This window comes from Pseudomonas sp. SWRI92, from assembly GCF_014268685.1.
Taxonomy (GTDB): domain Bacteria; phylum Pseudomonadota; class Gammaproteobacteria; order Pseudomonadales; family Pseudomonadaceae; genus Aquipseudomonas; species Aquipseudomonas marvdashtae.
In genome coordinates this window covers 112767-204577 of sequence record NZ_JABWQY010000010.1, presented here as the reverse complement: position 1 = coordinate 204577, position 91811 = coordinate 112767, and the positions used below count along the sequence as shown (strand labels likewise).

At 61.2% G+C, this 91811-nt stretch carries 82 protein-coding genes and 1 pseudogene (1 of these 83 only partly in view); 39 read left to right on the top strand and 44 right to left on the bottom strand.

The window, feature by feature from the left end; all coding sequences use genetic code 11:
* Window positions 1-1561, bottom strand: a 1561-nt coding sequence (locus HU762_RS17285; RefSeq protein ID WP_186639048.1) for a retention module-containing protein, incomplete at its 3' end; no start/stop codon positions are given.
* A gap of 360 nt (window positions 1562-1921) precedes the next feature.
* Between HU762_RS17285 and HU762_RS17280 the strand changes: the two genes are divergently transcribed.
* From HU762_RS17280 to HU762_RS17250, 7 genes are all read left to right on the top strand, one after another.
* On the top strand, window positions 1922-3271 hold the full coding sequence (locus HU762_RS17280) for a TolC family outer membrane protein (RefSeq protein ID WP_186639046.1): 1350 nt from the start codon (window positions 1922-1924) through the stop codon (window positions 3269-3271).
* A gap of 36 nt (window positions 3272-3307) precedes the next feature.
* Window positions 3308-5464 carry a type I secretion system permease/ATPase gene (locus HU762_RS17275; RefSeq protein ID WP_186639044.1) on the top strand — a complete coding sequence of 719 codons (2157 nt, stop codon included), beginning with the start codon at window positions 3308-3310 and terminating at the stop codon, window positions 5462-5464.
* Window positions 5454-6821 (top strand): HlyD family type I secretion periplasmic adaptor subunit, encoded by a 1368-nt coding sequence (locus tag HU762_RS17270; protein WP_186639043.1) that lies wholly within the window; start codon window positions 5454-5456, stop codon window positions 6819-6821. Before HU762_RS17275 ends, HU762_RS17270 begins: the two co-directional genes overlap by 11 nt.
* 305 nt (window positions 6822-7126) lie before the next feature.
* Entirely contained in the window at window positions 7127-8029 is a 903-nt protein-coding gene (locus tag HU762_RS17265) for a TauD/TfdA family dioxygenase (protein ID WP_186639041.1), read from the top strand.
* Window positions 8030-8066: 37 nt separating this feature from the next.
* Window positions 8067-9092, top strand: a complete 1026-nt coding sequence (locus tag HU762_RS17260) for an ABC transporter substrate-binding protein (RefSeq protein ID WP_186639039.1) — start codon at window positions 8067-8069, stop codon at window positions 9090-9092.
* 5 nt (window positions 9093-9097) lie between these two features.
* Entirely contained in the window at window positions 9098-9958 is an 861-nt protein-coding gene (locus HU762_RS17255) for an ABC transporter ATP-binding protein (RefSeq protein ID WP_186639037.1), read from the top strand.
* Between the two features lie 11 nt (window positions 9959-9969).
* Window positions 9970-10836 (top strand): ABC transporter permease, encoded by an 867-nt coding sequence (locus HU762_RS17250; RefSeq protein ID WP_186639035.1) that lies wholly within the window; start codon window positions 9970-9972, stop codon window positions 10834-10836.
* A 160-nt stretch (window positions 10837-10996) separates the two neighbouring features.
* Here HU762_RS17250 and HU762_RS17245 read toward each other — a convergent pair whose 3' ends face one another.
* Window positions 10997-11344: a DUF6124 family protein gene (locus HU762_RS17245; protein WP_346656872.1), complete on the bottom strand. Its 348-nt coding sequence runs from the start codon at window positions 11342-11344 to the stop codon at window positions 10997-10999.
* Between the two features lie 250 nt (window positions 11345-11594).
* On the opposite strand from HU762_RS17245, the gene HU762_RS17240 reads away from it, so the two are divergent.
* The 7 genes from HU762_RS17240 (at window position 11595) to HU762_RS17210 (ending at window position 19092) form a co-directional block, all read left to right on the top strand.
* Window positions 11595-12083, top strand: coding sequence for a cell division protein (locus HU762_RS17240; RefSeq protein WP_186639034.1), 489 nt, complete (start codon window positions 11595-11597; stop codon window positions 12081-12083).
* A complete protein-coding gene (locus HU762_RS17235) occupies window positions 12076-13518 on the top strand; it encodes a TIGR01777 family oxidoreductase (RefSeq protein ID WP_186639032.1) in 1443 nt (480 codons plus the stop codon). Before HU762_RS17240 ends, HU762_RS17235 begins: the two co-directional genes overlap by 8 nt.
* A gap of 9 nt (window positions 13519-13527) precedes the next feature.
* The gene (locus HU762_RS17230; protein WP_186639031.1) at window positions 13528-15963 is read left to right on the top strand and encodes an alpha/beta fold hydrolase; all 2436 of its coding nucleotides are present in this window, start codon (window positions 13528-13530) and stop codon (window positions 15961-15963) included.
* A 234-nt stretch (window positions 15964-16197) separates the two neighbouring features.
* Entirely contained in the window at window positions 16198-16443 is a 246-nt protein-coding gene (locus HU762_RS17225) for a DUF2789 domain-containing protein (RefSeq protein ID WP_186639029.1), read from the top strand.
* A 119-nt stretch (window positions 16444-16562) separates the two neighbouring features.
* Complete coding sequence (locus HU762_RS17220) at window positions 16563-17144, top strand: alpha/beta hydrolase (RefSeq protein WP_186639028.1); 582 nt, start codon at window positions 16563-16565, stop codon at window positions 17142-17144.
* A 48-nt stretch (window positions 17145-17192) separates the two neighbouring features.
* On the top strand, window positions 17193-18128 hold the full coding sequence (locus HU762_RS17215) for a sigma 54-interacting transcriptional regulator (RefSeq protein WP_186639026.1): 936 nt from the start codon (window positions 17193-17195) through the stop codon (window positions 18126-18128).
* A gap of 181 nt (window positions 18129-18309) precedes the next feature.
* On the top strand, window positions 18310-19092 hold the full coding sequence (locus HU762_RS17210; RefSeq protein ID WP_186639025.1) for a MetQ/NlpA family ABC transporter substrate-binding protein: 783 nt from the start codon (window positions 18310-18312) through the stop codon (window positions 19090-19092).
* A gap of 131 nt (window positions 19093-19223) precedes the next feature.
* Here the strand turns inward: HU762_RS17210 and HU762_RS17205 are convergent, their stop codons facing one another.
* Entirely contained in the window at window positions 19224-20384 is a 1161-nt protein-coding gene (locus HU762_RS17205; RefSeq protein ID WP_186639023.1) for an AAA family ATPase, read from the bottom strand.
* Window positions 20385-20509: 125 nt separating this feature from the next.
* Here HU762_RS17205 and HU762_RS17200 point away from each other — a divergent pair, with 125 nt between their 5' ends.
* The 3 genes from HU762_RS17200 to HU762_RS17190 are packed head-to-tail and all read left to right on the top strand — an operon-like array spanning window position 20510 to window position 25718.
* A complete protein-coding gene (locus HU762_RS17200; protein WP_186639022.1) occupies window positions 20510-21613 on the top strand; it encodes an efflux RND transporter periplasmic adaptor subunit in 1104 nt (367 codons plus the stop codon).
* Window positions 21610-22674 carry an efflux RND transporter periplasmic adaptor subunit gene (locus HU762_RS17195; protein WP_186639020.1) on the top strand — a complete coding sequence of 355 codons (1065 nt, stop codon included), beginning with the start codon at window positions 21610-21612 and terminating at the stop codon, window positions 22672-22674. Before HU762_RS17200 ends, HU762_RS17195 begins: the two co-directional genes overlap by 4 nt.
* Window positions 22671-25718 carry an efflux RND transporter permease subunit gene (locus tag HU762_RS17190; RefSeq protein ID WP_186639019.1) on the top strand — a complete coding sequence of 1016 codons (3048 nt, stop codon included), beginning with the start codon at window positions 22671-22673 and terminating at the stop codon, window positions 25716-25718. Before HU762_RS17195 ends, HU762_RS17190 begins: the two co-directional genes overlap by 4 nt.
* Before the next feature lie 70 nt (window positions 25719-25788).
* On the opposite strand, the gene HU762_RS17185 is transcribed toward HU762_RS17190, so the two are convergent.
* Window positions 25789-28008, bottom strand: coding sequence for a heavy metal translocating P-type ATPase (locus HU762_RS17185; RefSeq protein WP_186639017.1), 2220 nt, complete (start codon window positions 28006-28008; stop codon window positions 25789-25791).
* A gap of 86 nt (window positions 28009-28094) precedes the next feature.
* Between HU762_RS17185 and cadR the strand changes: the two genes are divergently transcribed.
* Window positions 28095-28541 (top strand): Cd(II)/Pb(II)-responsive transcriptional regulator, encoded by a 447-nt coding sequence (cadR, locus tag HU762_RS17180; protein ID WP_186612512.1) that lies wholly within the window; start codon window positions 28095-28097, stop codon window positions 28539-28541.
* Between the two features lie 100 nt (window positions 28542-28641).
* On the opposite strand, the gene HU762_RS17175 is transcribed toward cadR, so the two are convergent.
* The 3 genes from HU762_RS17175 to HU762_RS17165 form a co-directional block, all read right to left on the bottom strand.
* Window positions 28642-29613: a thymidylate synthase gene (locus HU762_RS17175; protein WP_186639015.1), complete on the bottom strand. Its 972-nt coding sequence runs from the start codon at window positions 29611-29613 to the stop codon at window positions 28642-28644.
* A gap of 48 nt (window positions 29614-29661) precedes the next feature.
* On the bottom strand, window positions 29662-30471 hold the full coding sequence (gene lgt / locus HU762_RS17170) for a prolipoprotein diacylglyceryl transferase (RefSeq protein WP_186639013.1): 810 nt from the start codon (window positions 30469-30471) through the stop codon (window positions 29662-29664).
* Between the two features lie 69 nt (window positions 30472-30540).
* On the bottom strand, window positions 30541-31323 hold the full coding sequence (locus HU762_RS17165; protein WP_186612518.1) for a TSUP family transporter: 783 nt from the start codon (window positions 31321-31323) through the stop codon (window positions 30541-30543).
* Window positions 31324-31494: 171 nt separating this feature from the next.
* Between HU762_RS17165 and HU762_RS17160 the strand changes: the two genes are divergently transcribed.
* The gene (locus HU762_RS17160; RefSeq protein WP_186639011.1) at window positions 31495-32241 is read left to right on the top strand and encodes an NRDE family protein; all 747 of its coding nucleotides are present in this window, start codon (window positions 31495-31497) and stop codon (window positions 32239-32241) included.
* Window positions 32242-32253: 12 nt separating this feature from the next.
* On the opposite strand, the gene ptsP is transcribed toward HU762_RS17160, so the two are convergent.
* A complete protein-coding gene (gene ptsP / locus HU762_RS17155; RefSeq protein ID WP_186612522.1) occupies window positions 32254-34533 on the bottom strand; it encodes a phosphoenolpyruvate--protein phosphotransferase in 2280 nt (759 codons plus the stop codon).
* Window positions 34534-34555: 22 nt separating this feature from the next.
* Window positions 34556-35035 (bottom strand): RNA pyrophosphohydrolase, encoded by a 480-nt coding sequence (locus tag HU762_RS17150; protein WP_003186867.1) that lies wholly within the window; start codon window positions 35033-35035, stop codon window positions 34556-34558.
* A 143-nt stretch (window positions 35036-35178) separates the two neighbouring features.
* On the opposite strand from HU762_RS17150, the gene HU762_RS17145 reads away from it, so the two are divergent.
* The gene (locus HU762_RS17145) at window positions 35179-35835 is read left to right on the top strand and encodes an HAD family hydrolase (protein WP_186639009.1); all 657 of its coding nucleotides are present in this window, start codon (window positions 35179-35181) and stop codon (window positions 35833-35835) included.
* Between the two features lie 45 nt (window positions 35836-35880).
* On the opposite strand, the gene HU762_RS17140 is transcribed toward HU762_RS17145, so the two are convergent.
* The 4 genes from HU762_RS17140 to ilvA are packed head-to-tail and all read right to left on the bottom strand — an operon-like array spanning window position 35881 to window position 39583.
* The gene (locus HU762_RS17140; RefSeq protein ID WP_186639008.1) at window positions 35881-36348 is read right to left on the bottom strand and encodes a DUF2269 domain-containing protein; all 468 of its coding nucleotides are present in this window, start codon (window positions 36346-36348) and stop codon (window positions 35881-35883) included.
* On the bottom strand, window positions 36345-37601 hold the full coding sequence (locus HU762_RS17135) for an SDR family oxidoreductase (protein ID WP_186639006.1): 1257 nt from the start codon (window positions 37599-37601) through the stop codon (window positions 36345-36347). Before HU762_RS17135 ends, HU762_RS17140 begins: the two co-directional genes overlap by 4 nt.
* A 15-nt stretch (window positions 37602-37616) precedes the next feature.
* A complete protein-coding gene (locus HU762_RS17130; protein WP_186639004.1) occupies window positions 37617-38030 on the bottom strand; it encodes a DUF2269 family protein in 414 nt (137 codons plus the stop codon).
* 38 nt (window positions 38031-38068) lie between these two features.
* Window positions 38069-39583 (bottom strand): threonine ammonia-lyase, biosynthetic, encoded by a 1515-nt coding sequence (gene ilvA, locus HU762_RS17125; protein WP_186639002.1) that lies wholly within the window; start codon window positions 39581-39583, stop codon window positions 38069-38071.
* Between the two features lie 137 nt (window positions 39584-39720).
* Here ilvA and rpiA point away from each other — a divergent pair, with 137 nt between their 5' ends.
* Window positions 39721-40392, top strand: a complete 672-nt coding sequence (gene rpiA, locus HU762_RS17120) for a ribose-5-phosphate isomerase RpiA (protein ID WP_186639000.1) — start codon at window positions 39721-39723, stop codon at window positions 40390-40392.
* Between the two features lie 47 nt (window positions 40393-40439).
* On the opposite strand, the gene HU762_RS17115 is transcribed toward rpiA, so the two are convergent.
* From HU762_RS17115 to HU762_RS17100, 4 genes are all read right to left on the bottom strand, one after another.
* Window positions 40440-41354, bottom strand: a complete 915-nt coding sequence (locus HU762_RS17115; protein ID WP_186638998.1) for an SdiA-regulated domain-containing protein — start codon at window positions 41352-41354, stop codon at window positions 40440-40442.
* 116 nt (window positions 41355-41470) lie between these two features.
* Window positions 41471-42403 carry an SdiA-regulated domain-containing protein gene (locus HU762_RS17110; RefSeq protein ID WP_186638996.1) on the bottom strand — a complete coding sequence of 311 codons (933 nt, stop codon included), beginning with the start codon at window positions 42401-42403 and terminating at the stop codon, window positions 41471-41473.
* 195 nt (window positions 42404-42598) lie between these two features.
* Entirely contained in the window at window positions 42599-43264 is a 666-nt protein-coding gene (locus HU762_RS17105; protein WP_186612536.1) for a fumarylacetoacetate hydrolase family protein, read from the bottom strand.
* Between the two features lie 43 nt (window positions 43265-43307).
* The gene (locus HU762_RS17100; RefSeq protein ID WP_186638994.1) at window positions 43308-44702 is read right to left on the bottom strand and encodes an FAD-binding oxidoreductase; all 1395 of its coding nucleotides are present in this window, start codon (window positions 44700-44702) and stop codon (window positions 43308-43310) included.
* Between the two features lie 203 nt (window positions 44703-44905).
* On the opposite strand from HU762_RS17100, the gene serA reads away from it, so the two are divergent.
* Window positions 44906-46135 (top strand): phosphoglycerate dehydrogenase, encoded by a 1230-nt coding sequence (gene serA / locus HU762_RS17095; protein ID WP_186638992.1) that lies wholly within the window; start codon window positions 44906-44908, stop codon window positions 46133-46135.
* Between the two features lie 82 nt (window positions 46136-46217).
* On the opposite strand, the gene HU762_RS17090 is transcribed toward serA, so the two are convergent.
* The gene (locus HU762_RS17090) at window positions 46218-46643 is read right to left on the bottom strand and encodes a DUF4399 domain-containing protein (RefSeq protein WP_186638991.1); all 426 of its coding nucleotides are present in this window, start codon (window positions 46641-46643) and stop codon (window positions 46218-46220) included.
* A gap of 133 nt (window positions 46644-46776) precedes the next feature.
* On the opposite strand from HU762_RS17090, the gene HU762_RS17085 reads away from it, so the two are divergent.
* The gene (locus HU762_RS17085; RefSeq protein WP_186638989.1) at window positions 46777-47343 is read left to right on the top strand and encodes a transporter substrate-binding domain-containing protein; all 567 of its coding nucleotides are present in this window, start codon (window positions 46777-46779) and stop codon (window positions 47341-47343) included.
* A 35-nt stretch (window positions 47344-47378) separates the two neighbouring features.
* On the opposite strand, the gene HU762_RS17080 is transcribed toward HU762_RS17085, so the two are convergent.
* From HU762_RS17080 to HU762_RS17025, 12 genes are all read right to left on the bottom strand, one after another.
* Window positions 47379-48005: a class I SAM-dependent methyltransferase gene (locus HU762_RS17080; RefSeq protein ID WP_186638987.1), complete on the bottom strand. Its 627-nt coding sequence runs from the start codon at window positions 48003-48005 to the stop codon at window positions 47379-47381.
* Between the two features lie 99 nt (window positions 48006-48104).
* Window positions 48105-48749, bottom strand: coding sequence for a methionine ABC transporter permease (locus HU762_RS17075; protein WP_186638985.1), 645 nt, complete (start codon window positions 48747-48749; stop codon window positions 48105-48107).
* The gene (locus HU762_RS17070; protein ID WP_186638983.1) at window positions 48739-49863 is read right to left on the bottom strand and encodes an ATP-binding cassette domain-containing protein; all 1125 of its coding nucleotides are present in this window, start codon (window positions 49861-49863) and stop codon (window positions 48739-48741) included. Before HU762_RS17070 ends, HU762_RS17075 begins: the two co-directional genes overlap by 11 nt.
* A 2-nt stretch (window positions 49864-49865) precedes the next feature.
* On the bottom strand, window positions 49866-50675 hold the full coding sequence (locus HU762_RS17065) for a MetQ/NlpA family ABC transporter substrate-binding protein (RefSeq protein WP_186638981.1): 810 nt from the start codon (window positions 50673-50675) through the stop codon (window positions 49866-49868).
* Between the two features lie 21 nt (window positions 50676-50696).
* Entirely contained in the window at window positions 50697-52058 is a 1362-nt protein-coding gene (locus HU762_RS17060) for an LLM class flavin-dependent oxidoreductase (protein WP_186638980.1), read from the bottom strand.
* Window positions 52058-53251 (bottom strand): SfnB family sulfur acquisition oxidoreductase, encoded by a 1194-nt coding sequence (locus tag HU762_RS17055; protein WP_186638978.1) that lies wholly within the window; start codon window positions 53249-53251, stop codon window positions 52058-52060. Before HU762_RS17055 ends, HU762_RS17060 begins: the two co-directional genes overlap by 1 nt.
* A 23-nt stretch (window positions 53252-53274) precedes the next feature.
* Window positions 53275-54516, bottom strand: coding sequence for an SfnB family sulfur acquisition oxidoreductase (locus tag HU762_RS17050; RefSeq protein ID WP_186638976.1), 1242 nt, complete (start codon window positions 54514-54516; stop codon window positions 53275-53277).
* 293 nt (window positions 54517-54809) lie between these two features.
* Window positions 54810-55577 (bottom strand): hypothetical protein, encoded by a 768-nt coding sequence (locus HU762_RS17045; RefSeq protein ID WP_186638975.1) that lies wholly within the window; start codon window positions 55575-55577, stop codon window positions 54810-54812.
* Between the two features lie 458 nt (window positions 55578-56035).
* Window positions 56036-56797: an L-cystine ABC transporter ATP-binding protein TcyN gene (gene tcyN / locus HU762_RS17040; RefSeq protein ID WP_186638973.1), complete on the bottom strand. Its 762-nt coding sequence runs from the start codon at window positions 56795-56797 to the stop codon at window positions 56036-56038.
* A gap of 3 nt (window positions 56798-56800) precedes the next feature.
* A complete protein-coding gene (gene tcyL, locus HU762_RS17035) occupies window positions 56801-57466 on the bottom strand; it encodes a cystine ABC transporter permease (RefSeq protein ID WP_163006689.1) in 666 nt (221 codons plus the stop codon).
* Window positions 57466-58266 (bottom strand): cystine ABC transporter substrate-binding protein, encoded by an 801-nt coding sequence (gene tcyJ, locus HU762_RS17030; protein WP_186638971.1) that lies wholly within the window; start codon window positions 58264-58266, stop codon window positions 57466-57468. The genes tcyL and tcyJ overlap by 1 nt, the downstream gene beginning before the upstream one ends.
* Before the next feature lie 213 nt (window positions 58267-58479).
* A complete protein-coding gene (locus HU762_RS17025; protein WP_186638969.1) occupies window positions 58480-59478 on the bottom strand; it encodes a D-cysteine desulfhydrase in 999 nt (332 codons plus the stop codon).
* A 337-nt stretch (window positions 59479-59815) separates the two neighbouring features.
* On the opposite strand from HU762_RS17025, the gene betT reads away from it, so the two are divergent.
* Entirely contained in the window at window positions 59816-61777 is a 1962-nt protein-coding gene (betT, locus tag HU762_RS17020; protein WP_186639057.1) for a choline transporter BetT, read from the top strand.
* Between the two features lie 12 nt (window positions 61778-61789).
* On the opposite strand, the gene HU762_RS17015 is transcribed toward betT, so the two are convergent.
* Entirely contained in the window at window positions 61790-62530 is a 741-nt protein-coding gene (locus HU762_RS17015) for an SDR family oxidoreductase (RefSeq protein WP_186638967.1), read from the bottom strand.
* Between the two features lie 129 nt (window positions 62531-62659).
* Between HU762_RS17015 and HU762_RS17010 the strand changes: the two genes are divergently transcribed.
* The 4 genes and pseudogenes from HU762_RS17010 to mgrA all read left to right on the top strand — a co-directional run bounded on the left by HU762_RS17010 (window position 62660) and on the right by mgrA (window position 65262).
* The gene (locus HU762_RS17010; protein WP_186638966.1) at window positions 62660-63550 is read left to right on the top strand and encodes a LysR family transcriptional regulator; all 891 of its coding nucleotides are present in this window, start codon (window positions 62660-62662) and stop codon (window positions 63548-63550) included.
* Window positions 63551-63592: 42 nt separating this feature from the next.
* Window positions 63593-63670 (top strand): annotated as a pseudogene (locus HU762_RS17005) (type II toxin-antitoxin system HicA family toxin); the annotation flags it as partial.
* A gap of 92 nt (window positions 63671-63762) precedes the next feature.
* Window positions 63763-64164 carry a type II toxin-antitoxin system HicB family antitoxin gene (locus HU762_RS17000; RefSeq protein ID WP_186639056.1) on the top strand — a complete coding sequence of 134 codons (402 nt, stop codon included), beginning with the start codon at window positions 63763-63765 and terminating at the stop codon, window positions 64162-64164.
* Window positions 64165-64224: 60 nt separating this feature from the next.
* The gene (mgrA, locus tag HU762_RS16995) at window positions 64225-65262 is read left to right on the top strand and encodes an L-glyceraldehyde 3-phosphate reductase (RefSeq protein WP_186638964.1); all 1038 of its coding nucleotides are present in this window, start codon (window positions 64225-64227) and stop codon (window positions 65260-65262) included.
* Between the two features lie 64 nt (window positions 65263-65326).
* Here the strand turns inward: mgrA and tauD are convergent, their stop codons facing one another.
* From tauD to HU762_RS16960, 7 genes are all read right to left on the bottom strand, one after another.
* Window positions 65327-66169, bottom strand: coding sequence for a taurine dioxygenase (gene tauD, locus HU762_RS16990; protein WP_186638962.1), 843 nt, complete (start codon window positions 66167-66169; stop codon window positions 65327-65329).
* A gap of 49 nt (window positions 66170-66218) precedes the next feature.
* Window positions 66219-67058, bottom strand: coding sequence for a taurine ABC transporter permease TauC (gene tauC, locus HU762_RS16985; RefSeq protein ID WP_186638960.1), 840 nt, complete (start codon window positions 67056-67058; stop codon window positions 66219-66221).
* Window positions 67055-67849: a taurine ABC transporter ATP-binding subunit gene (tauB, locus tag HU762_RS16980; RefSeq protein ID WP_186638958.1), complete on the bottom strand. Its 795-nt coding sequence runs from the start codon at window positions 67847-67849 to the stop codon at window positions 67055-67057. Before tauB ends, tauC begins: the two co-directional genes overlap by 4 nt.
* A 26-nt stretch (window positions 67850-67875) precedes the next feature.
* Window positions 67876-68853 carry a taurine ABC transporter substrate-binding protein gene (gene tauA, locus HU762_RS16975; RefSeq protein WP_186638957.1) on the bottom strand — a complete coding sequence of 326 codons (978 nt, stop codon included), beginning with the start codon at window positions 68851-68853 and terminating at the stop codon, window positions 67876-67878.
* 246 nt (window positions 68854-69099) lie between these two features.
* A complete protein-coding gene (gene gshA, locus HU762_RS16970) occupies window positions 69100-70683 on the bottom strand; it encodes a glutamate--cysteine ligase (RefSeq protein WP_186638955.1) in 1584 nt (527 codons plus the stop codon).
* A 179-nt stretch (window positions 70684-70862) separates the two neighbouring features.
* The gene (locus HU762_RS16965) at window positions 70863-71246 is read right to left on the bottom strand and encodes a PaaI family thioesterase (RefSeq protein WP_186638953.1); all 384 of its coding nucleotides are present in this window, start codon (window positions 71244-71246) and stop codon (window positions 70863-70865) included.
* A complete protein-coding gene (locus tag HU762_RS16960; protein WP_186638951.1) occupies window positions 71246-73570 on the bottom strand; it encodes a Tex family protein in 2325 nt (774 codons plus the stop codon). Before HU762_RS16960 ends, HU762_RS16965 begins: the two co-directional genes overlap by 1 nt.
* A 356-nt stretch (window positions 73571-73926) precedes the next feature.
* Between HU762_RS16960 and ompR the strand changes: the two genes are divergently transcribed.
* Together ompR and HU762_RS16950 are read left to right on the top strand one after the other, a co-directional pair.
* Complete coding sequence (ompR, locus tag HU762_RS16955) at window positions 73927-74667, top strand: two-component system response regulator OmpR (RefSeq protein WP_003186825.1); 741 nt, start codon at window positions 73927-73929, stop codon at window positions 74665-74667.
* A 107-nt stretch (window positions 74668-74774) separates the two neighbouring features.
* Window positions 74775-76088 carry an ATP-binding protein gene (locus tag HU762_RS16950; RefSeq protein WP_186612585.1) on the top strand — a complete coding sequence of 438 codons (1314 nt, stop codon included), beginning with the start codon at window positions 74775-74777 and terminating at the stop codon, window positions 76086-76088.
* Window positions 76089-76164: 76 nt separating this feature from the next.
* On the opposite strand, the gene rimK is transcribed toward HU762_RS16950, so the two are convergent.
* Both rimK and HU762_RS16940 read right to left on the bottom strand, forming a co-directional pair.
* The gene (rimK, locus tag HU762_RS16945) at window positions 76165-77070 is read right to left on the bottom strand and encodes a 30S ribosomal protein S6--L-glutamate ligase (RefSeq protein ID WP_003196697.1); all 906 of its coding nucleotides are present in this window, start codon (window positions 77068-77070) and stop codon (window positions 76165-76167) included.
* Entirely contained in the window at window positions 77067-77531 is a 465-nt protein-coding gene (locus tag HU762_RS16940; RefSeq protein ID WP_186612649.1) for an ATP-dependent zinc protease, read from the bottom strand. The genes rimK and HU762_RS16940 overlap by 4 nt, the downstream gene beginning before the upstream one ends.
* 253 nt (window positions 77532-77784) lie before the next feature.
* Between HU762_RS16940 and HU762_RS16935 the strand changes: the two genes are divergently transcribed.
* From HU762_RS16935 to HU762_RS16900, 8 genes are all read left to right on the top strand, one after another.
* Entirely contained in the window at window positions 77785-78189 is a 405-nt protein-coding gene (locus HU762_RS16935) for a S4 domain-containing protein (protein WP_186639054.1), read from the top strand.
* A gap of 240 nt (window positions 78190-78429) precedes the next feature.
* A complete protein-coding gene (gene hslO / locus HU762_RS16930; RefSeq protein WP_186638950.1) occupies window positions 78430-79332 on the top strand; it encodes an Hsp33 family molecular chaperone HslO in 903 nt (300 codons plus the stop codon).
* 178 nt (window positions 79333-79510) lie between these two features.
* Window positions 79511-81055, top strand: coding sequence for a phosphoenolpyruvate carboxykinase (locus tag HU762_RS16925; RefSeq protein ID WP_186638948.1), 1545 nt, complete (start codon window positions 79511-79513; stop codon window positions 81053-81055).
* Between the two features lie 211 nt (window positions 81056-81266).
* Window positions 81267-82466: a colicin E3/pyocin S6 family cytotoxin gene (locus HU762_RS16920; RefSeq protein ID WP_186638947.1), complete on the top strand. Its 1200-nt coding sequence runs from the start codon at window positions 81267-81269 to the stop codon at window positions 82464-82466.
* Window positions 82463-82690 (top strand): pyocin S6 family toxin immunity protein, encoded by a 228-nt coding sequence (locus tag HU762_RS16915; RefSeq protein WP_186638945.1) that lies wholly within the window; start codon window positions 82463-82465, stop codon window positions 82688-82690. The genes HU762_RS16920 and HU762_RS16915 overlap by 4 nt, the downstream gene beginning before the upstream one ends.
* Window positions 82691-82887: 197 nt before the next feature.
* Window positions 82888-84816, top strand: a complete 1929-nt coding sequence (locus tag HU762_RS16910; protein ID WP_186638943.1) for an ATP-dependent DNA helicase RecQ — start codon at window positions 82888-82890, stop codon at window positions 84814-84816.
* A 107-nt stretch (window positions 84817-84923) separates the two neighbouring features.
* Entirely contained in the window at window positions 84924-86150 is a 1227-nt protein-coding gene (locus tag HU762_RS16905; RefSeq protein WP_186638941.1) for a 3-hydroxyacyl-CoA dehydrogenase, read from the top strand.
* A gap of 48 nt (window positions 86151-86198) precedes the next feature.
* Window positions 86199-86618 (top strand): thioesterase family protein, encoded by a 420-nt coding sequence (locus HU762_RS16900; RefSeq protein ID WP_186638939.1) that lies wholly within the window; start codon window positions 86199-86201, stop codon window positions 86616-86618.
* Window positions 86619-86702: 84 nt separating this feature from the next.
* On the opposite strand, the gene HU762_RS16895 is transcribed toward HU762_RS16900, so the two are convergent.
* The 4 genes from HU762_RS16895 to HU762_RS16880 form a co-directional block, all read right to left on the bottom strand.
* Window positions 86703-87185 (bottom strand): glycine zipper domain-containing protein, encoded by a 483-nt coding sequence (locus HU762_RS16895; protein ID WP_186638938.1) that lies wholly within the window; start codon window positions 87183-87185, stop codon window positions 86703-86705.
* A 250-nt stretch (window positions 87186-87435) separates the two neighbouring features.
* Entirely contained in the window at window positions 87436-89784 is a 2349-nt protein-coding gene (locus tag HU762_RS16890) for an FdhF/YdeP family oxidoreductase (protein WP_186638936.1), read from the bottom strand.
* Window positions 89781-90620: a formate dehydrogenase accessory sulfurtransferase FdhD gene (gene fdhD / locus HU762_RS16885; RefSeq protein ID WP_186638934.1), complete on the bottom strand. Its 840-nt coding sequence runs from the start codon at window positions 90618-90620 to the stop codon at window positions 89781-89783. Before fdhD ends, HU762_RS16890 begins: the two co-directional genes overlap by 4 nt.
* A 93-nt stretch (window positions 90621-90713) precedes the next feature.
* On the bottom strand, window positions 90714-91601 hold the full coding sequence (locus tag HU762_RS16880; protein ID WP_186638932.1) for a LysR family transcriptional regulator: 888 nt from the start codon (window positions 91599-91601) through the stop codon (window positions 90714-90716).
* 136 nt (window positions 91602-91737) lie between these two features.
* Here HU762_RS16880 and lysM point away from each other — a divergent pair, with 136 nt between their 5' ends.
* Window positions 91738-91811: the beginning of a peptidoglycan-binding protein LysM gene (gene lysM, locus HU762_RS16875; RefSeq protein ID WP_186638930.1), read on the top strand. Its footprint extends 367 nt past the window's final position; the window shows 74 of its 441 coding nt (coding positions 1-74); it begins with the start codon at window positions 91738-91740; its stop codon lies beyond the right edge, outside the window.

Genomic DNA, 91811 nt, shown 5'->3' with positions numbered 1-91811 from the left:
CCGCAGCAATGGTGATGACCGAGCCGTTGCTCAAGGTCACGGTCACTGGCGTTTGCGCTGGGTTGGTCAGCGTCGCGGTGTAAACAATCGAACCGCCTTCGGTGATGGTGTTGCTGGCGGTCAGCGTCAGGCCAGTGGTATCGGCCGAATCGGTAATGGTGGTCACCGCAGGCGCAGTGCTCGGGACCAGGTTCTCGAAGTTGCCGCCGGTTGCGCCGGTAATGGTGGTGCTAACCGTACTGCCGTTGTTGTAGACGTCATTGGCTGGCGTCTCGACATTGACGGTGCCCGTGGTCTGGCCCGCAGCAATGGTGATGACCGAGCCGTTGCTCAAGGTCACGGTCACTGGCGTTTGCGCTGGGTTGGTCAGCGTCGCGGTGTAAACAATCGAACCGCCTTCGGTGATGGTGTCGCTGGCCGTCAGGGTCAGGCCGGTGGTGTCCGCCGAATCAGTAATCGTGGTCACCGCAGGCGTGGTGCTCGGGACCAGGTTCTCGAAGTTGCCACCTGTTGCGCCGGTAATGGTGGTGCTAACCGTACTGCCGTTGTTGTAGAGGTCATTGGCCGGCGTATCGACGTTGACGGTGCCGGTTGTCTGGCCCGCAGCAATGGTAATGACCGAGCCGTTGCTCAAGGTCACAGTCACCGGCGTCTGACCCGGATTGGTCAGCGTGGCGGTGTAAGTGATTTGCCCGCCTTCGGTAACGGTATTGCCCGCGCTCAGGGTGACGGTCGTGGTGTCGACGGTGTCGGTGATCTGGGTCACGGCTGGCGTTGTCGGCACGGTTACGGCGATGCCGCTGCCGCCAGTGGTGCCGGTGACCGTGACGCTGATCTGGCTTGGGTCGTTGTAGACGGTGTCGTTCGGTGCGAGCGGCACGTTGACGCTGCCGGTCAGTTGCCCGGCCGGGATCACGATGACGGCACCGTTGGACAGGGTCACGGTCAGGTTGGTCAACGGCGCCTGGGTGACGGTCGCGGTGTAGACCAGCACGCCGCCGGCCTCGGTCAGGGTCGGCGTGGCGCTCAGGGTCATCGTTGCATTGAGCACGGCGTTGGCGGTCGTGTCGGCCGTGGTATCGCCGCCCAGGATGTTGTCATCGGTGGCGGCAGCCGCAGCGAGACCTTCGGTTGGAAAGCCGATCGTTGGATCGACGCTGCCGGCCGTGGCATCCAGCACGACGAAGCTGTGGCCACCACCAGCGGCACCGCCCGTTCCGGCTGCGGTTGGGCCAGCGGCGGTGGCTTCCAGCGCCGTCGTCGGGTCGACGCCTGCAGCGATGGCTTGTTGCAGTTCTTCTACAGACGGCGCGGCTTGGGCGGTGGCCTGTTCAAGGTCAGTGGAAGAATCCGGGGCGCTGGCGCTCCACTGGGTATCGCGGCCCAAGTCCAGCGTGCGGCCATCGGCCAGCTCTAATGTGACGGCACCTGCAGGCCCAGTGTCCAACTGATCGCCGACGTTCAGGCGATCGCCTTCAATGAGTACGCGCCGAATACCCTCGGGGGATACGGCGAAAACCTGACCGACAATGCTTTTGACAACGGCAATAACACTGCTCATTGAAGACTCTCCGGGTGCCGCATTCAGTAGACTTCCATGGACCCGATAGCCTTCAGGGCCAAGCGGTCTGGACGTTCATGTTCACAATTAGTAAAAGTTTTGACGCTGGAAAATTGGCATTTTTTTGACTGTTATCTTGGGTCGAATTAGTTAATGCCAAACTATTGACCTTATGCTGGCCATCCTAAACAATCGCCCCTGTAATGTCACATTGATATTTAAGCGGCGACTTGTTCTTTCGGTGCGTGTTCCAGCCCCTGTTTTGAACTTTCCGACATACGGTCATTCCGGTTGCCATCATTCGATGCAGCGCCACGTTTCGCTGTGATTCAAGACAAGAGTTTCGGGAATAAACCAACCATGCGTTCGCTCCTGCTCAAGGCTTTACCCTTCGCCCTCGCCGCCAGTTTCGTACAAGCACAAACCTTGCCGCAGGCCATGCAACAGGCGTTGGATGTTCATCCGGAAATCCAGGCAGGCGTAAACAGTCGCCTGGCCGCTGACTATCAGCTCAAGGCGGCCAAGGGCGGCTACCTGCCTAGAGTGGACCTTGCAGCCGGCTATGGCCGGGAAGGCACCGACAGTGTCACCACCCGTTCGGGCAGCAACAATCACTGGGAAACCTTGAACCGCAGCGAGTCGAGCCTGCGGTTGTCGCAGATGGTTTTTGACGGTTTTGCGACGTCCAGCGAAGTAGGGCGTCAACAAGCCAACGTCAATGCCCGCGCCTATTCCCTGCTGGATGCCTCCGAGCGCACCGGGCTGACGGTCGCCCAGGTCTACCTGGATGTGCTGACCCGCCGCGAGTTCGTACGATTGGCGGAGGAAAACCTCAAGAGCCACGAGCGCATTTTCGATCAGATCAAACTGCGCACCTCCCGCGGCGTTGGTAGCGGCGCCGACTTGGACCAGGCTGAAGCGCGCATGGCCCAGGCTCGCAACAACCTGATCACCGAGCAAACCAACCTGGCCGATGCCGAGACCAACTACCTCAGCGCCGTCGGCCAACTGCCGGATCAACTGGAGCGTCCCGTCGACTTTCTGGCGTTGCTGCCGGCCAACCTGACCGAAGCCCGCGCCCAGATGTTGGAAAACAGCCCGGTGCTGCGTTCGGCCGAAGCCGACATCGCCGCCGCCGAGCAACAGTACGAAGCGGCCAAATCGAGTTTCTACCCACGCTTCGACGCCGAGTTGGGCCGCACTGCCGACAACGACCTGGATGGCCAGAACGGCCACAACAATGAATGGCAGGCCATGCTGCGCATGCGCTTCAACCTGTACGCTGGCGGTAGCAACAAGGCGGACCTGGAATCCAAGTCCTACCTGTCCAACCAGGCGCTGGATATCCGCAACAACGCGCTGCGCCAGTTGAATGAAGAGTTGGGCCTGGCCTGGAACGCGCTCAACAACGCCAACGCCCAGGTGCCGATCGCCCAGCAATACGTCGATCGCAGCGCTAACGTGCGCACCGCCTACCAGAAGCAGTTCAGCCTTGGCGAGCGGACCCTGCTCGACTTGCTCGACAGCGAAAACGAGCTGTTCAGCGCGTCTCGTCGCCTGGCAGAAATCAAGAATGTGCAGTTATTCACCCAGTACCGAATCAAGGCAACCATGGGCCAGCTGCTGAAAAGCCAGGGTGTGGTCGCACCGTTGGCATCGGTTGTGCAGAACGACGTGAAACCCAAGGTTCAATTGCCTGGGATGAATTGAGTCATCCATCCGTTTTTCAGCGAAAGAGTGCCGAGCGTGGAATCAGAAGTCAGTCCAGTCGAACTAGTTCATGACCCGCGCACGCTGCACGATGACCCGCTGTTGGATGGTTTGCTGGCGCTCTGCATGTTGCATCAAAAGCCTGCTAGCGCGGCGATGCTCACCACCGGCCTGCCGTTGCCCAAGCAACGGCTGAGCGTCGACTTATTGTCACGTGCTGCGGCCCGTGCCGGTTTGCAAGGTCGGGTGCTGCAACGCAAGCTGGAACAGATCCCGACCATCGCCATGCCGGCGTTGTTGCTGCTTAAAGATGGCCGCAGCGCGGTGCTGCTGGGCTGGGTGGGCGACGATCAGGCGCGGCTGCTGCTCAGCGAAAGTGATGGCGGCGAAGTCACCATCAGCCGCGAGCTGCTGGCCGACGACTACAGCGGCAAGGTTTTCTTCGCCCAACCGCAGCATAAATTTGACGTTAACCACGGCACGCTCATTCCCCGGGCACGTTCGTGGTTTCGTGACACCCTCAAGCGTTCCCGCTGGCTTTACGCCGACGCCATCGCAGCCAGCCTGCTGATCAACATCATTGCCATGGCCGCGCCATTGTTCGTGATGAACGTGTATGACCGCGTGGTGCCCAACCAGGCGGAATCGACCTTGTGGGTGCTGGCGATCGGCATCACCGGCGCCTACGTGTTCGACCTGATCCTGAAGATGCTGCGCAGCCTCTGCCTGGACCTGGCGGGCAAGAAAACCGACTTGATCATCTCGGCGACCCTATTCGAGCGTATCGTCGGCATGTCCATGAAGTATCGCCCGGCGCGGGTCGGCAGCTTTGCCCAGAACATCCATGAGTTCCAGAGCCTGCGGGACTTTCTTGCGTCGCTGACCCTGACCAGCCTGATCGACCTGCCGTTCACGTTGTTGATCCTGATGGTCATCGCGATCCTTGGCGGGCACCTGGTGTGGATTCCGGTGGTGGCGTTTCCGCTTGCCCTGTTGATCGGCTATGCCCTGCAAAAGCCCTTGGTGGCAACCATGGAACGCACCATGGCCCTGGGTGCCGAGCGCCAATCCAGCCTGATCGAAACCCTTGCCGGTCTGGACGCAGTCAAGGTCAACAACGCTGAGAGCGAACGCCAATACCAATGGGAGCAGACCATCGGCACCCTCAGCCGCCTCGAACTGCGGGTGAAAATGCTGTCCGGCCTGGCGATGAACATCACCTTGCTGATCCAGCAACTGGCCGGCGTGATCATGATCGTCTTCGGTGTCTACCAGATCATCGCCGGTAACCTGAGCATGGGCGGGCTGATCGCCTGCTACATGCTCAGTGGTCGCGCCCTGAGCCCATTGGCCTCGCTGTCGGGCCTGCTGACTCGTTATCAGCAGGCACGGGTTACGATGACCTCGGTCGACCAGATGATGGAGCTGCCCCAGGAGCGCAATTTCGAAGAACGCCCGCTGAGTCGCAAGGTTCTGCAGGGCGCCATTGAATGCCGCCAGTTGAATTTCACTTACCCGAACCAGCAGAACGCCGCGTTGAAAAACATCAACCTGGTGATCAAGCCGGGCGAGAAGATTGGCATCATCGGCCGCAGCGGCTCGGGCAAGAGCTCTCTGGCCAAATTGCTGGTGGGCCTGTATCAGCCGGACGACGGCGCGTTGCTGGTGGATGGCGTGGACATCCGCCAGATCGACGTCAGCGAACTGCGCTACAACATTGGCTACGTGCCGCAGGACATCCAGCTGCTGGCCGGCACTCTGCGGGACAACCTGACCTCCGGCGCCCGTTACGTCGAAGACGAACTGGTGCTCCAGGCCGCTGAGCTCGCGGGTGTGCATGAGTTCGCCCGCCTGCATCCGCAGGGCTATGAGCTGCAAGTTGGCGAGCGCGGGCAGAACCTGTCCGGCGGTCAGCGCCAGAACGTCGCCCTGGCTCGGGCGCTGCTGCTTAACCCGCCGATCCTGCTGCTGGACGAGCCCACCAGCGCCATGGACAACACCGGTGAAGAGCGCTTGAAACAGCGGCTGGCCGCCGTGGTGGAAAACAAGACCGTGTTGCTGGTGACGCACCGGGCGTCGTTGCTGTCGCTGGTGGACCGCCTGCTGGTGATCGACCGTGGACAGATCCTCGCCGACGGTCCGAAGGCCGCCGTGATGGAAGCGTTGAAGAAGGGGCAGATCAGTGTTGCTTAAATCAGGTTTCAGGGGCGCTGTCGGCCGGTACTTCAAAGGCTCCGACTCACTGCACGGCCAACCGCTGCCCGAGGTCAACAAGGCGCTGATCGAAGATGCCCCGCGCGTGGTGCGATTGACGATCTGGGGCATCATCGGCTTCTTTGTGTTCCTGGCGCTCTGGGCCAACTTCGCCGTGATCGATGAAGTCACCAAGGGCGACGGCAAGGCGGTCCCATCGTCCAAGATCCAGAAAATCCAGAACCTTGAAGGCGGTATCGTCGCTGAGCTGTTCGTCAAGGAAGGGCAGATCGTCGAAGCCGGCGCGCCACTGATTCGCCTGGACGATACGCGGTTTGTCTCCAACGTCGGCGAAACCGAGGCGGATCGCCTGTCCATGCTGTTGCGGGTCGAGCGCCTGAGCGCCGAGGTCGATGACCGGCCGCTGAACTTCCCGGCCGATGTACTCAAGGCTGTACCGGGCCAGGCGGCGAGTGAAGAGTCGTTGTACATCAGCCGCCGCCAGCAGTTGCATGATGAAATCGGCGGCTTGCAGGAGCAATTGATCCAGCGTCAGCAGGAACTGCGCGAGTTCGCGTCCAAGCAGGCGCAGTATCGTTCCGGCCTGGCGCTGCAACGCCAGGAAATCAATATGTCCGAGCCACTGGTGGCCCAAGGCGCGGTATCGCCGGTGGAAGTGCTGCGGCTCAAGCGCGCCGAAGTCGAGACCCGTGGGCAACTGGACGCGACGACGCTGGCGATTCCACGTGCCGAATCGGCGATCAAGGAAGTGCAGCGCAAGATCGACGAGACCCGCGGCAAATTTCGCAGCGATGCCCTGACCCAACTCAACGAAGCACGCACCGACCTGAACAAGGCCCAGGCCACCGGCAAGGCCTTGGAAGACCGTGTGAGCCGTACGTTGGTGACATCGCCCGTGCGCGGCATTGTCAACAAGTTGCTGGTGAACACCATTGGCGGCGTCATCCAGCCCGGCAGCGACCTGGTGGAAATCGTGCCGCTGGATGACACGATTCTGGTGGAAGCGAAAATCCGTCCCCAGGACATCGCCTTCCTGCACCCCGGCCAGGACGCCACGGTGAAATTCACCGCGTACGACTACACCATCTACGGCGGGATGAAAGCCAAGCTGGAACAGATCGGCGCCGACACCATCACCGATGAAGACAAGAAAACCACTTACTACATCATCAAGCTGCGCACTGAACGCAGCCACCTTGGCACGCCTGAAAAACCCTTGCTGATCATCCCTGGGATGGTGGCGTCGGTGGACATCATCACCGGCAAGAAGACCGTGCTGAGCTACCTGCTCAAGCCAATCATCAAGGCCCGGGCCGAGGCGTTGCACGAGCGCTAAGTTCGCAGGTTGATCGTTCCCATGCTCCGCGTGGGAATGCCTTCTGTGACGCTCTGCGTCACGCTTTGGAACGCGGAGCGTCCCGGGCTGCGTTCCCACGCAGAGCGTGGGAACGATCATCGTCAAGTTCTGCCATATACTTATGCATTTTTAATATTTAAATTAACTTTCTTATACCCTTAAAGTCATCCCCCTGCGTACCTGCCGACCAATCGGCGCGCCGCACGACACAAACCAACACGGTGACCCCGTGAGTTTTGATCGATTGCGCGCCTATTCAAGCGCGCCGTGCGTGGGAGTGATGTATGCCAGCCGTCTCTTTTTCTCCAGATTCAAATGCCGCGGACATCGCGCCGCAGTCGTTCGAAGTCCGCCCATTCAGCGATGCGGTCGGTGCCGAGATTGTCGGCCTGGACCTGTCCCAACCGATCAACGACCAGGACTTCGCCCGCATCCACCGCGCACACCTGGACTATCACGTCGTGGTGTTCCGCGACCAGCGCATCACCCCCGAGCAGCACATCGCCTTCAGCCGCCGTTTTGGCGTGCTGCAGATCCATGTGCTCAAGCAATTTCTGCTGGCCGGGCACCCGGAAATCCTCATCGTTTCCAACATCATTGAAAATGGCCAATCCATCGGCTTGGGGGACGCCGGCAAATTCTGGCACTCGGACCTTTCCTATAAGGAACTGCCCAGCCTCGGCTCGATGCTCCACGCCCAGGAGCTGCCGAGCGAAGGCGGCGACACGCTGTTCGCCGACATGCACAAAGCCTGGGACGGTCTGCCCGAAGCGCTGCGTAAAGCAGTAGAAGGCCGTTCAGCCGCGCACTCCTACACGGCGCGCTACAGCGAAACCAAATTTGAAGGCAACTGGCGCCCGACGTTGACGCCGGAGCAACTGGCCCAGGTTGCTGAAGTCGTGCATCCCATCGTGCGTACCCACCCGGAAACCGGGCGCAAGGCGTTGTTCGTCAGCGAAGGTTTCACCACACGCATCGTCGGCCTGCCGGAGGATGAAAGCAAAGCCATCCTCGCGCAGCTGTATACCCACAGCGTGTTGCCTCAAAACATCTATCGCCATCAATGGCAGCCCCATGACTTGGTGTTCTGGGACAACCGCTCGCTGATCCACCTGGCCGCCGGTTGCCCGAGCCATCTGCGCCGCAAGCTGTATCGCACCACTATCCAGGGCGACGCCCCTTTCTGATCGGCTGCGCAGCGCGCAAAGAGCCCGGAGAACCATCATGTCCAAACGCATCGCTTTTGCACCGCTGGCCGCCGCCATTGGCCTGGGGTTCAGCTTGCTCGCCGGCAGCCTGGTCGCGCCGACCAGCGCCCAGGCCGAGGGCGAGATTCGGATCGCCGAGCAGTTCGGCATCGTCTACCTGTTGCTGAACGTGGTCCGCGACCAGCAATTGATCGAGAAGCATGGCAAGGAGGAGGGCATCGATATCAAGGTCGATTGGACCCAACTGTCGGGCGGCGCGGCGGTCAACGACGCGTTGCTGTCGGGCTCCATCGACATTGCCGGGGCCGGCGTCGGGCCGTTGTTGACGGTGTGGGACCGCACCCGTGGCAAGCAGAACGTCAAGGCCGTGGCCTCCCTGGGCAACTTTCCCTATTACCTGTTGAGCAACAACCCGAACGTCAAGACCATCGCCGACTTCACCGAGAAGGACCGCATCGCGGTGCCGGCGGTGGGTGTTTCGGTGCAATCGCGTTTCTTGCAATACGCCGCCGCCAAGCAGTGGGGCGACAAGAACTTCAATCGCCTCGACAAGTACACCCTGGCGGTCCCGCACCCAGACGCCACGGCGGCGTTGATTGCCGGAGGCACCGAGTTGACCGGGCACTTTTCCAACCCGCCGTTTCAGGACCAGGCCCTGCAAAACCCCAGCGTCCACGTGGTGCTCAATTCTTACGACGTGCTCGGGCCAAACTCGCCCACGGTGCTGTTCGCCACCGAGAAATTCCGCGAGGAAAATCCGAAGACCTACAAGGCATTCGTCGAGGCGCTGACTGAAGCGGCCGACTTCGCCCAGAAGGACAAAGGCGCGGCGGCGGACACCTACCTGCGGGTGACCAAGGCCAAGATCGACCGGGCGACCTTGTTGAAAATCATCGACAACCCGCAGATCGAATTCACCGTCACCCCGAAAAACACCTACCCGCTGGCGGAATTCCTCTATCGCGTCGGCGCCATCAAGAACAAGCCGGCGTCGTGGGAAGACTATTTCTTCCAGGACGCCAAACCGTTGCAGGGGAGCTGATTGTCATGAACGCGCCATTGCAAGGCCACGCGGCCAGCAACGCCACCCGTGCCGATACCGCGTTGTTGTCGGTGGATAACGTCAGCCTGGAATACCGCACCCCACAGCGGGTGGTGCGGGCCACCCACCAGGTGAGTTTTGAAGTCGACCCGGCGGACCGTTTTGTCTTGCTCGGCCCGTCCGGGTGCGGCAAGTCCACGCTGCTCAAGGCCATTGGTGGTTTCATCGCGCCGTGCGAAGGCGAGATTCGCTTGCAAGGCCACACCGTCAGCGCGCCGGGGCCGGACCGGATCGTGGTGTTCCAGGAATTCGACCAACTGCCGCCGTGGAAAACCGTCAAGCAGAACGTGATGTTCGCGCTGCTGGCGTCGGGCACGCTCAAGCGTCGCGAAGCCGAGGAGCGGGCGCTGCATTACCTCGACAAAGTAGGGCTGGCAGCGTTTGCCGATGCCTACCCTCATACGTTGTCCGGTGGCATGAAGGCCCGCGTCGCCATTGCTCGGGCACTGGCGATGCAGCCGAAAATCCTGCTGATGGACGAGCCCTTCGCCGCCCTCGATGCCCTGACCCGACGCAAGATGCAGGAAGAATTGCTGCTGCTCTGGGAGGAGGTGCGTTTCACCCTGCTGTTCGTCACTCACTCCATCGAAGAGGCGCTGGTGGTGGGCAATCGCATCCTGTTGCTGTCACCGCACCCAGGGCGGGTCCGGGCGGAAATCCACAGCCATCAATACGATTTGCACAGCCTCGGCGGCGTCGGGTTCCAGCACACGGCGCGGCGGATTCATTCGCTGCTGTTCGAGCAAGGCCAGTCACCGGATGCCGAACGCGAGCTGGGTTTCGCCGACATTCGTATCGCGTATTGAGAGGAGCTTCCATGAGCCAGTTATCGCCTGTGCGCGAAGAATACGAAGTCGACCTGCAACCGCTGACCCATGTGCCGCTGGAGCGGGAATTGCCCCTGGGCCAGCGCCTCTGGCAACAAGGTTGGCTGCGTAAAAGTCTGATCCTGATTGTGCTGGCGCTGCTGTGGGAGGGCGTGGCGCGTTACCAGAACAACGACCTGCTGCTGCCGAGCTTCCTGCAGACCGCCAGCGCGTTGTACGACGGTATGCTCAGCGGCGAGCTATTGGGCAAGGTCTGGATTTCCCTGGTGGTGCTGCTCAAGGGCTATCTACTGGGCATCATCCTGGCGTTTGGCTTGACCACCTTGGCGGTGTCGACCCAGTTGGGCCGCGACCTGCTCAGCACCTTGACGTCGATGTTCAATCCGCTGCCGGCCATCGCCCTGTTGCCGTTGGCGCTGCTGTGGTTCGGTCTGGGGCAGAACAGCCTGATTTTCGTGTTGGTGCATTCGGTGCTCTGGGCGCTGGCGTTGAACATGTACGCGGGATTTCTTGGCGTGTCGGAAACGCTGCGCATGGCCGGGCGCAACTACGGGCTCAAGGGGTTGCGCTTTGTCTTGTTCATCCTGATCCCGGCGGCCCTGCCGTCAATCCTCGCCGGGCTGAAAATCGGCTGGGCCTTCGCCTGGCGCACCCTGATCGCCGCCGAGCTGGTGTTCGGCGCCACCAGCGGCAAGGGCGGCTTGGGCTGGTACATCTTCCAGAACCGCAACGAGCTGTATACCGACAAAGTGTTTGCCGGATTGGCGGTGGTGATCCTTATCGGTTTGCTGGTAGAGAACCTGGTGTTCGACAGTTTGGAACGGGTGACGGTGAAGCGTTGGGGGATGCAACGGTGATTCGGTAGAACACCGTTGTGGCGAGGGAGCTTGCTCCCGCTCGGCTGCGCAGCAGTCGCGAAACCAGGCAATGCGGTCAGCCTGCAGGAATGCTGGGGGCCTGCTTCGCAGGCCAGCGGGAGCAAGCTCCCTCGCCACGGGGGATGGGTTGTCTGGTCTTTCAACCCGACGCTTGAACCTCCAGCCGATCCATCGCCCGCTCCACTAACAAATGCACCCCGTCGGCCATTCGACTGATCGCCAGAATCACGCTACGGCGTGAGCCGTCGATGTCATCAGCCAGGTCGGCGGCGATGGCGCTGATGGAGAGCAGGTCTTCGGAGGCATTGGCGAGCAGGGTTTCGGTATCGATGTCTGGGGCGACCATGAAGAGCTGGGCGGTTTGGGATCTGGCTGAGGCTTTGCCGGCTGGTTTGGGGTTGAGGTAGTAGTCGAGGGCGCGCTCGGCGGCTTTTTTGATCGTTCCCACGCTCTGCGTGGGAATGCATCCCGTGACGCTCTGCGTCACCTTCCAGAAAGCGGGACGCGGAGCGTCCCTGGCGACATTCCCACGCAGGAGCGTGGGAACGATCGAGATGTATTTTCAGCCTTAAAATCAGACAGTTGCAATTTGTTCCATGAGAGCTTGCTCCCGCTGGCCTGCGAAGCAGGCCTCGTTTGGGGCGGATTTTATTTATCGCTGCCAGCCCATCAGCCAAGTAAAGCCCCCTCCATTTCCTTTAGACTGGCCAGCCTCAAGCAAGCCTTCAGGACATGGAATGCCAACCCCGCACAGCCCTCTTCGCAAAGCCCTGGTCGTTTGGTTGTACGCGGCGGCCCTGATGCACCTGCTCGCCGGCCTCACGCTGACGTGGGCCGGTCACTCTGGCTTGCTCGATAACTACTTGAACACCATCGAACAGGCTTTCTGGGGCGTCAATGCGGTTCCCGTCACGGCCCGCGAGCAACAAGTCTGGTGGCTGGCCTTGTTCGGCGCCACGTTGCAAAGCTACGCGCTGTACATGCTTGCCCTCGTGCACATCGGCAATCGATTCAAAAGTGCAATGCCCTGGGGCTGGCTGATCGTCGGCATCCTGCTGTGGGCGCCCCAGGACATGCTGGTTTCCGCCCAAGCCCGAGTCTGGTCGCACCTGTGGTTCGACAGCGTCGCCCTGCTCGTTTTACTGCCGCCGCTGTTCTGGCTCTATCGCCACGACCGCCGTACCTCCCTGACTGACACCGCGCCGAGTGCATCCAACCATGGCTGATTTTTCACCGCTGGACTGGGCGATCGCCCTGCTGATTGCCCAGGCCATCCTCGGTGCGCTGGACACCCTGTATCACCACGAACTCACCGTCGCCTTGCCTTATCGCCACAGTGCGCGGCTGGAGCTGTCGATCCACGCTTTGCGCTCGTGCTTCTACGGAATCCTGTTCCTGGGCATGGCACATCTGGCCTTCGAGGGGACGTGGGCGACTGTCATTGCGCTGCTGTTCGCCCTGGAGATTTGCCTGACGCTCTGGGACTTCGTGGTCGAGGACCGCAGCCGCAAGCTGCCACCCATCGAACGGATCATGCACACGGTGCTGGCGGTCAACGGCGGGGCCTTTTTTGCGTTGTACGGCGTGCAACTGGCGCAGTGGGCGAGTCTGCCCACCGGCCTGAGCGGAATCGACCTGGGCTGGCGCGGCTGGCTGCTGACCTTGTTCGCCATTGGCGTCACGGCTTCGGGGATTCGCGACGGCTTGGCGGCCTTGCGCATGCAACGCGCGGGCAAGCCCGCCAACCCGTTTGCCGGTGGCGCCTACAAACGCGTGCTGGTCACCGGGGGCACCGGGTTTATCGGCGAAACTCTGGTCAATCAATTGCTCGACGCCGGGCACACGGTCAGCGTGCTCGCTCGCGATCCACTGAAAGCGGCCTATCTGTTTGACGGCCGCGCGCGCTGCCTGCGTTCGCTGGGCAAGCTGGGTCATGACGAAACCTTCGATGTGGTGATCAACCTGGCGGGCGCGCCGGTGGCCGGGCCGCGTTGGAGCCCCAAGCGTCAGGCGCAACTCATCGCCAGCCGGGTCAACACCACCGAAGCCTTGATGACCTGGTTGAAAAACGCCCGGCACAAACCGGCGTTGTGGATACAGGCCTCGGCTGTCGGCTTCTACGGTGTGCGTGACGCCAGCGAAAGCCTCGATGAAAGTGCCGCCCAGGGCGATGGCTTCATGGCTGAACTCTGCGTGCGTTGGGAAGCCTCGGCTCGGCCCGCCACGGAGTTGGGCGTGCGCCAGGTGGTGATGCGCCTGGGCGTGGTGTTCGGTCCGGGCGGTGCGTTGCTGCCGTTGCTGATTCCGTTTCGCCTGGGGTTCGGCGGGCGGATGGGTGACGGTCGGCAAATCATGAGTTGGGTGCACCGCGACGACGTGATCCAAGTGATCGCCCGTGCCTTCGACGACGAAAGCCTGAGCGGCACCTACAACCTGGTGGCGCCGGAAACGGTCAGCCAGGCACGGTTCGCCGAACGCGTCGGCAAGGTGCTCAAGCGTCCGGTGTGGTTCCACATTCCTGCCGCGCCGGTGCGCGCCTTGGCAGGCGAAATGGCCCAGCTGTTTTTCGATGGCCAGCGCGTGGTGCCCAATCGTCTCGTCGAGGCCGGCTACACGTTCCGTTACCCGACGCTCGACGCTGCCCTGCGCGACCTGGCCTGAGGAGCGCCCATGAGCAAGCCCCGGATGTACCTGCTGGCCGGCAACGGCAGCGCCGCCGATTGGTGGGACGACGCGTTGCCGCACTTTCAACACCACGACGTGGTGCCACTGGAACTGCCCGGTTTCGGCAACAACCCCCAAGCCCCTTGTGAAGATTTGGCGGCCTACGCCCAGGCGTTGCTGGCGGCGACGGTCCGGGGCAGCGCGATCATGGCGGTCGGGGTCAACGCCTTGCTGGTGCTACACGCCTTGCAACGTCAGCCGGGACACTTTTGTCGCAGCGTGTTGCTGGCGCCGGTGGGCGCGTTTTTGTGGCAGCGGCGACTGCCGGCGCTGATGTCGCCGCTACCGATCCGCAAGACCATTCACTGGCTGCTGGCGAACAAGCCGACATTGTTTGCCCACAAGTTTTCCAGCCAGGCCTGGACACCCGCGCAATACCAGCGCATGGGCGCCGGGTACGCTCGTTGCCGGGCCTTTGTGCCGCATTGGGACTTGGTGCGCGCCGATACGGCGTTGCCGTTGCTGGAGTGGATCACCGACCCGGTCGAACTGGTGTGGGGCGATCAGGACAAAGTGTTGGGCGTCGCCCAAGCGGCGGCCTGGTCGGCCATTCTGGCCCGTGCCGATTTGACCATCAGCTTGAAGCCCGGCTGGGGCCATTATCCGTGGATCGATTCACCGGCTGAATTCGCGGCGTGGCTGGAGTCCGGTGAGCGTGGTTTCGTCGCGCACACCAAGGGCGGCCGTTTACGTCTGGCGGCACTGGCTGGGCAGCCGGTGCCGGCGGCGCTGTCGCTCAACGATTGCCATGACCCGCGCTTGCCGGGTTTTCTCAGCAGCCAGCCGGACGCCATCTGGGCCGTGCGTTCCTCCAGCTACGGGGAGGATCAGGCCGATGCGGCGAATGCGGGCTTGAGCACCACGTACCTGCGCGAACCGACGCACAACGTACCTGCGCGCATTGCCGAGTTGAGCGCGGCGGGCGTCGAGGAAGTGGTGGTGCAGCGGTTCATCACGCCACGGCTGTCTGGGATCGCGTTCGTGCGTCACCTGTCCGTTGAATTGGAATGGGTCGAAGGTCATCTGGAGTCGTTGGCCGATGGCCAGGTGAGCCCCGAGCGCGCGGTTATTTCCCGTCTCGGCGAGTCATGGAACAGCGGCACGTTCAAGCCAGTCCACGGCCTGACCGCCGACGCGCTGTGGCAGTTTCTCCAAGACGTACTGCGGGTCTTTCACTACGTGCCTGGCGACGTCGAATGGGCTTGGGACGGCACCCAATTGTGGCTGCTGCAATACCGGCCCATCAGCGACTACGGCTGGCGTCGGCACCTGACCGCCGCCAACATCGCCGAGATCCTGCCGCCGCAACCCAGCGTTCTGGTGGAGTACGCCCAGCGCCGCGCGGCGTCGAGCATTCCGGCGATCATGGCGCGTTGGGATTCACGGGTGTTGCAGGATAACGAGCCTTTCACGGCGGTGTTCGGCGGCGCTTCGTATATCAACAACGACCTGTTTCTTGCCCGGCTGGCCGACTGGGGCATCAGCGCCAGCAGCTACGCCGGCGAGGTTGGCGGCGCGACCCCGCACCTGCCTTGGCAACCACTGCGCCTGCTGCGGTCGCTGCCGTTGTTCCTGCGCATGCAACGCATCGCCCGCGGGCATTTGCTGACGCTGGAAAACGGTTTGCGACGTTTTGATCGAGAGCTGTCCGAACTGATCGGACAGGGCGCAGACGGTCAGCAACTGGCCGACTGGTTTACCCGTTTTTATGTATTCGTGGTGCAGGGCAACCTGTGCATCGCCAGCGCCTTGGCCAGCAGTGGCGGCGACTGGCTGGGCAGGCCACCGACCGCCTATGACAACCTTGAAAACAGCCCTCATCGGCTGCCGTGGGAGACCGATCCGGCCACGCCACGCCCGGCGCCGACGGAGCTGCCATTGCAAGCATTTCCACAATGGCCGTTGGCGATTCGCCTGGCCCATGGCGTCGGTCTGCCGGGGTTGCGCGGCTATTACTTGCAGGTGCGCGAATGGTATCGCGACAACCTGATGCGGATTTTCTTCCGCCTGCACCACGCCATGCCGAGCATTGACCGTGAGCGCTGGTTTGCCCCGCACCCGGACATCCGCAGCCGCGACGGCAGCTTCTGGCAGGACGGTCGCGAAGGCACCGAGCAGGCGAGCGGCTTCCTGATCTACCCGGGCCAGGCCCAGGGCATCCTGGGTGAGCACATCCTGCTGGAAGACACTCTGGACCCGGGCCGCCACGCCCACTACCAAGGCGCCCGCGCGGTGATCGCGCGCATGGGTGGCCGCCTGTCCCACGGCTCGACGCTGCTGCGTGAGTTGCGCAAACCTTCGGCTGTGCTGCCTCAGGTGGATGTGGGTTGGTTGGGGCGTGAGGTGGTGTATTGCGATGGGGTGTTGAGGTTGGTGGATTAGGCCGCGCGATGATCTGTCGATCATAGAACCCGTGGCGAGGGAGCTTGCTCCCGCTGGGTTGCGCAGCAACCCCAAGCAATTTGAATGCGATCTGCCTGACGCACCGAGGCGCCAGGATTTGGGACTGCTGCGCAGTCCAGCGGGAGCAAGCTCCCTCGCCACGGTGTGCTCGGCTCCTAGCGACTAGACTGCAGGAATAGAGCCCTGCCATCCGTTCATGCCCAGGAGTCCCGCATGGAAAGCCTGATCCACACGCTTCCCGCATTGTTCAAACAACTCGGTCTGCCCGACGATGCCGTCAGCATCGATCAGTTCATCGCCAGTCACTCGCCGCTCAAACCCGAACTTCACCTGTCCGATGCGTTTTTCTGGAGCGAGGGCCAGCGGCAGTTGCTGCGCGACGAGATTCTTGAAGACGCGGACTGGGCGTTGGTGGTGGATCAGCTTGACGTGCTATTGCGTAAGGGGCGCACCGAGTGAGTTCCCATTCTTGAAATCCGTTATTCCGTTATCGAATTAATAAATAGCTTCTTATTCCTTAAACAATATAACTCTCCTCCTTATACTCGTCCGGGAACAGACACGCAGGAGAGCAACCCATGCGCAACGAATCGATTCGCTACCTGATTGTGCCGGGCTGGCAAGGATCGCCGGAAAATCATTGGCAGACCCATTGGCAGAACAGCCTGCCCAACAGTGCCCGGGTCGAGCAGGCCGACTGGCTGACGCCTCGGCGTGAAGACTGGGTCGCCGCGTTGGCCGAGGCCATCGCGGCCGACAGCACGCCGGTGATTCTCATTGCCCACAGCCTGGGTTGCATCACGGTCGCGCATTGGGCGGCCACTGCGCCGGTGCAAATGCTGCGGCAGATTCGTGGGGCGTTGCTGGTGGCGCCAGCGGACGTCGAGCGGCCGGCCTGCACGCCGGCGCTGCGCAATTTTGCGCCGATTCCGACCGACCTGCTGCCGTTCCCCAGCCAAGTGGTCAGCTCCGACAATGACGCAGCGGTGAGTGCCGCGCGTGCTGTGGAGCTGGCGCGCAATTGGGGAGCCGAGGCCGGCATCCTGGCCGGAGCGGGGCATATCAACGTGAAGTCCGGCCACCAGCGTTGGGAGCAGGGCTTCGCTTATCTCTATCGCTTGCAAAGCCGCATGGAGCACCACGCCCTGCGTCGCGCCTGAATTTTTTAGCGCCCCCCGTCTCCCGGCGGTTTGGGGCGGGAGCCTGCCATGAGCCTGCATGAAACCGTCGGCCAGCCCTTGCTGACCTTTCCCGATGCGGAAAAAAGCCCCCTGAGTATCCGCGCCAAGGCGCTGGTGTTCGTCGACCCGCGTTCACGGCAGTTGCGCCAGGAACTGGAAGAACTGGCGCCGCGCTCGGTCTCGGTGTTGATTCGTGGCGAGACCGGTACAGGCAAGGAACTGCTGGCCCGGCACATCCACCGCGAAAGTGATCGCGCCGGGCTGTTTGTCTCGGTCAACTGCGGGGCTATCAGCCCGACTTATGCCGACGCCGAATTGTTCGGTTATGCCGCCGGCAGCCATAGCGGTTCGGCCAGCAGCCGGGCGGGGTGGTTCGGCTCGGCCAATGGCGGCACGTTGTATCTGGACGAAATCGGTGACTTGCCGCTGGCGATTCAGATCAAGTTGCTGGCCGCGCTGGAAAATCATGAAGTCACCCGCGTCGGCGCCCACCAGCCGAGCCCCGTGGATGTGCGCTTGGTGGCGGCCACCAGTATCGACCTGGCGCAAGCAGTGGCCGCCGGGAAATTCCACGACCGGCTTTATCACTATCTGGGTGAAGGCCGGCTCGAATTGCCGGCCCTGCGTGAACGAGTGGGCGATATCCTGTCCCTGGCCGAGTACTTCCTGGGCATTTACAGCCAGCGCTTGGGCCTGACGGTGCCGCTGATCAGCGAAGCGGCGCAGCAGGCACTCGAACGGCACAGCTGGCCGGGCAATACCCGCGAACTGGAAAACGTCATCCACTTCGCGTTGCTGGTCAGCACCGGGGATGAGATTTTACCGGAACACTTGAATCTGCCGTCCCAGCTTTCGAGCCTGGAGCTGATTGAGCAGCAGATATCCCACGTCATTGCGCAGGGCTCGGAAGCCGAGCGCGCGGCTCTGACGGCGCTGATCACTCGATTGAATCAAAAGCTTTAGAGGAAATACCGCCAAGGGCAATTTTCCTATATGAGGAAAATGAATATGAACTTGAATAAAAGATATTGTTAAGGCATAAAAAATGTCGGTATCTTCCGCACCACGCCAGCGATAGCACTTCGCTGGCACTCCCACGTTGGCCGTCGTCCATGACGACAGTGATATTCGATAAGGACACTGCATGAAAAAGGTTCTGTTGTTCACCGCATTGGCGGCAGCCCTGACCTCGGGCCTGGCCCAGGCGGCGGAGAAACTGGTTGTGGCGGCCACGCCGGTGCCCCACGCTGAAATTCTCGAGCTGATCAAGCCGGCCCTGGCCAAAGAAGGCGTGGATCTGCAAATCAAGGTGTTCACCGACTACGTCCAACCTAACGTTCAGGTTGACCAGAAGCGCCTGGACGCCAACTACTTCCAGACCCTGCCTTACCTCAAGAGCTTCAACGAAGGCAAAGGCACCAACCTGGTAACCGTGATCGGCGTGCACGTCGAACCGTTTGGCGGCTACTCGAAAAAGGTCAAGAGCCTGGCCGAGCTCAAGGATGGCGCAACCATCGCCATCCCTAACGAAGGCAGCAACAGCGGCCGTGCTTTGATCCTGCTGCAGAAGGCTGGCCTGATCAAACTCAAGGACCCGAAAAACGCCCTGGCAACGCCGAAAGACATCGCTGAGAACCCGAAGAACTTCAAGTTCAAGGAATTGGAATCGGCTATGCTGCCGCGCGTGCTGGATCAAGTTGACCTGGACATGATCAACACCAACTACGCGTTGGAAGCGGGTCTCAACCCGGCTAAAGATGCGCTGGTCATCGAAGGTGCGGATTCGCCTTACGTGAACTTCCTGGTGGCCCGCCCCGACAACAAGGACAGCCCGGCCATGCAGAAACTCGCCAAGGCCCTGACCAGTCCGGAAGTGAAGGCGTTCATCGAGAAGAAATACAGCGGCGCGGTATTGCCGGCGTTCTGATTCGCCCGGTAAGCCTTTTCGCAGTTTCCAACGCCGACGGCTAATGCAGCGTCGGCGTTATCGTTCCCAGCTCTACGTGGGAATGCCTCCGGGGACGCTCTGCGTCCAGTGAAACGGTGCGTCAGCGCCAGCTAGTCCGGCCAATGCCACGCCGGTTCATCCAGCGCCCGTTGTCCAACGATCCCGGTCTGTCCCAGCTCCTTCTCCAACACGATGCAATTGCAGTGCTCGTCCTGCTCCAATGCCGCGATCAGGCGCGTGGCATGGGAAACGACCCACACTTGGCAATTTGCCGAAGCGCGGACAATCAATCGCGCCAAGGCCGGCAACAGGTCCGGGTGCAGGCTGGTCTCCGGTTCGTTGAGCACCATCAGCGAGGGCGGTCGCGGCGTGAGCAAAGCGGCTACCAGCAGCAAATAGCGCAGGGTCCCGTCCGACAGTTCGGCAGCGGACAGCGGCCGCAGCAGGCCATGTTGCTGGAATGCGATGGCAAAACGTCCGCCCTGGAGTTTGTCGATGCGCAGTTGGGCGCCGGGAAACGCGTCACCGATAGCGGCATGCAGGGCCTCGAAGTCGCCGATTTCCAGAATGGTTTGCAGCGCTGCCGCCAAGTCACGCCCATCGTGATGCAACACCGGGGTGCGCGTGCCCAGTTGCGGCTGGCGCACCGGGGCATCGGCGTCGCTGCGAAAGTGGTCGTAGAAGCGCCAGCGACGGATGAACTCACGCATCTGCAGCACTTCTGGCGAAGCGCGCAGGCTGCCGACCTGGTCGAACAGGCTGTCGAAGCTGGGCGTATGTTGGGCCAATACGTCCCAGGAGCGGTCCTCACGGGCGCGAATCATCGGCCCGTTGCGGTCCACCAGCAGGCTGGCAGGACGAAAGACCGGACCGGCCCAGATGCATTCCCGCTTGATTTCAGGATCAAGCGAAAACGCCGAGCGGCTGGGTTCCGGCAGTCCCAGCGAGATTGAGTAGCTGAAGTCTTCCCCGGCGAATCCAAGGCGCAGGCGCTTGGTGCCCTGTCGCACCGTTGCCTGGACCGGCACTTCGCCGTTGCGCATGCGTCGGCTGATTTCCTCGGGCCCTGCCCAAAAGGTCGAGTCCAGCCCGCCTTCACGGGCCAAGGCGTTGACCACCCCGCCTTGCGCCGTTTCGGCCAGCAGGCGCAGGGCGCGATAGAGATTGGATTTGCCGCTGCCGTTGGGCCCGGTGATCAGGTTCAGCCGGCCCAGTGGAATCACCAGCTTGTTGATGGACCGGTAGTTGGCCACCGCCAAGGTCTTGAGCACGCCTATTTCCTTTTTGCATGGACGTCAGCAGCCAGTCTGCCCGATTGCTGTGCATTCAGTGAACCCTGTTCTAAGCTCACAGTCGTATCGTCACTGGTACGTCCGTACAACGCAAAGGAGTCTGCATGGCTGGTCCTGGAATCAAATTGATTGTTGGCTTGGGCGTGTGTGCGTTGTTGGCGGGATGCGGTGACAAGAAGCCCGAGGAAAAAGCCTTGCCCCGGGTGTTCATACAGCAAGCCATGCCCAGCGAATACGCCGCTTCGGTAACGCTTACCGGTGACGTCCAGGCGCGGGTGCAGGCCGATCTGTCGTTTCGCGTGGGCGGCAAGATCATCGAGCGCAAGGTCGATGTCGGTGACCGGGTCTCGGCCCGGCAGGTACTGGCCCGGCTCGATCCTCGCGACTTACAGACCAATGTCGACTCCGCCGAGGCCCAGGTGGCCGCCGAACAGGCGCGGGTCAAGCAGGGCGCGGCGGCGTTCGTGCGCCAGCAAAAACTCCTGCCCAAGGGCTACACCAGCCAGAGTGAATACGACGCGGCCCAGGCGCAGTTGCGCAGCAGCCAGAGCGCGCTGACGGCGGCCCAGGCCCAGCTGGCCAATGCCCGGGAACAACTGAGCTATACCGCGCTGATCGCCGAGGCGCCAGGCATCATTACCGCGCGCCAGGCTGAGGTCGGCCAAGTGGTGCAGGCCACGGAGCCGATCTTCAGCCTGGCCCGGGATGGCGAGCGCGACGCCGTTTTCAACATCTACGAATCGCTGCTGAGCGAGCCGCCGTCGGACGCTGCGATTACCATCAGCTTGCTGGATAACCCGGCAATCAAGACCACCGGCACGGTGCGCGAGATCACCCCGGCGGTGTCCGCCGAGACGGGCACGGTGCAGGTCAAGGTCACCCTCGACAACCTGCCTGAAGGCATGCGCCTGGGATCGGTGGTCAGCGCCACCGCCAAGTCCGCCGGCAAGACTGCCGTCGAGTTGCCATGGTCGGCGTTGACCAAGAACCTCAGGGAGCCGGCCGTGTGGCTGGTGGATGGTGAGGGCCGGGCGCAATTGCATACGGTCACGGTCGGTCGCTACCTGACCGGCAAGGTCATCATCAGCGAGGGGCTCAAGGGCGGTGAGAAGGTCGTTACCGCTGGCGGCCAACTGCTGCACCCTGGCGTGCGCGTCGAGATCGCTGAAAATACTTATGAAAAATCCACGCCGGGAGCCCAGCCATGAAGCGCTTGTGGATAGTCTCGGCAGGCCTGCTGCTCGCCGCCTGTTCGAAGGAAGAAGCGCCGCCGGAGCCGGTGCGACCGGTGTTGTCCATTGAGGTCCGGGCCCTTGACCAGCAGGCCCTCGGCCGATTCGCCGGGAATATCCAGGCGCGCTACGAGACCAATATGGGCTTTCGCGTGCCAGGACGGATCGCCAGCCGCAACGTCGACGTTGGCGCCGAAGTGAAGAAAGGTGACCTGCTCGCGACCCTCGACCCCACCGACCAACAGAACCAATTGCGCGCCGCCCAAGGCGACCTGGCGCGAATCGAAGCGCAGTACATCAACGCCCAGGCCAACGCCCGTCGCCAGCAACAGTTGTTCGACCGTGGCGTCGGCGCCCAGGCGCAACTGGACATCGCCCAGACCGACCTGAAGACCACCGCAGCTTCCCTGGAGCAGGCCCGGGCCTCGGTCGAGCAAGCCCGCGACCAGCTCAACTACAGTGAACTGCATACTGACCACGACGCGGTTGTCACGGCCTGGAATGCCGAGGCCGGGCAAGTGGTGACCGCCGGCCAGCAAGTGGTGACGCTGGCTCGTCCAGATATCAAGGAGGCGGTGATCGACCTGCCGGCTGGATTGGCTGAGCGCCTGCCTGAGGACGTGGTCTTCGAAGTCGCCGCGCAATTGGACCCGGCGACCCGCACCACCGCCATCGTGCGCGAGATCGAACCCCAGGCCCAGAGCGCCACCCGCACCCGTCGCGCGCGCCTGACGTTGACTGACACACCGGCGGGCTTTCGCCTCGGCACGGCCATCAGCGTGACCCTGAGTTCAGCCATCGAGCCGCGCATCGAGCTGCCGCTCACCGCGCTGCAAGAGGTCGACGGCAAGGCGCGGATCTGGCTGATCAACCCGCAGGACCAGACGGTCTCGCCACGCGAAGTACAAATTCTCGAACGCTCGGCTGATTCAGTGTTGGTGGCTAACGGCATCAAGCCCGGCGACCGCGTGGTCAGCGCCGGCGTGAACAGTCTCAAGCCAGGGCAGAAAGTGAAACTCGACGAGGAAGCACGATGAAAGGGCCTTTCAACTTGTCCGAGTGGGCCCTGCGGCATCAGTCGTTCGTGTGGTACCTGATGTTCGTCGCGTTGCTGATGGGCGTGTTTTCATACATGAACCTGGGCCGCGAGGAGGACCCGTCGTTCACCATCAAGACCATGGTCATCCAGACCCGCTGGCCTGGCGCGACCCAGGAAGAAACCCTCGAGCAGGTCACCGACCGCATCGAGAAAAAACTCGAAGAGCTCGACTCCCTCGACTACGTGAAGAGCTACACCCGGCCTGGGGAATCGACGGTGTTCGTCTATCTGCGCGATACCACCGGCGCCAAGGAAATCCCTGAGATCTGGTACCAGGTCCGCAAGAAGATCAACGACATTCGCGGCGACTTCCCCCAAGGGTTGCAAGGCCCGGGATTCAACGATGAGTTCGGCGACGTGTACGGTTCGGTGTATGCCTTCACCGGCGACGGCCTGTCGATGCGCCAGTTGCGCGATTACGTTGAGCAAGTGCGCGCCGAGATCCGCGAGGTGCCCGGTCTGGGCAAGGTGGAAATGGTCGGCGAACAGGACGAAGTGCTGTACCTGAACTTCTCCACGCGCAAACTCGCGGCCCTGGGCATCGATCAGCGCCAGGTGGTGCAGAGCCTGCAATCGCAGAATGCGGTGACCCCGGCCGGGGTGATCGACGCCGGGCCGGAACGGATTTCCGTGCGCACGTCGGGACAGTTCCAGTCGGAGAAGGACCTGGCCAACGTCAACCTGCGACTCAACGATCGCTTCTATCGCCTTGCCGATATTGCTGACATCCGCCGTGGCTACGTCGATCCCGCGACGCCGATGTTCCGCTTCAACGGCACGCCGGCCATCGGCCTTGCCATCGCCATGAAGAAGGGCGGCAACATCCAGGACTTCGGCAAGGCCCTGCATGCGCGCATGAACGAACTGACCGCTGACTTGCCCGTGGGGGTTGGCGTGCACACGGTGTCGGACCAGGCCGAAGTGGTGGAGGAGGCCGTCGGCGGTTTCACCAGCGCCTTGTTCGAGGCAGTGGTCATTGTCCTGGTCGTCAGTTTCATCAGCCTCGGCATACGGGCCGGCCTGGTGGTGGCCTGCTCGATCCCGTTGGTGTTGGCGATGGTGTTCGTGTTCATGGAATACAGCGGCATCACCATGCAGCGGATTTCCCTCGGCGCGCTGATCATTGCCCTCGGCTTGCTGGTGGATGACGCGATGATCACCGTGGAAATGATGGTCACGCGACTGGAAAAAGGTGACAGCAAGGAACAGGCCGCCACCTTCGCCTACACCTCGACGGCGTTCCCGATGCTCACCGGGACCCTCGTGACCGTGGCCGGTTTCGTGCCCATTGGCCTGAATGCCAGTTCCGCCGGCGAGTACACCTTCACTCTGTTCGCGGTCATCGCCGTGGCGATGCTGGTGTCCTGGATCGTTGCGGTGCTGTTCGCCCCGGTCATCGGCGTGCATATCCTCAGCACCAACATCAAACCCCACAGCGCCGAGCCGGGGCGTATCGGGCGGGCGTTCAACGGTGGCTTGTTGTGGGCGATGCGCAATCGCTGGTGGGCTATCGGCATCACGGTGCTGCTGTTCGTGCTGGCGGTGTTTTGCATGCGCTTTGTGCAGAACCAGTTTTTTCCGTCTTCGGACCGGCCGGAGATCCTGGTGGACCTCAACCTGCCGCAGAACGCCTCGATGGACGAGACCCGCAAAGCCGTCGACCGCCTGGAAGCGACCCTCAAGGATGACCCGGACGTGGCGCGCTGGAGCACTTACATCGGCGAAGGCGCGATCCGCTTTTACCTGCCGCTGGACCAGCAACTGCAGAACCCGTACTACGCGCAACTGGTGATCGTCAGCAAGGGCCTGGAGTCGCGCGCGGCGCTGACCGAACGCTTGCAGAAGCGCTTGCGCGATGATTTCGTCGGCATCGGCAGCTACGTGCAAGCCCTGGAAATGGGGCCGCCGGTGGGCCGGCCGATCCAATACCGCGTCAGTGGCAAGGACATCGACCAGGTGCGCAAGCATGCCATCGAACTGGCCACCGAGCTGGACAAGAACTCGCACATCGGCGAAATCATCTACGACTGGAACGAGCCGGGCAAAGTGCTGCGCATCGACATCGCCCAGGACAAGGCGCGGCAACTGGGGCTGTCCTCGGATGACGTGGCCCGACTGATGAACAGCATCGTCAGCGGTTCGCCGGTGACCCAGGTCAACGACGACATCTACCTGATCGATGTGGTGGGGCGCGCCGAAGACGCAGAACGCGGTTCGCCGGAAACCCTGCAGAATCTGCAAATCGTTACTCCCGGCGGCACGTCGATCCCGCTGCTGGCATTCGCCACGGTGCGTTATGAGTTGGAGCAGCCGCTGGTCTGGCGTCGCGACCGCAAGCCGACCATTACCATCAAGGCCGCCGTGCGCGATGAAATCCAGCCCACCGACTTGGTCAGGCAGCTACAACCGGACATCGACAAATTCGCCGCCAAGCTGCCGGTCGGCTACAAGATCGCCACGGGCGGTACGGTAGAGGAAAGCAGCAAGGCCCAAGGACCGATCGCCAGCGTCGTGCCGCTGATGCTGTTCCTGATGGCGACGTTCCTGATGATCCAGTTGCACAGCGTGCAGAAACTATTCCTGGTGGCGAGCGTCGCGCCGTTGGGCCTGATCGGCGTGGTGCTGGCGCTGGTACCGACGGGCACGCCCATGGGCTTTGTGGCGATCCTCGGCATCCTCGCGCTGATCGGCATCATCATTCGTAACTCGGTGATCCTCGTGACCCAGATCGATGAGTATGAACGTGACGGCTACGAACCCTGGGATGCGGTGGTGGAAGCGACCGAGCACCGGCGCCGGCCGATCCTGTTGACGGCGGCTGCGGCGAGCCTGGGGATGATCCCGATTGCCCGGGAAGTGTTCTGGGGCCCGATGGCCTACGCGATGATCGGCGGGATTATCGTCGCCACTTTGCTGACATTGCTGTTCCTGCCGGCGCTCTATGTGGCCTGGTACAAGATTCGCGAGCCCAAGCGCGATTGACACGGCCGTGCGCAGGTCCCTGTGGCGAGGGGATAAATCCCCTCGCCACAGTTAAGGGTGTGTCAGGTCTTTACTTGCGCAACAACCGCAACCCATTGAACACCACCAGCAAGCTCACCCCCATGTCGGCAAACACCGCCATCCACATGGTGGCGAACCCGGCAAAGGTGACGCCGAGAAAGATCGCCTTGATGACCAGCGCCAAAGCAATGTTCTGTTTGAGGATGCTGGACGTCTGCCGCGACAACCGGATGAACGCCGGAATCTTGCGCAGGTCGTCATCCATCAAGGCGACGTCGGCGGTCTCGATGGCCGTGTCGGTGCCGGCTGCCGCCATGGCGAAGCCGATTTCCGAGCGGGCGAGGGCCGGGGCGTCGTTGATGCCGTCGCCGACCATGCCGACCCGGTGACCCTGGGCATACAGCTCCTTGATGGCTTTCAGCTTGTCCTCCGGCAACAAATCGCCACGGGCCCGGTCCATGCCCACTTGCTCGGCAATCGCCTCGGCGGTGTGGGCATTGTCGCCAGTCAGCATCAGCGTCTTGATGCCCAGCTCGTGCAGTTGCCGGATGGCTTCGCGACTGGAGTCCTTCACCGTGTCCGCCACCGCGAACAACGCCAAAGGGCCCGTGCCGTCGAGTAGCAGCACCACGGACTTGCCCTGTTTCTCCAGGGCAAAAAGTTTCTCTTCCAGCTCCGGTGAGCATAGTCCGAGATCTTCCACGAGTCGGTGGTTGCCCAGATGATACGTCCGGCCGTCGATGTCGCCGCGCACGCCGCGTCCGGCAAGCGCCGCGAAGTTATCCACAACGTGCTGTGCCCGCTGGTTATCCACAGCCGCATCGGCAATCGCGCGCGACACTGGATGGTCTGAACGCGCGGCGAGGCTGGCGGCCAAGGCCCTGGCGGTGTTTTCCACGGTCGGGTCCAATGGCACGTAGTCGGTCTGCACCGGCTTGCCGTGGGTGATCGTGCCGGTCTTGTCCAAAGCTACGTAATCGAGCTTGTGGCCATTCTCCAGATAAACGCCGCCCTTGATCAGGATGCCTTTTCGCGCGGCTGCCGCCAGGCCGCTGACGATGGTCACCGGGGTGGAAATCACCAGTGCGCATGGGCAGGCGACCACCAGCAGGACCAATGCCCGGTAGATCCAGTCGAACCACTGCGCGCCCATGAACAGCGGCGGAATGACGGCTACGGCCAGCGCCAGGACAAACACCGCCGGTGTGTAAATGGTCGAGAATCGATCGACGAAACGCTGGGTCGGCGCGCGGGAGCCTTGGGCCTGCTCCACGGCGTGGATAATCCGCGCGAGGGTGGATTGGTCGGCGGCGGCGGTCACGGTGTACTCCAACTCGCCGGCCTGGTTGATGGTGCCGGCGAACACTTTGTCGCCCACGGTTTTGTCCACCGGCAGACTCTCGCCGGTGATGGGCGCCTGATCGATGGTCGAACGGCCGGCGACCACGTCACCGTCCAGGCCGACACGCTCTCCGGGACGGACCCGCACCCGAGCGCCGAGGGCAATGGCTTTGACGGCCTGGACCTGCCAAGTGCCGTCAGTCTGTTGCACGGTGGCCTGCTCCGGCGCCATTTGCATCAGGCCGCTGATGGCGTTGCGAGCGCGGTCGAGGGATTTGGCTTCGATCAGTTCGGCCACGGTGAACAGGAACATCACCATCGCCGCTTCCGGCCACTGGCCGATCAACACCGCGCCGGTCACGGCGATGCTCATCAAGGCATTGATATTCAGGTTGAGGTTCTTCAGGGCGATCCAACCCTTTTTGTAAGTGCCGAGGCCACCGCTGAGAATCGACGCCAGCGCCACCAACGCGACGACCCAGTTTGGCGCGGCGTTGGTGAAATGAATCACCTCGGCACCCAGCGCGGTGACACCGGACAGCGCCAACGGCCACCAAGGCTTGGCGGGTGCGGGCAGGTTGTTGGTGGATTCTTCCTGACCGGCCGTAAACGGTTCCGCTTGCATCCCCAAGGACTCGATAGCCTTGATGATCGGCGCATCGCTGGGCAAGTCGTGAGTCACGCCCAGCACCCGGTTGATCAAGTTGAACTGCAGTTGCTGCACGCCTTCGAGCTTGCCGAGTTTGTTCTGTATCAACGTCTGTTCGGTGGGGCAGTCCATGGCTTCAATGCGAAAACTGCTCAGCCGCGCACCGTCCGTTGGCGCCTTGCCAATGTTGACCACCGACGGCGCCGCTTTGGATGAGCAGCAGGAATGACCGTGATCGTGACCGTGGGCCGATTTGGGTGTGTGGATGGAGTCGCTCATCAGGTTACGTCCGTGAAAAGTGCCTGTTGCACAGTAGAGACCCTGTAGCCACTATAGGGTCAAGCAACTATTTTCGGAGGCGTGCCATGAAGATTGGCGAACTGGCGAAACTCACCGACTGCCAAGTCGAGACCATCCGTTACTACGAGCGCGAGGGCCTGCTGCCGGAGCCCGCTCGCAGCGATGGCAACTACCGCGTCTACACCCAGGCCCACGCCGAGCGGCTGACGTTCATTCGCAACTGTCGCACCCTGGACATGACCCTGGAGGAGATCCGTAGCCTGCTGATCCTGCGCGACAGCCCCCAGGACCAGTGCGAGAGCGTCAATGCGTTGATCGATGAGCACATCCACCACGTCAAGGCACGTATCGACGGCCTGTTGGCCTTGCAGGCGCAACTGATCGACCTGCGCCATCGCTGCGGCGAAGGGCCAGACCTGGATCAATGCGGGATCTTGCAGCGGCTGGAAGTCAGCGGCGCGGTGGCGCCGGAAGTGGAGCATTCACATGTTGGCAGAAGCCACGGGCATTGAAAGCCTATAGATCGTTCCCACGCTCCGCGTGGAAATGCCGCCCGGGACGCTCCGCGTGCCAGTGTGACGCGGAGCGTGGAGGCGATCAAAAGTCGTGTTTCTAGACCGCCATCGGCGCGGTCATCGGCGCGTGGTGCTGGTAGCCTTCCAAGGAGAAATCGCCAGGTTCTACCAACTCCAGCCATTCAGGCTGGTACATGCCGGTCTTGGCGAACTCCGGCACGCGCTCGGAAATCACCAGTTTGGGCATCGGGAACGGCTCGCGGGTGAGCTGTTCGTTGAGCATGTCCAAGTGGTTTTCGTAAACGTGGGCATCTCCGATGAAATAGGTGAACCAGCGCGGCGTATAGCCGGTCAGGCGACCGATCAGGCTCAGCAGCGCGGCACCTTCGGTGAGGTTGAACGGCGTGCCCAGGCCCAGGTCGTTGGAGCGAATGTAGAGGGTCAGGGAGATTTCCTTCGTCTCGACATTCGGATGGAACTGGTACAGCAGATGGCACGGCGGCAGGGCCATTTCATCCAGCTGTGCGCAGTTCCAGCCATGGAACAGGATGCGCCGGCTGCCCGGGTCCTTGATGATGGTATCGACGCACTGGCGAACCTGGTCGATGGCTTTGTACAGCACGACATAGGCCTGGCCGTTTTCTTCGCCTTCGGCGATCTGCCGGTAGCCCTGGGCCAGCGTCTGCTGGATGGCCGCCGGGTTGCTCAGGGGGATCTGTTTGTAAGCCGGCCACTTGCGCCATTGCACACCGTAGATCTCGCCCAGGTCGTCTTCGCCCTGGCGGAACGGGTTGGCCAGCCACTGGGCGTTTTCGTTGGCGTTCTGGTCCCAGACCTTACAGCCCAAGGCGCGGAACTCGGCGGCATTGTTCACACCACGCAGGAATCCGCACATTTCGCCGATGGCCGATTTGAAAGCCATCTTGCGCGTGGTGATGGCCGGAAAACCTTCTTTCAGGTCATAACGCAGCATCGCGCCGGGAAAACTGATGGTGTTCACACCGGTGCGGTTGGCTTGCTTGGTGCCGTTCTTGATGACGTGGGCCACCAGATCGAGATATTGCTTCATGGGTTACCTGTGTCCTTGACCCCGAGGTTTGAGCCCCGGGGTCGAATTTTAAACCTTGGCAGTCGCAGCCGGCGCGCGATGATAAGCCAGCCAGATCAGTGCCAAGCCGCCAACGATCATCGGCAGGCACAACACCTGGCCCATGGTCAGCCAGTTCCACGCCAGATAGCCGAGCTGGGCGTCCGGAACGCGGACGAACTCGACGATGAAGCGGAAGATCCCGTAGAACAGCGCAAACATGCCCGACACTGCCATGGTGGGTCGCGGCTTGCGCGAAAACAGCCAGAGGATCAGGAACAGTGCCACGCCTTCGAGAGCGAATTGGTACAGCTGCGACGGGTGGCGCGGCAACTGCGCCGGGTCGCTGAACGGGGGGAAGACCATTGCCCAAGGCACGTCCGTCGCCTTGCCCCACAACTCGGCGTTGATGAAATTGCCGATGCGCCCGGCACCCAGGCCGATCGGCACCATTGGCGCGACGAAGTCCATCAGCTCGAAAAACGATTTGTTGTTGCGCTTGCCGAACCACAGCGCCGCGAGCATCACGCCGATGAATCCACCGTGGAACGACATGCCGCCCTTCCAGACTTCAAAGATCAGCGTCGGGTTGGCCAGGTAGGCACTCAGGTCATAGAACAACACGTAGCCCAGGCGCCCGCCGACGATCACACCCATGGACAGCCAGAACACCAGGTCTGAGAGCTTCTCTTTGTTCCAGGTCGGGTCGAAGCGGTTGAGCCGGCGCGAGGCCAGCCACCAGGCGCCACCGATACCGATCAGGTACATGAGACCGTACCAGTGGATTTTCAGCGGGCCGATGGCCAGGGCAACCGGATCGATCTGCGGGTAAGGCAGCATTGATATTCCTCGTGAACGTCAAAAAATACCCGGGCGACGCTGCCACCTCGGGATTAAGCCAGGATTGCGTCAGAGCAGAAAACTCAAGCCGACGCTGAACAGCAAAGCGGCGAACAGCCGCTTGAGCAAGCGCGGCGACAGACGATGGGCCAGCCGCGCACCGAAGCGGGCGAAGACCATGCTTGTCAGGGCGATGCCCAGCAGCGCCGGCAAATACACAAAACCGAGACTATGGGCCGGCAACAGTGGATCTTGCCACCCCAGAATCATGAAACTTAAGGCGCTGACCAGGGCGATGGGCAGCCCGCACGCCGATGACGTGGCGACCGCTTGCTGCATCGGCACGCTGCGCCAGGTCAGGAACGGTACCGTCAGCGAGCCGCCACCGATGCCGAAAATCGCCGAGGCCCAGCCGACCACCGTGCCGGCCAGGGACAACCCGACCTTGCCCGGTACCGTGCGGCTGGCCTTGGGCTTGAAATCCAGGGCTAATTGCGCGGCGACGAGCATGGCGAACACGCCGATGATCTTTTGCAGGTGCGGACCGGAAATCGCTTCGGCGGTGATCGCGCCGAAACCGGCGCCGATCAGGATGCCAACGGTCATCCAGGTGAAAATCTGCCAGCGCACCGCCCCTTTACGGTGATGCTCGCGCACGGCGTTGATCGAAGTGAAGATGATCGAGGCCAAGGACGTGCCGACCGCCAGGTGCGTCAACACCTGCGGGTCGAAACCCTGCAAAGTGAAGCTGAACACCAGCACCGGGACGATGATCATCCCGCCCCCCACGCCGAACAACCCGGCCAGTACGCCGGCACAGGCGCCGAGCAGCAGATAGAGCACAAATTCCACCAGCGTCTCCTCGCCCATACCAAAATAAGAGCGGCATGGTAACGGATCGAGGGGCTTGAGCTCTACTGAAGGCGATGGATGCGTCAGTAATGTATGGGTAGAGTGGTGGGGATGCGAATAATCGCCACAAGAGCAGTGTCGTTCAGCTTCATTAATAAACAGGACAACCTGATGTGCCTGATCGTATTTGCCTGGCGCCCCGGCCACTCCCAGCCGCTGATCGTGGCGGCCAATCGCGACGAGTTCTATGCCCGTCCGACCCAGCCCCTGGCCCAATGGCCCGACGCACCCCACGTATATGCCGGGCGTGACTTGGAGGCTGGCGGCACCTGGCTCGGAGTCGGCGCGCAGGGGCGCTTTGCCGCTCTGACCAACATCCGCGACCCGGGCCAACTGCCGGCATTCAAGTCGCGCGGCGAACTGGTGGCGCGGTTCCTGACCGGAAGTCTTTCGATTGCCGATTATTTGAGCGAAGTCGTGCCTCGTGCCGGCGAGTACGGTGGCTTCAACCTGCTGCTCGGCGATGGCGCCGAACTGTGGCACTACAACGCCCGGGATACCCGGCCACAACAGCTGGCTGAGGGGGTTTATGGCCTGTCTAACGCTGGGCTGAACACGCCCTGGCCGAAATTGCTCAAGGCCAGGGCGGCGCTGGTCGAGGTGCTGGACGATCCGCAACCCCAGGCGCTGCTGGCACTGCTGAATGATCCACAGCCCGCGCCCATGGCCGAACTACCGGACACCGGGGTGGGATTGGCGACGGAGATGCTGCTGTCGAGTGTGTTCATTGCCAGCCCGGCCTACGGGACGCGGGCGAGCACGGCGTTGATTGTTCATGCCGATGGGACGCGGCATTTGGTGGAGCGCAGTTTCGGGCCGCATGGGGGGCATTTGGGGGAGGTGGAGCTGCACCTCTGAATGCTCCCCGAACTATAGGGTCTTGTTCGAAGCCGGATTGATCATCCGCGCCAACCCGAGGTTCTTCAGCGCCAACTGCAGGGAGCTATGAATCACTTGCGGGTTATCGATGGTCATCAGCTCTGCCAGCAGTTCCTGGGCCTTGCTGAGGTTGATCTGGCGCAGCATCCATTTCACTTTCGGCAGGTTGGTGGCGTTCATCGACAGGCTGTCGAAGCCCATCGCCATCAGCAGCACCGCTGCCGCCGGGTCACCGGCCATTTCGCCGCAGATACTCACCGGCTTGCCTTCGGCGTGGGCGTCGCGCACGACGTTCTGTAGAGCCTGCAGCACGGCCGGGTGCAGGTAGTCATACAAGTCCGCTACCCGTGGGTTGTTACGGTCCACCGCCAGCAGATATTGGGTCAGGTCGTTGGAGCCGACGGACAGGAAGTCCACCTGCCGCGCCAATTCCTTGGTCTGGTACACCGCTGCCGGGATCTCGATCATGACGCCGACTGGCGGCATCGGTACGTCGGTGCCTTCGTCGCGTACTTCGCCCCAGGCCCGGTGGATCAGGTGCAGGGCCTCTTCCAGCTCATGGGTGCCAGAGATCATCGGCAACAGGATACGCAGGTTGTTCAGGCCTTCACTGGCCTTGAGCATGGCGCGCGCCTGGACCAGGAAGATTTCCGGATGGTCGAGCGTCACGCGGATCCCGCGCCAGCCGAGGAAGGGGTTGTCTTCCTTGATCGGGAAATAGGACAGGGATTTGTCGCCGCCGATGTCCAAGCTGCGCATGGTCACCGGCTGCGGATGGAACGCGGACAATTGCTCGCGGTAGATCGCCAGCTGTTCCTTTTCGCTGGGGAAGCGCTGGTTGATCATGAACGGTACTTCGGTGCGGTACAGGCCCACGCCCTCGGCACCACGCTTCTGCGCCCGGGCCACATCGGCCAGCAGGCCGGTGTTGACCCACAGCGGCATGCGGTGGCCATCGAGTGTGATGCAAGGCAGGTCCCGCAGCGCATCCAGGCCCAGGGAGAGTTGCTTCTCTTCTTCCACCACATCGGCAAACTGCTTGCGCAGCACGTCGCTGGGGTTGGTGTAGACCTCGCCGTGGTAGCCGTCGACGATCATCTGGATGCCGTCGACCTTGGAATACGGCAGGTCCACCACGCCCATCACCGTGGGAATGCCCATGGCCCGGGCGAGGATCGCCACGTGGGAGTTGCCCGAACCCAATACCGAGACCAACCCCGCCAGCTTGCCTTCAGGCACTTCGCCGAGCATGGCCGGGGTCAGCTCTTCGCTGACCAGGATGGTGTTGTCGGGATAGACCAGCGTCTGTTGGCGCTCTTGCTGCAAATACGCGAGCAAGCGGCGGCCGAGGTCCTTGACGTCCGAGGCGCGCTCGCGCAGGTAGGCGTCGTCCATCAATTCGAAACGGTTGACGTGGTCGGTCACCACTTGGCGCAACGCGCCCTGGGCCCATTGGCCGGTCTTGATGACCGTGGTCACTTCGCTGCCCAGGGACGCGTCGTCGAGCATCATCAGGTAGACGTCGAACAGCGCGCGCTCTTCAGGGCGCAGCTGCGTCGCCAGCTTGGCCGACAGGGCGCGCATGTCGGCGCGCACGCCTTCGATGGCGGTCTTGAACAAGCCCAGCTCGGCCGGGATGTCGGAGATGGTCTTGTCTGGCACCACGTCGAGGTCGGCGGGCGGCAGCATGACCAGCGCGGTGCCCACCGCCGCGCCCGGGGAGCCTGGGACGCCGACGAACTTGGCTTCCTGAATGCCCTTGCCCTGGCGACCCAGGCCGCTGATCGAACCGGTGGCTTCTGCGTGGGCGATTACCCCGGCCAGTTGCGCGCTCATGGTGACGAGGAAGGCTTCTTCACCCTCGTCGAACTGGCGGCGTTCCTTCTGCTGGATGACCAACACGCCGACGACACGGCGGTGGTGGATGATCGGCGCGCCGAGGAACGATGCGTAGCGTTCTTCGCCAGTTTCGGCGAAGTAGCGGTAGCGCGGGTGATCCGCGGCGTTTTCCAGGTTCAGGGGTTCTTCACGCGTGCCGACCAGGCCGACCAGGCCTTCGTTAGGGGCCATGCTGACCTTGCCAATGGAGCGCTTGTTCAAGCCTTCGGTGGCCATCAGCACAAAGCGGTTGGTCTCGGGATCAAGCAGATAGACCGAGCAGACCTGGCTGCCCATGGCCTCTTTGACGCGCAATACAATAATGCCCAACGCCGCCTTGAGATCCTTGGCGGAGTTAACTTCCTGGACGATCTTGCGCAGCGTATTGAGCATGGCTCGGGGTCGAACTCCGTCGTCAGTCGCGCGTCAGCAGGCGCGGGGCAAGCTCTTTTAGGGCGCGTCGATACACTTCGCGCTTGAATGTCACCACCTGGCCCAACGGGTACCAATAGCTGACCCAGCGCCAGCCATCGAACTCCGGTTTACCGGTCAAATCCATCCGCACCCGCTGCTCATTGGAGATCAGGCGCAGGAGAAACCATTTCTGCTTCTGGCCGATGCACAGCGGTTGGCTGTGTGTCCTGACCAGGCGTTGCGGCAAACGATAGCGCAACCAGCCTCGGGTGCAGGCGAGTATTTCGACATCCTCTCGCTCAAGCCCCACTTCTTCATTCAACTCGCGGTATAAAGCCTCTTCCGGCGTCTCCTGAGGATTGATCCCACCCTGGGGAAACTGCCAGGCGTCTTGATTGATACGGCGTGCCCATAGCACCTGCCCAGCATCATTCGTAAGAATGATCCCCACATTGGGACGGAAACCATCGGGATCGATCACGGCAACAACCTCGCAAACGCATGTCGCCGCATTGTTCCACAAAGGTTGTGAAAGCAGCAACGAGCCTTCCTACCTTATGTGCACTCTTGTGAAAAGTCCGTATTCTGAGCGCCTTTCTTCAGAATTTTCAGCGAGTAACTGCAATGCGGCTGGCTTTATTCGACTTGGACAACACGCTGCTGGGCGGCGACAGCGATCACGCCTGGGGCGATTACCTGTGCGAACGCGGCTTCCTCGATGCCGTCACGTACAAGGCGCGCAACGACGAGTTCTACCAGGATTACCTGGCCGGCAAGCTCGACAACGCCGCGTACCTGAATTTCTGCCTGGAAATCCTTGGCCGTACCGAGATGGAAGTGCTGGCACAGTGGCATCTGGACTATATGCGCGATTGCATCGAGCCGATTGTGCTGCCCCAAGCCATCGAACTGTTGAAAAAACACCGCGACGCCGGTGACAAATTGGTGATCATCACCGCCACCAACCGCTTCGTCACCGCGCCGATTGCCGAACGACTGGGGGTCGAAACGCTGATCGCCACCGAGTGCGAGATGATCGACGGACGTTACAGCGGGCGCAGCACCGACATCCCATGCTTTCGCGAGGGCAAGGTGACACGGTTGAACCGTTGGCTGGAAGAAACCGGATATTCGCTCGACGACAGCTACTTCTATAGCGACTCAATGAACGACTTGCCGCTCTTGGAGGCGGTGACGCATCCGGTGGCTGTGGACCCGGATCCGAATCTTCGGTCCGAGGCCGAGCGACGGGGTTGGCCGGTGATCAGCCTGCGCGGCTGATCGTTGCCGCGGTCCACCGGGCAGATGTCTCCGGTGGGCCGGGTTTTATGTCGGTTTGGCCACCATCAAGTAGAAAATTGCCATGAACGCCAGGAACGCCGGCCAACCCAGCGCAAACCACCAGCGCATGTAGGTCGTGGCTTTCATCGGGATGGGCGTGCCGTCCCGCAAGGCTTGTTCAGCCATCTTGTGTACGCGGATCTGCAACCAGACCACCGGGAGCCAGCAAACGCCCGCCAGGCAATAGAGACCGATGCTCCACATCAACCAGCTCTGCTGCAGCGGCCAGCCCGCCAAATGCATCAGGCCCAACCCGCTCAGCGGTTGAAATACTGCGGTAGTGGCGGTGAACGCCCAGTCGGCGAAGACCAGATGCTTGAAGGTGACGGCAATGACTTCGACCTTGCCGCTGCGCCAGGCCCGGAGCGCATAGTAGGCCGAGCCCGCGCCCAGGCCGAACAGAACGGTGGAGGACAGGATATGCAGCGTCTTCAGCAGCAGATACATACTCATCGGCGGGGCTCAGTCCAAAGCAGCCATAAAGTTGCGACGATCAACACCAGATTCTTGGCAACAGCCGCATAAGGGTCGAACCAATAGTGCGGCAGGATGAAACTGATGCACAGCGTATAGCCCACCATCAGACTCAACTGCAGCAGCAAGGCCTGGCGACGCCAGCGCTTGAGCAGCATGCCCACGCCCAGCGCGCCGTCACACAGGGCGCCGCTGACCACCGCAAGCTTCGCCCAGGCGCCGTGTACGCCAGCTTCGGCCATGATGCGCAAGCCCCAATCGTAACCCGGGCCGAGGCACACCACGGCGGTCCCCAGCCAGATCAGGGCCAGGACCGCCAGCATCAGTGGACGCAAGGCCCGCAGGCTGCTTTGGGCAACTGTTGGCCATCGCTGCAAGCGAGTCTGCACGGGGGCCGCGTAATAACCGCAGACCGACGCGAGTACGCCTGGGTCGGCCAGATTGTCCCGTTGCGCCAGAGCCACGCTTTGGCCGTTCAAGGCCCGCCAGCCGAACCGATCCCCCAACCGGCTGCCAACCTGGACCAACAGCGCAGGTGCCTTGAGGTAGCGCGCCGGCGCCCAACCCTGCGCGGCTCGCAGATGATCAATGAGTTGTGCCAGGGTCATGGGCTCGGGCCCCACCAGCGGCAACACTACGGATTCGCTCGGCCATTGCCGCAGCAGGGCGAGCACCGCGCCCGCCAGGTCGTCGATGTGCACGGGTTGGAGGCGCGCCTTCAGATCCAGCAAGGGAATCAACGGCCACGGCGAAAGGCCCGCCAGCCAGTCGCTGCTGGTGCCACCCGGCCCTGTTACCAACGAAGGCCGCAGGATGACCGATGGGCCGCTCAGCCCGGACAGATACTCGTCGGCCAGGCCTTTGCTGGCCAGGAACGGCACGTCGGATTGGACGCTCGCGCCCAGCGCGGAAATCTGCAGGACCCGTACGCCTCGGCCTGCGGCCTGGTCGAACAGCGCCCGAGCGCCGCGGTCCTGGACCAGGCTCAACGCCAGGGTGTCGACGCTTAGCAGGCCGGCGGCGTTGATCAGAAGGTCGATGTCGTCGGGGAATGCAAAATGGGCAGGGTCGGCCGCTAGCAAGCCTAGATCCAGCTGCCGCCATTCGACCCCGGGCCAGCTCGAAGCCTCGGGTTCACGCCGGGTTGCGATGATCGAATGGCCGGCGCCGTGCAGCGCTCGCAGCAGGTGGCCGCCGATAAACCCGCTGCCACCCACCAAAAGAATCTTCATGACAGTCCCTGTCAGTTAAATCGGCTTGGCGCCCATCAACGCAGCAATGGACACGAAGCCAACACCACCGATAATTGCCAAGGCCAGGGTGAACCTGCTGCTACCGGCGCCGCCCATGCGCAGGCGGTTGAGCCGCGCCAGCAGCCAAATGGCGCTGAGCGCCGCCACGGTATAAATCACACTTGAACCCAGCAGCCAGGTTTGCCCCAGCGGCCAGCCCACCAGATGAACCAGCCACCATCCGGTAAACGGCATGCTCAGCATGCCGAGCAGCATCAGGCACCAGGCGAATAGCCAGGGCCGCCGCAGCGTATAGGCCGGGCCCTCGCTGCGTTTGCGCCAGGCCACGACGGCAAGGCTAATGCCACAGGCCAGCAGCACGACCGTGGCCGCGACGTGCAGGATTTTCAGGGTCAGCAGCGTTTCCATGGGTTTTTCCTTAGACCGATGTCCTTGAGCGTAGCCCTTCAGCCAAGAAACAGCTGATACGCAGGGTTATCGCTTTCATCCCAATACGGGTAACCGATTTCTTCCAGGGCTGCCGGCACCAGGTGGCGTTCCTCGTGAGGCACTTGCAACCCGGCGACCACGCGGCCGTCCGCCGCGCCATGGTTGCGGTAGTGGAACATGGAGATGTTCCAGCGCCCGCCCAATTTATTGAGGAAGTTGAACAGCGCCCCCGGGCGTTCCGGGAATTCGAAGCGCAGCACCACCTCGTCGATGACATGGGCCGCGTGGCCTCCGACCATGTGGCGGATGTGCAGCTTGGCCAGTTCGTTGTCGGTCAGGTCCAGCACCGGGAAGCCTTGCTCGGTCAGGCTGGCGATCAGCGCGCTGCGCGGGTCGTTTTCCGGGTGCGTCTGCACGCCAACGAAAATGTGCGCTTCGCTGCCGGTGTTGTAGCGGTAGTTGAATTCGGTGATCTGGCGCTTGCCGATGGCTTCGCAGAACGCCTTGAAGCTGCCCGGCTTCTCGGGAATGGTCACGGCGATGATCGCTTCGCGGCCTTCACCCAGCTCGGCGCGCTCGGCGACGTGGCGCAGGCGGTCGAAGTTGACGTTGGCGCCCGAATCGATGGCCACCAGGGTCTGGCCGCTCACGCCCCGCGACTCGACATATTTTTTGATCCCGGCCACGCCCAAGGCGCCGGCGGGTTCGGTGATCGAGCGGGTATCGTCGTAGATATCCTTGATGGCCGCGCAGATCTCGTCGGTGCTGACGGTGATCACTTCGTCCACGTAGTGCTTGCAGATTTCAAAGGTGTGTTGGCCGATCTGCGCCACGGCAACGCCGTCGGCGAACAGGCCCACCGTCGGCAGTACCACGCGCTCGCCCGCGGCCATGGCCGCCTGCAGGCAATTGGAGTCGTCCGGCTCGACGCCAATGATCTTGATCTCGGGCCGCAGGTATTTCACGTAGGCCGCGATCCCGGCAATCAGCCCGCCACCGCCCACCGGGACGAAAATCGCATCCAGGCGTCCGGGATGCTGGCGCAGGATCTCCATCGCCACCGTGCCCTGCCCGGCAATGGTGTGAGGGTCGTCATAGGGGTGGATGTAGACGTAGCCTTTTTCGTCGACCAGCTTCAACGAGTACGCCAGGGCTTCCGGGAACGAGTCACCATGCAACACCACTTTGCCGCCACGGGAACGCACGCCCTCGACCTTGATTTCCGGGGTGGTCTTGGGCATGACAATGGTGGCCTTGACCCCCAAGACCTTGGCCGCCAGTGCCAGGCCTTGGGCATGGTTGCCCGCCGACGCGGTGACCACGCCGCGTGCGCGTTCTTCATCGCTGAGCTGGGTCAGCTTGTTGTAGGCCCCGCGAATCTTGAACGAGAACACCGGCTGCAAGTCTTCGCGCTTGAGCCAGATATCGTTGCCCAGCCGCTCGGAGAGCTGGCGGGCGGTCTGCAGCGGGGTTTCTACGGCAACGTCATAAACGCGCGAGGTGAGGATCTTTTTGACGTACTGTTCAAGCATCGGAAAGCATCACTGGGCGGGTTGGGCAGGGCCAAGGAGTCTAACCCGGCTTTTGGCCAGGCGACCACACGAATCCCGAGGTTTTGTTGGGTTATACTCGCGCCCCTTTATACTCATTGCCCGCTTTCGGAGCCCGCATGACCCAGGATCAACTCAAACAGGCCGTGGCCCAGGCCGCCGTCGACCTCATCCTCCCGAAGCTGGATGACAAGAGCATCGTCGGGGTCGGCACCGGCTCCACGGCCAATTGCTTCATCGACGCGCTGGCGCAGCACAAAGGTGCGTTCGACGGCGCGGTCGCCAGCTCCGAAGCCACCGCCGCGCGGCTGAAGGGCCACGGGATTCCTGTGTATGAGCTCAACACGGTGAGCGACCTGGAGTTCTACATCGATGGCGCCGACGAAAGCGACGAGCATCTGAACCTGATCAAGGGCGGCGGCGCAGCCCTGACCCGCGAGAAAATCGTTGCGGCGGTGGCCAAGACGTTCATCTGCATCGCCGACGCCAGCAAACTGGTGCCGGTGCTCGGCGCGTTCCCATTGCCGGTGGAAGTCATCCCCATGGCCCGCAGCCACGTTGCCCGCGAGTTGGTGAAACTGGGCGGAGATCCGGTGTATCGCGAAGGTGTGTTGACCGATAACGGCAACATCATCCTGGATGTGCACAATTTGCAAATCACCCATCCAGTAGAACTGGAGCGCCAGATCAACGCCATCGTCGGCGTGGTCACCAATGGTTTGTTCGCTGCGCGCCCGGCAGATGTGCTGCTACTGGGGACCAGTGAAGGGGTGAAGACCCTCAAGGCTTGATTCGATGGAGTGACGGGCACAGTTGTGGTGAGGGGATCTTTTTCCTGTCAGTCGAGCTGCGGTTTCTTGAATACGTAGAACAGGTTCGGCTCACTCACCACGTACAAATTGCCGTCGTCGTCCATCGCCAGGCCCTCGGCCTGGGGGATGGTTTTCTGCAGGCCGTGGCGCCCCTTGCTCAACGACAGCGTGCTCAACGGCCGGCCGTCGATATCCAGTTCGATAATCAACCGCGACTCATCGGACAGTGCCAGCAAATGGCCGCTGCGCTCGTCGTATTGCAGGCTGGATAGGTCGCGCACAAATAATCCGGCATCGCGCTTGGGATTGTTGATGACGTGGACTGCGTAGGACTTCTCTGGATTGTGGTGAGGAAAACCGTGCACTTCGTAAATCAGCATCGGATCGCGCTCCTTGGCCACGAATAGCCGTTTGCCCACCGAATCGTAAGCCAGGCCTTCGAAACCCTTGTTGCCGCTCATGTGCACGCCAAGCGTCATTTGCTCGGCATCGGCTGCGTCGAGGAACCGGGTGTCTTCCTCCAGGTGAATCTTGATCAGCCGCTGTTGGCGCTCGTCGGTGATGACGTAAATGTTCTCGCTGATGAATTCCACTGCTTCCGGATCGCCGAACCCGACCAGGGCGATGCGCCGCAATATCTTGCCATCCAGTGACAGCTCGATCAGCTCGGCATTCTTGTTGGTGACGGTGAACAGGCTCTTGCGGATCGGATCGAACGTCAGCGCGGAAACGTCGTCGTCCAACCCCTCGATTACCTGTGCCTCAAGCGTGACCTGGTATTGATCCAACGAGATCGCTTGTTCATTGAGCGGATGCCAAAAGGTGTTCAGGTTGAACCAGGCGCGCTCGAACAAACGCAGGTACTGGCCCGCTGCGATCAGCGTAATCAACACGATCATCAGCAGCGGAATCAGGAACTTGGGACGGGCGAGTCGACGCATGAGAGATGAGCTCGATAGGAACAGGTGGTTGGAAATACCACGACTGCCTGAACTGAAGCTTAATGGCCGACTGCCACATCCTACAACGATGGAGGAATTGCCCTACAGGACCGCTATCAGCGTGATTTTTCGAAACGATAGAACAGGTTCGGCTCGCTCACCATATAGATGTTGCCGGCCTCATCGACGGTAACGCCTTCCGCGCGGGGGACCGTGTTTTTCAGCCCGTTGAAGCCGCCCAGCAACGTCATGAAACTGACCTGTTCACCTTCCTCATCCAGCTCCAGCAGCAAATGGGAGTCGGCAGAGAGCAGCAACATGTGGCCCGTGCGCGGGTCGACAGCCAGGGCCGAAAGGTTGCGCAGGTCCAGTTCATGGCTGACATGGATCTGTTTGTCGCCCTTGAGCAGTGGACTGCCGTCGCTTTTCCAAGTGAACAGCGCCGGTGGACGCTCTTCGCCCAGCACCAATTGCTGGTTGCGAGGATCCCAGGCGATCGCCTCGAACCCTTTGTTCTGATTATCAGACGCGCCCAGGTCGTACTGGGGGAAATCCTTGTAGTCCAGCGTTTGCGTATTGGCATCGACCTGGACGAGCGACAGGGTATGTTTTCGCTCATCAGTGATGGCCAGCAGGCCGTTTTCCATATACGACACGCCTTCTGGATTACTCCAGCCCACCAAGGGCATCTTGCGCAGCATTTCGCCTTGCAGGCTCAATTCCACCAGGAACGGGTTCTTGCCCATGACGGCAAACAAGGTCTTGGTTTGCCGGTTGTAGGTCACATCGGAGGCTTCGTCCTTCTCCATGCCCGGCAACGGTTTGGCGTCGATCACGGCGCGGTAGTCCGGCAACCAGATGCTTTCCTGGCGCTGCGCCGGACTCTCGAAGCGCTCGGACACCCAGAGCAGGCCGCGGTCATCCCAATGCATGGCGAACGCCAAGCCATAAGCGGCGACCACGGCCAGCAGCGACCAGGCATACCAAGGCAGGACGAAGCGAAAGCGGCGGGTGGGTTTGGGGCTGGGCAGGGCTTGGGACTTGGCCATCAGGAATGCGTTCCAGATAATTCGTGCTTGGGGAATGGCTGGGCTCAGATGCCGCATTCCCCGGAATTATCCGGATGGCATGTGAAAAAACGGTAAACGCTACGGCACCGATGTTCCCGTGTTCTGCATAGGAGTGCGTCAACGAGCGCTCCGCGTCCTGCTATTGGACACGGAGCGCGGGAACGATCGTTGCGATTAACGAACGCTGCTCTCGAAACGGCTCGCGCCCGGCAACTCCAGCACCAGCTCATCGCCCACGTTCAGTGGTCCGACGCCCGCCGGAGTACCGGTGAGAATCACGTCGCCGGCCTGCAGCGAGAAGCAGCCGGCCATGTATTGAATCATCGGCACGATAGGGTTGAGCATCAGGCTGCTGTTGCCGTCCTGGCGTACTTCACCGTTGATGGTCAAACGCACGGGGATGTCGGTCAGGTCAGCAAACGCGTCCTTCGAGACAAAGGGGGCGATCACTGCCGCGCCGTCGAAGGACTTGGCGACTTCCCACGGCAGGCCTTTGCCCTTGAGCTCGGCCTGCTTGTCGCGCAGGGTCAGGTCCAAGGCCGGGGCGAAGCCTGAGATAGCGTCCAGCACTTCTTCGACGCTGGGTTTGGTGGACAGCGGCTTGCCGATCAGCACGGCGATTTCCGCCTCGTAGTGCACCGAGCCGCGATCGGTCGGGATCTTGAAACCACCTTCCAGTGGCACCACGCAACTGCCTGGCTTGATGAACAGCAAGGGCTCGGTGGGCACCGGGTTGTCCAATTCCTTGGCGTGTTCGGCATAGTTGCGGCCGATGCACACCACCTTGCCCAGCGGGAAATGAATACGCGTACCGTCGAGATACTGGTGCTGATAGCTCATTACCGACTCCTGCCTTTTCGAATTGTCATCAGGTGTTTATGGGTCAAATCGCGAAAATCTTGCCCGGATTCATGATGCCGTTAGGGTCGAACACGGCCTTTACCGCTTTCATGTAGTCGATTTCAACCGCAGAACGACTGTACGTCAGATAGTCGCGCTTGGTCATGCCCACGCCATGTTCGGCGGAGATCGAGCCGTTGTACTTCTCCACGGTTTCGAAGACCCATTTGTTCACGGTCGCGCACTTGGCGAAGAACTCGTCCTTGCTCAGGTTTTCCGGCTTGAGGATGTTCAGGTGCAGGTTGCCGTCGCCGATGTGGCCGAACCAGACGATTTCGAAATCCGGGTAATGTTCGCCGACGATCGCGTCGATTTCCCGCAGGAAGCCAGGGACCTTGGAAACCGTGACCGAGATGTCGTTCTTGTACGGCGTCCAGTGGGAGATGGTTTCGGAGATGTACTCGCGCAGTTTCCACAGGTTCTGCAATTGGGTTTCGCTCTGGCTCATCACGCCGTCCAGCACCCAACCCTGCTCGACGCAGTGTTCGAAGGTTTCCAGCGCATGGTTGGCGACTTCTTCGGTGGTCGCTTCGAATTCCAGCAGGGCATAGAACGGGCAGTCGGTTTCGAACGGCGCGGGCACGTCGCCACGACCGAGCACCTTGGCCAGGGCCTTGTCGGAAAAAAATTCGAACGCGGTGAGATCGAGCTTGCCCTGGAAGGCATGCAGCACGGGCATGATCGAGTCGAAGTCCGGCGTCCCGAGAACCATGGCAGTGAGGTTTTTCGGAGCCCGGTCCAGGCGCATGGTGGCTTCGACGACGAAGCCCAGCGTGCCCTCGGCGCCGATGAACAGCTGCCGCAAGTCGTAGCCGGTGGCGTTCTTGATCAAATCCTTGTTCAGTTCCAGCAGGTCGCCCTTGCCGGTGACGACCTTCATGCCCGCGACCCAGTTACGGGTCATGCCGTAGCGAATGACCTTGATCCCGCCGGCATTGGTGCCGATATTGCCGCCAATCTGGCTGGAGCCCGCCGAAGCGAAGTCGACCGGGTAGTACAGGCCGTGTTCCTCGGCCTTGTTCTGCAATTGCTCGGTGACCACGCCCGGCTGGCACACGGCAGTGCGGTCAGTCAGGTTCACGTCGAGAATCTGGTTCATGTAGTCGAAAGACACCACGACTTCACCGTTCGCCGCCACGGCTGCGGCGGAAAGCCCTGTACGCCCCCCCGAGGGGACCAGCGCGACCTTGTGCGTATTGGCCCAGCGCACGATGGCCTGGACCTGCTCGGTGGTCTTGGGAAAGACAATGGCGGTCGGTGCGGGTGCGTAATGCTTGGTCCAATCCTTGCCGTAGGCATTCAGCGAGTCGGCGTCGGTCAAGACCTTGCCAGGCTCAACCAGGGTCTTCAGCTCATCTATCACGGCAGGATTGGTCATCGACAGAACTCTCGAACAATTCATGGTCATCCTGAGAACGCTTCACGTCGCAGGAATGGGTGTTTGCGGGGGGCATATGCTAGCATACCGACCCCGCAGCGTAGTGCCCAACGGCTGTTCTGCGGCGACGGCTGTCATGCCGGTCGGGCCAGCCTATGCTGCCCGATTCCCTGCCATTTTTTCCGGGACACAGGTTTACGCAGATGAGCAAGACTTCTCTCGATAAGAGCAAGATCAAGTTCCTTCTTCTCGAAGGCGTCCACCAATCGGCTGTCGACGTCCTCAAGTCGGCGGGCTACACCAGCATCGAGTACATCACCAGTTCTCTGCCGCAAGACCAGCTCAAGGAAAAGATCGCCGATGCTCACTTCATCGGCATTCGCTCCCGTACCCAACTGACCGAAGAGATCTTCGACCACGCCAAGAAACTGGTCGCGGTCGGCTGCTTCTGCATCGGCACCAACCAGGTCGACCTCAACGCAGCCCGTGAGCGTGGTATCGCGGTGTTCAACGCGCCGTACTCCAACACCCGCTCCGTTGCCGAACTGGTGCTGGCCGAAGCGATCCTGCTGCTGCGCGGCATCCCTGAGAAGAACGCTTCCTGCCACCGTGGTGGCTGGATCAAAAGCGCGGCCAATTCCTTTGAAATCCGTGGCAAGAAGCTGGGTATCGTCGGCTACGGCTCGATCGGCACGCAGTTGTCGGTACTGGCTGAAGGCTTGGGCATGCAGGTGTTCTTCTACGACACCGTGACCAAGCTGCCGCTGGGCAACGCGACCCAGGTGAACAACCTGCACGAGTTGCTGGGCATGTCCGACATCGTCACCCTGCATGTGCCGGAAACCGCCGCCACCCAGTGGATGATCGGCGAGAAGGAAATCCGTGCCATCAAGAAAGGCGGGATCCTGATCAACGCCGCGCGCGGTACGGTGGTCAAGCTCGACGCCTTGGCCGAAGCGATCAAGGACAAGCACCTGATCGGCGCTGCCATCGACGTGTTCCCGGTGGAGCCGCGCTCCAACGACGACATCTTCGAAAGCCCGCTGCGTGGCCTGGACAACGTGATCCTGACCCCGCACATCGGCGGTTCCACCGCTGAAGCCCAAGCCAACATCGGCCTGGAAGTGGCGGAAAAACTGGTCAAGTACAGCGACAACGGTACCTCGGTATCGTCGGTGAACTTCCCGGAAGTGGCCCTGCCGGCTCACCCTGGCAAGCATCGCCTGCTGCACATCCACGAGAACATCCCGGGTGTGATGAGCGAGATCAACAAGGTCTTCGCGGAAAACGGCATCAACATTTCCGGTCAGTTCCTGCAGACCAACGAGAAAGTCGGCTACGTCGTGATCGACGTCGATGCCGAATACTCAGACTTGGCGCAAGAGAAGCTGCAGCACATCAACGGCACCATTCGTTGCCGCGTGCTGTTCTAGGAAAGCTGACTGCAAGTCGAGGTTTGGCTTGCGAAAAAAACGGGAGCCCCGAAAAGGGCTCCCGTTTTTTTACCGGGAACCGTTACTTCACGGTCACAGTGATCTTTTTGGAGACAATCGACGGGTCGAACGGCATGTGGCCGCTGTCGCCCAGGATCAATTGCAAGGTGTGCTTGCCTGGAGCCAGCTTGATAGTGGCTTCGGTCTGCGCCTTGCCGAAATGCATGTGGTTGGCGTCGGTCGGGATCGGTGCGCCTTCCTCTGGCAGGTCGTCGACATCGATCAGCAAATGATGGTGGCCAGTGTTCTTGGTCACATCGCCCGCCGGGGCCAGGGCGATGTTCTTGACGCCGAACTTGACCTTGAATTCCTGGCTGACGGTGGCGCCGTCTTCCGGGGAAACGATGAACACTTCTGCACCTTTGGGCGCCGGGGTAGCGGCGCTTGCCAGCATCGAAGCGCCCAACAACAGACCGGCCAACGCGGCACGAGACATAAAGCTTTTCATTTTTTTCTCCAGTTTTTCCATGAAATCCGCCTGGTCATGACAACTTCATGACCAATCGTTGTCGAAGCCTGCAACAACCATAGCAAAGCGAGCCTGAAACGAGCGTCGCTTGTATAAATACAAAGGAGTGACCATGCGCTTTCTGCCTGGCCTGATCTGCCTGCTACCCCTGTTGAGCCCTCTGGCCCATGCGGAACTGATCGACGACATCAACGACCGTGGCGAATTGCGGATCGCCCTCGAGGCCAACACGGCTCCTTTCAACTTCAAGGAGGACGGCAAGCTCACCGGTTTCGAAGTGGAACTGGGTGAAATGCTTGCCAGTGAACTCGATGTACGGCCCGATTTTGTCGTCACCGATGCCGCGGATCTGCTGGCCGGTGTGGAAAGCGGCAAGTACGACGTCGCCATCAACCACATAGCAATGACCCCGGAACTGGCGGAACGTTTCGACACCAGCGCGACTTACAGCCAGCCGGATGCACAGTTGCTGGCCAGCAAGGATGAGCCGCAACGTCCGCTGGTCCTGGTCCAGTCATTCCAGCCGGAGGAAAAGCAGGGCCCGCCGCCCAGCCTGGTGATTCCGTTCCAGAAGGGCAACCCGGCATTCAAGGCCAGCCTGGACAATGCCCTGAGTCGCATCAAGGGTGACGGGCGGCTGGAACAGTTGTCGCAGAAGTGGCTGGTCAAGCCGGAGTGATTTGGTTTGAGCGCTTTCCCTTGCGGGGGTAGTTCTCAAGCTCTACGCCACACACTCGCCAGCCAAGGCTGCTGCTCTCGCGGCAGCCCCGCCGGCCGGTAGTAGTGCTCCAGCTCGACGAAACCCGCCTCGGTGAGCAACGCCCGCCAGGCGTCGAGATCGTGATACGCGCCGAAGCGCTGGCCGTTCCAGCCTTCCTGGTTTTCGCCCCGAGGATTTGAGCTGAACAATACGCCGCCGGGTTTGAGCGTGGCGTGCAATTGCTTGAGCACCCGAGGCAGTTCCTGGACGGGAACATGAAACAGCACCGCGTTGGCGAAAATCCCGTCAAAGCGTTCGGCTGGCAGGTCGAGCTGCAAGAAGTCCTGGCGCCACACATCACATCCGCTGTCCTGGCGCGCCATCCGGGCAAATTCTTCTGAGCCGTCGAGGCCGACCGCAACATGACCCATGGCGGTGAACGTGCGCAGATCCCGTCCCGGACCGCAGCCGAAGTCCAGGATATGAAACGGCGCCTGGCCTTGGATATGTCTCAGCAAGGCGTCGATGTTCTGGCTGACATCGTGGTCGCGTGTGCCTTGGCGAAAATCTTCTGCCACCTCGTTGTAGTGACCCAGGGTCGTGGCGGTGATGGTGCGCAGGTCGTCGGGTGTGTGTTTCATGATCACGGCTTGGGTGGGGAGCGTTGGTCGACTATACCGCAAGCAGGCTTGCGGCTTAATCGGCACCGGCATGCAGGCTCGCTCCCGTGATGCCGCGTTTCAGCGTTTGTTCAGGCCTTGCGCCAAACGGTCGCCACCCAACTGGATCACCGCCACCAGCGCTACCAACAACACGATCACCGTGAGCATCACCTGGCTGTCGAAACGCTGGTAGCCGTAACGGTAGGCAATATCGCCCAGCCCTCCGGCGCCGATTGCCCCGGCCATGGCGGATGAGTTGATCATGGTCACCAACGTGATGGTAAAACCGCCAACGATACCTGGCAGCGCTTCGGGCAGCAGCACGTGCCAGACGATGTGCCAGCGCCGGCAGCCCATGGCCTGCGCGGCTTCGATCAGGCCATGGTCGACCTCCCGCAGACTGACTTCGGCGATCCGGGCGAAGAACGGCGTGGCGGCAATGGTCAGTGGCACCACTGCGGCCCACACGCCGTAGGTGGTGCCGACGATCAACCGGGTGAACGGAATCAGTGCCACCATCAGGATCAGGAAAGGTATCGAGCGAAACAGGTTCACGAACGCGCCCAGGGCTCTGTTCACGGCGGGCGCTTCATAGATTCCGCCCTTGCCACTGGTGACCAGGATCACCGCCAACGGAATGCCCGCCAGCAAAGCGATCAACGACGACACACCGACCATCAGGAACGTGTCGATAAAACCCTGCAATAACCGATCAAGCCACATATCCCAGCACCTCCACGTGTTGCGCCCAGGCGCCTGCCCGTTGGCGCAGTTCTTCCGCGCCCCATGAGGAGCCGCTCACCGCCAGCAATAATTGCCCGAGCCCATGGCCCTGGATCCGTTCAATGCCGCCATGCAGCAGCCGCACCCGTCCGCCGAGGGCATTGAACAACGCCGCGAGGTCCGGTTCATCACGGCTTGTCCCGGTGAATTGCAGGCGCAGCACCGTGGCGGCAACCGCCGACGCCGGTTGTGGCTGCAAGCGGTTCTGCAACTCCTCAGGCAGCGCGTGCTGCAGCGGCGCCAGCAGCGTCCGGCTGACGTCGTGCTGCGGGTTGCCGAAGACTTCCCAGACCGGCCCTTGCTCGACGATTCGCCCCTGTTCGAGCACCACCACTCGGTCGCAGACTTCCCGGATCACTGCCATTTCATGGGTAATCAGAACAATCGTCAGGCCCAGCCGCTGGTTGATCTGGCGCAACAAGCCGAGGATCGATTGAGTCGTCTCCGGATCCAGCGCCGAAGTGGCCTCGTCACACAGAAGGATTTCTGGATCGTGGACCAGCGCCCGGGCGATCCCGACTCGCTGCTTCTGCCCGCCCGAGAGCTGCGCCGGATAAGCCCCGTGCTTGCCCTGCAATCCCACCAGTTCGAGCAGCTCGCGGACTTTTTGTTGCCGTTGTTCCTTGGGCACGCCGGCCACTTTCAGCGGCAGCTCCACGTTCTGCCACACCGTCTTGGCCGACATCAGGTTGAAGTGCTGGAAGATCATGCCGATGCGTCGGCGCAGCGCCACCAGGCGATCCTCATCGAACTCGCCAATGTCCACCTGATCGATCAGCACGCGCCCGCTGGTGGGTTGTTCGAGCCGGTTGATGGTGCGGATCAACGATGACTTGCCAGCGCCGCTGCGGCCGATGATCCCGAACACCTCGCCGTGCTGGATCGCCAGGTCGATGCCCTGCAGCGCATCGACCGGTCCCTGGGCACCCGTGTAAGTCTTGCCCAGGCCGATGAAACGCACGTGGGCGCGATTGAGCTGCGGGTGCAGTTCAGTGTGCTCGGCAGTGCGCGGCTTGGGTGTTTGCTGTTTGAGCAGAGCGTTGACGGCGTTCATGATCAGCTTTCCCAACCGGCTTGATAGAGCTTGCCGTGGGCCTTGTCCAGGGCCGCGCGCACGGCGGGGGAGTGCTGGTAGATGTCGACGAACTTGATCAGCCGAGGATCGTTTTTGTTCTTGGGTTGGATCACGAACTGGATCACATATTCCTTGTGGTCGAGGCCGTCGAACAGCAGGGCGGACGTGGCATCGAAGGTGTTTGCCAACCGGATGTAGGCCGGATAGCCCTGCACCAGGTCGGCATCTTCATAGGCGCGCACCAGTTGCACGGCCTCGACTTGCAGAATCTTAAGCTTCTTGGGGTTGGCGATGATGTCGTCTTCGGTGGCCTTGTAGCCCACGTCCGGCTTGAGCTGGATCAGCCCGGCCTTGGCCAGCAGTTGCAAGCCGCGCCCGCTGTTGATCGGGTCGTTGGCAATGGCAATGCTCGCGCCCTCGGGCAGCTCGTCGAAGCTTTTGTAGCGTTTCGAATAGAGCCCCACGTTGTTGATGATCCCCGGCGCGAACGGCACCAGATCGAATCCGGCGGCGGCCTTGGCGTTTTCCAGGAAAGGGATGTGCTGGAAGTAATTCACGTCGATGTCGCCGGAAGCGAGGCTGACGTTGGGTGCGATCCAGTCGCTGAACTCCACCAGTTCGACCTTCAGGCCTTGTTTGCCCGCCTCTTCGACAGCGGCCTCCAGCGGGATGGCGAAGGCGGCGGTGGTGCCAATTTTCAACGGAGCATCAGCCGCAAAGAGAGCTGAGCTGAACAGGCCGAGGGCCAGGGCCAGTGCTTTGAATGGCAGGGTCAGGAGGTGCTTGGTCATGTCGGTTGTTCCAGTCATTGATTAAGAGTGCCGGTAGGTGGAGCCGGTGTGTTGTTCGGGCAATCGGGCGCCTCCCTGAAAGAGCTTTGCGCGCAGCGTGCCGTCGTCGTATTCGGTCTTGTACGAGCCGCGTCGCTGCAGCTCGGGAATCACCAGGTCAATGAAGTCCACATAGCTCTCGGGCGTGACGATTCGGGTCAGGTTGAAGCCGTCGAGGCCGGTCTCGGCGATCCACGATTCCAGCTCGTCGGCCACCTGCGCGGGCGAACCGACCACGGTGATGTAGCGACCGCCCAAGGCGTGTTGCTCCAGCAGTTTGCGTCGGGTCCAGTCGTTGTTCTGCAGGGTCTTGGTAGCGGACTGGATGGCATTGCTCTTGACGTACTGGATCGGTTCGTCCAACGCGTACTCGGAAAAATCGATGCCCGTCGACGCGGAAAAATGCGCGACGCCGGCCTCGGCGCTGGCATAGCTCAAGTACTCGGCATGTTTGGCCCAGGCGGCGGCTTCGGTCTGCCCGACAATCACGTTCAGGCCCATGAACACCTTGATGTCCTCGGGATGTCGCCCAGCCGCGACGGCGCTGGTGCGGACTTTGTCGACTTGGGCCTTGGTCGCGGCTTTGTTCTGGCCGCTGATGAACACGCACTCGGCATGGCGCCCGGCGAACCGCAAGCCGCGCTCGGAACTGCCGGCCTGGAACAGCACCGGTGTGCGTTGCGGGGACGGTTCGCAGAGGTGATAGCCCTCGACCTGATAGAACTCACCCCGGTGGCTGACCTTGTGCACTTTCTCCGGCTGGGCGTAGATCCGTTGCTGGCGATTATTGATCACCGCGTCGTCTTCCCAGCTGCCTTCCCACAATTTGTAAAGCACCTGCAGGTATTCGTCGGCCTGGTCGTAGCGACGGTCGTGCTCGACCTGGGCGGCCAGGCCCATGGCCTTGGCGGCGCTGTCCAGGTAACCGGTGACGATGTTCCAGCCAACCCGGCCGCGAGTCAGGTGGTCCAGTGTGCTCATGCGTCGGGCGAACAGATAGGGCGGTTCATAGGTGAGGTTCGCGGTGAGGCCGAAGCCCAGGTTCTTCGTAACCGCTGCCATCGCCGAGACCAGCAGCAACGGGTCGTTGACTGGCAACTGGATCGACTCTTTGAGCGTGATATCCACCGATTGCTGATAGACGTCGTAGACCCCGACGATGTCGGCGATGAACAGCCCGTCGAACAATCCGCGCTCGAGCAACTGCGCGAGCCCGGTCCAGTATTCAATCGTATTGAATTGGGTAGACGTGTCCTGGGGGTGGGTCCACAGGCCGTGATTGATATGCCCGATGCAGTTCATATTGAACGCGTTGAGCAGGATCTTCTTTTTGCCGTGGGCCATCAGATGGTCCCTCGCAGCGGCGGGTTTTCATCGTTGAGGTAGAAATTGCCGACCGCGTGGTATTTCCAGCGCACCGGGTCGTGCAAGGTGTGCACCCGAGCGTTGCGCCAGTGGCGATCCAGGCCGTGTTCGGCGAGGGTCGCCTGGCTGCCGGCCAGTTCGAACAGCGTGCTGCCGGCGGACAGCGAGATTTCGGTGCTGATGGCCCGGGCTTCGGCCACCGCGATCGAGGCTGCCGCCACCGTTTCGGCGTTCGTATCGGCCTGGGCCAGGTCGAGAAATTCACCGGCGCGTTCCAGCAGGGCTTCGGCGGCATGCAGGCGAATGCTCAGTTGGCCGAAGCTCTTGAGGGTGTGCGGGTCCTGGGTGGCGACGTCGCTGGTGGCGTCGATCCACGGGCGGGTTTTGTTGCGGACAAAATGCAGGGCGTCTTCATAGGCGGCGCGGGCAATGCCAGCGTCGATGGCCGCATGGAGAATCTGCGCCAGCGGGCCTACCGGAGTAGGGCGTTCGAAGGCGCTCTGGAACGGCACGACGTCTGCGGCGGCGACCTGTACATCTTCAAACACCACCGAGCCGCTGCCCGTGGTGCGCTGGCCGAAACCGCTCCAGTCGTCGATCACGGTCAGGCCTTTGCTGTTGCGCGGCACGAATGCCAATTGCTGCACGCCGTGCTCGTCCACCACCGAGGTCGGAATGCGCTGGGCATAGATCGCCCCGGTGGCGTAGAACTTGCGACCATTGATCCGGTAGCCCCCACCGTCGCGACGCAATTGCGTGGTGCGGTCGTGGGCGGTCTTGGTGCCGAGCTCCGCCAACGCATTGCCAAAACGTTGGCCGGCCAGGACTTCGGCATACAGGCGTTGTTTTTGCGCTTCGCTGCCGTTTACCCGCAACACCTCCAGCGCATAGAAATGGTTTTGCGGGATCTGCCCAAGCGAGCCGTCAGCCTGGGCGATCAGTGCAATGACCTTGGCCAGCGTGACGTTGGATACGCCCGCACCGCCGTGGGCCTTGGGCACGCTGATGCCCCACAGGCCGGAGCGGGAGAAAGCCTCCAATTCCGGGTATGGCAGGCGACGTTCGCGGTCGCGCAGGGCGCTGTCGCGCTTGAAGTCATCGGCCAGGTCGCTGGCCACGATCAGGGCTTGTTCATCGCTGGTGATTACCGCGACGTGTTGGGAAAGCGTCATGTGCTGCTCCAGAGGTCGGGTCGTCAGATCCAGGAATGTCGGGCCGGCAAGGTGCCGTTCAGGCGATAGTCGCCGACTGCGTGATACTTCCAGCGCACCGGGTCGTGCAGGGTGTGGACCCGCGCGTTGCGCCAGTGGCGATCGAGATTGAATTCGGCAAGGGTGGCGCGGCTGCCGGCCAGCTCGAAGAGTTTTTCGCTGGCGTGCAGGGCGACCTCAGTCGCCAGCACCTTGGCTTCGGCCACGGCTATCGACGCGTGGGCGGCGGACTGAGCGGTAATCGGCGCGGTGTTGACCTGGTCCAGTACCTGCCCGGCCTTGCGCAGCAACGCTTCGGCGGCGTGCAGTTCGATCTTCAACCGGCCGACGTCGGCGATGACATAAAGATCATCGCTGGCGCGCTCGACCTTGGCGTCGATCCACGGCCGGGCGCGTTCGCGAACGAAGGCGATCGCATCGTCAATCGCGCCTCGGGCGATACCTACGTCGATAGCGGCCTGGATCAGTTGGGAGAACGCGCCTTGTACATTCGGCGTGTCGTTGATGCGCCAGTTGGCCAGCACCAGCTCGGCATCGACCCGCACATTGTTCAGCAGCACGGTGCCGCTGGCCGTGGTCCGCTGGCCGAAGCCCGACCAGTCATCGACAATCCGCAGACCTGGTGTACCGCGTCGAACGAACGCCAATACCTGGCGACCCTCGTCGTCCAATGCCTTGACCGCGACCCAATGGGCGAACAGCGCGCCAGTGGAGTAGAACTTCTGCCCACTGATGACAAAGCCGTCACCGTCGCCGGTGATCCGCGCCTTGAGTTCCAGGGTGTTGCGAGTGCCACGCTCCGGCCCGGCGTTGCCGATGCGCCAGCCTTCGAGCACGCTCTGGAGGAGAATTTTTTTCTGCCGTTCGGTGCCTGTGGCGAGAATTAGCTGGAGCACGCCGAACTGGTTCTGGGGAATTTGACCGAGGGCCGGGTCAGCCGTGGAAATGATCGCGAACACCTCGGCGACGGTGACGGCGGAAACTTGCGGACCGCCATATTCGCGAGGAACGGCAATGCTGCCGAGCCCGCTGCGGGTGAACTGTTCGATTTCTGACCAGGGAAGTTTACGCTGCTGGTCGCGACGCGCGGCCTGCTGTCGGGCGACCTGTGCCAGTTCATGGGCGGCCTTGATGGCTTCGGCGTCGGTGCGCAGGACCTGTGCCGGCAATAACAAGGGAGCAATGTCTTGGTCGCTCTGGACCTTTGCTTGCGCCAGATCGGACATCACAGCCACTCCGTGGCTGCATGCAGTGCCTTGGCGCCCTGCACTGGGGTGATTGTGTTCCGTACCATACCCACCTCACATCTCAAGAAAACACCGCGATGAATGCGGTGAACAAAAAATCAAGAATGTCCGGTGGTCCGGTTCATATACCCTAAACGCGTATAAAAAGTTTTTGAACTAACTTTTAAGAATATCTATAGGTTGGTTTTAAATCGAAGGTGTACGCCCCTTGGGCGAAGCGGTTTTTGTGGCGATGAAGCAAAAGCCCTCGCCACAAAAAACGAGCGTCACCATTATTTTCGGTGATGCGATTCGGCGACCATGAGCGGTTCTTTCGCAGGATGCTTCGGATAGGGGTTGGCGCAACCGATTTTCAAAGTCCGTGGTGGCGCCCAGTGGGAGTTGTTGCCGACCCGGTCGATGATGCAATAGGTCACTTCCAGACGCAGGTCTTCACCTGCTTCCATGATGACTTCCGGCGGCACCCAGACGTGAACCGGCATTCCCACCTCGCCAGGCTTTATGGGTGGCAGATCCATGCGTACGTCGCCCCAACGCAGGGTGATCGCATCACTGGCCGCCATGTTCAGGTAGGGTTCGATGGTCAACGGCACGCCGCGTTTGATCTGATTGGGATTCACGCCTTGGCGGCGGATGGTGTCCGGGATACGCACCGGCGCCAGGCTCTGGTTCTCGTCGCCGAGCAAGGATGAAGGCCGCCCCCCGGGGCAATCGAGCTTGACCTGCACCTGTTGCGTTGCTGACAGCGACGGCCCTCGTCCAATTTGCATGATCCGATAGTGGATGCGCGAGGTGCCGTTGACGATGAAGCTCTCCGGGACGCGCAAACTGACGCTGCCATGCATATCTGCCTCTGACAGCAGGCGCGAGCCAACATAGCAGTTGTCCCAGAACAGTTCGATCAGGTCGCCTGGGTCCATGCCTGGGTAAGGGGCAATGACGACTTCCAGATGCTCGGCGCTGGTGATGTTGATGCCGGTACGTTGGCCGCTGGCCAAGGTGGGCGCGGCCAACTCAGGGAAATTCGACATACTTGTCATGGTGTTCTCCTTGATGTCTAAAACGAACTATGTTCCCGAAAGTTCAAAGACGCTGATAGTCGCGACACTTTGTGATGCGTTACTACCGAAAATAAATAACGCGTGATGCTTGTTCATTCTAGATATAGGTTTGACAGTTTCACTGTCAATAGCGACGATTGCCTAATATTTGATTAAGCAAGTCTTCAGAAATGTCCTACGCATCGGAGTTATTAATGCGCGGCGTCGAGCGCACTTTTCCTCGGAATGTCGCGCTCGTTGCCGCCAGGACAGGCACCTTTGGGCTGGCGTCGGTGGAGAGACCAAAGGAAGTAGAGCGTGCCCAAAGTCGGTCTGTTCGTTATTGGGGTAGCGGTGGAGAGATGACGATTGAAAGTTATTTTTGATGCGGCGGTTTTGGCTTTTTAAAGTTGGACTTGTTTCACTTCCCTCCTTGGAAGTGTCGACAAGCCAATTAATTACTGCGCGCCATGTCCAGCCGAGAGGAACTTGCTGAGAAACTGTCGAGTACGCTCTTCCTTCGGGGCTTCGAACAACGCCTTGGCTTCACCTTGCTCAACAATTACGCCTTTGTCGAAGAACACCACGCGATTGGCTACATCCCGGGCGAAGCCCATCTCGTGAGTCACGATGACCATGGTGCGCTTTTCTTCGGCCAGGCCCCGGATGGTTGCCAGCACTTCACCCACCAGTTCCGGGTCGAGGGCCGAGGTTGGCTCGTCGAAGAGGATCACTGCAGGTTCCATCGCCAGCGCCCGGGCGATAGCCACGCGCTGTTGCTGACCACCGGACAGGCGCCTGGGATAAGCGTCTTCCTTGCCGGCCAGGCCGACCTTGGCCAGTAGCTTGCGGCCCAGGGCTTCAGCGTCGGCCCGCGGGGTCTTTTTCACCACCAGCGGACCTTCGGTGACGTTTTCCAGTGCGGTGCGATGGGGAAACAGATTGAAATTCTGGAACACGAAGCCCACCTGCTGGCGCAAACGACGGACCAGCCCTTGCTGCTGGTTCAGCGGGCGACTGCCATCGATCTCGATATCGCCCACCTTGATCCGTCCGCTGGTGGGTTCTTCGAGGAAATTCAGGCAGCGCAGGAACGTCGTCTTGCCCGATCCGCTGGGGCCGATGATCGCTACCACTTCGCCTTCTTCAATCCTCAGGTCGATGCCGTTGAGCACCACCTGACCCTTGAATTGCTTTGTCAGTTTTTCCACGACAATCATGGGTCAGGACTCCTGGTCGTGCCGATTGACCCGGGCTTCCAATACGTTCTGCAGGTGCGAAAGCACGGTGGCAAGAACCCAGTAGATCAGCGCGGCGGCAAGGTACATGGTGAAGATTTCGAAGGTGCGAGCAGTGATCAGCTGCGCCTGGCGGAACAGTTCCGGTACCTGGATGGTCGCCGCCAGGGCGGTGTCCTTGACCAGGGAAATGAAGCTGTTGCCCAACGGTGGCAGCGCCGTGCGTGCGGCTTGCGGCAGGATGGCCCGGCGCAGTGTCTGGGCACGGGTCATGCCGATACTGGCCGCCGCTTCCCACTGACCGCGCTCGATGGAACTGATGGCGGCCCGCAGGATTTCACACGCATAGGCCGCCATGTTCAGCGAGAAACCGATCAGGGCCGCCGGCAGCGGATCCAGCTCGATGCCCAGTTGCGGAAGTCCGTAATAAATCACAAACAACTGCACCAGCAACGGCGTGCCGCGAAAGAACGACACGTAGATACGCGCGATCCAGTTCACCAACTTGAAACGCGACAGACGCATCAGCGCCAGGCCGAACCCCAGCAACAAGCCGAAGAACATCCCGCCCAGGCTGAGGATGACCGTGTAGTACGCGCCCTTGAGCAGAAAGGGCGCGGAATCCAGTGCGAGTTGAAGAGCTGCTTCCATTATTGGGTGACGTCAGCGCTGAAGTATTTTTCCGAGAGCTTCTTCAGCGTACCGTCGGCGCGCAGTTTTTCGATGGCTTTGTTCACGGCTGCCAACAGCTCAGGCTCGCCTTTGCGCAGGGCAATACCCGACTCCTGGCGAGAAAACGCTTCGCTGGTGACGGTGGTGTCCTTGGCCTTCTTGGCGTATTCCAGCGCGGCCAGACGGTCGATCAGGATGGTATCGATGCGGCCGACGCGCAGGTCCTGAAATTTGGTGGGGTCATCGTCATAGGTTTTGACTTGCGCGCCCGGTACTTCGGCTTTCACCCACTGTTCGTAGTTGGTGCCCAGGCCCACGCCGACTTTTTTACCGTCCAGGTCGGCAGCTTTCTTGATGTTCAGCTCATCGGCTTTTTTGGTCAGTACCAGCGCTTGAATCCCGGAGACGGTGTACGGCTCGGAGAAATCGTATTTTTTCTTACGTTCTTCGGAGATGGTCACTTGGTTGACCACGGCGTCCAGACGCTTGGATTCCAACGCCGCGAGGATACCGGCCCAAGGCGTGGTCTGCAGCTTCACCTTGACGCCCAGCTCTTTGGCCAGGGCTTCGGAAAACTCCACTTCGAAGCCGGTCAGCTTGCCGCCATCATCCACGAAACTGAACGGTGGATAAGTGCCTTCCAAGCCGATCTTGATCTCGCCGGCATCCTTGATTTTTTGCAGTTGCTCACCGGCAACCGCCTGCCCCAGCAGACCGGCGCTCAGTGCCAGGCCCAGCGAACCTACCAGCAGGTTGCGACGTAATGCGGAAAAATTCATGACAAGCCCCTGTGTTTTCTTATGAAGACGTTTATCGGCAAGAGAAGGCGTAGCCGCGATACGAAAGTGCTGTCACATCCTGCCTTAAAAACAGGTGATGCGTCTCGTGGCAAATACGCCTGCGGCGCGACTATAAGTTGCGTTTCATAGATTGGAAAATAATATTAAATCATCCGTATATTCCAAAGTGGAATGTCGCCATTGTCAGGAGTTTCAAGCCCCTAGCGCCGAGTCATAGGCAAACAACGCTGGCGCGCCGCCGGTGTGCAGGAAGATGATCGGACCGTCGTCAAAGCGGTCGCGACCCAGGCCATCGAGCAGGCCGGCCATGGCCTTGCCGGTGTAGACCGGATCGAGCAGAAGGCCTTCCTGGCTGGCCAGCAGCTTGACCGCCGCCAACGTGCCGGCGTTCGGTTCGCCGTAGCGGGGACCGAAATACTCGTCCCATAGATTCACTTTGAACGCCTCCGGAAGGGCGACTCCGAGCAACGCTGCCGTGCGCTCGGCCAGGCCCTGGACCTTCGGAAACTGGTCCTCCTCGCTACGGGACACCGTTACACCAACGACCGCAAGCGTGGGCAGGGTTTCGCTCAAGGCCAGCGCCAGGCCGCTGTGGGTACCGGCGCTGCCCGAGGCCAGCACCACGGCGGCGAATTCGATGCCGGTGTCCTTGATCTGTTCGGCCAACTCCAGGCCAGCGCGCACATACCCCAACGCGCCCAACGCGTTCGAGCCGCCAATCGGCACCAGGTAGGGCTTTTTCCCGTTGCTGCGCAGGCGGCCGGCGAGCGCCTGCAGCTGTTCGTCGGCATTGTCCAGGTTGTCCACCAGCTCGACTTTAGCGTCGAACAGCTCAAGCAACAGCCGATTGCCGTTGCCCAGGTAATTGCTGTCCTCGGTGCCGATGGGGTTTTCCAGCAGGGCGACGCAACCCAGGCCGAGCTTCGCGGCCAGGGCTGCGGTCTGGCGGACGTGGTTGGACTGGATCGCGCCGGCGGTGATGAGCGTGTCGGCACCTTGGGCCAATGCGTCGGCGGCCAGGTATTCGAGCTTGCGCAGTTTGTTGCCACCGAGTGCCAGGGGCGTCAGGTCGTCGCGCTTGACGTAGATGTCCCGGCCGAGCCAACGGGAGAGGCGGTCAAGTTTTTCCAGCGGTGTCGGATGGCCGAGCAGGTCGAGACGACTGAAGCGAGACAACTGTTCTTTGATCATGGGGTCCGTACTGGTTGTAGGCGATATCGGACTATAGGCACGCCGATATTCAGGGGCAACTGGCGTGTGGGAGGGAGCACTGAACGAATGCGCTCCCGGCAGCGTCATACCCACCCATGGACTAGTGTAGGAAGCGTGCCGTCGAGCCCTGCGATTAGTCCTTAGCAGCCTATTCATGTTTAACTTGAACGTTCATTCAAGTTAAACCCTTGGTTTGCTGCCCGCTCACAACAGGAGGCTTGCCTTTGCCGAGTCCGTTTGCGCACGTCATGATTTCGTTTTGCGAGGTGCTTCGTCGATGAGTACTTCGTCCCTTCCATCCAGCGGCCTGGTCCGCATGAATCCGCCGGTGTTCTACTTTGCGGCGACCTTCATCCTGCTGTTCGGCCTGGTCGTCATTGCCGTGCCGGAGCAGGCCGGCGCCTGGCTGCTGGCGGCGCAGAACTGGGCGGCCAACACGGTCGGCTGGTATTACATGCTGGCGATGACGCTGTATCTGGTCTTCGTGGTGGTCACCGCCTTGTCCGGCTACGGCAAGATCAAGCTCGGTGCCGACCACGACGAGCCCGAATTCAGCTACCTGTCCTGGGCCGGCATGTTGTTCGCAGCCGGGATCAGCATCACGCTGTTTTTCTTCTGCGTCTCCGAGCCGCTGACCCACTTGGTCCAGCCGCCCCAGGGCGAGGCCGGAACCGCCGACGCGGCGCGCCAGGCCATGCAGATCCTGTTTTTGCACTGGGGCCTGCACGGCTGGGGAGTGTTTGCGTTTGTCGGCATGGCGCTGGCGTACTTTGCCTATAGGCACAATCTGCCATTGGCCTTGCGTTCGGCGTTGTATCCGCTGATTGGCAAACGCATCAACGGCCCAATCGGTTATGCGGTGGACGGCTTCGGCATCATCGCGACGGTGTTTGGCCTTGGCGCGGACATGGGGTTTGGTGTGCTGCACCTCAATTCCGGATTGGATTACCTGTTCGGCATCGCCCACACCCAATGGATCCAGGTCGGCCTGATCGTGCTGATGATGGGGGCAGCGATCATCGTCGCGGTGGCCGGTGTCGACAAAGGCGTGCGGGTCATGTCCGACATCAACATGCTGCTGGCCTGCGCGCTGTTGCTGTTCGTGCTGTTTGCCGGGCCGACCCAGCATTTGCTCAACACCTTGATCCAGAACATCGGCGATTACCTCGGCGCCCTGCCGATGAAGAGCTTCGACCTTTACGCCTACAACGAGCCCAGCGACTGGCTGGGCGGCTGGACGGTGTTCTACTGGGCCTGGTGGATCGCCTGGTCGCCGTTCGTGGGACTGTTCATCGCGCGTATATCCCGTGGCCGCACCATTCGCGAATTCGTGTTTGGCGTGCTGTTGATCCCTTTGGGTTTCACCCTGGCGTGGATGTCGATTTTCGGCAACAGCGCCATCGACCAGGTGCTCAACCACGGCATGAGCGCCCTGGGCATGTCGGCCCTGGAAAATCCGTCGATGAGCCTTTATCTGCTGCTGGAAACCTATCCGTGGAGCAAGACGGTCATCGCGGTCACGGTATTCATCAGCTTCGTGTTTTTCGTTACGTCCGCCGACTCCGGCACCGTGGTGCTGTCGACGCTGTCCGCCAAGGGCGGCAACCCGGATGAAGACGGGCCGAAATGGTTGCGAGTGTTCTGGGGCGCAATGACCGCCCTGGTGACCAGTGCGTTGTTGTTTTCCGGCAGTATCGATGCGCTCAAGTCAGCCGTGGTGCTGACGTCCTTGCCGTTCTCGTTGATTCTCTTGCTGATGATGTGGGGCCTGCACAAGGCGTTCTACCTCGAATCCCAGAAGCAGATCGCGCAATTGCATTCCCTGGCACCGGTGTCGGCTTCACGGCGCGGCACGGGTGGCTGGCGCCAGCGCCTGAGCCAGGCGGTGCACTTTCCTTCTCGCGACGAGGTATACCGCTTCCTCGACACCACGGTGCGTCCGGCCATCGAGGAAGTGAAAGCGGTATTCGCCGAAAAAGGCCTGACCGTGATGACCCAGCCAGACCCGGCCAACGACAGCGTCAGCCTGGAGATCGGTCACGGCGAGCAGCATTCGTTCATCTACCAGGTGCAGATGCGTGGCTACTTCACGCCGTCCTTCGCCCGCGGCGGCATGGGCTCCAAGCAAATCAACAATCGCCGCTATTACCGTGCCGAAGTGCACCTGAGCGAAGGCAGTCAGGATTACGACCTGGTGGGCTATTCCAAGGAGCAGGTCATCAACGACATCCTCGACCAGTACGAGCGGCACATGCAGTTCCTGCATCTGGTGCGCTGATCGGAAGGGGCCTCAGACCAGCCCACCGTTTGCCCGCAGGATCTGCCCGTTCACCCAACCGGCGGCCGGGCTGGCCAGGAAGGACACGATGCTGGCGATGTCTTCCGGTTGGCCGAGGCGCTCCAGGGGCGGCATCTTGGCGTAGTGCTGGACCTGCTCTTCGCTCTTGCCGTGCATGAACAGCTCGGTGGCGACTGGCCCGGGGGCCACGGCATTGACGGTGATCTGGCGACCGCGCAGCTCCTTGGCGAACACCTGGGTCAGGGATTCCACGGCGGCCTTGCTGGCAATGTACACCGAGTAGCCGGGCAGGTTGAGGCCTACGGTGCTGCTGGAAAAATTCACGATGCGGCCGCCATCGTTCAACCGGGTCGCGGCTTCGCGCAGGGTGTTGAAGGTGCCGCGCGTGTTGATGGCGAATGTGCGGTCGAACAGCTCGTCGCTGTGCTGCGCCAGGGGCATGACCTGGAGAATGCCAGCGTTGTTGATCAGCACATCGACTTTGCCCAGCTGTGTTTCGACTTCATCGAACATCCGGCTGACATCCGCCGCGACAGACACATCGGCTTTCACCGCTATGGCCTGGTGCCCGGCCTGGCGCAACTGCACCACGAGCTTCGAGGCCTCGGCGGCGCTGTTGGCGAAGTTGAGGGCAACGGCAAAACCGTCGCTGGCCAGTTGCTTGGCGATCTGCGCGCCGATGCCGCGGGAGGCACCGGTCACGATGGCGACTTTCGAGTTCTGGACAGTCATGGCAAGAGTTCCTTTCGGGGAGTGCTGTGATTCGTTGGAGCCAGATTCACATGTTTACTACTGGCGATAAATGCACGAGAGTTGTCTTGACTGTTCAATATCCAGCAACAATCAAGGCGCGCCGATCAGATGGATCAAGTCAGGGCAATGAGGGTGTTTGTTCGAATATACGAGCGCAGCAGCTTCACCCTGGCCGCCGAAGACTTGAACATGCCTCGCGCCACGCTGACCCATACGCTCAATCGATTCGAGGCCTGGCTGGGCGTGCGTCTTCTCGAGCGCAGCACCCGCAAGGTGCGCCCGACCCTCGATGGCGAGGCCTACTACCCGCGCTGCGTGCAGTTGCTGGCGGAACTCGAAGAGGCCGAGCTGGCGTTTCGCGGCGTGGCGCCCAAAGGCAAGTTGAGGGTGGACCTTCACGGAACCCAGGCCCGGTATTTCGTGATTCCGGCGTTGCCACAATTCATGGCCCGCTACCCGGAGATCGAATTGTTCATCAGCGAGGCCGATCGCTTCGTCGACCTGATTGCCGAAGGTGTCGATTGCGTGCTGCGGTCCGGTACGCTGGGGGATTCGTCATTGATCGGTCGGCGTGTCGCCACTCTTCGGCAGATCACTTGTGCCAGCCCCGGCTACTTGCGCGAGTACGGCGAACCGAAAAGCCTCGATGACTTGCGCCACCATCGGGCGGTGAACTACGTCTCGCGCACCACCGCCAAACTGTATCCATTCGAGTTCATGGTCGATGGCGAACTCAAGGAGGTACCCATCGGCGGTGCGTTGTCGGTGTCCGGTGCCGAAATCTACGCCGCCTCGGCCATCGCCGGCCTGGGCCTGATCCAATGCCCGCACTACCGGATGGAAGAGCAGATCAAGCAGGGCCTGATCCAGGAAGTCCTTACCGCCACCCCACCGCCGCCCATGCCGGTGTCGGTGCTTTATCCACACAACCGGCACATGTCGCCGCGGGTACGGGTGTTCGTGGATTGGGTGGCCGAGGTGTTTGCGCACGCGAGATGACTGGATTGGGGTGACGGTACATTGGTTGGCGAGTTGAGCTAGGTGACGATCAAGCACCCTGACGCGGATCTGCCCAGGGGCACGATCAATAGCATATTGAAACAGGCGGGCCTGAAATGAAGCCCATGACCGATTACGAAATCCCCGGTGGGGATGCATTGTTATCAGACCGGTTGCTGCGGTTGCCGGATCTTGAGGAAGGATTCGTCCACATGAAATTTCCGGTCGTTCTGCACAAGGATGCCGACTCCGAATACGGCGTGACGGTCCCGGATGTGCCGGGTTGTTTCTCCGCAGGCAGTACTGTGAGCCAGGCATTCGAAAATGTGAAAGAGGCGCTTTCGTTGCACTATGAAGGCCTGATAGCCGACGGCGAACCGCTGCCACAGATCCATGACATTGACGATCATCTCGACGATCCGCAATACGCCGGGGGGATCTGGGGCGTGGTTGAGTTCGATGTCACGCCCTATTTCGGAAAATCAGTGCGGTTCAACGCCACGCTGCCCGAGCAATTGCTTGAGCGCATCGATCAAACCGTGCGACGGGACCAGCGTTACAGCTCGCGTTCGGGTTTCTTGGCCGCGGCGGCCTTGCGCGAACTTTCCGCCTGACCGAGGCGTCTGTGAAATGTTAGCTTCTGCCTCCAGCCGTCCGAACAGAGAGCCTTTTCGATGACCTACACCGCTGCGCAAAACCGCTACGAGTCCATTCCTTACCGCCGCGTCGGGCGCAGCGGGCTGGTGCTGCCGGCGTTGTCGCTGGGGTTGTGGCACAACTTTGGCGACAGCACGCCCATCGACACCCAGCGTGCCTTGTTGCGCACGGCGTTCGACCTGGGCATCAACCACTTCGACCTGGCCAACAACTACGGCCCGCCCTACGGCAGCGCCGAGATCAATTTCGGCCGCTTGCTACGCGAAGATTTCAAGCAGTACCGCGATGAGTTGATCATCTCCAGCAAGGCGGGTTGGGACATGTGGCCGGGGCCTTACGGCCAGGGCGGGGGCTCGCGCAAATACGTGCTGGCCAGCCTCGACCAGAGCCTGCAACGTCTGGGGTTGGAGTATGTGGATATCTTCTATTCCCACCGTTTCGACCCCGACACGCCACTGGAAGAAACCGCCAGCGCCCTGGCCACTGCGGTGCAGCAGGGCAAGGCGTTGTACATCGGCATTTCTTCCTATTCCGGCGTGAAAACCCGGGAAATGGCCGCGCTGCTCCAGGAATGGAAAGTCCCGCTGTTGATCCATCAACCGGCCTACAACCTGCTCAACCGTTGGGTGGAGAAAGACTTGCTGGATGCCACCGAAGAGCTGGGCACCGGCGTGATCGCCTTCACGCCGCTGGCCCAGGGCCTGCTGACCGACAAGTATCTCAAAGGCATTCCGGCCGATGCTCGGGTCAACCGTCCTGGTGGCGGTTCGTTGCAGGCTTCGCACTTGTCCGAGGAAAACATTGCCCACGTACGCGCCCTGAATGAAATCGCCCAGCGTCGCGGCCAAAGCCTGGCGCAAATGGCCTTGGCCTGGACCTTGCGCGACCCGCGCGTCACCAGCGCACTGATCGGCGCCAGCCGGCCGGAGCAGATTATCGAGAACGTCGGCGCCTTGAAGAATCTGAGTTTCAGCGCCGAGGAACTGGCCGAGATCGATCGGTTTGCCCAGGAAGGCGGGATCAATCTTTGGGAGAAGCCTTCGTCGGCTGAGTAATGCCGAACACCTCTGTGGCGAGGGGATAAATCCCCTCGCCACAGAGCAATTCAGTTTCAGCGACTTACCTGAAAAACGGCACATCCCCCAACACCGTCGCCCGGTGCATCACCCGTCGGGCGGGACGGTAGTCGTCGACGGCAAAATGCTGGGTGACGCGGTTGTCCCAGAACGCCACGTCGTTGACCTGCCAGCGCCAGCGCAGGGTGAACTCCGGGCGGGTGGCATGGGCAAAGAGCAGTTTCAGGATCGCCTCGCTTTCGGTTTCCGACAGTTCGTTGATACGCGTGGTGAAGCCTTCGTTGACGAACAGCGAGCGACGGCCGCTCACCGGGTGCGTGCGAATCACCGGGTGGGACAGCGGTGGGTTCTTGCGGCGTGCTTGTTCCCAGCGCGCAAGATCTTCGGCGCTATTGCCGAAGCGCTCCAAGGGAAAGGAGCGGGTGAAGTCGTGCGTCGCCGTCAGCCCTTCCAGCAAGATTTTCAGCGGCGCCGACAAGGCTTCGTATGCCGCGATGCCACTGGCCCACAATGTGTCGCCACCAAACGCCGGTAGCAGCTTGGCGCTGAGCACCGCGCCCAGGGCGGGTGTCGGGAGAAAGGTCACGTCGGTGTGCCACACAGCGTTGTCGCGGACGTCGGTGACGGCGGTGTCGAGCACCAGAACTTCGGGTTGCTCCGGCACGTTGGGGTAGATCGGATGGATGTGCAGGTCGCCAAAATACGCGGCGAAACGTGCCTGCTGTGGCGGTTCGATCGGCTGGTCGCGGAAAAACAGCACCTGATGATCGAGTAACGCCTGCTCGAGGATGTCGCGATCTTCCAGGCTCAGCGGCTGACTGATATCGATCCCCTCGATCTGCGCGCCGAGGGCGGAGCTCAAAGGCGTAATGGTCGGGCGATTCATCTCAATGTTCTCGGTCTGGGCGCCGAATCGTCGGCGTGGTCATTGGGGATCAATGGGTCTGGCCGTGCCAGGGCACCAGTTTGCGTTGCAGGGCGCGCAGGCTCATTTCCATGGCGAAGGCGATCAGTGCGATCACCAGGATCCCCAGCACCACCACGTCGGTGACCAGGAACTGCGCCGCTGACTGCACCATGAACCCCAGGCCACTGGTGGCGGCGATCAGTTCGGCGGCCACCAGCGTCGACCAACCCACGCCCAGGCCGATGCGAACACCGGTGAGGATGTCCGGCAGGGCACTGGGCACGATCACATGGCGAATCAACTGCGCGCGCGTGGCGCCCAGCGATTGCGCGGCTCGCAGTTTGGCCGGGTCGACGGTGCGCACCCCAGTGGCGGTGGCGATGGCGATCGGGGCGAAGATCGCCAGGTAGATCAGCAGGACTTTCGACAGCTCACCGATGCCGCACCAGATCACGATCAGTGGCAGATAAGCCAGCGGCGGAATCGGCCGGTAGAACTCGATCAACGGATCGAGCACGCCGCGGGCGATTCGGTTCGCGCCGATAGCAATGCCCACCGGCACGGCGGTCAGCACCGCGAACAACAGACCCAGGCCAATCCGCCCGAGGCTTGCGCCCAAATGTTGCCAGAGCGTGGAGTCCATGTAGCCGCTGGTAACCAGCAGCCAACCTTTTTGCAGCACGGCGGAGGGCGGCGGCAGGAATAGCGGTTCGATCAGGCCGCTGGCGGTGACTGCCCACCAAAGCGCCAACAATACGATCAGGGTCAGGCCGCTGATCCAGCGCGTACTCAGCTGCCATTGAGCGCGTAGAGGAGGGCGCGCGGGCTCGGGGTCGTGGGCCACGGCTGGAATTTCGTAACTGCTCATGCGCGCTCCTGCTGCCGAGTGGCGCTGCGTTGGGAAAATACCTTGGCAAGCACGTGCTCGCGAGTCTCGATGAAGCGTGGGTCGGACTTGATCGACCGCGCTGATTCCCCGGCCCCGTAACGGCGGCCGAAATCCAGGCTCAGGCGCTCGACGATCTGCCCAGGATCGGGCGCCAGCAGGATCAGATCGGTGGCAAGGAACACGGCTTCTTCGATGTCATGGGTAATCAGGAACACGGGCTTGGCGGTGCGTTGCCAGACTTGTAACAGCAGTTCCTGCATCTGTTCGCGAGTGAACGCATCCAAGGCGCCGAAAGGCTCGTCCATCAACAACACGCGCGGATCGGCAGCCAACGCGCGGGCCAGGCCGACGCGTTGCTTCTGGCCGCCCGAAAGCTGCCAGACGCGACGTTTCTCGAAACCGGCGAGGTCGACCAAGGCGAGCATTTCCCGGGCGCGGGCCTCGCGCTTATCCCTCGCGACGCCTGCCAGTTCCAGGCCGAACCCGACGTTCGCCAGCACGTCCTGCCAAGGCAACAGCGCATCGTCCTGGAACACCACGCCGCGTTCGGCGCTCGGACCCGACACTGGCACGCCGTCCAGGGTGATCTGCCCAGCGCTGGGCTCGACGAACCCGGCAATCAGGTTCAATAGCGACGTCTTGCCACTGCCGGAGGGGCCGAGGGCAACCAGCAATTGCTCCGGACCCAGGGTCAGTGAAATATCCGCCAGCACCGGTTTTGTTGCGCCGGGGTACTGTGCGCTGATGCGCTCCAGCTGTAGCAAGGCCATCTTGGCGTCTCCCTTTTTCGTCTGGATCAGCGCGTGATGTATTGGGCGCTGACGTATGGCGCGTAATCCGGCAGCACGGCTTCGACCTTGCCTTGCTCCTTGAGGAACGCGGCGGTGTTGGTGATAGCTTGGGTGGTCGGTGCGCCGAGGCTCACCACTTGATCGGCGGCCAGCGGGAAGACGTTGCCTTGTAGCAAAAGGGGGATGTCGCTGGACTTGGCCCCGGAGAGTTTCACCAGCTTGTCGATGTTGGACGCATCGGCCAGCCAGGCTTGTGGATCCTTGCGGTACTGGGCGTAGGCGTCCAGGGTGACTTTGGCGAAGGCCGTGACAATTTCGGGGTGCTTCTGGGCGAAATCCTTGCGCACGATCCAGGCATCGAACGTCGGTGCGCCAAACTGGGCCAGCTCAGCTGAAGTGATCAGCACCTTGCCGTTTTCCTTGGCCACGCCCAAAGCGGGGTCCCAGACGTACGTGGCATCGATGTCGCCGCGCTTCCAGGCGGCGATGATGGCCGGTGGCGCGAGGTTGAGCACGGTGACTTTCGACGGGTCGATATTCCAGTGTTTCAGCGCGGCCAGCAGGCTGTAATGACCGGTGGAGACAAATGGCACGGCGATTTTCTTGCCGATCAGGTCTTGTGGAGTCTTGATGCCGGAGCCGTCACGCACCACCAAGGCTTCGGCGGCGCCGATCTGCGTGGCGATGAGGAAAGTTTCTACCGGAACCTTGCGCGTGATGGCAGCGGTCAGCGGGCTGGAACCGAGGTAGCCGATCTGCACATCGCCCGAAGCGATGGCGGCAATGATATCGGCGCCATTGTCGAACTTGCGCCAGTCGATGTTGGCCTTGGTGGCTTTCTCATACGAGCCATCGGCCTGGGCGACTTTTGCCGGGTCGACGGTGGTCTGGTAGGCGACGGTCAGATCCGTCGCCTGGGCAAAAAGGCTCGCCGCGGCCAGGGAAGCGGCCGCGAGAAAGCGAAGGGGGAAAGTCAGAGACATGGCAAAGCTCCTCAACAGGCCGCCGGATGTTCGGCGTTGGAGGAGACTAAATGATCTAAGAATTAGTAAATAAATAACTTTTTCGAATTAGCTTATTTGCGAACATATCTATCCAAGATGGCTAATAACCCCGTGGCGAGGGAGCTTGCTCCCGCTCGGCTGCGTAGCGGCCGCAAAATGGGCCTGCTGCGCAGCCGAGCGGGAGCAAGCTCCCTCGCCACAGAAGCGTCCTCATCAAGAGGAAAGTCAGTTACTGATCGCCAGGATGCTCGCCTGATACGAACCCACGAACACGTCAAAGTCTCCCACCTCGTTCTGCTCCAGCTCGGTTTGCTGGACCAAGGACTGGCGGGCGGTTTCTTCGAACGCGGCTTGCTCTTCGGTCGACAGCGGCTGGGCGCGGAAGAACTCGGCGTGGGCCTTGCTCTGGCGCAGGGAGAACTGGGCGAAGCTTTCGCGGTGCTCGGCCATGGCGGCCAAGACCTTGGCAGACGGCGTCAGCGACGGGTCGCGGACTTTTGCCTGTTGCGCGTCGAGAGCCTGGCGATGGGCATCACCGCCTTGGCTCTGGTCAAGCAGGGCGGCCAGCGGAGCAATCTTTTCCAGCAATTCCATGGCCCAGGCTTGCATGTCCACCGATTGGCCCTGGCGTTGCAGGTGCAGGCCTGGCTTGCGGCCTTCCTTGACCACGGTCAGGAAGTTGCTCGTAGCGTTGCTGCATTCGTTGTTTTCCAACTGCGGGCTGTCGTTGAGGCCGCAATACAACAGGAACGCATCGAGGAACCGCGACTCGGTGAGGTCGATGCCCATCGGCAGGAACGGGTTGATGTCCAGGCAACGCACTTCGACGTACTGGATCCCACGGGCCATCAGCGCCTGGATCGGGCGCTCGCCGGTATACGTCACGCGCTTGGGGCGGATGTTGGAGTAGTACTCGTTTTCGATCTGCAGGATGTTGGTGTTGAGCTGCACCCATTCGCCGTTCTGGTGAGTGCCGACTTCCACATACGGCGCGTAAGGGGTTGCCACCGCTTTGCGCAGGCTGTCGGTGTAGCTTGTCAGATCGTTGTAGCAGGGGGTCAAGCCGGCCTGGGCGTTGCTCTGGTAACCCAGGTCGCTCATGCGCAGGCTGGTGGCGTACGGCAGGTACAAGGTGTCCGGATCCAGCTGTTCCAACTGATGCGGGCGGCCACGCAGGAAGCCGGCGTCCAAGGCCGGCGAGGCGCCGAACAGGTACATCAGTAGCCAGCTGTAGCGCCGGAAATTGCGGATCAACGCGATGTAGGCCGACGACTGGAAATCGCGGTCGCTGACGTCACTGGCTTCGTCCTGCCGGAGCAGCGGCCAGAGCTTTTCCGGCAGGGAAAAATTGTAATGAATGCCGGCGATGCATTGCATGGTCTTGCCGTAGCGCAGGGCCAAACCCTTGCGGTAGACATATTTGAGCCGGCCGATATTCGAGGTGCCGTAATAGGCAATCGGGATGTCTTCTTCGGCCGGCAGCGGACACGGCATCGAAGGGCTCCACAGGTACTCGTCGCCGAGTTTGCTGTAGGCAAACCGGTGGATCTTGTCGAGGCTGCGCAGGGTGTCGGCCGGGTTGGCCAGCGCCGGCGTGATGAATTCCAGCAGCGACTCGGAATAGTCGGTGGTGATCTGTTCGTTGGTCAGCGCCGAACCCAGGGCCTGGGGATGCGGCGTCTGCGCCAGTTGCCCGTTTTCCGTGACGCGCAGGCATTCACGCTCGATGCCATGCAGGCATTGTTCGAGCAGGGAGAGGTTGGCGCGCTCGCCGAGCAGGGCCAGGCGGCGGTTTAAAAGGTCGCTCAAGTTGAATTCCTTCACGCGTCAGTCGCCCCAATATGGGGGTGGGCAAGACGGTCTACAAGGGTGAAGTTAAAACTGGCGTAGTCGCCTGGTTTGTATGCCAAAGGCTAGTCATCGCAACCCACAGGGGCTTCGCCGCTGCATTCATGGCGTCGAAATTAACCCAAATCGATGACACTGAGCTATAGGACAGCGAACGTGCCTTGCGCTTTTGCGACCAGCTTGTCGCCTTGCATCACCTCGGCCTCGACCACCAGCGTGCGCCGCCCGGGGTGGATGACCCGGGCAGTGCATAGAACCTCGCCGTCGGACACGGCGCGAATGTAGTTGATCTTGCATTCAATGGTCGCGCTCTGCTGGTCAAAGCCATGGACGCTGGAGCAGGCCAGTCCCATGGCGATGTCCACCAGGCTGAACAGCGCGCCACCGTGCAGCTTGCCGCCACGGTTGCGCAACGGCGGCTCAAGGCTCAGGGCGACTTGCGCCACCCCGTCCCCAAGGCTTTGCAGGCGGCAGCCGAGCAGCTTGAAAAAGGCGCTTTCCACTAACCCGGCCGGCGCGTCCATCAGCGTTTCTTCAACTGCTTGGCGTTGGCGAACAGCGAGGCCATGGCGTTGTTGGCAGGAGCCGCCGTAGCGGTTTCCTTGCGCGGCGCGGTGTTCTGCGATTGACGTGGCGTCGAGCCAGGACGCGCACCGCGGGCACCGTCGACTTTCTCGCCCGGCGTGTCGCTCATGCGCATCGACAGGCCGACGCGTTTGCGCGGAATATCGACTTCCATGACCTTCACTTTCACCACATCACCGGCCTTCACCGCTTCGCGCGGGTCCTTGATGAACTTCTCGGACAACGCCGAGATATGCACCAGACCGTCCTGATGCACGCCGATGTCGACGAATGCGCCGAAGTTGGTGACGTTGGTCACCACGCCCTCGAGAATCATGCCCGGTTGCAGGTCCTTGAGGTCTTCGACGCCGTCCTGGAACTCGGCGGTCTTGAATTCAGGACGCGGGTCGCGCCCCGGTTTTTCCAGTTCCTGCAGGATGTCAGTGACGGTCGGCAGGCCGAAGGTTTCGTCGGTGAATTTCTTCGGGTCCAGGCGCTTGAGGAACGCGGCGTCACCGACCAGCGAGCGAATGTCACGATCGGTCTGGGCAGCGATGCGTTGCACCAGCGGGTAGGCTTCCGGGTGGACCGCAGAGGAATCGAGCGGGTTATCGCCGTTCATGACACGCAGGAAGCCTGCGGCCTGTTCGAAGGTTTTCTCACCCAGGCGCGGCACTTTTTTCAGCGCGGCGCGGGTCTTGAATGCGCCGTGTTCGTCGCGGTGGGTGACGATGTTCTGCGCCAGCGTGGCGTTCAGGCCCGAAATGCGCGCCAACAACGCCACCGAAGCAGTGTTCACGTCCACGCCCACGGCGTTCACGCAATCTTCCACCACCGCGTCCAGGCCGCGCGCCAGTTTCAGTTGGGAAACGTCGTGCTGGTACTGGCCGACTCCGATGGATTTCGGGTCGATCTTCACCAGTTCCGCCAGCGGATCCTGCAAGCGACGGGCGATGGACACCGCGCCACGGATCGACACGTCCAGGTCGGGGAATTCCTTGGACGCCAGTTCCGACGCCGAATAAACCGAAGCGCCGGCCTCGGAGACCATGACCTTGGTCATTTTCATGGCCGGGTATTTCTTGATCAGCTCGGCGGCCAGCTTGTCGGTCTCACGGCTGGCGGTGCCGTTGCCGATGGCGATCAGGTCGACCGAATGCTTGGCGCACAAGGCGGCAAGGATGGCGATGGTCTGGTCCCACTTGTTGTGGGGCACGTGCGGGTAGACCGTGGCGTGGTCCAGCAGTTTGCCGGTGGAATCCACCACCGCCACTTTGCAACCGGTGCGCAGACCCGGGTCCAGGCCCAGCGTGGCCCGCGGGCCGGCCGGTGCGGCCAGCAACAGGTCGTGGAGGTTGTGGGCGAACACGTTGATCGCCTCGGTCTCGGCGTTATCACGCAATTCGCCGAGCAAGTCGGTTTCCAAGTGGGTGTAGAGCTTGACCTTCCAGGTCCAGCGCACCACTTCGGCCAGCCATTTGTCGGCTGCGCGGTTCTGGTTCTGGATGCCGAACTGCTGGCCGATCATGCCTTCGCACGGGTGCATGGTTCCGGGCAATTCTTCACCGACCTTCAGCGCGGAACTGAGGATGCCTTCGTTGCGACCGCGGAAAATCGCCAGGGCGCGGTGGGATGGCATGCTTTTGAGCGGCTCGTCGTGTTCGAAGTAGTCGCGGAACTTCGCGCCTTCCTCTTCCTTGCCCGCGATCACTCGGGCACTGAGGATGGCTTCCTGCTTGAGGAAGTTGCGCAGTTTTTCCAACAGATTGGCGTCTTCGGCGAAACGCTCCATGAGGATGTACTTGGCGCCTTCCAACGCGGCCTTCACGTCCGCCACGCCTTTTTCGGCATCGACGAAGCGCGCGGCTTCGGTTTCCGGCGCCAGGGTCGGGTCGCTGAACAGGCCGTCGGCCAGCTCGCCGAGGCCGGCTTCCAGGGCGATCTGGCCCTTGGTGCGGCGCTTCTGCTTGTAGGGCAGGTACAAGTCTTCGAGACGGGTCTTGGTGTCGGCCAGCTTGATGTCGCGTTCAAGTTGCGGGGTCAGCTTGCCTTGCTCCTGGATGCTGGCCAGGATGCTGATGCGCCGTTCGTCGAGTTCTCGCAGGTAGCGCAGGCGCTCTTCAAGATGACGCAGTTGGATGTCATCGAGGCTGCCTGTCACTTCTTTCCGGTAACGGGCGATGAAAGGTACCGTGGAGCCTTCATCCAGTAGCGCGACGGCCGCTTCGACCTGTTGTGGGCGTACGCCGAGTTCCTCGGCGATGCGGCTGTTGATGCTGTCCATAAAACCACCTGACAAATTGTGAAATCAGGCTCGCCACCACAGAAGCCGGGCTCGACGAGACTGGTTGAGCGGCCCGGGGTGCGCCGCTGCCTGGGTCAAGAGGCTGCCAATTGACCCGTTAAATTCAAAAAGTGCTGCCTGGCCAGAGGGGAAACCGCCGCATCGGTGTAACGATCCGGCACATCCTGGCGCCAAAGGCCGCGCATTATAACCAGCGTTCCGCTGTTCGGGGGCGTCGTGAAACGTGCGCTTGATAGGACGATCGCTGGAGATAGAGGAAAAATCTGCTAACAATGCACACGGTGCGTATAACGGCAGCTAAGCCATAATGCGCGCCAAGATCAAAGGAGCTTCCTATGAGCAGCACTGCACAAACTGCTGAAGGCGAAAAAATTCTGATTGTTGATGACGATCCAGGGCTGAGCAGCCTGTTGGAACGCTTTTTCGTCAGCAAGGGCTACCGCGCCCGTACCGTACCAAACACCGAGCAAATGGATCGGCTGCTGGCCCGTGAGGTTTTCAACCTCGTGGTCCTTGACCTGATGCTGCCCGGCGAAGACGGCTTGACAGCCTGCCGTCGCCTGCGCGGTGCCAACAACCAGATCCCGATCATCATGCTCACCGCCAAGGGCGACGAACTGAGCCGTATCAAAGGGCTGGAGTTGGGCGCCGACGATTACCTGGCCAAGCCTTTCAACCCGGATGAACTGATGGCTCGGGTCAAGGCGGTCTTGCGTCGCCAGTCGGCCCCGGTGCCAGGCGCGCCGGGCAGCGAAGACGAAAGCGTGACCTTCGGCGACTACGAGCTGTCGTTGGCCACTCGCGAGCTCAAGCGTGGCAACGAGATCCACATGCTCACCACCGGCGAATTCGCGGTACTCAAGGCCCTGGTGATGAATGCGCGCCAGCCGCTGACCCGTGACAAGTTGATGAACCTGGCCCGCGGTCGGGAGTGGGATGCGCTGGAGCGCTCCATCGACGTGCAGATTTCCCGCCTGCGTCGGATGATCGAGCCCGACCCGTCCAAGCCGCGTTATATCCAGACCGTCTGGGGCGTAGGCTACGTGTTCGTGCCGGATGGCGCCGCCAGCAAGTGATCGGCGATTTGTAGGAGCGGGTGGCCTGGCTGGATATTTTCCAGGCGACTCGCGATCCGTCATTGTGCGAGCATCGCTCGCTCCTGCAAGTATGTAGCGGTTATTTCATGAAAACCCCTGTGTGGTTCCCCCAGAGTTTCTTCTCTCGCACCCTCTGGCTGGTGCTGATCGTCGTGCTTTTTTCCAAGGCGCTGACGTTGGTTTATCTATTGATGAACGAGGACGTGCTGGTGGATCGCCAATACAGTCACGGCGTTGCCTTGACCTTGCGCGCCTACTGGGCAGCCGACGAAACCAATCGAGCGAAGATCGCAGAAGCGGCAACGTTGATCCGGGTCGTCGGTGCCGGCGTGCCAGAAGGGGAGCAGCACTGGCCGTACAGCGAGATCTATCAACGCCAGATGCAGGACGAACTGGGCGCCGATACCGAAGTGCGACTGCGCATGCACTCGCCGCCGGCCTTGTGGGTGCGTGCCCCGAGCCTGGGGGACGGTTGGCTGAAGGTGCCGCTGTACCCTCATCCATTGCGCGGCCAGAAAATCTGGAACGTGCTTGGTTGGTTCCTCGCAATCGGCCTGTTATCAACCGCTTCGGCGTGGATCTTCGTCAGCCAGCTCAACCAGCCGTTGAAGCGCCTGGTCTACGCCGCTCGCCAACTGGGCCAGGGTCGAAGCGTGCGGTTGCCGGTCAGCGATACGCCCAGCGAGATGACCGAAGTCTACCGCGCCTTCAACCAGATGGCGGAGGATGTCGAACAGGCCGGGCGCGAGCGCGAGCTGATGCTCGCCGGTGTTTCCCATGACTTGCGCACGCCCTTGACCCGGTTACGGCTGTCACTGGAGCTGATGGGTGAGCATACCGACCTGACCGATGAAATGGTTCGCGATATCGAAGACATGGATGCGATTCTCGACCAGTTCCTGGCGTTTATTCGCGACGGTCGCGATGAGTCGGTGGAAGAAGTGGACCTCAGCGAATTGGTGCGGGAGGTGGCCGCGCCCTATAACCAGAACGAGGAAAAAGTCCACTTGCGCCTGGAACCGATCCAGCCGTTCCCGCTACGCCGCGTGTCGATGAAGCGTTTGCTGAACAACCTGATTGGCAACGCCCTGAATCACGCCGGCACCGGAGTGGAAGTCGCTGCCTATGTTTCTGGCGACACCAGCGCGCCTTACGTGGTGCTGAGCGTCATGGATCGAGGCGCCGGTATTGATCCGTCCGAACTGGAAGCCATTTTCAACCCGTTCACCCGCGGCGACCGCGCCCGGGGAGGGAAGGGCACCGGCCTGGGCCTGGCTATCGTCAAGCGCATTGCTTCGATGCATGGCGGCAACGTGGAGTTGCGCAACCGCGTCGGCGGCGGGCTGGAGGCTCGGGTGCGCTTGCCGTTGGGGTTGATGTTGCCCAGGGATGCGGTATAGAGGCAGCTACGAGTTATAAGCTGCAAGCTGCAAGTTAAAGCGGTTCAGCTTGTAGCTTGCGGCTCATAGCTGCTTCTTAGCCTTTCCCTTTGGTCCGGGTCATGTTCGGCCCGCCATTCTTTTCCAAATGCTCGATGATGATCCCCGCCACGTTCTTGCTGGTGGTGGTCTCGATCCCTTCCAGCCCCGGCGAGGAATTGACCTCCATCACCAGCGGCCCGTGATTGGAACGCAGGATGTCCACGCCCGCCACGGCCAGGCCCATGACTTTTGCCGCGCGCAGGGCGGTCATGCGTTCTTCCGGGGTAATCTTGATCAGGCTCGCGCTGCCGCCGCGATGCAAGTTGGAGCGAAACTCGCCTGGCTTGGCCTGGCGTTTCATCGAGGCGATGACCTTGTCACCGACCACGAAGCAGCGAATGTCCGCGCCACCGGCTTCCTTGATGTATTCCTGGACCATGATGTTCTGCTTGAGGCCCATGAACGCCTCGATCACCGATTCCGCCGCCGTCGCGGTCTCACAGAGGACCACGCCGATGCCCTGTGTGCCCTCCAATACCTTGATCACCAGCGGCGCGCCGTTGACCATCGCGATCAGGTCAGGAATGTCGTCGGGAGAATGGGCAAAGCCGGTCACGGGCAAACCGATACCGCGCCGGGACAGCAATTGCAGAGAGCGCAGCTTGTCCCGGGAGCGGGCAATCGCGACGGACTCATTGAGGGGAAACACGCCCATCATTTCGAACTGGCGCAATACCGCGCAACCATAGAACGTCACGGATGCGCCGATGCGTGGAATCACCGCATCGAAGCCTTCCAGCGGTTTGCCGCGGTAATGGATCTGCGGCTTGTGGCTGGCAATGTTCATATAGGCGCGCAGGGTATCGATCACCACCATTTCATGGCCACGTTCGGTTCCGGCCTCAACCAGGCGACGAGTGGAATACAGACGCGGATTTCGCGACAGCACAGCGATCTTCATGCAACACCTGTGGCGGAGGTAGTGGACGCCGGGAATGCCGGCTTGTCTTGAACGTATTTGATGCCTGGATTGACCACCAGTTGGCCGTCGATCAAGGCTTTGGAACCCAGCAAAAGGCGATATCGCATGGATTTGCGGCAGGCCAGGGTGAACTCGACCCGCCAGAACCGATCGCCCAGCGCCAACGTGGTGCTGATCACGTAGCGGACCTGGGCGTGGCCGTTGGAGCTCTTGATGGTCTTGCGCGCCACCAGTGGCGCTTCGCAGCGACGATGGCGCAACTGCACCACCGTCCCTAGGTGCGCGGTGAAACGTACCCATTTTTCACCGTCGCGCTCGAAGGGCTCGATGTCGGTGGCGTGCAGGCTGGAAGTGCTGGCGCCGGTGTCGATTTTCGCCCGCAAGCCAGCGACTCCCAGATCCGGGAGCGCCACCCATTCGCGCAGACCGACGACGGTCAGATGGTCAAAAGTCTTCAATAAAAACAACCTGCAATCGGCACATCGGATCGTGGGCCCGCGAATCGCGGTATTCACGCAGAATAATCACAAAATGGCGACAGTTATCTACACAGATGTTTGCGCTTGTAACCGATAGCGACCCTGGCCAAGCGCGTGGGCGGTTCGGGCGGGCATTCTATCTGTCTGATCGGATTCGTGCGCCCGACAAAAACGGTAGTACAGTTCTGGCTATTGGTTGGAATGAGGAATGGCAGTGGCACAAAAAAACGAAGAGGACGACAAGGTTCGTCTCGATAAATGGCTGTGGGCGGCGCGATTCTACAAGACCCGTGCACTGGCCAAGGCGGCCATCGAAAGCGGTAAGGTTCATCATCGAGGCGAGCGTTGCAAGCCTGGCAAAGAGCCACGCATCGGTGATGAATTCGTCATCCGTACTGGGTTCGATGAGAAGACCGTGGTGGTCGAGGCCCTGTCAATCGTGCGTCGCGGCGCGCCAGAAGCGCAGGCGCTGTATCGGGAAACCGAAGCCAGCATTGCCAAGCGTGAGGCTGCGGCGGCGCAACGCAAGGCCGGCGCCTTGGGTGTGAGCACCGATGGCAAGCCGAGCAAGAAACAGCGACGGGACCTGTTCAAGTTTCATGGCAGTAATAGCGATTAACATGGCATTGAGGTTGCCCCGTGGCGAGGGAGCTTGCTCCCGCTGGATGGCGCGGCAGTCACAAAATCTTGCGGTCGCTACGCAACCGAGCGGGAGCAAGCTCCCTCGCCACAACAGCATTATCATGCAGACAGGCGCTCAGCCCTTCCCGTCAGGCAACATCATGCCTTGCTTGGAACCCACCCTGAATGCCCATAAAATGCCCGCCATCATTTGTCATCACCTCAGATACCAGACCCTATGACTGATTTACCGGATACCGACTACACCCAGCGTTTCATCTTCGATGACAGCGATGCTCGTGGCGAATTGGTGGCGCTGGAGCGTAGTTACGCCGAAGTCCTCGCCAAGCACCCCTATCCGGAGCCGGTCGCGCAAATGCTCGGCGAATTGATGGCGGCGGCGGCGTTGCTGGTGGGTACCTTGAAGTTCGATGGCTTGCTGATTCTGCAGGCCCGTTCCGAGGGCCCGGTGCCGCTGTTGATGATCGAATGCTCCAGCGAGCGCCAGATTCGTGGCCTGGCCCGTTATCACGCCGAGCAGATCGCCCCCGACGCGACGCTGGCCGACATGATGCCCAACGGCGTGCTGGCCCTGACGGTCGACCCGACCCAAGGCCAGCGCTACCAAGGCATCGTCGATCTCGACGGGGCGACGTTGGCCGATTGCTTCACCAACTATTTCGTCATGTCCCAACAGACCAACACCCGTTTCTGGCTCTACGCCGACGGCCGGCGCGCCCGTGGTCTGCTGCTGCAGCAACTGCCCGCCGACCGCATCCGAGACCCGGAAGATCGCGATGCCAGCTGGCAGCACGTTACCGCTCTGGCCAGCACCTTGAGCGCCGATGAATTGCTGGGCCTGGACAACGAAACCATCCTCCATCGCCTCTACCACGAAGAGCAGGTACGCCTGTTCGAGGGGCAGCCGTTGCGCTTCGAATGCAGTTGCTCTCGTGAACGTTCCGCTAATGCGCTGGTCAGTCTGGGTCTGGAAGATGCGCAGCAACTGGTGATCGAGCATGGCGGGGCCATCGAAGTCGATTGCCAGTTTTGCAATGAGCGCTACCTGTTCGACGCGGCGGACATTACGCAATTGTTCGCTGGGGCGGGTGTCGACATACCGTCAGATACTCGTCACTAAAACGGTTCAGCGCAGGTAAATCTCCTAGCAAACGCCGGTTTTACGCCGTACTGACGGGAGGGCCCTACTTTTTTTGGGCTTTTCTGGCATAATCCGGCCCACTTTTTTCGGGTAGTAGTGCGCGACTTCCTACTACAAAACGTTTGGAGCACTCGGCCACGGGCCGACGGGGAATCTCATGACGCAAGCCAATAACGCCGTGTACACCGATCTGAGTGTCGATGATCTGGTCAAAGAAGCCCTGAATCGCGGTGAAGGCGAGCTTGCCGATACTGGCGCGCTGGTTGTTCGTACCGGTCATCGTACCGGTCGTTCGCCGGTTGACCGTTTCATCGTGGAAGAGCCGACCACCCAGGACGCCATTGCCTGGGGCCCGATCAACCGCAAGTTCCCGGCCGACAAGTTCGACGCCCTGTGGAACCGCGTCGAAGCCTACCTGGGCGAGCGCGAGCGTTTTGTCTCCCACGTGCATGTAGGGTCCGATCCTGCGCACTACCTGCCGGTCAAGATGACCACCGAGACGGCCTGGCATAACCTGTTCGGCCGTTGCCTGTTCATCAACCCCGAGCAATACAACGCCGGCGGCAAGGACGAGTGGCAGATCCTCAACGCACCGAACTTCGTCTGCGAGCCTGAGCGTGACGGCACCAATTCCGATGGCACCGTGATCATCAATTTCGCGGCCAAGAAAGTGCTGATCGCCGGCATGCGCTACGCCGGTGAAATGAAGAAAGCCCTGTTCTCCGTGCAAAACTTCCTGCTGCCCGCTGTTGACGTGCTGCCAATGCACTGCGCCGCGAACATGGGCGAAGACGGCGACGTGACCCTGTTCTTCGGCCTGTCGGGCACCGGCAAGACCACCCTGTCCGCAGACGAAAGCCGTTACCTGATCGGCGACGACGAACACGGCTGGGGCGTGGGTGTGGTCTTCAACATCGAAGGCGGCTGCTATGCAAAGTGCATCGATTTGTCCGAGAAGAACGAGCCGGTCATCTGGAAAGCCATCCAGCACGGCGCCGTACTGGAAAACGTCGTCCTCGACCCAGTCACCAAGAAAGCCGACTACGCCGACGACAGCCTGACCCAGAACAGCCGCGCTGCCTACCCGCGTGAGCTGATCGAAAAGCGCGCGCCAAAAAATCTCGGTGGCGAGCCAAACGCGGTGATCTTCCTGACCTGCGACCTGACCGGCGTATTGCCGCCCGTGTCGATCCTCAGCGAAGAGCAAGCCGCCTACCACTTCCTGTCCGGCTACACCGCACTGGTGGGCTCGACCGAAATGGGCTCGGGCAGCGGCATCAAGTCGACGTTCTCCACCTGCTTCGGCGCCCCGTTCTTCCCGCGCCCAGCCGGTGAATACGCTGAGCTGCTGATCAAGCGCATCCGTGGTTTCGGCTCCAAGGTCTATCTGGTCAACACCGGTTGGACCGGCGGCGGCTACGGTGTCGGCAAGCGCTTCAACATCCCGACCACCCGTGCGGTGATCGCGGCGATCCAGAGCGGCGCGCTGATCGGTGCTGAAACCGAACACCTGGACATCATCAACCTGGACGTGCCGCTGGCTGTTCCAGGCGTCGAGACTGGCTTGTTGAACCCACGCAACACCTGGGCCGACAAATCCGCCTACGACGAAGCGGCCAAGGCATTGGCCGGTCTGTTCATCGAGAACTTCAAGAAGTTCGAAGTGAGCGACGCGATCAAGGCGGCCGGTCCGCAGTTGTAAGGTTTGCTTCAAAAATGAGAAAGCCGCCCTTCAGGGCGGCTTTTTTGTGGGCGGCTATTTTTCCATTCCCTGCATATCTCGTCGTTGCGCCTGGATTGCTTCTGAAAAATAAAGAAAGCTCTTACGACAGTCTCGGAACCGTCCGGCAAGCGCTCCTTGAGGCGCGCGGTAAGGTTTGCCGCGCCTTTTAAGGTAACGGCAAGGTCGAAAGATGACGAGAGCTAAAAAAGACGTTCCACAGGTCTGGGAATATCAGGGCGGCGACTGGCGCTACAGGGTGGCGCGGGACATGACCTTTGACGAGTTGGCGAAGAGGGACGCCGATCAGAAGGCCCTTGAGGACATGCTCGCCAGGCAAGAGGCCTACATGAACGAGCGTCTGGCTCGGATACGGGAAAAAGAACCCGTGGTCATGAGGGGTTGTGTATTCGCCAAGTCCTGCGAACTGCCTGTCGCGATCATCGACTACCAAAATCCTACCGGCTACATCCCGACGGAAATGTTGAGCGCTTATGGCGCGTTCACATTGTTAGGTGGTCGTGAGGTTGACGAGTCAGGCTGCGTACCGCTGAAGACAATCAGCGGAGCGTTTCCGGCAAGTATCGGCACGTTGGCGCTGGGCGGGACGGCGCTGGCCTCGCTGGGCGCTGGCGCGGCGGTCACTGCACCCGTGGCGGCGGGCGCGCTGGTGGGGCTGGTAGGGCTGCTGATGCCCTCGAATCTGGCTGACGGTTCGCTTTACACCGAAGAGCAACTGCGCTCCCTTGAACAGGCGCGCACTCGGGTTCGGCTACATGTCGAACCCCAGGTCGACGGGACGGTTAAAGGGTATGGCTACAACACCCAGTCAAGGCGTGACTGGGAGATGATCCCGGTGGTGACGTTCCAGACTCGTGGCGAGCAACAAGTGGCTGACTTCGGCGATGGGGTCGAGTTGATCTGGACCCCGGCAGTAGATCCCGCTTCCACGTTAGGCATCCCGGCGCTGGAGGCTGCGCCACAGGCACCGCGCATCTGGATATTCCCGCCGACGCCCATGGCGGACAGCATCATCGTCAACCCGATTTATCCGCCGGAGTTCAAGGATTTCATTCTTGTGTTTCCGGTGGGGTCGGGGGTTTCGCCGTTATATATCGTGTACGGCCTTTCTGACCACAAGTATCACCCGACACCGAAAGGCGTACTTCCTGCTTTTCCTGACCTTGTTCGCGGTCGGGCTAAAACTCCCGTACAAGGAGGTGGAGGATTACGTCCACGTTGGCACGACCGGAAAGGAAATATTTATGAATGGGACCGGCAGCATGGCGCCCTTGAAAAGTACAATCCGCGTGGAAAACATTTAGGTGAGTTTAATCACATCACGGGCGAACAGACCAAAAAAGCGATTAAGACAAGGGAGGTAGAGCCATGAGCTTTGCTGTATTGGGATTTTATCCAGGCAAGGAAGAATTGGTATTTGAGCAGAGCATCAACCTATCAGTAGAGGACTTGCTGCCCGTGATGGATTGGACCAATAACATCGATCATATCGGTGCTGATTTCAGGCTTACTACGAAACAAATTCTTGAAATCGAGCGCTTGGCGTCGCTGGCTTTACCCGAAGATCTTGATCTGTACCTAACATCAGGTGAATAACCTCCAACGGCGCACTTTAACGAGCGAAAGGAGCTAAGACGAAAGGTCAGTTCGCCCCGGAGTTGTATCGCCTTATGGTCAAGCCAGAGGCAACCAGGCTGTATCATCCGGTATCGTTTTTAACCCAACCTTTTCTCGACCCGCTGCGCTGCCCGGCTAGGCTTTGGGCATCACAGCAGTCAAAGGAGCGACCGCTTATGCACAGCACCCTGGAACAGGTTTTTGGTTATCCACAGTTTCGCCCCGGTCAGGAAGCCGCCATCGGCGCGATCCTTGCCGGTCGGTCGGCGGCGGCGATTTTTCCTACCGGCTCGGGCAAGTCCCTGTGTTATCAGTTGCCGGCCTTGCTGTTGCCCCACCTGACATTGGTGGTTTCGCCGCTGTTGGCGCTGATGCAGGATCAACTGGCGTTCCTGCAGCGTCACGGTATTGCCTGCGCCAGTATCGATTCGGCCCAGAGCCGCGATGAAGCCAACGACGCGATGGCGCGGGTGCGCTCGGGTGAGTTGAAGGTCCTGATGGTTTCTGTGGAGCGACTGAAGAACGAGCGCTTTCGCAATTTCCTGCAGCAGGTGCCGATTTCATTGCTGGTGATCGACGAGGCGCATTGCATCTCCGAATGGGGGCACAACTTCCGCCCGGACTATCTCAAGCTTCCCGCTTACCAGCGCCAGTTCAATATCCCCCAGGTGCTGCTGCTAACGGCCACCGCGACCCCGAAGGTCATCGCCGACATGCAGGCGAAGTTCTCCATCGCCGCCGACGATGTGGTGACGACAGGTTTCTACCGTCCCAATCTCAACTTGCTGGTCGAACCCGTGCGTGGCGTGGACAAGCGTCAGCGGCTGGTGCAGTGGCTGGGCGAGCGGGCCGGGCAGCCGAGCATCGTCTACGTCACCTTGCAGCGCACCGCCGAGCAGATCGCTGGGCACCTGAGTCAGCACGGCATCGAGGCCGAGGCCTATCACGCCGGGCTGCCTCATGAGCAGCGCGAAGCTATCCAGCGGCGTTTCATGGGCGGCCAATGCAATTGCATCGTCGCGACTATCGCGTTCGGCATGGGCATCGACAAAAGCGATATTCGCAACGTGGTGCATTTCGACCTGCCCAAATCCATCGAAAACTATAGCCAGGAAATCGGCCGCGCGGGACGGGACGGCCAGCCGTCCGATTGCCTGGTGTTGGCCAACCGGGACAGCCTGAACATTCTTGAGAATTTTGTGTACGGCGATACCCCTGAACTGGCGGGCATTCGTTGCGTGCTCGACGAGCTGAAAGCCGCTGCCGGCGAAGGTCAATGGGAGTTCTTGCTCGGGCCGTTGGCGGATCAGAGCAACATCCGGCAATTGCCGCTCAAGACGCTGCTGGTCCAGCTCGAACTGCGACGGCTGATCGCACCGCGCTATGCCTATTACGCTGAGTATCGCTTCAAATTCCTCACCGAACCGCAGGTCCTGCTGGAACGCTTCGAAGGTGAGCGAAAGGACTTTGTCGCGGCCATCATCCAGACCTCCAGCCGCGCGCGGACCTGGGCAACGGTGAATTTCGATGGGATGTACCAGCAATATCGCGCCGAGCGCAGTCGTGTGGTCAAGGCGCTGGATTTTTTTCACGAGAAGGGCTGGATCGAGCTGGAAAGCAAGCAGATGACCGAGGTCTACAACGTCTTGGAAGCGAACTTCGATTCTCAGGATTTGAGCATCGAGCTGCATGCTGATTTCACCCGGCATGAGGAGGCTGAAATTGCCCGGGTTCACGCCATGCTCGAGCTGTTTGCCACGGACCGCTGTCTCGGTTACCGATTGGCGCAGTATTTTGGCGATGAAAATGCGCCACCACAGTGTGGGCACTGTTCGGTGTGTCACGGGCATGTCGCTTGCCTGCCGGAACCACCACCGCTGCCGACGCTTGTGGATAAGAATTTCGGTGATTTGTGTGGCGATTTTATCCACAAGCATGAGCAAGTCATCGGCAGTTTGCCGACCGCCGAGCGGCTGACCCGCTTCCTGTGCGGAATCAGCGTACCGCTGTTCACCAAACTGAAGGCGCGGACGATCCGTGGATATGCCGCGTTGGAGGAGTATTCCTACGCGCAGGTGCGTCATTGGACCCAGGCTCACCTGTAAGCTGCATCCATCTGCTGAATGCCCTCCATCACACGAATAAATTTCAAAAATGTTCGGTGGCTGACTACTGTGAAGGCTGTCTTTGGATCGCCAACAAGAGAGCAAACATGAGCCAGACATCCTTCGATATCCAGCGCGCCGCCGTGGTCGGTGCAGGCACCATGGGGCGCGGCATTGTCATGTGCCTGGCCAACGCTGGCGTCGCCGTGCAGTGGGTCGATAACAATCCGCAGATGCTTGAACAAGCGCTGGCCACGGTGGCCGATACCTACGCCCACAACGTGCGCCAAGGGCGTATCGAACAAAGCGAGGCCGACGCCCGGATTGCCCGGATAACACGGGCGGATGACTACGCGGCGATTCGTAATGTGGACCTGGTCATCGAAGCGGTCTACGAGAACCTCGAACTCAAACAGAAAATATTCCGCGAGCTGGATGGCATGCTCAAGCCCGAAGCGATCCTGGCCAGCAACACCTCGGCGCTGGACATCGATGCCATTGCCGCGGCCACACGCCGGCCAACCCAAGTGCTCGGCCTGCATTTCTTCAGCCCCGCTCACATCATGAAGCTGCTGGAGATCGTCCGCGGCGCGCAGACGTCAAAAGCTGTGCTGGACGCTGCCCTGGTGTTGGGCAAACGCATGGGCAAGGTGAGCGTGATCTCGGGTAATTGCCACGGGTTCATTGGCAACCGGATGCTTCGGCCTTATGTGCTTGAGGCGCGCAAGATGCTGCTGGAGGGGGCGTTTCCCTATCAAGTCGACGCGGCATTACAAGGTTTTGGCTTCGCAATGGGGCCGTTTCGCATGTACGACGTGGTCGGGATCGACCTGGAGTGGCGTGCGCGCGAACTGGCGGGCCAAGGCCAGGATGCGCCCGAGGTGCAGGTGGATAACCGCCTGTGCGAGTTGGGACGGTTCGGCCAGAAGAGCGGCAACGGGTACTATCACTACGAACCGGGCAGTCGTCAGGCTGAACACGATGTCGAGGTCGACGCGCTGGTGCAGCGGGTCAGCGAAGAGCTGGGTTTCCAGCGGCGCGAGATAGGCCCTGAGGAAATTCTTGAGCGTTGCCTGCTGGCATTGATCAACGAAGGCGCGAAGATTCTCCAGGAGGGCATTGCCGAGTCTTCCCACGACATCGACCTGGTCTACCTCAACGGCTACGGTTTTCCGGCAGACAAGGGCGGCCCGATGGCCTGGGCTGACCAGCAAGGGCTTGGGGACATCCACGCGCGCTTGCTGGAGCTCGAAACGAAGCAGGGCGACCAATGGAAGCCTGCTCGCTTGATCGGCGAACTGGCGGCGCAAGGCAAGGGCTTCTCGCAGCGGTAGCCCAGGGGCCGGCAACAAGCCCAAAACTGATAACCCTAAGGACACGTGATGCCCCAACGCAGCGAGTATCTGCACTTCCAGCCCGTGACCACACGCTGGCACGACAACGACGTGTACGGCCATATCAACAATGTCACCTACTACAGCTTTTTCGATACGGCGGTGAATACCTATCTGGTCGAGACCGGCGGCCTGGATATTCATGAGGGAGACGTGGTGGGTTTCGTCGTGAGCTCGGCGTGCGATTACTTTGCGTCAATCGCTTTCCCGGATCGGATTGAAATTGGCCTGCGCGTCGGAAAACTGGGCAACAGCTCCGTGCAATACGAGCTCGCGGTGTTCAAGGCGGGGGAGGATGAAGCCTGTGCGGCGGGGCGCTTCGTGCATGTGTTCGTGGACCGCGCGTCGAACCGGCCGGCAGCGATTCCGGAGCGGTTGCGTGGGGCCTTGGAGCGGCTGGTGGTCTGAAACGAAAATCGCCGCCTCCGGATATTCTCTGACGAGAACGGCCGAAGGCTGCGATCTTTTTAACGGTCTGGATTAAACCAACCGTCAGTCATCGTGATAGCGATGTTTGTGCTTGTGCTTGCGATGCCCATAGGCATGGCCGCGGCCCGGGTGGCCATCACGGTAGTAGCGACGATCACCACGACGACCTTCATAACGATCGTCATCGTCGTCCTTGCCCATGTAGTTACCCAGCGCGCCACCGGCGCCGCCGCCCGCTGCGGCACCGATCAGGCTCCCTGTGCTGCCGCCTACGCTACGGCCGACCACGTTACCACCGGCTGCGCCCAGCGCGCCGCCGATTGCCGCTTCGCCGCGGCTATGTTTGTCTGCGCCGACTGCGCTACCGCCCGCGCCGCCCAGGGCTGCGCCGATAGTGGAGCCGGTGTTGCCGCCCAGGGACTGGCCGACGACCGAACCCAAAACCCCGCCCAATGCGCCGCCTACACCTGCTTCGGCAGTACCGCCGGCAGAAGCGACGCCACTGACAAGGCCAAGGGACAACAAGAGAATGGAGGAGAACTTCATAGAGGAGCCTCAAAGGGATGACGGCGCGATCCTGAGGCTGGCTTCGCTTGGTTACAATCGAAATCCGACGAGTAACACGACTTGTGCACAATTGGCTAAGTTATTGTTTTTAGTGCGGAACTTAAGGTGTTTTTGCCGGTCTTTAGCTACTTCGGACAGGCCGTTTTCTTTGGGAAATGGCCTTTTTGTGGGCGTTTGAAAATACGATCGTAACGTGGCGAGGGAGCAAGCTCCCTCGCACAGGATCATGTCAGGCTGACTTGGCCATGATCAACCCGCTCTCGCTCGCTGCTTCCAGGCGGATCGCCACGAACTTCGAGGTTGGGGTGTGGCTGCCGTCGCCGGTGCTTTCCAGCGGCACCAAGGGGTTCACTTCAGGGTAATAGGCAGCAGCTTGTCCGGCCGGGATGTCGAAGGCCAGCAACGTGAAGCCCTTGACGCGCCGCTCACGCCCGTCCTCCCAGAGCGAGACGATGTCAGCCTTCTGCCCCGGCTTGAAGCCCAGGCGGATGATGTCCGCTTCGTTGACGAACAACACATCACGTTGACCCTTTACGCCGCGATAACGGTCATCGAGGCCATAAATGGTGGTGTTGTACTGATCGTGCGAGCGCATGGATTGCAGGATCAGGTCCGGCACTTTGCCCGTGGCGTGGGTGCGCTCATGAATCAAATCGGTCGGCAACCGGTTAGGCTTGAAGTTGGCGCGGCCCGATGGGGTATTCCAGCGACGGGCGCCAGCGCTGTTGCCCAGATAAAAGCCACCGGGGTTCTTGAGCTTTTCGTTGAAGTCCTTGAAGCCGGGAATGGTCTCGGCGATCAAGTCGCGAACACGGCTGTAGTCGGCCACGAGCCAGTTCCAATCCACCGGACGGCTGCCCAGCGTGGCAGCGGCGATGCCTGCAACAATCCACGGCTCGGAGCGCATCTGGTTCGACAGCGGCTGCAATTGGCCATTCGAGGCGTGGACCATGCTGAAGGAGTCTTCCACCGTCACCGCTTGCGGGCCTTCTGCTTGCACGTCGATGTCGGTACGGCCCAGGCACGGCAGGATCAGCGCCTCTTTCCCGTGGGCCAGGTGGCTGCGGTTGAGCTTGGTGCTGATCTGGACGGTCAGGTCGCAGTTGCCCAAAGCTTCGAAGGTCCGATGGCTGTCTGGCGTCGCCTGGGCGAAGTTGCCACCCAGAGCGATAAACACTTTTGCCCGGCCCTCGGCCATGGCATGGATCGACTCGACCACGTTGTGGCCGTTTTCACGCGGCACCTTGAACTGGAAGCGCCGCTCCAGCGCGTCGAGGAATGCAACGGGCGGGCGCTCGTTGATGCCCATGGTCCGGTCGCCCTGCACGTTACTATGGCCACGCACCGGGCAGAGTCCCGCGCCTGGCTTGCCGATGTTGCCGCGCAGCATCATCAGGTTGGCGATTTCCTGAATGGTTGCCACCGAATGGCGGTGCTGGGTGATGCCCATCGCCCAGCACATGATCACATTGCTGGCCTTGGCGTACATACGGGCTGCCTGCTCGATCTCGGCCAGGGTCAGGCCGGATTGCTCGACGATCTGCTCCCACGAGGTGTCATCGACCACCGCCAGGTATTCCAGCGTGTTGGCGCTGTGCTCATTGAGAAATGCATGATCGAACACCGCGGGAGCACCGTTTTTCTGGGCTTCACGTTCCCATTGCAGCAAGAACTTCGCCATGCCGCGCAGTATGGCCATATCGCCACCCAAGGCCGGGCGGAAATAGGCAGTGTTGGTCGGTTTGTCGCCGTTGGTGAGCATTTCCAGCGGATGTTGCGGATGCTGGAAGCGCTCCAGGCCTCGCTCCTTGAGCGGGTTGATACACACCACCTGTGCACCGCGCTTCACTGCTTCGCGCAGTGGTTCAAGCATCCGCGGATGGTTGGTACCCGGGTTCTGGCCCCAGACAAAAATAGCATCGGCGTGCTCGAAGTCGTCGAAGGTTACCGTGCCTTTGCCCACGCCGACGCTCTGGGACAGCGCTACGCCGCTGGCTTCATGGCACATGTTCGAGCAATCGGGGAAATTGTTGGTGCCGTAGGCGCGCACGAACAACTGATACAGATAGGCCGCTTCGTTGCTGGCTCGGCCCGACGTGTAGAACTCGGCCTGGTTCGGGCTGGAAAGTCCTTGCAGGTGTTTGCCGATCAAGGCAAATGCCGCCTCCCAACTGATGGGCTTGTAGCGGTCGGTTTCGGCGTCATAGCTCATCGGCTCGGTCAGGCGGCCCTGGTACTCAAGCCAGTAATCGCTCTGCTCCAGCAACGAGGTCACGCTGTGCTTGGCAAAGAACGCACCGTCGACGCGACGCTTGGTGGCTTCCCAGTTCACCGCCTTGGCGCCGTTCTCACAGAACTTGACCATGCCGCTTTCCGGCGAGTCGCCCCAGGCGCAGCCCGGGCAGTCGAAGCCGCCGTTCTGGTTGGTCTTGAGCATCATGCGGATATTCTTCAGCGCGTTATCGCTGGTCAGCCAGGCCTGGGCAACGCTGATCAGCGCGCCCCAACCACCGGCCGGGCCCTTGTAGGGCTTGTAGCGCGGTGCGGGTTTCTGGTTGGCTTGTTGATGATTGCTCACGCTTGATTCTCCATCGCAGGGCTGTAGACCCGCGGCGCACTTTTTTGCGGCAGGTGGATGAGATTGAGGTTGTGTTGGCGGGCCCACTGCACGGCGAGGCCCGTGGGTGACGACAGGCTGACCAGGGTCTGGACGCCCGCGCGCAATACTTTTTGAATCAGTTCGAGACTGCAGCGGCTGGTGACGATCGCCAACCCTCCAGCTACCGGGACTTGCTGCCGGATCAGCGCTCCGATCAATTTATCGAGTGCGTTGTGGCGACCAATGTCTTCGCGCCCAAGCAGCAGTTCGCCTTGTGCGTTCATGAACAGCGCTGCGTGTACCGCGCCGCAGTGCTGGCCCAACGGCTGGAACTGGCTGATACGCTGGCGCAGGCCGTCGAGCCATTGCGCAGGCGGTAGCGGGGCGCCGGGCAAGGCTTTGAGGTTTGGCAGCGCTTGTTCAACGGCTTCGACTCCGCAGAGTCCGCAGCCGCTGGTGCCAGCTAGCTGGCGGCGTTGCTGCTTGAGATTCCAGAAAGCGCGGTTGGCGATCGTGACTTGGGCGTATTGCGCGGAACCCGCCCCGCTCAGCTGCAGGTCATAGATATCGGCCGGGTCTTCAATGATGCCGCTGCCGAGGCTGAAACCGACGATAAAGTCTTCAAGGTCAGTGGGCGTGACCAACATCACCGCTTGGCTGATGCCGTTATAGGCGATCGCCAACGCCACTTCCTCGGCCAGCGCGGTGCTGTCCGATTGAGAGTGATCGAGGTTGCAGTAGCGATAGCTCTGGCTGGCGGCTGGCGTGGAGGGTTCCACAGCAGGCACTGGACAGACCGGAGGCTTGTCGTTCATGGGCATCACTGAAAGTGAGAATAGTGTTAAGACTAAATGCGGCAATCTGCCACGTCTAATTGCTATTACTGATCTTCCAATAGATGACGTCGATCAAGAGATGGTCGTTGATTTCTGATAGAGGGCGAAACAAGCCTCGGCCAAGGCCGAACGTGGAGCGCCGCGCCGCATGATCAGCCCCAGCGGGACCAGGGTCTGGGCGCTTTCGATAGGCTGGATCCGCAGGTCTTCGGTGAGGACGTTCAGTCCGCTCTCCAGCGGCACCACGGCGCAGCACAATCCACCATGCACAGCTTGTAACAATTGATGCACCGCGTCGGTTTGCAGCAGCGGTTGGGGGGCTAGGCCTCGACTGTGGAAACTGTGGTCGATGGATTGGCGGAAATGCATGCCGCTGGTAAGCATGCCCAGGGGCAGCTCCACCAGCGCTTCCCAGGTCAGCGGTTCTTCACCAAAAAAGAAAAAGCGTTGGTCATACAGCAGGCCCATGCGGGTATGGCTGAAGGGCAGGGCCTCGAAACGATCGTTGTCCAGGCGTTCCAGGTAGGAAATACCCAAGTCGATGCGGTTGTTCGCCAGCTGTTCGAGGATGCGTTCGGAACTCAAGGACGATAATTCGAAACGCAGGCTGGGGTGGTCGGTGTGCAGGCGCTGCATCATCGACAGCGGGTCGAAGTCCGACAGCGGCACCACGCCCAGGCGCAGCGTACCCACCAGATTGCCGCGGCACGCCGCCGCTTCGGCCTGCAGCCCGTCATAAGCCGCCAACACCGTGCGTGCCCAGGCCAGCACCCGCTCCCCCGGTGCGGTGAAGCCCTCGAAGCGCTGGCCGCGGTTGACCAGCGGCAGGCCGAGCTCTTCTTCCAGGCTGCGCAGGCGCATTGACAAGGTGGGTTGGGTGATGTGGCAACGGGCGGCGGCTTGGCCGAAGTGGCGGGTTTCTTCGAGCGCGATGAGAAATTTCAGCTGCTTGATGTCCATCTTCGCTCCTGGGCGCGGGAAGATTGTGATTCTAGCGCCTTGGGCGTGGTGAGGTCATTGGTCGGTTGGAGAATGGGCTCGGTTGGCTTGGTCTAGTCTTATCCGTCTGGACATTTAAACCCAAGGAGCGTGCGCCATGAGTATTTTTAGCTTTGTGAAGGAAGCGGGAGAAAAGCTTATCGACCTGCTGACTCCCGGCAATGCCAATGC

Coding starts and splice junctions, on each gene's coding strand:
- HU762_RS16910 (WP_186638943.1), top strand. CDS start 82,888: ATGCACAGCACCCTGGAACAGGTTTTTGGTTATCCACAGTTTCGCCCC.
- HU762_RS17000 (WP_186639056.1), top strand. CDS start 63,763: ATGAAATTTCCGGTCGTTCTGCACAAGGATGCCGACTCCGAATACGGC.
- HU762_RS17140 (WP_186639008.1), bottom strand. CDS start 36,348: ATGAGTATGTATCTGCTGCTGAAGACGCTGCATATCCTGTCCTCCACC.
- HU762_RS17190 (WP_186639019.1), top strand. CDS start 22,671: ATGAAAGGGCCTTTCAACTTGTCCGAGTGGGCCCTGCGGCATCAGTCG.
- HU762_RS17235 (WP_186639032.1), top strand. CDS start 12,076: ATGGCTGATTTTTCACCGCTGGACTGGGCGATCGCCCTGCTGATTGCC.
- ompR (WP_003186825.1), top strand. CDS start 73,927: ATGAGCAGCACTGCACAAACTGCTGAAGGCGAAAAAATTCTGATTGTT.
- HU762_RS17080 (WP_186638987.1), bottom strand. CDS start 48,005: ATGAAACACACACCCGACGACCTGCGCACCATCACCGCCACGACCCTG.
- HU762_RS16880 (WP_186638932.1), bottom strand. CDS start 91,601: ATGGACATCAAGCAGCTGAAATTTCTCATCGCGCTCGAAGAAACCCGC.
- HU762_RS17255 (WP_186639037.1), top strand. CDS start 9,098: ATGAACGCGCCATTGCAAGGCCACGCGGCCAGCAACGCCACCCGTGCC.
- HU762_RS17085 (WP_186638989.1), top strand. CDS start 46,777: ATGCGCTTTCTGCCTGGCCTGATCTGCCTGCTACCCCTGTTGAGCCCT.
- HU762_RS17200 (WP_186639022.1), top strand. CDS start 20,510: ATGGCTGGTCCTGGAATCAAATTGATTGTTGGCTTGGGCGTGTGTGCG.
- HU762_RS17090 (WP_186638991.1), bottom strand. CDS start 46,643: ATGAAAAGCTTTATGTCTCGTGCCGCGTTGGCCGGTCTGTTGTTGGGC.
- HU762_RS17220 (WP_186639028.1), top strand. CDS start 16,563: ATGCGCAACGAATCGATTCGCTACCTGATTGTGCCGGGCTGGCAAGGA.
- HU762_RS17075 (WP_186638985.1), bottom strand. CDS start 48,749: ATGTGGCTTGATCGGTTATTGCAGGGTTTTATCGACACGTTCCTGATG.
- HU762_RS17105 (WP_186612536.1), bottom strand. CDS start 43,264: ATGAGCTATCAGCACCAGTATCTCGACGGTACGCGTATTCATTTCCCG.
- tcyN (WP_186638973.1), bottom strand. CDS start 56,797: ATGATTGTCGTGGAAAAACTGACAAAGCAATTCAAGGGTCAGGTGGTG.
- rpiA (WP_186639000.1), top strand. CDS start 39,721: ATGACCCAGGATCAACTCAAACAGGCCGTGGCCCAGGCCGCCGTCGAC.
- HU762_RS17175 (WP_186639015.1), bottom strand. CDS start 29,613: ATGAAGCAATATCTCGATCTGGTGGCCCACGTCATCAAGAACGGCACC.
- HU762_RS17250 (WP_186639035.1), top strand. CDS start 9,970: ATGAGCCAGTTATCGCCTGTGCGCGAAGAATACGAAGTCGACCTGCAA.
- HU762_RS17195 (WP_186639020.1), top strand. CDS start 21,610: ATGAAGCGCTTGTGGATAGTCTCGGCAGGCCTGCTGCTCGCCGCCTGT.
- tauB (WP_186638958.1), bottom strand. CDS start 67,849: ATGGCCTTGCTACAGCTGGAGCGCATCAGCGCACAGTACCCCGGCGCA.
- cadR (WP_186612512.1), top strand. CDS start 28,095: ATGAAGATTGGCGAACTGGCGAAACTCACCGACTGCCAAGTCGAGACC.
- HU762_RS17135 (WP_186639006.1), bottom strand. CDS start 37,601: ATGAAGATTCTTTTGGTGGGTGGCAGCGGGTTTATCGGCGGCCACCTG.
- tauA (WP_186638957.1), bottom strand. CDS start 68,853: ATGTCTCTGACTTTCCCCCTTCGCTTTCTCGCGGCCGCTTCCCTGGCC.
- HU762_RS17265 (WP_186639041.1), top strand. CDS start 7,127: ATGCCAGCCGTCTCTTTTTCTCCAGATTCAAATGCCGCGGACATCGCG.
- HU762_RS17210 (WP_186639025.1), top strand. CDS start 18,310: ATGAAAAAGGTTCTGTTGTTCACCGCATTGGCGGCAGCCCTGACCTCG.
- HU762_RS17260 (WP_186639039.1), top strand. CDS start 8,067: ATGTCCAAACGCATCGCTTTTGCACCGCTGGCCGCCGCCATTGGCCTG.
- mgrA (WP_186638964.1), top strand. CDS start 64,225: ATGACCTACACCGCTGCGCAAAACCGCTACGAGTCCATTCCTTACCGC.
- HU762_RS17045 (WP_186638975.1), bottom strand. CDS start 55,577: ATGACAAGTATGTCGAATTTCCCTGAGTTGGCCGCGCCCACCTTGGCC.
- HU762_RS17015 (WP_186638967.1), bottom strand. CDS start 62,530: ATGACTGTCCAGAACTCGAAAGTCGCCATCGTGACCGGTGCCTCCCGC.
- tauC (WP_186638960.1), bottom strand. CDS start 67,058: ATGAGCAGTTACGAAATTCCAGCCGTGGCCCACGACCCCGAGCCCGCG.
- HU762_RS17240 (WP_186639034.1), top strand. CDS start 11,595: ATGCCAACCCCGCACAGCCCTCTTCGCAAAGCCCTGGTCGTTTGGTTG.
- HU762_RS17115 (WP_186638998.1), bottom strand. CDS start 41,354: ATGCGTCGACTCGCCCGTCCCAAGTTCCTGATTCCGCTGCTGATGATC.
- HU762_RS16950 (WP_186612585.1), top strand. CDS start 74,775: ATGAAAACCCCTGTGTGGTTCCCCCAGAGTTTCTTCTCTCGCACCCTC.
- HU762_RS17025 (WP_186638969.1), bottom strand. CDS start 59,478: ATGATCAAAGAACAGTTGTCTCGCTTCAGTCGTCTCGACCTGCTCGGC.
- HU762_RS17110 (WP_186638996.1), bottom strand. CDS start 42,403: ATGGCCAAGTCCCAAGCCCTGCCCAGCCCCAAACCCACCCGCCGCTTT.
- HU762_RS17065 (WP_186638981.1), bottom strand. CDS start 50,675: ATGACCAAGCACCTCCTGACCCTGCCATTCAAAGCACTGGCCCTGGCC.
- tcyL (WP_163006689.1), bottom strand. CDS start 57,466: ATGGAAGCAGCTCTTCAACTCGCACTGGATTCCGCGCCCTTTCTGCTC.
- HU762_RS17280 (WP_186639046.1), top strand. CDS start 1,922: ATGCGTTCGCTCCTGCTCAAGGCTTTACCCTTCGCCCTCGCCGCCAGT.
- tauD (WP_186638962.1), bottom strand. CDS start 66,169: ATGAATCGCCCGACCATTACGCCTTTGAGCTCCGCCCTCGGCGCGCAG.
- HU762_RS17185 (WP_186639017.1), bottom strand. CDS start 28,008: ATGAGCGACTCCATCCACACACCCAAATCGGCCCACGGTCACGATCAC.
- HU762_RS17225 (WP_186639029.1), top strand. CDS start 16,198: ATGGAAAGCCTGATCCACACGCTTCCCGCATTGTTCAAACAACTCGGT.
- betT (WP_186639057.1), top strand. CDS start 59,816: ATGAATCCGCCGGTGTTCTACTTTGCGGCGACCTTCATCCTGCTGTTC.
- serA (WP_186638992.1), top strand. CDS start 44,906: ATGAGCAAGACTTCTCTCGATAAGAGCAAGATCAAGTTCCTTCTTCTC.
- HU762_RS16960 (WP_186638951.1), bottom strand. CDS start 73,570: ATGGACAGCATCAACAGCCGCATCGCCGAGGAACTCGGCGTACGCCCA.
- HU762_RS17230 (WP_186639031.1), top strand. CDS start 13,528: ATGAGCAAGCCCCGGATGTACCTGCTGGCCGGCAACGGCAGCGCCGCC.
- HU762_RS17060 (WP_186638980.1), bottom strand. CDS start 52,058: ATGGCCCACGGCAAAAAGAAGATCCTGCTCAACGCGTTCAATATGAAC.
- rimK (WP_003196697.1), bottom strand. CDS start 77,070: ATGAAGATCGCTGTGCTGTCGCGAAATCCGCGTCTGTATTCCACTCGT.
- HU762_RS16915 (WP_186638945.1), top strand. CDS start 82,463: ATGAGCTTTGCTGTATTGGGATTTTATCCAGGCAAGGAAGAATTGGTA.
- HU762_RS16900 (WP_186638939.1), top strand. CDS start 86,199: ATGCCCCAACGCAGCGAGTATCTGCACTTCCAGCCCGTGACCACACGC.
- hslO (WP_186638950.1), top strand. CDS start 78,430: ATGACTGATTTACCGGATACCGACTACACCCAGCGTTTCATCTTCGAT.
- HU762_RS16905 (WP_186638941.1), top strand. CDS start 84,924: ATGAGCCAGACATCCTTCGATATCCAGCGCGCCGCCGTGGTCGGTGCA.
- lgt (WP_186639013.1), bottom strand. CDS start 30,471: ATGCTGCCTTACCCGCAGATCGATCCGGTTGCCCTGGCCATCGGCCCG.
- HU762_RS17055 (WP_186638978.1), bottom strand. CDS start 53,251: ATGACGCTTTCCCAACACGTCGCGGTAATCACCAGCGATGAACAAGCC.
- HU762_RS17070 (WP_186638983.1), bottom strand. CDS start 49,863: ATGAACGCCGTCAACGCTCTGCTCAAACAGCAAACACCCAAGCCGCGC.
- HU762_RS16965 (WP_186638953.1), bottom strand. CDS start 71,246: ATGGACGCGCCGGCCGGGTTAGTGGAAAGCGCCTTTTTCAAGCTGCTC.
- ptsP (WP_186612522.1), bottom strand. CDS start 34,533: ATGCTCAATACGCTGCGCAAGATCGTCCAGGAAGTTAACTCCGCCAAG.
- HU762_RS17145 (WP_186639009.1), top strand. CDS start 35,179: ATGCGGCTGGCTTTATTCGACTTGGACAACACGCTGCTGGGCGGCGAC.
- HU762_RS17215 (WP_186639026.1), top strand. CDS start 17,193: ATGAGCCTGCATGAAACCGTCGGCCAGCCCTTGCTGACCTTTCCCGAT.
- HU762_RS16925 (WP_186638948.1), top strand. CDS start 79,511: ATGACGCAAGCCAATAACGCCGTGTACACCGATCTGAGTGTCGATGAT.
- tcyJ (WP_186638971.1), bottom strand. CDS start 58,266: ATGAATTTTTCCGCATTACGTCGCAACCTGCTGGTAGGTTCGCTGGGC.
- fdhD (WP_186638934.1), bottom strand. CDS start 90,620: ATGAACGACAAGCCTCCGGTCTGTCCAGTGCCTGCTGTGGAACCCTCC.
- HU762_RS17010 (WP_186638966.1), top strand. CDS start 62,660: ATGGATCAAGTCAGGGCAATGAGGGTGTTTGTTCGAATATACGAGCGC.
- HU762_RS17160 (WP_186639011.1), top strand. CDS start 31,495: ATGTGCCTGATCGTATTTGCCTGGCGCCCCGGCCACTCCCAGCCGCTG.
- HU762_RS17100 (WP_186638994.1), bottom strand. CDS start 44,702: ATGACCAATCCTGCCGTGATAGATGAGCTGAAGACCCTGGTTGAGCCT.
- HU762_RS16895 (WP_186638938.1), bottom strand. CDS start 87,185: ATGAAGTTCTCCTCCATTCTCTTGTTGTCCCTTGGCCTTGTCAGTGGC.
- HU762_RS17130 (WP_186639004.1), bottom strand. CDS start 38,030: ATGGAAACGCTGCTGACCCTGAAAATCCTGCACGTCGCGGCCACGGTC.
- HU762_RS16920 (WP_186638947.1), top strand. CDS start 81,267: ATGACGAGAGCTAAAAAAGACGTTCCACAGGTCTGGGAATATCAGGGC.
- ilvA (WP_186639002.1), bottom strand. CDS start 39,583: ATGCTTGAACAGTACGTCAAAAAGATCCTCACCTCGCGCGTTTATGAC.
- HU762_RS17050 (WP_186638976.1), bottom strand. CDS start 54,516: ATGTCCGATCTGGCGCAAGCAAAGGTCCAGAGCGACCAAGACATTGCT.